Origin of the sequence: Bradyrhizobium sp. 4 (assembly GCF_023100905.1) — a bacterium.
Lineage (GTDB): Bacteria > Pseudomonadota > Alphaproteobacteria > Rhizobiales > Xanthobacteraceae > Bradyrhizobium.
Window position 1 is genome coordinate 1 of sequence record NZ_CP064686.1, and the last position, 111857, is coordinate 111857.

A 111857-nucleotide genomic window follows, 5' to 3' on the forward strand; every position below is an offset into this window, starting at 1 on the left:
ATGAGCGTGATTGACGAACCGCAGCAAGAACAGACCGCCGCCGTCCCGCAGGGCCATCCGCGCATCCTGGCGCTGGCGAATCAGAAGGGCGGGGTGGGAAAAACAACCACGGCGATCAATCTCGGAACGGCGCTCGCTGCGATCGGCGAACGTGTCCTGATCGTCGATCTCGATCCGCAGGGCAACGCCTCGACCGGCCTCGGCATTGATCGCCGCAACCGCTCCTGCTCGACCTATGACGTTCTTGTCGGCGAGGCGAGCCTGCGGGAAGCGGTGGTGTCGACGGCAGTGCCGCGGCTGCATATCGCGCCCTCGACCATGGATCTCTCCGGCCTCGAGCTCGAGCTCGGCACCACGCCCGGTCGTGCGTACAAGCTGCGTGACGCGATCAGCGCGCTCAACAACAACGTCTCGCCCGACGCCGATTACACCTACGTGTTGATCGACTGTCCGCCCTCGCTCAATCTGATCACCGTGAACGCGATGGCGGCTTCCGACGCGATCCTGGTGCCGCTGCAGTGCGAGTTCTTCGCGCTCGAAGGTCTGTCGCAATTGCTCCAGACGGTGGAGCAGGTGCGCTCGACGCTCAATCCGAACCTGTCGATCCACGGCATCGTGCTGACCATGTTCGACTCGCGCAACAATCTCTCGAACCAGGTCGTGGCCGACGTCCGGCAGTTCATGGGCGAGAAGGTCTACAAGACCATGATCCCGCGCAACGTGCGCATCTCGGAGGCGCCGTCCTACGGCAAGCCGGTGCTGGTCTACGATCTCAAATGCGTCGGCAGCGAAGCTTACTTGCGGCTCGCCACCGAAGTGATCCAGCGCGAGCGCGAGCTGCGGACGACGCATTAGAGGTGCTGTAGGGTGGGCAAAGGCGTCTTCGCTGTGCTCACCATCTTCCGCACATGACTAACTGGTGGGCACGCTTCGCTTTGCCCACCCTACGACAATTCAGTTCTGGAGTGCTGCACCGTGAATCCAAGGGAGCTGGCGATGGCCGACGAAGCGCGTTCGCGACTGGGCCGGGGTCTTGCGAGTCTGATCGGTGACGTCGGCGGCGAGGCTCAGCATGTCGATCGCCCGCGCGCGCAACGCAAGGTGCCGATCGAGTTCATCAAGCCCAATCCGCGCAACCCGCGCCGCACCTTTTCGGAAGGCGAGCTCAGGGAGCTCAGCGATTCGATCAAGCAGCACGGCGTGATCCAGCCGATCGTGGTCCGCCCGGTGAAGGGGGCGCAGGACCGCTTCGAGATCATCGCCGGCGAGCGGCGCTGGCGCGCGTCGCAAATGGCCGGCCTGCACGAAGTGCCGATCGTTCCCGTCGACATCAGCGACAGCGATGCGCTGGAGTTCGCGATCGTCGAGAACGTGCAGCGCGAAGACCTCAACCCGATGGAAGAGGCGCTCGGCTATCACGCGCTCGCCAATGAGTTCAAACGCAGCCAGGACGACATTGCCAAAGTCGTCGGCAAGAGCCGCAGCCACATCGCCAACATGATGCGGCTGACGAAGCTTCCAGCCGAGGTGCAGGGCTTGATCACGAGCGGCGAGCTGACCGCAGGTCATGCCCGCGCGCTGATCGGCGTGCCTGATCCGCTCGCGGCTGCCAAGCGCATCGTCGACGAAGGCCTCAACGTCCGCCAGACCGAGGCGCTGGCGCATGAAGAGGGTGTGCCGGAGCGCAAGCCGCAGAAGGCGCGCACGGGGGCGAAGGAAAAGGACCCCGACACGGTCGACCTCGAGAAGCGCGTCAGCGACGCGCTCGGGCTCAAGGTCACGGTGAGCCACCGCGACCCCGGTGGCTCCGTGCAGATCAACTACCGCAACCTCGATCAGCTCGACGAGGTGATGCGGCGGCTGGCGAAGGGCGCGCTGTAGCCGCTTGGTGTCGTCCTGGCGAAAGCCAGGACCTCATGCCGATCCACACGTCATTGCGAGCGCAGCGAAGCAATCCAGTATCTTTCCGCGGAGAGATTCTGGATTGCTTCGTCGCAAGGGCTCCTCGCAATGACGAGCGGACAGAGCGGGAAGCTCAGCCCCGCCGCTTCGCGTTTGCGGCGATCGCCATCAGCGTGCGCTGGGCGATGGCGGCGGCGAGGGTGGATTGCTTGCGGGTGTCGAGCGCGGCGGTCGCGAGCTGCTCGATGATGACGGCGAGCCGCGCCACGCTGAAATTACGCAGTGCGGTTTCGACCGCGGGCTTTCGCGAAAAATGCAGGCGCGGATAACCGCTGTCGAGCACGGCGGAAGCGGGGGTGCCGTCGGCGATCGCGAGCGCCGATTTGTGCAGCCACGCCGCCTGGCGCTGCGCCGCGGAGATGATCACGCCGGGGTAGGTGCCGGCGATCATGGCTTTGGCAAACTCGTTCTCGACGATCTCGGGCCGCCCGGCGAAGGCGCCATCGACGATCGGATCGAGTTTCAACTCCGACGCATCGGCGACCACGGCCATCACGTCATCCAGCGTGATCTCGCCGTTGCCGTGGGCATAGAGCGTGAGCTTGCGCAGCTCGTTGCGCGAGGCCTGCCGGTCGCCGCCGAGGAACGACATCAGCGCCGCGCGGGCGTCCTGCGCGATGCGCAAATTGGCGATGCGGAGCTCGTCTTCCATCAGCTTGGCGAGGTCGCGCTCGGTATCGGGATAGCAAGCGATCGCGACGGCCGTCTTGGCGCGTTCGCAGGCCTTGCGCAGCGGCGATTCCGGGCGCAGCTCACCGGCCTCGATCACGATGCGGCAATCCCTGACGCCCATCTCCGCCAGCGTGTCGATAGCACTGGCAAAGCTGCGCGAGCCGGCGCGCACGCGGATGGCGCGGCGGCCGCCGAACAGCGGCACCGTCATGGCCTCGTCGACGAGGCGCGACGGCTCGGCGGAGAGCTCGTCGCCATCGACCTTGACCAGCGAGAACGGATCGTTGGGATCGTCGACAGCCGAGGCGATCAGCGCATCCGCGCGTTCGCGGACCAGTCCGGCGTCAGGACCGTAGAGCAGGATGATCGGACGGCCCGCATCGGGGCGGGCGAGATAGGCGTCGATCTCTTTTCCGCGCAGCGCGACCATGGTGCCTGGGATTCGTCAGTCCGGGCGAACCGGGATGACGGGGTGAATTAAGTGCCCGCGGTGAAGAACGAGGCGAGTCGAGTCGTGATGTTCTCGGCGATCTCGTTGGCGGCACGATCCTCGGCATCACGTACCGCGCGGTTGCGGCTGAAACGCTGATAGGAGCCGGGCATGTCGTAGGTCACGCGGGAGAAGGTGGTGCCGGTCATCACCGATTTGCCGCTGACGACCTCGATCAGATTGTACTGGGCGTCGAGGCCGTAGTTTTCACTGCTCGGCAGGCCGGTGTTGGGGTCGACGATCAACGACGACTTGCCGCTCGTGAAGCGGATCTCCAGGCGGTGGGTCGGCGGCATGCCGGTGGCGGTGCCATAGAGCCTGAAGGCCAGCGCGTTGCGAACCTCGACGCCGACGCGGGCTTCGCGCGAGGCATTGGACTTGGCGATCGGGGGCAGATCGACCCCCATCAGCTTCTCGCGCAGGCCGGGCGTGCCGTCGGTGTGCTCGGCATACATCGGGTGGAAGCAGCCGGCCGTCATGGCCGCCAGTGCGGCGACCGCCAGCAAGCGGGCTGCGATGCGGATCCTAGCCGACAACATTCACGATCCTCTTGGGGACGATAATCACCTTGCGGACGGGCTTGCCGTCCAGGGCCAGTTTTACCGCATCGAGGGCCAAAACGGCAGCCTCGATTTCCGGATTCTCGGCCGCTGTTGCAACTGTGACCTCGCCCCGCTTCTTGCCGTTGACCTGAACCACCAGGGTCACACTGTCTTCAACCAGCAAATCGCGTTCGATTTGGGGCCAATCGGCCTCGGAAACCAGCCCGCTGTGGCCGAGAACCTGCCAACACTCCTCGGCCAGATGCGGCATCATCGGGGAGAACAGCTGGACCAGGATCTGGCCGGCCTCCCGGATCGTCCAGGCCAAATCTGGGGCCGGCTGGCCGGGACGCTGCAAGAACTCCGCAAACGCATTGGTGAATTCGCGGATATGGGCGAGGCAGACGTTGAAGTGCAGCCGCTCGATTCCGGTGGTGACCTTGTCCAGCGCGCCATGGGCGGCTTTGCGCAAGGCGATGGCGTCCGGGCCGAAGCTGGCCGGCCGGGCCGCCGGCGCACTCTTGCCGGGTTCCACAGAATCGTTCACCAGCCGCCACAGCCGCTGCACGAAGCGCGAGGCGCCCTGGACGCGCTCATCGCTCCAGATCACGTCCCGCTCGGGCGGGGAATCCGACAGCATGAACCAGCGCGCGACGTCGGCGCCGTAGGTCTCGATGATGTCGTCGGGGTCGACCGTGTTCTTCTTCGACTTCGACATCTTCTCGATCGGGCCGATCTGGATGTCTTCGCCTGACGTCAGCAGCGTCGCGCGGCGGCCATTGGCGCCGGTCTCGACCTTCACCTCGACCGGCTGGACGAAAGTGCCGTCGGCCTTCTGGTAGGTCTCGTGCACCACCATGCCCTGCGTGAACATGCCAGCGAACGGCTCGTCCAGTGCGATGTGCCCGGTCGCCTTCATCGCGCGCGTGAAGAAGCGGCTGTAGAGCAGATGCAGGATCGCGTGCTCGACGCCGCCGATATACTGGTCGACCGGCAGCATCCGGTTGGCGACCTCTGGCGTCGTCGGCGCGTTCTCGTTCCAGGGATCGGTGAAGCGCGCAAAGTACCAGGACGAATCCACGAAAGTGTCCATGGTGTCGGTTTCACGCTGCGCCTTGCCGCCGCATTGCGGACAGGTCACGTGCTTCCAGGTCGGGTGATGATCGAGCGCGTTGCCTGGCTTGTCGAAGCTCACATCCTCCGGCAGCACCACGGGGAGGTCGGCATCCGGCACCGGCACCACGTCGCACTTCGGACAGTGGATGACGGGGATCGGACAGCCCCAATAACGCTGGCGTGAAATGCCCCAGTCGCGCAGGCGGAAATTGACCTGACGCTCGCCGACCGGCGCGTTGCCGCGCAGCTCGGTCTCGAGACGCTTCGCCACCTCGTCCTTGGCCTGATCGATGGTCATGCCATCGAGGAAGCGCGAATTGATCATGCGGCCGTCACCGTCATAGGCGGTATCGGTAATGACAAAGCTCTTGGGATCCTGGCCTTCGGGGCACACCACCGGCGTGTTGCCGAGAGCGTACTTGTTGACGAAATCGAGGTCGCGTTGGTCGTGGGCGGGGCAGCCGAAAATGGCGCCGGTGCCGTATTCCATCAGCACGAAGTTGGCGACGTAGACCGGCAGCTTCCAGGAGGGATCAAAGGGGTGGACCGCGCGGATGCCGGTGTCAAAGCCCTGCTTCTCGGCCGTGTCGATGATCTCCTGCGCCGTGCCCATCCGCTTGATCTCGCCGATGAACGCGGCGAGCGCAGGGTTTTTGGCGGCGGCCGCTTGCGCCAGCGGATGATCGGCCGAGATCGCCATGAATTTCGCGCCGAACAGCGTGTCGGGGCGCGTCGTGAAAATCTTCAGCTCGCTCTCGCCGGACGGCGTCGTCGCCGCGTCGAGCGCGAAGCGGATCAACAGCCCCTCGGACCGGCCGATCCAGTTGCGCTGCATCAGCCGCACCTTGTCGGGCCAGCGATCCAGCGTATCCAGCGCCGACAGCAGCTCCTGCGAGTACTTCGTGATCTTGAAGACCCACTGGTTCATTTCCCGTTGCTCGACAACGGCACCCGAACGCCAGCCTTTGCCGTCGATCACCTGCTCGTTGGCGAGCACGGTCATGTCGACGGGGTCCCAGTTCACCTTGCGCTTTTCGCGCTCGGCGAGGCCTTCGCGCAGGAAGTCCAGAAACAGCTTCTGCTGGTGCTTGTAGTAGCTGGGATCGCAGGTCGCGATCTCGCGGCTCCAGTCCAGCGACAGCCCGATCGAGCGGAGCTGCTTCTTCATCGCGGCGATGTTGTCGTAGGTCCAGGCCTTCGGCGCCACCTTGCGCTCGATCGCGGCGTTCTCGGCCGGCAGGCCGAAAGCGTCCCAGCCCATCGGGTGCAGCACGTTGAAACCCTTGGCGCGCATGAAGCGGGCCAGTACGTCGCCAAGCGTGTAATTGCGGACATGGCCGATATGGATGCGCCCCGACGGGTAGGGGAACATCTCCAGCACATAGTATTTCGGCCGCGGATCGTCGTTCCTGGAGACGAAGATCGCCTGTTGGTCCCAGGCGGCTTGCCAGCGCGGTTCGGCGTCGCGGGCGTTGTAGCGTTCGGATGTCATGGAATCGTTGGGTTTTCGTGGATTTGGCCGTCTAAAGACGGCGGACTAGGCCATAGAAGTCCTCAAGGGGTCAATGGGTTGCCGCAATTTGGGAAGCTTCGGCGCTGCACCGCATAACTACTGAGGCTGCGTTGGGGCGTGATTAAGGGGTCGATGCGAGTTTGCGGCCAACCAGAATTCCCAAGACTTGTGATGGACGCCAGCTTCGACGATCCCGATTACGACTATGCCGCGTCCGTTGCCGAACGGGCGATGCGGAGCATGGCCGAACAGCGGATCCCTGCCACGCCGGCCAATTTCGCTGTCTGGTTCCAGTATTTCGCGGGAAGCCATGACGATCTGCGCAACGCGATCGATCTCCTGATCGATCACAATCGACCCTTCGACGTCAGGACCAATCAGGATCTGTTCGAGACCTACGTCGCGCCCCAGGTGAGTGCTATCGTCGTCGACACGTCCGAGCGGCTCCACACCCTTATGGGCGCGGCGAAGGATTTTCTTGCAACTGCGATTGCCGACAATCACTCCCAGATGCAGGCGATCAACGAGGTCGCGGACCAGGGCAAGGCCGGTGTCGATCCCAAAACGCTGGTCGCCCAGCTCATGAACGAGCTGGGACGCGCCGCCACCCGCGCGACGCGGCTCGAGGCAGGCTTTGCGGAAAAGACCCGCGAGCTCGACGTGATCCGCGCCTCTCTTTCCAAATCCGAGGAGCGTGCCAGGACCGATACGCTCACAGGCCTCGCCAACCGCCGGGCGCTCGATGAATTCCTGCGCAAGGCGCAGGCGACTGCGGACTGGGGCGAGCCGCTCAGCATGCTGATGCTCGACATCGACCACTTCAAGACCTTCAACGACAGTTTCGGCCACGGCGTCGGCGACCAGGTGCTGCGCCTGATGGCCAAGGTGCTGCGCGAAAAGGTCCGCGAGCAGGACCTGTCGGCCCGCTATGGCGGCGAGGAGCTGATCGCGGTGTTGCCGGATGCCGATCTCGCCGCCTGCGCCGAGATCGCCGAGCGCATCAGGCACGCGATCGCGGAATGCAGGATCACGCGCCGGTCGACCGGCGAGGTTCTGCCCCATATCAGCGTATCGATCGGTGTTGCGCAGTACCGGCCCGGCGAAGCGATCACCGATTTCATCGAGCGCTGCGATCGCGCGCTCTATCTCGCCAAGAACAGCGGCCGCAATCGCGTGGTCACCGAGAGCGAACTCGATCGCACCGGGGCTCCGGGTTAGCCCTCAACCCGCCATCATCATTTCCGCCGCGCCGTTGTCGATCACCGTGATGCCATGCTCGACGACGTTGTTGCGGCCGCGGTGCTTGGCGGCGTAGAGCGCGGCATCGGCGGCTTCGATCAAATCGCCTGGACGCAAGCTCTCGTTGGGCTTGGTCGCGGCAACGCCGATCGAGACGGTGACGATCATGTGGTCGGAGGTGATGTGCGGCAGGCACAGCTTCAGCACGGCCGCGCGCGCCTGTTCGCCGATTTCGACGGCGCGCGCGACGTCGGTGTTCGGCAGCAACAAGCAGAATTCCTCGCCGCCGTAGCGGGCCGCGAAGCCCATCGTGTCGGCGGCGATGCCGGACAGCGACTCGCCGAGCCTGGTCAGGCAGGAATCGCCTTCGAGATGGCCATAGGTGTCGTTGAACAGCTTGAAGTGGTCGACGTCGATCATCAGAAGTGCGAGGTCGCTGCCATATTGCTGCGCGCGCATCCATTCGAAATCGAGGCGGCTCTGGAAGCCGCGGCGGTTGGCGAGCCCCGACAACATGTCGATCGAGGCCATCACCGTGAGCCGGTCATTGCTCGCCATCAGCTCGCGTTCGCGCTGGCTGAGCTGCGCGGCCATCGCGTTGAACGCGCGGGCCAGCGGCACGAATTCGGACGGCAGGCGATTGCGCGCGGCACGCGCCGACAGATCGCCCTCGCCCAGACGCTTGGCCATGTCGGCGAGCATCCTGATCGGCTTGATCACCAGTTTCTCGGCTGCGATCAGCGCCCCGAGCAGCACGAACAGCACGACGAAGGCGAGCTGAAGATAGGCGGTGCGGATGTCGCGGCTCACGGCTGCGGACACCTTGTCCTCGTCGATGCTGGCGATCAGGCGGGCATTGGTCCCGGCGATGCGGATAAAGCTGACCGCGCGGCGGGAGCCGTCGGCTGCGAGGAAAGAGAGTGAGCCTTCGTCCTGGTCAGACCTCAGCGCCTTGTCGGCGATCGCGGACATCAGCGGCATGTTGTCGAGCGGACGTCCGATCGCGCTGTGCTGGTCGGCCGGTGCGGCCAGCACGGTACCCGCGCTGTCGACCAGCACGGCCGTGATGCCGGCGCGACCACCCAGATTGCTCATGACCTTCGACATCCAGTCGAGGTTGACGGTGGCGAGCACGACGGCATCCGCTACGCCGCTGAAGGCGGACACCGGGTAAACCGCCATGACGGTCGGTGTCGGCACGGGGCGCGACAGGATGAAGTCACTCAGCACGAAGCGGCCGGTTTCCTGCGCCTGCTGGAAGTACGGCCGGTCACTGAGGTCGAGGCCGACATACATGTTGTTGGTGGCGCACTGGATGCGTCCGTCCTGGCCGGCGATCAGAAGCGTACGGATCCAGGGGAGATTCGACGGCAGGCTCGCGCGCAGGACGTCGCAGCTCTTGCTGATGCCGCCGGCGGAGGCGCGGATGAAAGCTTCCGATTTCAGGATGGTCTCGACCGACGAGATCACCTCGCGCTGCGCATCGGCGCTGTGTCTTGCAACGGTGGTGAATTCGGTCGTGGCCTGCGCGATCTGCCGCGTGCGCGTGTCTTCGAGCGAGCGGATGCGCTCGAACATCAAAGGCGTCACCAGAATTACCGCGAGCAACGCAAGCCGCGCCCGGATTCCGAGAACCTGCTTGAGTTTCGCTCGTTTGCGGTTGAAACTGACGTTTGCCATCTTCGCTGCCCACCCCGCGGCTAAGGTAAAGCAAAGGGTTCAAAAACTCTTTCTTGAACTCGGTAAAATTAGAACTAGCTCTGCAACAATCAGCTCTGATGCGACATCATGACCGAAGCCAACGCCGCACCGCTAACCGGCCATTCACCAAACGCGCTCGCCGCGGTCGAAGCCGAAATCGCGCGCGCCTGCAAGGATGCGCGGCGCGAACGTGGCTCCGTGACGCTGATCGCGGTGTCGAAAACTTTCGCCGCGGATGCAATTGCCCCGGTCATCGACGCCGGACAGCGCGTATTCGGCGAGAATCGCGTGCAGGAGGCCAAAGGCAAGTGGCCGGCGTTAACTTCTGTTTACCCCGATATCGCGCTGCATCTGATCGGGCCGCTGCAATCCAACAAGGCGAAAGAGGCGGTCGCGCTGTTCGGTGCGATCCACTCGGTCGACCGCCCGAGCATTTGCCAGGCGTTAGCCAAGGAAATCGAATCCCAGAACAAGCACCCCGAATTGTTCGTCCAGATCAATATCGGTGAGGAGCCGCAGAAGGCCGGCATCGCCCCCGGCGAGGCCGATGCTTTCATCGCGAGCTGCCGCGACACCTACGGGCTAACGATCTCGGGGTTGATGTGCATCCCCCCGGTGGACGAGCCGCCGGCGGCGCATTTCGCGCTGACGGCCAAAATAGCCGCGCGCAATGGATTGAAGAAGCTCTCGATGGGCATGAGCGCGGATTATGCGACCGCGATCATGCTCGGCGCCACCCATGTGCGCGTGGGAAGTGCGATCTTCGGGCACCGGTGAGAGCATCATTGTTGGCGGGGCCCCTACGAACTCTCGAATTCGTCATTGCGAGCGCAGCGAAGCAATCCAGAATCTTTCCGCGAAGGGACTCTGGATTGCTTCGCTGCGCTCGCAATGACGGCGGTGTATGGGGCGGCTCAAGAGAAACTCACCGACACCGTCCCCAGCACGCCGAAATCCGCCACGAACTGATCACCCGGCTGGATCGGTAGCGGCGGATGGCACGTGCCCGTGGTCACCACCTCCCCTGCCCGCAAGGTGATGCCGAGGCCACGCAGCTCGTTGGCCAGCCAGACCAGGGCAATGCGGGGATCGCCGAGCACGTTCTTGCCGTGGCCGAGATAGCGCTGGCCACGCAACGTGATCTGCGGCCGCTCCTCGACGAGATCCATGGCGCGCCAGTTCGCATGCGTTGCTGCGCCCAGCACGAACAGATGCGCACAGGCGTTGTCGGCGATCAGCTGCGCCTCGCCGGCGGCGGCGAAATCGGCAAAGCGTGAATCGGGAATCTCGATCGCAGGATGCAAGCTGTCTACGGCGGCGAGCACCTCGTCGACAGTATACGGCGCCGCGCGCGGCGGCAGATCGCGTCCCATGCGGAAAGCGAACTCGGGTTCGCCGACGCGCATCGCGTTGCCCTTCATCGAGGCGGTGCCGCCATCGGCGATCACGGTGTCGCTCATGATCCGGCCGGCCAGCGGTCCCGCGACATTGATGTGCTTCTGTCCGGACTCGCTCGTCGCCGCGATCTTCCAACCGAACAAGGGCCCGCCGAGCGCTGCCTGCACGGCATAACCCTCGCCGCGGCTCTGTGGCCGCAACCGTGGCTCCAGCGCGTCAAGCTTGGTGCCGTCGCGCCAATGTTTGATCAGGACCTGCGAAGCGGCGGCGATCTGATCCCTGTCGAGCATGTGTCCTCACCCAATGATGATTTTTGTTTTTGGTCCCAGCCGCCGCAGCAATTGTCGCATCGCCGCTTTGGTCATCGAGACGCAGCCTGCGGTCGGGCCGAAATTGTCGCGAGCCAGATGCAAGAACACCGCGCTGCCCCGGCCGGCGATCCGCGGCCTCGTATTGTGGTCGATTTCGATGATGAAGTCATAGAGATGGTCGGCCCGCTTGAGCCGGTCACCACCCTGCCCCGCGCCGAGCCGGATCCCCTGATTGTAATGACGGTCTTTGGGGTCCTCGCACCAGGCGTCCTCGCCGGTGATGATCCGGGCCGGCAGGAAGGTCTGCGGGCGGCTGTGCCGGTCGCCCCGCCACCACAATCGCCTGGGACGGAAGCTGCCCCTCGGGGTGCCGCCATCGCCCTCGCGCTTGTTCGCCAGAATGCCGCCGCGTCCGAGCGCCACCGGAATCGTCAGCGCTCCCGCGGTCAGCCACCCCCGGCGCGGATTCCCGGCGGCAGCCTTAACGCGGATCGCCGAGAGCGGCCCGGCGCTCCGGTTCATGGTGTAACTAGCTGAAGCGGCTTTATTTTTCATATGAACGTGCGATGTCGAATTCATTACAGGACATTCATCAAAACGGCCTGCTATTCTGGGTTAGAGTGGTTCTGGCTTGTGAATCGGTAACAGCCCACTACTTCAAGACGAACAATAATAATAACGGCGACCCCTAAACTTCCCTCTCGGCTGGGTGCAGCATGGATGCGCGCCGCGCCGGACCCCAAAAGGATGACCCCCTATGGCCAATGCCCGCAAGATCCTGATCGTGGATGACGATACCGATCTGCGCGATACGTTGGTGGAGCAATTGTCGCTGCACGAAGAATTTGAAGCCTCCGCGGTCGATACCGGCGCCAAGGGCGCGAGCGCCGCGAAGGCCAATGCCCCCGATCTCGTCCTGATGGATGTTGGCCTGCCCGACACGGATGGCCGCGAAGTGGTCCGTTCATTGCGCAAGGGCGGGTTCAAGGCTCCGATCATCATGCTCACCGGACATGACACCGATTCCGACACGATTTTGGGGCTGGAATCCGGCGCCAACGATTATGTCGCAAAACCCTTCCGCTTCGCCGTGCTGCTGGCGCGCATCCGCGCCCAGCTCCGGCAGCACGAAGCCAGCGAGGACGCGGTGTTCTCGGTCGGCCCCTACTCTTTCCGGCCCGGCTCCAAGATGCTGACCGCCGCCAACGCGCGCAAGGTCCGGCTGACGGAGAAGGAAACCGCGATCCTCCGCTTCCTCTACCGGGCCGGCCAGATGCCGGTCTCGCGCGAGACCCTCCTCCAGGAGGTTTGGGGCTACAATTCCGGCGTCACCACCCACACGCTGGAAACCCACATCTACCGGCTTCGCCAGAAGATCGAGAAGGACGCTGCCAACCCGGAAATCCTGGTCACGGAAGCCGGTGGCTACAAGCTGGTGCCGTGATACGCTTCTGGGGCGTGCGAATCGTTTGAGATTGCATGCCCTTGAGCCCCGGACCTGAATGTCAATCGACGACGATGTAGCGCTTCTTGAGCGTGTCCCGACACTGCGCCTGTTGGGAGACGCTTCCTTGCGCATGCTGGCGATCGGCTCCGAGCAGCGTGACTTTGTCCGCGGCGACGTCTTGTTCAATCTCGGCGACGATGCCGATGCCGGCTTCGTGGTCCAGCGCGGCGCCTTCCGGGTCGACGACGGCGCCGGCGCGGAGATGATCGCGAGTCCCGGTGCGCTGATCGGCGAGCTCGCGCTGATCGTGCCGATGAAGCGGCCGTCGAGCGCGATCGCGATCGAGCACGCCTCCGTCATCCGCGTCGCGCGCAGCCTGTTTCAGCGCGTGCTCGAAAGCGACCCCGCCGCCGCCGTTCGTCTGCGCGATGAATTCGCGGTGCGCTCCAGCCAGATCGCCAGCGATATATTGATGGCCGGTGCGAAGCTGACGAGTTGACGTCGTCCTGGCGAAAGCCAGGACCCATATCCAAATGTTTCCGGCCTGGTGCGATTGCCGGCGTCCTCGCGCAACAACGAAGACTGGTGGTAATGGGCCCTGGCCTTCGCCAGGGCGACGATCATAGATCCAGCGTCACCGTAACCGGCACATGGTCCGACGGCCGCTCCCAGCTGCGCGCCTCGCGCAGAATCTTGAAATCACTGACCGCATCTTTCAGCGCGCGCGAGACCCAGATGTGGTCGAGCCTGCGGCCGCGGTCGCCGACGGTCCAATCGGCGGAGCGGTAGCTCCACCACGTGTAGACCTTCTCCGACATCGGAATGCGCTCGCGCGCGACGTCGACCCAATCGCCCGCGGCGAGCGCGGCTTGCAGCTTCTCGGTTTCGATGGGCGTGTGCGATACCACCTTCAGAAGCTGCTTGTGCGACCAGACGTCGTTCTCATGCGGGGCGACGTTGAGATCGCCGACCAGGATGTGGCGGTCCTCGCCGCGCGGATGCAGCGGCTCGCACGCCTTCATCTCGTCGAGGAAGCGGAGCTTGTGGTCGAATTTCTCGTTCAGCGCGGAATCGGGAATGTCGCCGCCGGCCGGCACGTAGAAATTATGCACCACCAGCGGTTTTGCGATCCCAGCCTTCTCGCCGAACGATACCGAGATGTGGCGTGAATCCACCTTGTCGCAGAAGGTGCGGATATCCTTCGACTCGAACGGAATCTTCGAGACGATGGCGACGCCGTGATAACCCTTCTGCCCGTTCAGCGCGACATGCTCGTAACCGAGCCGCTTGAAGCGCTTCAGCGGAAAGGCGTCGTCGATGCACTTGGTCTCCTGGAGACACAGCACGTCCGGCCGCGCGCTCTTGAGAAATTTTGCGACCAGATCGATGCGCAGCCGCACCGAATTGATGTTCCAGGTTGTCAGGGAAAAACGCATGAGGGATGCGTCTTAGCATGGATTGGGCGCACGCAAATGCGTGTCCACAGGTCTCGTAAGGTGGGCAAAGCGACTTGTCCGCCGTAGCCCGAAGAGCGAAGGCGGAAGCGTGCCCATCATAGCTGGCGTGAGGATGAGAGATGGTGGGCACGGCGCAAGTGCGCCTTTGCCCACCCTACGGCACTCAGCCCGGCGACGGGCCGTAATTGGTAAAATCGATCTTGAACATGCCGGGATCGAGCTTCTTGCTCGTGTCGAGATTGTAGACCGCGATCGTGGTGTCGTAGCCCTGCGGGTCGGTGACGGTCCACTGCTTCAACTGACCGTCCTTGGCGCCGAACATCAGCAGGAGGCGACTGGTGCCGACCAGGGCCTGCTTCTCCTCGATGGTGACGCTGACGAAGACGTCGTCGGCCGAGACGTTGACGACGTTGGTGTCCTTCATCAGGTCGATGCGGTCGGACAGCAGGAAACGCAGCGGTGTCTGCGACAGCGGATAGACGTCCTGCGTCGCGAGCTTGCGGTCGCGCACCACCAGCGACGAACCGTCGGCGACGATGTCGATCGGGCTCGGCGCGTCATATTCGAAGCGCACCTTGCCCGGCTTCTGGATGTAGAAGTCGCCTTGCGTCTTGCTGCCGTCGGGGCCGACCTGGACGAAATTCCCGACCAGCGTCGACAATGAGGACAAATAGGCGCTGACCTTGGCGGCCTGGGCCTTCTGGTTGGCATCGAAGGTCTGGAAGATGCTGCTCGGCACGTTGCGGCGCGGATCCGGAATCACCGGATTCGGCGGCGTCTGGGTCGCGCCGGTGACCGCGGGCCCTCCACCGGCCGGACCGCCATCGCGGCCCTTCGGCGCAGGCTTCGGCACGGGAACGGTCTGCGCGAACGACGCCGTGATCACCATCGCGGCGGTGACGAGAATCACGCCGGCCATGCGCGCGCTCCGCGCGGCGACAATGGCAGCGAATCGAATGTCCGGATGTCTGATCAACGCGTCGTCCTGTGTGGCTGGGCGCCCTTTTAGCGTGATTTCGGCCGAAAGCAGATAACGTTTTTGCGTGAAATGATGGTTTGAGGCGGATCGCCTCACATATGGCTGTCTTCTTCCTCGACCAGAATCTCGCGCTTGCCGGCGTGGTTGGCGGGTCCGACGATACCCTCCAGTTCCATGCGCTCCATCAGCGATGCGGCGCGGTTATAGCCGATCTGCAGGCGACGCTGGATGTAGCTGGTGGAGGCCTTGCGGTCGCGTTTGACGATCGCAACAGCCTGCGAGAACAAATCGCCGCCGCCATCCGCGCCCATGGCGGACGCGTCGAACACCGCGCCGTCCTCGTCCTCGCTGGGTTCTTCGGCTGTGACGGCTTCGAGATATTCCGGCTGTCCCTGCGTCTTGAGATGGCGCACCACCTTCTCGACTTCCTCGTCCGACGCGAAAGGTCCGTGCACGCGGCTGATGCGACCGCCGCCGGCCATGTAGAGCATGTCGCCCTGGCCGAGGAGTTGCTCGGCACCCATCTCGCCGAGAATCGTACGGCTGTCGATCTTGGACGTCACCTGGAAGGCGATGCGGGTCGGGAAGTTCGCCTTGATGGTACCGGTGATGACGTCGACCGATGGACGCTGCGTTGCGAGGATCACGTGCAGGCCGGCGGCGCGCGCCATCTGCGCGAGGCGCTGCACCGCGCCTTCGATGTCCTTGCCGGCGACCATCATCAGGTCGGCCATTTCGTCCACGATGATGACGATGTAGGGCAGCGGGTCGAGCGAGAGCTTCTCTTCCTCGTAGATCGCCTTGCCGGTTTCCTTGTCGAAGCCGGTGTGCACCGTGCGCGTCGGCTCTTCGCCCTTGGCCTTCAATTCGAGCAGGCGCGTGTTGTAACCGTCGATGTTGCGCACACCGAGCTTGGCCATGTTCTTGTAGCGCTCTTCCATCTCGCGCACGGCCCATTTCAGCGCGACCACCGCCTTCTTCGGGTCGGTCACGACGGGCGTGAGCAGATGGGGAATGCCGTCATAGACGGAGAGTTCGAGCATCTTCGGATCGACCATGATCAAGCGGCATTGGTCCGGACGCAGCCGGTAGACCAAGCTGAGAATCATGGTGTTGATGGCGACCGACTTGCCGGAGCCGGTGGTACCGGCGATCAGCATGTGCGGTGTGCGTGCGAGGTCGATGATGACGGGATCACCGCCGATGGTCTTGCCGAGGCAGAGCGGCAGTTTCGCAACCGAATCGACGGTCTCCTTGGCGACCAGCAGCTCGCGCAGATAGACCTTTTCGCGATGCGCGTTCGGCAGCTCGATGCCGATGGCATTGCGTCCGGGCACGACGGCGACGCGCGCCGACAGCGCGCTCATTGAACGTGCAATGTCGTCGGAAAGGCCGATCACGCGCGACGACTTGATACCCGGCGCCGGCTCCAGCTCGTACAGCGTGACCACGGGACCCGGATGGGCCTTCACGATCTCGCCGCGAACGCCGAAATCCTGCAGCACGCCTTCGAGCGCGCGCGAATTGGTTTCCAGCTCGGCCTTGCTGAGCGGCTGGCGATCGCCGGCCTTCGGCGCGGCCAGCACCGATACGGACGGAAGCTCGAACTTGTCGGAGGATTTCTTGGAAGCGGCCTTGGGCGCAGCCTTCTTGCGCGGCGCGCGGGCGGCGGGCTCCTCCTCCTCTTCCTCGTCTTCCTCGACCTCTTCGTGCTCGTCGTCGTAGTCCTCGTCCTGGGCCTGCGGCGAGATCGACGGCGCGGCGCGGCCGCCACCGAGCTTCGGCTCTTGGCGGCTGAATGCAACGGCCTTGGTCTTCGGCCCGCTCGAGACCAGCGAGCGGTAGGCCGCGCCGAGCAACCAGATCAGCCGCGCCTTCGTGCTCATCAATGCGTGGAACAGCCAGCCCAGCGATACCGAACCGCGATCGCTCTCATCGTCCTGGTCGAGCGGCTTGTCGTCATCCTCGATCTCCGCGAGTTCGTCGTCATGCTCGCGTGCGCCAAGGCCGCAGGCGATCAGGAAGGTCGCCGCCATCGCGGCGAACAGGATCGTGCCGAGCACCATACGATAAATCATGCCTGGCGGTCCGAAGATCACCGCAGGCGCGCGAACCAGCGCATCGCCGACAACGCCGCCGAGGCCGGTCGGCAGCGGCCAGGCGCCGCCATGTGGCCAGCAGCTGACGAAGCCCGCCGCGATCACCGTGCAGAGAACCCAGGAGCCGAGCCGCAGCGCCTCGCGGTCGAACGGACGATGGGTCAGCATGCGCCAGCCCCAGACCGCGACCGTCAGGACCAGCATGATCGCGCCGAGCCCGAGAATCTGCATCGCAAGGTCGGCGCCGATCGCGCCGGCATAGCCGAGAATGTTGCGGATCGGCCGCGACGTTGCGTGGCTGAGGCTGGGATCCTGCACCGACCAGGTCATCAGCGCCGCCGAGGCGACACCCGACAATGCGATCAGGCCGAGACCGCTGAGCTCGCGCACGCGCCGCGCCAGCCCCTCGCGGATCGAGGGCGGCAGATGGCCGACCAGGGGAATGACACGTTCGATTGTCGACATGCTCACGGGCCCCGCCTAACCCAGAGTCTCGACCAGGCGGTGCAGCGCCTGCGCCGTGGTCTCGCCATCCTGCACCAGCGCAAGGCGAATGTAGCCTGCGCCGGGATTGACGCCGTCGGGCTGGAGCCGCGCCAGATAGCTGCCGGGCACCACGCGCACGCCTGCTTCCTTGAAGAGTTTGAGGCACACGGACACGTCGTCGCCGATTTCGGACGTGTTGAGCCAGACGCAGAAGCCGGCATCGGGCCGGCGATAGCCGTAACGACCGCCGATGATCTGGTCGGCGAGATCGAACTTGATCCGGTAGAGCCTGCGGTTCTCCTCGACATGCGCCTCGTCGCCGTAAGCGACGGTCGCGACATGCTGGAGCGGCACCGGCACCTGCGGCGCCGCGATGTTGCGCAGCTCGAGGAACATGCCGATGAGTTTTTTGTCGCCGGCGGCGAAGCCGACGCGCAAGCCCGGCAGGTTGGAGCGCTTCGACAGCGACTGGAACGCAACCACGCGGGTGAAATCAGGGCCGGCGCATTCGAGCGCGCTGCCGGGAGCTTCGCGGGTGTAGATCTCCGAATAGCACTCGTCGCTGAGGATCACGAAGCCGTAGCGGTCGGCGAGCTGCTTCAGGCGCGTGAAATAACCGCGCGAGGCGACCGAGCCCTGCGGGTTGGCGGGCGAAGCCAGATAGAACGCCACCGTGCGCGCGAGCGTCGCCTCGTCGATGGCGTCGAGATCGGGCAGGAAGCCGTTCTCGGCCGTGGTCGGCAGGTAGACCGGCTCGCAAGCGGCGGCGCGGGCGCCGGCGCCATAGACCGGATAGAACGGGTTCGGCATCAGGATCGCGGGCTTGCCGGGACGCGGGCCGACATAGCGCGCGGCCGCGATCGCGGCGAGGAACAGGCCTTCGCGGCTGCCATTGAGGACGAGAATCTCGCTCTCGGGATCGAGGGTGCGCGGCAGCTTGAAGCGCGACGACAGCCAGGCGCCTGCAGCCTTGCGGAACGGGTCGGTGCCCTTGTTCGCGGGGTAACGGCCGAAATCGGCGATGTGCTTGGCCAGCACCGGGCCGACGAAATCGGGCACGGGATGCTGGGGCTCGCCGACGGCAAGCGAAATCAAAGGCTTGCCGGGCTGATGCGGCGCCAGCAGTTCGTTCAGCCGGACGAAGGGAGAGCGTTCGCTATCGGAGCTTCCGCTGTCCTGCGGCGTACGGGATGAAGCGGTCATAGCCATTCTGGACGCCAGCACTCTTGGAACAGCCGGTCGCGACCAAGGCGCCGGCGGGAAGCGGTTCAGTTCACCATAGATAGGGCGAGGTTAAGACGCGATTAACCATCGGTTCGCCGGCTCCGTCCAGAGCAGGAATAATGAGGCCGGATAACAACGGGATGCGCGGGGGGTCTTGCCTCTCCCCCTTGCGGGAGAGGTCGCGCCGGAGGCGCGGGTGAGGGTTCTCTCCAAACAGCGACTGTCCCGATGTTGAGGCGCCCTCTCCCCAGCCCTCCCCCGCATGCGGGGGAGGGAGCGCGCCGTCATCGCGGCTCTAGTGCGCCGGCAGCTTCTCGAATGTCGCCATGCCCGCGGGGATCGCGTGGAAGTCCTGCTTGTCGCAGGTGTAGATCGCCATCTGGGGATGGAACTGTTTGGGATCGTCCAGCGTGCCGACCTTCAGGATCGCGGCTGGCAGTCCGGGAACCTTGGTCACCAGATGGGTGCCGCATTCGCCGCAGAACTCGCGCGTCACGGCGCGCTCGAGGTCCTTGCGGGTGAACTGCTTGGGCTGCCCAGTGATGTAGCTGAAGCCGGCCGCCGGCATCGCGATGAAAGTGTTGGGCGCGCCGCCCGAGATGTACTGGCACTCGCGGCAATGACACTGCGCCTGCATCATCGGGTCGCCCTCGGCGACATAGCGCACTTCGCCGCAATAGCATCCGCCTTCCAAACGCATGACGACCTCCCGGTTGTTGTTTCTTGTGGTCGATATTTCTGCGCCGGCGCTGCGGAATGGCAATCTTTTTCTTCGGCTCCGCCAATCAAAAAGAAAGGGGCTCCAACTTGCGCTGGAGCCCCTCAACGGTCGGGACATTGCCGGGTATGTGCCCCAAACCGTAGTTGTGGCGCGGCCCCCGAAGAGGCCGCGCCCGGGAGGAGAGTTACATGTTGTAGGCGCGCTCGGTGTGCTCGGTGATGTCGAGGCCTTCACGCTCGCTCTCGACATTGGCGCGGAGGCCAACGATCACATCGACGACCTTGTAGAGGATCGCCGAACCGATACCCGACCACACCAGCGTGGTGCCGACGCCCCAGATCTGGGAGACCATCTGCGCCGCGAAGTCGTAATCGGCAACCTTCGGCGGGATCGCGGTGTAGTCGATGATGCCAGCACCACCGAGCGCCGGGTTGACGAGGATGCCGGTGCCGAGGGCGCCGACAATGCCGCCGACGCAGTGCACGCCGAACACATCGAGGGAGTCGTCGTAGCCGAGCGCGTTCTTCACGACGGTGCAGAAGAACAGGCAGACCACGCCGACCACGAGGCCGAGGACGATCGCACCCATCACGCCGGAGAAGCCGGCGGCAGGCGTGACGGCCACGAGGCCCGCGACAGCGCCGGAGATGACGCCGAGCACCGACGGGTGACCCTTGATGATCCACTCCGCGAACATCCACGACAGCGCTGCGGCTGCGGTGGCGACGAAGGAGTTGGTCATGGCAAGCGCCGCGCCGCCGTTGGCTTCGAGGTTGGAGCCGGCGTTGAAGCCGAACCAGCCGACCCAGAGCAGCGAGGCGCCGATCATCGACATCGTCAGCGAGTGCGGAGCCATCAGCTCCTTGCCGTAGCCGACGCGCTTGCCGATCAGCAGGGCGCCGACGAGGCCTGCGATGCCGGCGTTGATGTGCACCACGGTGCCGCCGGCGAAGTCGATCGCGCCCTTCTTGAAGATCCAGCCTGCGTCGGCGTTGATCTCGTCGAGCTTGGCCTGCGCCGCGGTCTTCGCCGCGCCATCAGCCGCAGCAGCCAGAGCCTTGGCAGCGTCCTGGATCATGTCCGGGCCGGGCCAGTACCAGACCATGTGCGCGATCGGGAAGTAGATCAGCGTGACCCAGAGCGGGACGAACAGCGCGAGCGCCGCGAACTTCATGCGCTCGGCGAAGGCGCCGACGATGAGGGCTGGCGTGATCGCCGCGAAGGTCATCTGGAAGCACATATAGATGAGCTCCGAGATGTTGGCGTCGACCGAGAAGGTCGCGGCCTTCGAGTCGGTGGTGACGCCCATCATGAAGGCCTTGGAGAAGCCGCCGATGAAGTCGGAACCGCCGGTGAAGGTGAGGCTGTAGCCGTACACGGCCCAGATCACGGTGACGACGCAGACGGTGTAGAACACCTGCATCAGGACCGAGAGCATGTTCTTGGAGCGGACGAGGCCGCCGTAGAACAGCGCGAGGCCGGGGATCGTCATCAACAGCACGAGCACTGTCGATGTCAGCATCCAGGCGTTGTCTCCCTTGTTGACCGTTGGCTCGGCGTAGGCTGCGGTCGCAGCGAACAGGCCGACTGCGAGAGCCGCCAATCCCGCGCCATAGGGACGCTTAAACGTCATTTCATTTACTCCTGATTGAATTTTGATTGAGCGCGAAATCAAAGGGCCGCAGCATCGGCCTCGCCGGTGCGGATACGAACCGCATGGTCGAGATTGATGACGAAGATCTTGCCGTCGCCGATCTGTCCGGTTTTCGCAGCGGTCGTGATGGCGTCGATGGTCTTGTCGACCTGGTCGGAGGCGACAGCGACCTCGATCTTGATCTTGGGCAGGAAGCTCACGGCATATTCGGCGCCGCGATAGATTTCCGTATGGCCCTTCTGGCGGCCATATCCCTTGACTTCCGTCACCGTGAGACCGTGAACGCCGATGGCGGTCAGGGCGTCACGGACTTCTTCCAGCTTGAATGGCTTAATAATCGCCATAACAATTTTCATGGGTCCTATCCCCGCTTGGGCCCGGTCCGGACGTGGCCGGGCGTTTCTCGACTGGTTCGCCACGAGGGAGAAAGTTCACTACGCGGGCACAGCCAGGACCCATAGAATCAAATGCCGTGCCAGATCGGGCGTGTTGCCTAACGGACTATGAAAACGGGTGTTTTCGCGTTCGACGCGTATTGCGGTGCAGTGCGCTATTACGCCGCGCTCAATACCTGACCATGGCTGATTAAAATAAAGGCACGTCAAGCTGCCGACACATTGGTGCTCATGCGTCGGGCAGCAGAAAGGTATTTCCGTAAGGCGGGCGCCTATTGGAGGGCTTGTCGTGCTGCGAAATATCGGCCCCTTCGCACTTGTGCTCACGGAATACGCGCAACCGGCCAACCAGCTTGGGCGAGGCGAGGCTTGCCGGACGGTCGCCGGCAGAGACCGTCAGGCGGCGCTGCGTTCCGCGAACACCCGGTCGATCAACCCCCAGTCGACCGCCTGCTGCGCTGTCATGAAGTGGTCGCGGTCCAGGGTTCGTTCCACGTCCGGCTCGGAGCGCCCGCAATGCTGGGCATAGAGCCGGATGATGCGCCGCTTGGTTTCCTGCATCTCGGTGGCATGGATCAGGACGTCGGACGCCTGGCCCTGAAAACCGCCGAGCGGCTGATGCACGTGAAGGCTCGCATTGGGCAGGGCGGCGCGGTGACCGGGCTCGCCCGCCATCAGCAGGAACGAGCCCATGGAGCGTGCGGTGCCCATGCACAGCGTATGCACCGGCGCCTTGATGAACTGCATGGTGTCGTACATCGCAAGGCCAGCGGTGACCACGCCGCCATAGGAATTGATGTAGAGATTGATCGGCTTGTTCGGATTCTCCGCCTCCAGAAACAAGAGCTGCGCGCAGACCAGTCCGGACATCGCATCATTGACCTCGCCGTTGAGGAAGATGATGCGCTCGCGCAGCAGGCGCGAATAGATGTCAAAGGATCGTTCGCCGCGGGCGGATTGTTCGACGACCATAGGGACGAGCTGAAGCATGTCGCGCATCGGCGACCTCCGTTTCTGCGGGGTGATGAAGTGGTGTCGGTGTTAGGCGGCCGCGCGCATCAGGCAGCCATTGCTGTTGGCTGGCTGCGGCAGCTTCATGCCGATATCGCAGGCTTGCTGGATGATGCGAAAGCGGGTGCCGCCGTCCTCGTTCGGCTCGATCCGGAAGATGACATGGCTTTCGCGAAACGGCGGTTCGGAATCGCGAAGCCGATAGCGCACCTCTTGACCCGGGATCGATGTCTCCGGCTCGGCGCCCGCAAGATCGCAATCCGGCAGCCAGCGCTCGCGCAAAGCCGGAATGGTCACCGCGCGCCAGACCTTGGCCGGCGGCGCATCGAATTGATATTCGAGCACGAGCGCCGCGTCGGAGGGATCAGGCTTCACGGCGTCACTCATTGATCCATCTCCTTCAAGAGATCGGCGAGGGCATCCATGCGTTTCGGCCAATAGGCGCGGTAGCGCGCAAGCCAGGCCCCGATGGCGACGATTCCTTCGGGATCGACCTCGTAATTCACAAAGCGGCCCTGCCGCTGTTCGCGCACCAGGCCCGCCCCGCGCAGCACCGCAAGATGCTGCGACATCGCCGGTTGGCTGATTTCCAATCCGTCGCGCAAGGCGCTCGCATTCAGGCTTCCGCCGGCAAGCTTTTCAAAGACCTTGCGGCGGGTCGGGTCGGCCAGCGCCTTGAAGATATCGGCTTCGATCATGGCGACACATAAGCATTTGCTTATGTGTCGCGCAAGCCCAATTACTGCAGCGCCTCGCCGTGCTGCGAAATATCCAGTCCTTCGAGCTCGTGCTCGCGGGAGACGCGCAATGGCACGAACAGGCCGACCAGCTTGAGCAGGACGAAGCTCACGCCGGCCGACCAGGCGAAGGTGACGGCGACCCCGTACAGCTGGATCAGAAGCTGCTGCGGATGGCCCTCGAGCAGGCCGGCGGTGCCGCCGATCGCGCTGGTTGCGAACACGCCGGCCAGCAGGGTCCCGGTCATCCCGCCGATGCCGTGGACGCCGAACACGTCGAGCGAATCGTCATAGTCGAAGCGGTGCTTCAGCCAGGTGCAGGCCCAGTAGCAGACGAGGCCTGCGATCACGCCGATGACGATACCGTGCCAGGGCGCCACGAAACCCGAGGCCGGCGTGATGGTGCCGAGGCCGGCGACCGCGCCGGAGATCATGCCGAGCACGGATGGCTTGCGCCGCGTCGACCATTCGATCGCACCCCAGGTCAGCGCGCCGGAGCAGGCTGCCAGATGGGTCGCGATGATCGCCAGCACCGCGCGCGAATTGGCTGCGCCCGCCGAGCCGCCGTTGAAGCCGAACCAGCCGACCCACAACAGGCCGGTGCCCATCACCGCAAGCGACAGATCGAACGGCGAGAGATTTTCGGTGCCGTAGCCATGACGGCGTCCCATCACCTTCGCCGCGACGAGGCCGGCGGTGCCGGCCGACAGATGCACCACGAGGCCGCCGGCGAAATCCAGCACGCCCATGCTGGCGAGGAAGCCGCCGCCCCAGACCCAATGCGCCAGTGGAATGTATACGAAGATGAACCATGCCACGGAGAACAGCAGATAAGCGGAGAACCGCATCCGGTCAGCCACCGCGCCCGCGACCAGCGCCACCGTGATGATCGCAAACGTCATCTGGTACAGCATGAACAGCGCTTCCGGGATCGTCTTCGCGGCCGGGTTGACGCTGTCCATGGTCATGCCGGCGAGAAACCAGCGGTCGAGCGTGCCGATCCACGGGCCGTCGCCGACGAAGCACAGCGAATAGCCGAACGCGACCCAGAGAATGGAGATGATCGTCACCGCGGCGAGGCTCTGCGCCATGGTCGCGAGCACGTTCTTCTTGCGCACCATGCCGGAATAGAACAGCGCGAGCCCCGGGATCGTCATCATCAGCACCAGCGCGGTGGCGACGATCATCCAGGCAGTGTCGGCGGTGTTGATCTCGGAGCCCGCGGCACGCGCCGGCGAAGCCATGATCGACACAAGTCCGATCGGCGCGGCGATAGCAGCCGCGCGGCGCAACAATCCCGCCATGTCGTTTCCCCCAGCTATTGATTGCGTCGCACGCTGTGGCGCCGTTGCCCGGTGCGATCGAAGAAGAGCGTTTTCGAGCGAAGCGGATACCGGTTCGCGAAAAGAAAACGCGTCAAAGCAAAAATCTAGAGCGCGTCGCTGTCGGTCTCGCCGGTGCGAATGCGGGTCGCGTGGTCGATTGGCGTGACGAAGATCTTGCCGTCGCCGATCTGGCCGGTGCGCGCGGTCGCGGTGATGACGGCGACGGCCTTCTCGGCGATATCGGAGGCAACCGCGATCTCGATCCGCAGCTTCGGCAGGAAATTCACGACATATTCGGCGCCGCGATAAATCTCGGTGTGGCCCTTCTGGCGGCCATAGCCCTTCACTTCAGTCACGGTCATGCCATGGACGCCGATCGCCGTCAGCGCCTGGCGGACTTCATCGAGCTTGAAGGGTTTGATGATCGCGACGACGAGTTTCATGGTCAGGCCTATTCCCCGGGATGCGCCGCGCCGTATGTCCCCGGCGCAGCGTCAATCTGGCATCTTTCCGGGCAAATGGCATAAAAAACTTGCAGATTGAAGCGGAAAATCGTTGGGCGATGTGAACGACCGCCTCTGTACAGGGCAGCCGTTCATCCTCCACAATGCGTTTTTGGAATGGATGCGATGAACCCAAGCGTCGCGGCCGGTACAAAACTATGTTCGAGGGGGACGTTTCATGGCGAGTTGGTTCTACGCATCCGAGGGTAAGCAGCAGGGCCCCTATCCGGAAGGGCAATTCCGCGATCTCGTTGCCCAGGGTGTCGTGCGTCCGGATACGCTGGTGTGGTCGGAAGGCATGGCCGGCTGGCAGAAGGCCGCCGAAATCCCCGGCCTGATCGGCGGCGGCGGTGCTCCCCCGATGGTGCCCGCGGGTGGCCCGCCCATGATGGGTTCCGGAGGCTACGGCGGCGGTGGCGGCGGAGGATCGCTGGCGGTCGATTTCGGCATCCTCGAGTTCACGTGGCGCAGCATCGTGATGCTGATCGGCATGTGCTTCATCATCCCGGTGCCGTGGGTGTTCGTCTGGTACACGAAATGGATCGTGTCCTGCGTGAAGGTCCCCGGGCGGCCCAATCTCAGCTTCACCGGGAATGCGATGGCGCTGGTGCCCTGGTATTTCGGCTTCATCGTTCTGGCGATCGTGATCGGGTTGATCGGTGTCCCCTTGCTGAGCAATTTGCTGTTCATCGCCCAGATCGCTCTCTACTGGCTCCTGATCAAATGGATGGTCGCGAACCTCGCCTCCAACGGGCAGCCGCTCGGCCTGAGCTTCACCGGCACGGTCTGGGCCTATGTCGGCTGGAGCCTGCTGTTCGCGATCTCCATCATCACCATCATCGGCTGGGCCTGGGTCGCCGCGGCTCAGATGCGCTGGTTCTGCCGCAGCATCGAAGGCACGCGGCGCGAGATCGTCTTCAACGGCAGCGGTCTCGGGATTCTCTGGCGCGGCATCGTGGCCGCATTCCTGTGCGGCTTCATCATCCCGATCCCGTGGGTGTATCGCTGGATCATGAACTGGTTCGCGTCGGAGACCGTGCTGGCTCCGCGGGGATCGCTCCGGGCCTGACCGCGAGAGGCATAAGCGCGATCGATCGTGCTTATGCCTCCTAGGCTCTCCGCTCGCGCACCGAGCCTTCCTGCGCGACGGAAGCCACCAGCGTGCCGTCGGGCTTGAAGATCGAACCACGGGTCAAGCCGCGGCCGCTTCGGGCGCTCGGCGAATCCTGTGCGTAGAGCAGCCATTCGTCGGCGCGGAACGGGCGGTGAAACCACATCGCGTGGTCGAGGCTCGCCGGCATCATGCGCTTGTCGAACAGCGTGCGGCCGTAGCGCGCCATGATCGCATCGAGCAGCGAGAAGTCGGACGCGTAGGCCAGCGCGCACATGTGCAGCGCCGGATCATCCGGCAGCGTCGCTGCGGTCTTGATCCAGACATGGATGCGGCCGTCCTCGATCCTTTCACCGAAATAACGGCCGAGCTCGACCGGGCGCAGCTCGATCGGACGGTCGGACTCATAGTAGCGGCGGATGAACTCCGGCATCTCCTTGAACATCGGCTGCTTCGCCACCTCCTCCGCCGTCAGCTTTTCCGGCGGCGGCACGTCGGGCATCTTGTCCTGATGATCGAACGCGCTCTCTTCCTCCGCGTGGAACGACACCATGATCGAGAAGATCGCGTTGCCGTGCTGGATCGCGGTGACGCGGCGCGTCGAGTAGCTCTTGCCGTCGCGCAGGCGCTCGACCTGGTAGATGATCGGGATCTGCGGATCGCCCGGCAGGATGAAATAGCAATGCAGCGAATGCGGCAGCCGGCCCTCGACGGTGCGGCACGCCGCAACCATCGCCTGCCCGATCACCTGGCCGCCGAATACCCGTTGCCAGCTGGTCTTCGGACTGTTGCCGCGGAACAGGTTCACCTCGAGCTGTTCGAGGTCGAGGATCGAGATGAGGTCGATCAGGCTCTTGGACATGGAATTCAGCTTTCGCCTTGCCGCCCCGGCTTCGCTGCTCCGGAATGACACAATGGGGGCTTTCCGCCCTTGTTTCACCGCACTGTTTCGCCCACCTCAAGTCTGGTAGCAAGACCAAGAAAACGCGAAGACTTAGCCGGGAATTGGGTATGTCGGTACAGGGTAGCATTGTCATTGGTGGCGGCGCGTTTGCGGGCCTGGCGCTAGCCTTGGCGCTGCGCCAGGGGCTCGGCCCCGAGATCCCCGTCATCGTCGCCGACCCCGCGCTCGGGACCCGTCCCAGCCGCGACCCGCGCGCCACCGCGATCGTGGCGGCCTGCCGCCGCTTGTTCGAGGCGATCGGCGCCTGGGAGGACGTCAGGGGTGAGGCGCAGCCGATCCTCGACATGGTCGTCACCGATTCCAAGCTGGAAGACGCCACCCGCCCGGCGTTCCTCAACTTTGCCGGCGATGTCGCGCCGGGCGAGCCCTTCGCGCATATGGTCGAGAACCGCCGCCTGATCGATGCGCTGGTGGTAGGCGCCGAGGCCGAGGGCATCGATCTCCGCGCAACCACCGTGTCGTCTTACGACGCGCGGGCCGAAGGTATCGACGTGACGCTCGGCGACGGCAGCGTGATTGCAGCGAGCCTCCTGGTCGCGGCCGACGGTGCGAAGTCGAAACTGCGCGAGCGCGCCGGCATCGCCACCCATGGCTGGGAATACGATCAATCCGGCATCGTCGTCACCGTCGGCCATGAGCGCGATCACGAGGGCCGCGCCGAAGAGCATTTTCTGCCGGCGGGTCCGTTCGCGATCCTGCCGCTTTCGGGCAAGCGCTCCTCGCTGGTATGGACCGAGCGCCGCAGCGAAGCCGCGCGTATCGTTGCGTTGAGCGACGAGGAATTTCACGGCGAGCTGGAGCAGCGCTTCGGCCTGCATCTCGGCGAGGTGAAGGCGCTCGACAAGCCGCGCGCGTTTCCGCTGTCCTATTTCGTGGCACGCTCCTTCATTGCCCAGCGACTCGCGCTGGTCGGCGATTCCGCCCACGTCATCCATCCCATTGCGGGCCAAGGTCTCAACATGGGGCTGAAGGACGTCGCCGCGCTGGCCGAGGTCGTCGTGGATGCCGCGCGGCTCGGCATGGATCTCGGCGCCGCCGACGTACTCGAACGTTACCAGCGCTGGCGCCGCTTCGACACCATGGCGATGGGCGTTGCCACCAACTCGCTGAACTTCCTGTTCTCCAACCAATCGACGCTGCTGCGCACTGTGCGCGACATCGGCCTCGGCCTGGTCGATCGCGCCCCGCCGCTGAAGAACCTGTTCATCCGCCAGGCCGCGGGTTTGACCGGTGAGATACCGCGGTTGTTGAAGGGCGAGGCGTTGTAGAATTTTCGGTAGCCCGGATTTCGCTGCGCTCCATCCGGGCTACAAGTCTCTCAACGGGCCACAAGTCTCTCAATCGATCTTGCGAGCCTCTTCCGGCAGCATGATCGGGATGCCGTCGCGGATCGGATAGGCCAGCCTGGCGCTGCGCGAGATCAGCTCCTGCTTTGCAGAATCGAACTCCAGCGGACCCTTGGTCAGCGGGCAGACCAGAATCTCCAGCAATTTGGGATCGACGCTGGCTTCGGGGCGTTCGGTGGGCGCGTTCATGGGGGTCTCCGGCGGTCGGTTGCCTCTAGCATAAAAAATCGTGGCAGCCCATCGCGTCGCCTCAAGCGGAAACCATCCGCAGGATCTCGTCGAGCAGGCCCTCGAGCCGTGCGGCGGGCAATGGCGGCCCCGACAGGGCGAAGCCGAGAAACGTCCAGTACAGGATTTGGGCGCGGGCTCGCGCCGTCGCCGCCTCGAACCCGCGCTTCCTCAGCAGCTCCTCGATATAGTCGAGCCTGCGCCGGTCGATGGCACGCACCGCCGATTGTGCCGCTGCATCGAAGGCCGCCCAGTTCCGCACCGCGCGCTCGAGGTCGAGCCGCGCGCCAAAGGTCCTGCGCAGCAGCGCTTTCAGCGGCTCGTCGCTGTCCGTCTCGACATCGCCGATGATCTGCTCGGCCGCGATCTCGCGCCAGCGCTTCAAGAGAGCAGCATGGAACGCGCCGAGATCGGCGAAATGCCAATAGAAGCTGCCGCGCGAGACCCCCATGGCTTTCGCCAGCGGATCGGCCTTCAGCGCGGTGAAGCCGTCTCGCGCGAGCGCCTTCAGGCCCTGTTTGATCCAGTCGTCGGCGGTCAGCTGTTCGGTCATGTCGGGTTCCGGATGCAAACCATACACTAGTGTATTGACAGCCGGCAGGCCAGCGCCTATCTCACCATACATAACTGTATGGATCAGATTTGCAGGGAGCTTTGACGATGCGTGATCTCTTGCTCCAGTGCGCCGGGATCGTGACCATTGCCGTGGCCCTCGTTCATGGCATTCTCGGCGAGACCAAGGTCTTTGCCCGCGCTCGCATCGAGCCGGAACGGCTCCGCACCCTGATCCGCCTGGTCTGGCAGGCCTCTACCGTCGCCTGGATCGGCGGCGGTGTGCTCCTGATCGCGGCGCCCTGGATGCAATCGGAGTCGGCGCGCCACTGGATCGTCGTCACCATGGCCGGTGTGTTCGGCTTCTCTGCTCTCGCCAACGCATGGGCCACCCGCGGCCGGCATTTTGGATGGATGGCGCTCAGTGCCGTCGTCGTCATGGCGGTCGCCGGCTACTGAGCGACGCGCCGACAACCCACGGACCCACCGGAGCAGTGTCATGGAAAATCGTGTCCGGCTGATCATCGATAGCGGCGTCGCCCATGTCCGGCTCAACCGCCCGGACAAGATGAATGCGCTAGACCCGGCGATGTTCGCGGCGATCATCGAGACCGGTACGCAGCTTGGTGCGCGCAACGACATCCGTGCCGTCGTCCTGTCCGGCGAAGGGCGTGCATTCTGCGCGGGCCTCGACCTCGATCGGCTCGTCGCCACTGCGAACGGCGAAGCGCTGATTCCGTCGATCGACCTGACGCGGCGAACGCATGGCATCGCCAATTATGCCCAGCATCTGGTCTGGCTCTGGCGTGAGTTGCCGGTGCCTGTGATCGCAGCGGTGCATGGCGTCGCCTTCGGCGGCGGCTTCCACTCGCGCTCGGTGCAGACCTCCGCTATCTCGCACCCGCAACGAAACTCGCTATCATCGAGACGAAATGGGGCCTCGTGCCCGATATGTGCGGCACGCAATTGATGCGTCACCTTGCGCGCGACGACGTTGTTCGCGAGCTGACCTATACGGGCCGCGTCTTCTCGGCCGAACAGGCGCTTGCGTATGGCTTTGCGACGCAGCTCGCCGAAGATCCTGTCGGGGCCGCGCTGGCAACGGCGCATGAAATTGCCCGGCGCAGCCCCGCTGCGATCCGCGCGGCCAAGCGGCTGCTCAATCCTTCTGCGGCGTCCGACGTGGCGACGGGGCTTGCTGCGGAGACCGCCGAGCAGGCAGCCCTGCTCGGATCTGCCAACCATTTAGAGGCCGTGGCGAGCAATCTCGACAACCGGGCTCCACGATGGAGCATGACGTGAGCGAAAGCTTCGGATTTGATCTGCCAACGCTCGGCGCCGTGAACGCATCCGCGGCGTTCAACCGCCTCGCTGGCTTTGAAGTGGTTGCGGCCGGCAACGGCAAAGCGACCATCCGCATGACATGGCGTGACGACTTCACCCAATATTCCGGGCATCTGCACGCCGGCCTGATTGCAGCCTTGCTCGACACCGCCTGCGGCTTTGCTGCCGCGACCTTGGCGGGCTCGGTCACCGCGTCTCATTTTTCCATGAACTGCCTCAAGCCGGCCATCGGTCGCCTTTTCATCGCCAAGGGAATGACCCTTCGTGCCGGGCGCGGGCAGGCGTTCGCCCGTGCCGAGCTGTTCGCAGCAGATGAGCATGGCGAACTGTCGCTCGTGGCAACGGGCGAGACCGTCCTCATTCCGACCGGCGAGCCGCCGCGCAAGATTGGCAGGGGCTGACATATGCCGGTCACGCTGGTCACCGGAGGCACGGGTCATCTCGGTCGCGATATCGTCGGTCGTCTCGTTCAGGACAGGCGACGCGTCCGGGTGTTTGCGCGAACGCCGGGCGCGCGGCCGGATGTGGAATGGGCGAACGGAGACCTCGCGACAGGCGCGGGACTGCGAGAGGCGTTGCGCGAGGTCGACACGGTCATCAATGCGGCGACCTATTCGCCGATCGCGCGGCGTGGCGGCGTTCGCCCGATAGACTTCTTCAGGTCGCCCTCTGCCGTGGACGTCGAGGGCACCGAGCGGCTGTTGCAGCTCTGCGGGCGGGCCGGGGTGCGGCACTTCCTTCACGTCTCGATCGTCGGCCTCGACGAGGCGACCTTGCCCTACGCCCGGGTCAAGCTGGCCGGCGAGCGGCTGGTGCGTGCGTCGGCCCTGTCATGGTCCGTGGTTCGCGCAATGCCGTTCTACTATTTGCTCGACAAGTTCCTCTCGGGCCTCGCCTGGCTTCCGCTCTGGCCGGTGCCGACCACGACGTTCGATCCCGTCGACACGTCCGATGTGGCCGCTCATGTCGTGACTTGCGCGTTCGACGGGCTGCGCGGCGAGCGCACGGAGATTGGCGGCCCCGAAGCGCTCGATCTCGTTACCTTCGCCCGCCAATATCAGGATGCGAGGAAGCTGCATCGAAGGATCCTGCCGATCGCCCTTTCGGATGCGAAGGCGCGGGGCATGGGTTTTGTCGTCAGCCGCGGCGTGCGAGGACGTCTCTCTTGGTCGGATTGGCTGCGCGCAAATCGTGAGACGTAAGGCCGCAGTGTCGTCTCAAATGCGCGCTGCATACGGAGAGCGCTGATCTTTTTCGGATCGTTAGAATAACTCTAAAGCGAGCCGGCCGCGAACCGCATTGACTTCATCATGTGCTTTGCTTCCTTCGGTCCCGCTTCGCCCCAGGGCGTAGCGCCCACGACAGAAGAGGAGACGTTCGTGAAGGTTATTCGTGTTGTTGCCGTTGCATTGACGATCGGGATTGGGATGGGATCGGCCGCCTTGGCCGACGGTTTCAAGGACTGCACCAAGCTCGACAAGGCGTCGTGGAAGCCGGCGAGCGAAGCCGAAGCCAAGGCCAAGGCGCTCGGCTACGAGGTGCGGCGCTCCAAGATCGAAGGCTCGTGCTACGAGGTCTACGGCGTCAAGGAAGGCAAGCTTTACGAGCTGTTCTACAGCCCCGAAGATCTCAGCCTGAAGCACACGATTGCGAAGTAGACCGCGCCAGATGGTCTGCGCGCAAATGGTCTGCGCAAAGTCATGCCTGAGGGTGGTCCTCGCTTGATCGAAGAAACGGTGCCGCACGCACGCGGGGAGTCCAACCGGACCCCCGCGGATCGAACCGCTTCGCGGACAGTCGCGGTCTGGGACCTGCCGCTGCGGCTCTGGCACTGGGCGCTCGCGGCTTGCGTTCTGGCCGCGTGGTTCACGCCGACCATCTATGACGGACTTCACCGCATCATCGGTTATACGGTGCTCGGGCTTGTTGCCTTCCGTCTGGTCTGGGGTCTTTGGGGAAGCCGCTATTCGCGCTTCCGCATGGTCGGCGTCAGGCTTCGGGCCGCGCCGAATTATCTCTGGAATCTGCGCCGCGGCATCACCGGCCGCTATATCGGGCTCAATCCCGCCGGCACGTTGATGCTGGTGGCGCTGCTGGTCTCGCTCGCGGTCTCGACGATATCAGGCGCGATGTCGGTGACCGTGACCTTTTTCGGCGTCTGGTGGGTCGAGGACACCCACCACTATTCATCCGACGCGGTTATCGTCCTGGTCGTGCTGCACGTCTTGGGCGTTCTGATGATGGGGCGTCTTCAGCGGGAGAACCTGATCAGCGCGATGATCACCGGACGCAAGCGCATCCGGCATCATTCCTGAGCAGGTGCGCAGGCACCTGTCACTGCAGCGGCGGATCGCCACTGGTGCGCTTCTTCGCGAGGTCCATCTCGGTCACCGCGATCAAAATCTCGGCGCGGGTCTTCAGGTCGGGCGCTTCCAGCATCGCTTGCTTCTCGGCCACGCCATAGGGCGACATCATCGCCAGCGCGTTGACGAGCGCTTCGTTGGGGGCGGTCTCGACGCCCTCCCAGTCGACCTTGAGGTTGTTGGCCTTCAAAAAATCTGCCAGGACCGTCAGCAGTGCCTCGCGATCGACCTCGTCCTCGCCCATGCGCGGCGTGAAGTCGTCGACGAAGGCAAAGAAATCCACCTTGCACTGACGGTAGGCGGTGAGCACTTCGAGCTCCTCGAGCACTTTGAAGCGCGAGACACCCGTGAGCTCGAGGATGTAGCGGCCGTCACCGGATTCGGCGAGTTGGGTGATGCGGCCGACACAGCCGACGCTGAACAGCGAAGGCTTGTCGGAGTTCTTGGCCGAATGCGCGATGTCGGGCTGGATCATGCCGATCAGGCGATGGCCGTCGCGGAAGGCATCGTCGATCATCGCGAGGTAGCGCGGCTCGAAGATGTTGAGCGGCATCTGCCCGCGCGGCAGCAGCAGCGCGCCCGGCAACGGAAACACCGGAAGGATCTCCGGAAGGTCGGCGGGGCCGCGATATTCGATGTTGATCGGCATCTGGTCCCCATTGTCCGCATCAAGTCACGACGCTTAACGCTCCGCCGGCCGTGATGGATCAATCATCTTCAGGAAAACAGGATGATCGACAAGCGCTTGCGTCCCTCGACGGTTGCATCGTCGGTGCCGCCCCAGGCCTCGAAGAACTGCACCAGCTGCTTGCGGGCGCCGTCGTCGTTCCATTTGCGGTCGCGCTTGACGATCGCGAGCAGCTGCTCGGTGGCCGCGGCCCGGTTGCCTTGCGCGTTCAGCGCGATCGCGAGGTCGAATCGGGCCTGATGATCGAGCGGGTCTGCGGCGACTTTCTGTTCCAGCTCGGCGACGGGCCCGAGCTGCTCCGCCTGCTCGGCGAGATCGATCGCGGTCTGCACGGCTTTCACAGCCGGGTCGTTGCGCTTGGATTCGGGCACCATGGCGAGCGTCTGCTTGGCCTGCTCCATCGCACCGGAGACCGCGTAGCATTTCGCGAGCCCGGCAAGGGCGGCGATGTTGGTCGATTCGTGCTGCAGCACTTCCGCGTAGATCTGCGCGGCCGCGGCGGCATCGCCCTCGGCGAGCACGGCCTCGGCCTCCTGGAGGATTTCCGCGACATTCGGCTCACCCGGCGCGGTCACGCCCTTGGTCAGCTTCTCGATGAAGGCGTTGAGCTGGCTCTCCGGGACCGCGCCCATGAAGCCGTCGGCCGGCTGGCCGTTGACGAAGGCGATCACCGCCGGAATCGACTGGATGCCCATCTGGCCCGGGATCGCCGGATGCTGGTCGATGTTCATCTTGACCAGCTTGACCTTGCCCTTGGCGGCCTTGACCGCTTTTTCCAGCAAAGGCGTGAGCTGCTTGCAGGGGCCGCACCACTCCGCCCAGAAGTCGATCAACACCGGCTGGTGCTTCGATTCCTCGATGACGTCCTTCACGAAGGTCTGGGTGGTCGTGTCCTTGATCAGATCGGCGGCAGCCGGGCCCGCTGCTCCGTTACCCTGGTCGATGATCGTCACGGGATCCCCTCGTCTGATGTCTGGAAATTGGCGGGTCTTTAGCACGTCGCCAATTCATATGCTTCGCTGTTGGCTCTAAATTGGGCCGGGCCGGCCGAATTTCAATCCATGCGGGCCGATTCGGCGGTTCCGGGACCTTTTTGGGTCATTTGGCCGCGTTCGGGTCGATATCGGGCCTCCGATCGCGAATCTATGCCGCCGGTAGCTGTTGCATTCCCCTCCCGCTTTTGGCATACGACAGCCGTTGCCGGCGCAGTCATGCGACCGACACAGGATGCGGGTGTAGCTCAGTGGTAGAGCACGACCTTGCCAAGGTCGGGGTCGAGGGTTCGAGCCCCTTCGCCCGCTCCAATTTTCCCAAAGCATCCAGCCGGACCGGACGGGCACGTGGTTTTCCACGCCGCTGGCGGCTGTATTGGGTCACGAATGACGATTCTGGTTACCGGCAGCGCCGGCCATCTTGGCGAGGCCCTTCTCCGCACGCTCCGCGGGCGCGGTTCGCCTGCGCGGGGCATCGACCTGAAGGCGTCGCCCTTCACCGACGCCGTCGGTTCGATCGTCGATCCCGATTTCGTGCGGCACCAGATGGACGGCGTCACCGCGGTGATCCACACCGCGACGCTGCACAAGCCGCATGTGGCGACCCACAGCAAGCAAGATTTCATCGACACCAATGTCACCGGCACGCTCAACCTGCTTGAGGCGGCCGCAGCCGCCGGCGTGCGCAGTTTTGTTTTCACCAGCACCACCAGCGCGTTCGGCTCGCAACTCCGCTCCGACGCGGGCCAAGCCGCGGTGTGGGTCACCGAGGACCTGGCGCCGATCCCGAAGAACGTCTACGGCACGACCAAACTGATGGCCGAAACTCTCTGCGAGCTGTTCTGTCGCGAGCGCGGCCTGCCCGTCGTGGTCTTGAGGACCTCGCGCTTCTTCCCGGAAGACGATGACGATCCGGCGATGGGGTCGGCTTACCCGCCGGAGAACGCGCAGGCCAACGAGCTGCTCTATCGCCGGCTGGATATCGCGGACGCGGTGAACGCCCATCTCCTCGCCGCAGAGCGCGCGCCGGACATCGGGTTTGCCCGCTACATCCTGTCGGCCACGAGCCCGTTCGAGCAACGCCATCTCGCGGCGCTGGCACGTGACGCGGCCGGTGTCGTGCGCGAGCTCTATCCGGAGTGTGCGGAGCTCTTTGCTGCGCGCGGCTGGCGGCTGTTCCCTGCGATCGACCGCGTCTATGTCAATGAGCGTGCGCGGCGCGAACTGGGCTGGCGGCCCGAATTCGACTTCGCGCATGTCCTGAACTGTCTTCGCGATGAGCGCGATTTTCGCAGCACGCTCGCGCGCGATGTCGGCTCGAAAGGCTATCATGAGACGATTTTCGACGATGGTCCCTACCCCGTCGCCCCTTAGCCGCCACCTTCGCGAATTCGCTCGACGCGTCAAATGTCTACCCGGCGTCACCGGCAGCAAGGCGGCCAGAGCATTTCTACTGTGCATGGGGTTGTTTTCGCGTTTTTTTGTTCCGGACCTCCTGCTGCCTGCAAATTAGCCGCGCGTGATCTTGATTCCGCGCTGCAGCGAGAGCGGTGTCGTCGCGGCATTCGCCATCATTGACTTTACGTCTCAATTTTTACTGAGCGCTATCGCGGCGCACGCGGCGCGCTTCTCACCGCTCGCAGATGTGCTAACCTTCTGCGTCTGTCCTCTCGACAGAGTCCGAACTTCGCCTCTCGATAGCAAAATAAAATAAATGTGCAGCCCTGACGGCTGCCTTAGGGGAGTGACGCGATGAAATTCCATCGATCCGTCTTTCAATCCGCCTTTCAATCCGTCCTGGCGCTTGCAGCGGTTGCCCTTCTCGCGGGGACAAGCGCCGGTCACGCGCAGCAGCAGGACAAGAACAAGCCGCTGAAGAAATACGAATCCGGCACCAAGGAGTTCTGGACCCATCCGCCGGACGACTGGTTCCTCGGCGACGAGACCGAGGCGCAGAAGGGCCTGGCGCCGCCGTCCGGTCCGCCGACCGGCGCGTCCGATTCCGAGCTCGCCAACATCGTCAAGAAGGTCAAGCTGCCACCGGGCTTCAAGATGGAGGTCTACGCCTCCGGTGTGCTGGCCGCGCGGCAGATGGCCTGGGGTGACAAGGGCACGCTGTTCGTCGGTTCGTTCGGCCTCGGCAACGTCTACGCCATCAAGGACAACAACGGAAAGAAAGAGGTCAAGACCATCCTCAAGGGGCTGAACATGCCCACGGGTCTGGCCGTCAAGGACGGTGCGCTCTACGTCATCGCGGTCGACAAGCTGATCCGCTACGACGACATCGAAAACAAGCTCGACAATCCCGGCGAGGGCAAGGTCGTCTATGACGACATGCCGTCCTATGCCGCGCATGGCTGGAAGTACATCGCGGTCGACAAGGAAGGCTGGTTCTACATTCCGTTCGGACCGCCCTTCAACATCGGCGTGCCCCCGACCAGCGTGTCGCAGATCCGCCGCGTCGATCCCAAGACCGGCAATGCGGAAATCTACGCGCTCGGCGTTCGCAACTCGGTCGGCGGCGACGTCGATCCGCGCACCGGCAAGTTCTGGTTCACCGAGAACGCCCGCGACTGGATCAGCGACGATCTGCCCTCGGACAAGCTGAACATGATCAGCAAGATCGGCGAGCACTTCGGCTATCCCTACTGCCACCAGGGTGACCTGCCGGATACCAAGTTCGCGATGGGCCACAAATGCTCCGAGTTCACGCCGCCCGTGCTGAACCTCGGCGCTCACGTCGCTCCGCTCGGCATGAAGTTCTATACCGGCGACCAATTCCCGGCCGAGTACAAGAACAACATCCTGATCGCCGAGCATGGCTCCTGGAATCGTCACAAGTACCAGGGCGGCCGCATCATGCGCGTGATCGTCGGTCCCGACGGCAAGAACGCCAAGCAGGAAGTGTTCGCCTCCGGCTGGATCGAGGGTGACCAGGGCTATCTCGGCCGTCCCGACGACATCATCCTCGCCAAGGATGGCTCGATCCTCGTCGCCGACGATTGGGCCGGCGCGATCTACCGCATCAGCTACAGCAAGAAGTAGCCTAAGACGACACGAGGCTGCGGTGCCGAGGGGCGCCGCAGCCTTTCTCATTTCAATTTCGCACGCGGTCGTTCCTGCTTACGTAGAAGTCCGGAACCCATAGTGACGAACGGGGGTTATCGAACTCCGGGCACGCGCTTCGCCGCCCCGGAATGAGCGTTCGACAGATCGGAAATTCCAATCATGCGCCGGCAGTTCATCTCGCACGCAATCAGCGCGGTTGCGCTCCTCGCACTCGGCTCTCTCCCCGCAAGCGCCGCCGACAATGCCGCGATCAAGGAGAAGGCCGCCGTCTGCGCCGGCTGTCACGGCGAGAACGGCATCTCGCAGACCGAGAACATTCCCTCGCTGGCCGGCCAGCCCGATCAATTCCTGCAATGGCAGCTCGTCTTTTTCCGCGCCGGCTCGCGCAAGAACGACCAGATGCAGCCGATCGCCGAGGAGATTACCAACGAGGACGTCCGCAATCTCGGCGCCTATTTCGCCGCGCTGACGCCGCCGATAGCGGCGAAGGACAAGGATCCGGACTTGTCGAAAAAAGGCGCGCAAGTGGCCGTCGGCCGCCGCTGCGCCTCATGTCATACGGATAATTTTGCCGGCACCAAGGCCGTCGCGCGGCTCGCGGGCCAGCGCGAGGAATACCTGGTCAAGGCGCTGCACGACTACAAGAGCAGCCAGCGCGTCGGCGGCGGTGGCGCCGCGATGGCCGATGTCGCCTATCACATGAGCGATGAGGAAATCACCGCGGTCTCGCATTATCTCGCGTACTTCAAATAGCGGAAGGTGCGCCTACCCCGCCCGCTGCTTCTCATACGCCTTCAAATGCGTGTAGGCGATGCGCAGCTTCGGGACTGGCACCTTGGCGGCGTCGGCGCGCGCGATGAGGTCGCCGATGACGTGATCGGCTTCGACCGGCAGGCCGGCCTTGACGTCACGGAACATCGAGGCCGTCATCGGCGAGCCCTCGGTGGTGAGGTTGCCCTTCACGCGCTCGAAGAACGGCCCGCCCGGCGTGTAGCCTGAGGCGGCGGCGATCGCGCTGGTCTCGTCCAGCATGCCGAGCAGGAAATCCCTGCCGCCGGGAGCGGCGAGGATGTTGCCGACAGAGGTACGCATCAGGCTGGTGGACGCCGCCAGCGAGGAGAGAAACACCCACTTCTCCCACATGTCCTGCATGATGTTCTGGCTGGCGGTGGCACCAGCGATGCCGCTCTTGAAGGCCTCGTCGATCGCCTTGACCCGATCCGACAGCTTGCCGTCGCGCTCGCCGTAATTGATCGACTGCATCGGCTGGAGCTGCACCACCTCGCGCTTCTCGTCGAGCGTTGCGGCGATGGCGCAGAGGCCACCGAGCACGCGCTCCTTGCCGAACTTGTCGTCGACGATGTCGAGATGCTTCATGCCGTTGAGCATCGGGATGATCGCGGTATTCGGCCCGACTGCTGCCGCGAACGACTTGATTGCGTCGTCGAGGTCAAAGGCCTTGCAGCTGAGCAGCACGACGTCGAACTTGTCCTTGAGCGCGTCGGCCTGAACGGTCGGCGGATTTTTCAAGGTCACGTCGCCGTTCGGGCTCTTGATGACGAGGCCGGCGCTCGCGAGCTCGCTGGCGCGCCGCGGCCGAACCAGGAAGGTGACGTCGCGGCCGGCCTGCAACAGCCTGCCACCAAAATAGCCGCCGATGGCGCCAGCGCCGACCACGAGGATACGCATGGGATCGTCCTTATTGTTTCTTGCCGTCGTCCTGGCGAAAGCCAGAACCCATTACCCCGACTGCCTATTGTCGGGCAAGTTGGAGCCCCAGCTCGTCACAGCCACACCCTTCGGTGATTATGGGTCCTGGCTTCCGCCAGGACGACGTTGGAGATGATGGCTCGATCTGTCCATCATACGAAAATCACTTCCCCGACACCATCTCCTCGACCTCGCGCAACTGCTCCTTGCCGAAGAACATCTCGTCGCCGACAAAGAAGGTCGGCGAGCCGAACGCACCGCGCGCGACGGCGTCCTCGGTGTTCTTGATCAGTCTGCCCTTCACCTCGGGTTCCCCGGCGCGGGTGAACAGCTTTTGCGCGTCGAGGCCGGAGGACGCCAGCGCCTTCGCCGCGATTTCCGGATCGTCCATCTTCTTCGGCTCGCGCCACATGTGGTGGAAGGCGGCCTCGACATAGGTCTCGAACACGCCTTCGAGCTGCGCCGCGATTGCCGCGCGCATCAGGTTCAGCGTGTTGACCGGGAAGAACGGATTCCAGACATAGGGCTGCACCTTGAAGCGCTTGACGAAGCGTTCGGTCTCGACCGCCTGGAATTCCCGCTTGTTCTTGACGCCGGCGAGCGTCTCGGCCGGCGACTTGTTGTTGGTCGACTTGAAGATGCCGCCGAGCAGGATCGGCACGTACTCGAACTTGACGCCGATGCGCTGCTCGATCGCCGGAATTGCGAGATGACTGAGATAGGCGTTCGGACTGCCGAAATCGAACAGGAAGTGCGGGGCTGTGCGGGTCAAAATCATTCTCCCTGACGTCGCTTTTTCGCATTGTGGCGTAGCGCGGCCCGCGGGTCCACCTTTTAATGACGGTCATAATCTCTTGATGTCGTCAGGGCAGACGCCGGATCGTCCGCTTGCGCCACACCAGAAGGTAATAGCCCATCTGCAACAGGAACATGGCGCAGAATACGATCGGATAGGCGGCCCACACACCCTCAAGGCCGATCGTGCGGCTCAGGATCACCGCGGACGGTAGTTCGATTGCTCCGATGGCGAAGATCGCGAGCAGCATTGGCGTCAGTGCCACGCCGGCAGCGCGCATCGCGCCGGAAAACACCGTCGCCAGGCCGAACGGCACCGAGCTCCACAGCGCGATGTTGAGCAAGCCCTTCGCCAGATCGAGCACGGTGTCGTCAGTGATGAAGATGCCCAGCACGGCGCGCGGCGCGAGATAGATCAGCGCCACCAGCCCGCCCGTCAGGACGATGTTGAACGCCAGTCCGGTGCGCACGATGCCGTCGAGCCCCGCTCTGTCGCCGCGGCCGACCGCTTGGGCACCGAGTATCGAGACCGCGATTGAAATCGACATCGCCGTGAACTGCGTGTAGCCCATCACCTGGTTGACCGCGCCATAGGCTGCGGTTGCGTTCGAGCCGAAGCCGTTGACGAGGCCGAGCAGCACCAGCTCGGCGATCGCCATCACCACCATACCGATCGCGCTCGGCAGTCCAATGCCGAGGATCTGTCCCAGCACCACACGATTGAGCCGCAGATGGCGCAGCAGTGCAGCGTCCGGTGCCAACGCATGTTTTCTTCGCAGCAGATAGGCCGCCAGCGCGATCAGCGTCAGAACGTTGGCGATCGCCGCGGCCCAGGCCGGGCTGGTGATGCCGGCCGCCGGCAATCCGAACGACCCCCGGATCAGAATCGGCGTCAGGATCAAGCCGATCGCAGTCGACAAGGCCAGCGCCAGCAGCGGCGTCAGCGCGTCGCCGACGCCGCGGATCATCGCCGTCGTCAGCAAGAAGACGAAGCCGAGCGGCATGGTGAGCAGCATGACGCGGGCATAGACGCTGGCCTGGTCGAGAATGTCCGGAGGCGTTGCGAGCATCGTCATCAATTGGCGGCTGAAGATCCCGCCGATCAGTGCAATTGCAATCGAGAGCAGCAGGCCGATCGCGAGCGTCGTGCCCACGATGAGCTTGATCCGGCCCTGCTCGCCAGCACCATAGGCCTGGCCGATCAGCACCGTGGCGCCGGTGCTCAGCCCCATGACGAAGGCGAACAGGAAGAACATCACCGGAAAGAACACCGAGACCGATGCGAGCGCGTCGATCCCGATCATCTGGCCGAGATAGACGTTGCTGACGGTGCCGAACAGCGATTGCAGCGCGTTGCTCAGCATCAACGGTGCGAGGAACCGCAGAAAACTTTTCCAGAGCGGCTTGGCGGCGGACATGGATTAGCCTTTCATCAGGGCGTGCGAAACCGTCGCCACGCGAAGTGCGCGTGGCTTGGCCGTCGATGGGGTTGGGAGAAGGCGCGCGCCTAAGCGCGATCGCTATAGGCGAGCTTGACGATGTGGTCGCGGATGTCGGCGGGCCAATCTGCGATCAGTCCGGTGAAACGCCGCCGGTCATCCGCAAACAACGCGCGCGATGCCTCCTCGAACTGCGGCAGATTGCCGGCCATGGTCGACATGAAGTGATAGGCCGCATCGCGCGCCTGCCGCTCGCGGTCCTTGGCGCCGCTGGCGCGCCGCGCCTCTTCGACGAGTTTCCGCAGCGCGACCGAAGCGCCGCCTGGCTGCGCGCTGAGCCACTCCCAGTGCCGCGGCAGCAGCGTCACCTCGCGCGCGACCACGCCGAGCCTCGGCCGGCCGCGGCCGCGCGGCTCGCTCGGCGATGGGGTCTCCTCGACCGGCGGCGGCACAAGCTTCGCGAGCCGCGCCAGCACCTCGCGGTCCCCACCGCGCAGATCGAAGTCGATCGACCGGCCTGTAGCGTCCTCGAAGATGACGATGGGCTCGTCCGGCCGCTCGGCCATCCGCTTGATGACCAGCGCGACCTCTCCGGCCGGCCCGGAGACCAGACGGCGATGCCCCTGGAAAGCGGTGAAAGTCTTCTGCATTGGAATCATTGCCATTTTCGTCACGGTGGCGACTTTAATACCCGGGTGAATTACAAAGGTCAATATACCCGGATAAAAATATCCGACCGGATGGCTCGACATTGTGTTCCCGGGCTGGCACGAACGCGCGGCCGATCGACCATGCCTAGCCCCGGGGACCACGCGATGCTGACCGTTCACCACCTCAACAATTCCCGCTCGCAGCGCGTGCTGTGGCTGCTCGAGGAGTTGGGCGTGCCCTACGAGATCGTGCGCTACGAGCGCCAGCCTGACATGCGCGCGCCGAAGGAGCTTCGCGCCATCCATCCGCTCGGCAAGTCGCCCGTCATCACCGACAACGGCAACACTATCGCCGAGTCAGGCGCGATCATCGAATATCTCATCGCCACCTACGGCAACGGCCGGCTGGTCCCGCCGCCGAACACGCCGGAGCGGCTGCGCTTCACCTATTGGCTGCACTATGCGGAGGGCTCTGCGATGCAGCCGCTGCTGCTCAAGCTGCTGTTCACCCTGATGCCGAAGCGTGCGCCGGCGTTGCTCCGCCCGCTGGTGCGCAAGGTTTCGAACCAGGCGCTCACCGCATTGGTCAATCCGCAGCTCAAGCAGCACATGGACTATTGGGAAGGCGAGCTTGCGAAGAGCGAGTGGTTCGCCGGCAACGAGTTCACCGCCGCCGACATCCAGATGAGCTTTCCGCTCGAAGCAGCCCAGGCGCGCGGCGGGCTCGAACTCGGCCATCCCAAGGCGATGGCGTTCCTGGAGCGCATTCACGCGCAGCCAGCGTACAGCCGCGCCCTCGAAAAGGGCGGGCCGTATCAGGTCGGACGATAGCTGCCTGCATTAGTCCGCGTGCAGCACGCGCCCGCGCGTCTCCGGCAGCGCGAAGGCGGCGATGAAGAACAGCGCGTAAGCCACCACCGCGAACATCGCGATCGCATTCGCAAGCGACGTCGTCGCCGATAGCGCTCCGACCAGGAACGGAAACAGCGCGCCGATGCCGCGGCCGAAATTGTAGCAGAACCCCTGGCCAGAGCCGCGCAGTCGCGTTGGATAAAGCTCGGTCAGGAACGCGCCGACGCCGGAGAAATAGCCCGAGGCGAAAAAGCCGAGCGGGAAGCCGAGCACCCACAGGATTTCGTTGGTGAGCGGCAGCTGCGTGTAAAGCAGCACAACCGCGATCGCGCCGATCGAGAAGGTCAGAAAGAGATTGCGTCGTCCGATCCGGTCGGCGAGCCAGGCGCCGGTGAGATAGCCGATGAAGGAGCCGATGATCAGCGTCGACAGATAGCCGGTCGAGCCGACGATCGACAGATGCCGCTCCTTGGTCAAAAACTGCGGCACCCAGAAGGTGACGGCGTAGTAGCCGCCCTGGCAGCCCGTCGCCATCAGCGACGCCAGAATCGTGGTCTTCAGGATCGGGCCCGAGAAAATTTCCCAGAGCGCCGGACGATTGCCGCTCGCGGCCTGCTTGGCGCGGGCCTCAGCCGCGATCTCCGGCTCGGTCACGGAGCGGCGGATGTAGAACACCAGCAGCGCCGGCAGCGCGCCGATCACGAACATCCAGCGCCACGCTGTCTCCGCCGGCAAAGCCGAGAACAGGATCGCCTGCGACAGCACTGCAAGGCCCCAGCCGACCGCCCAGCCCGATTGCACCGAGCCGACCGCACGCCCGCGATATTGCGGCCGGATCGCTTCACCCATCAGCACGGCGCCCGCTGCCCACTCTCCGCCGAAGCCGAGGCCCAGCACCGCGCGTGCGATCAGGAGCTGTTCGAAATTCTGCACGACCGCGCAGACCAGCGAGAACAACGAGAACCAGATGATGGTGATCTGGAGCGTTCTGACCCGGCCGATATGGTCGGAGAGATAGCCGCCGAGCCAGCCGCCGATGGCGGAGGCCAACAGCGTCACGGTGCCGGCGAGCCCGGCCGATCCCGCATCGACCTTCCACAGCGCGATGATGGTGCCGATCACCAGCGGATAGATCATGAAGTCCATGCCGTCGAGCGCCCAGCCTGCGGCGCAGGCCCAGAACGTCCGCCGCTCCGGCGCGTTCATGTCGCGGTAGAAGGCAAGAAGGCTGGTGTCCTCGATCTCGGCGCGTTCGATGCGCTGGTTCGGATCAACTGTGGTCATGTGCGTTTCCCGACAGTGTTTTCTTTCGTAGTTTCTTTGGCCTCGCGGTGGTAGCACGCGCGGCGGCGCGCGCAAGCCGGCCACCGGCCTTCGCGCCATGCAAGGACAGAGTTACTGCCCCGCTGCTTCCGCACCTCGGCTACGCGGATCAGGCGCGCCGAGCGGACCGTTGGCGGTCACCGCGATCGAATTCGCCGATGTCTGCCCCATCGGCGCGACGATGAGATGATCCATCGCCTTCAGCTCGAGCAGCACATGATCGGGGAAGCCGCCCTCGACCCGGACCTCGTCGGGCAACCATTGGTGATGCAGCCGCGGTGCGGCCACGGCAGCCGCGACGTCCATTTTGTAATCGAGGACGTTGACGATCACCTGGAGCACGGTCGAGATGATCCGGCTGCCGCCCGGCGAGCCCGTCACCAGAACCGGCTTGCCGTCCTTCAGGACGATGGTCGGCGACATCGAGGACAGCGGCCGCTTGCCCGGCCCGGGCAAATTGGCCTCGAAGCCGACAAGGCCATAGGCATTGGAAGCGCCGACCGCCGCTGTGAAATCGTCAAGCTCGTTGTTGAGCAGCACGCCGGTGCCGTCGGCGACGAGGCCGACGCCGTAGCTGAAGTTCAGCGTATAGGTGTTGCTGACGGCGTTGCCGCTGCCGTCGACGACGGAAAAATGCGTGGTGTTGCTGCCCTCATGCGGTGAGGTCGCGGTGGAAACGAGCTGTTTCGACGGCGTGGCGCGATCGGCGGAGATGGTTGCCCGCAGCTTCGCGGCGTAGTCTTTGGCGGTGAGCGTCCCGATCGGCGCGTTGACGAAGGCGGGATCGCCGAGATAGCGCGCCCGGTCCGCATAAGCGCGCTTCATGGCCTCGATCAGCAGATGCAGCGAGGCCGGCGACCCCTGCTTCAGATCAGCGAGCTGAAAACCTTCGAGAATATTGAGCGTCTCCACCAGCACCACGCCGCCCGACGACGGCAACGGCATCGACACGATGTCATAGCCGCGATAAGTGCCGCGCACCGGTGCGCGGATGACCGCCTGATAGGATTTCAAATCGGCCGGCGTCATGATGCCGCCCGCGTCAGTCACGGCCTTGGCGAGTTTTTCCGCGACCGGCCCCTCATAGAAACCGCGCGGGCCCTGTGCGGCGACGGCCGACAGCGTTTCGGCGAGATCGCTCTGCACCAGCCTGTCGCCTTCGCCGAGCGGCGTGCCATCGGGCCGCGAGAAGATCCTGGCCGAGGAGGGCCAACGCACCAGCCGCTTGTGCCAGCCCGGCAGCGTGTCGGCAATGTCGTCGCCGACGAGGAAGCCATCGCGGGCGAGCCCGATCGCGGGCTCGAGCAGTTGCGCCAGCGTGAACCGGCCCGAGCCATATTTTTCCAGGGCTAGCGCAAGACCCGCGACGGTGCCGGGCACGCCGACGCCGAGCGCGGAATCCCGCGACTTCGCCGCATCGGGCTTGCCGTCGGCGCCGAGGAAAATCTGCGGCGTGGTCGCAGCCGGCGCGGTCTCGCGATAATCGATCGTGATGTCTTCGTTGCGCTCGCTCGAATGAATCAGCATGAAGCCGCCGCCGCCGATATTGCCGGCGCGCGGATAGGTCACGGCCATCGCAAAGCCGGTCGCGACCGCGGCATCGACGGCGTTGCCGCCGCGCCGCAGGATGTCGGCGCCGACCTGCGCGGAGATTTTCTCCTGCGCCACCACCATGCCGTGTTCGGCGGGAACGGCATGCACCGTGTCGAGCGCGGGCGGCACATAGGCCCGCCGCGCATCCTGCGCGGTCGCGGCCGGAAGTCCGAACGCCAGAGTGGCAAGGAAGGCGAAAAATGTCCGCCGTGTCGAGAAAGACGACATCATCAAACTTCCGCAATGGCCATGGGCAGTTCACATGCAGCGCGGCAATGCTATACGGTTTGCCCCGACAGAGGCAAAACTGTTCGTGATGAGGATTATGGAGTGACGACGATCGCCCCGGATGCGCGCATCGCCGGCGCGCAGCGGACCTATCCGCCGCGCGGCGCCGTGGTCAGCTGGATCTTCTTCGACTGGGCCGCGCAGCCTTATTTCACCCTGATCACGACCTTCGTGTTCGCGCCCTATTTCGCCACCGGCATTGCGCCGAATCCCGCCACCGGGCAATCGCTGTGGGGCTTTGCGATGGCTGCCGCGGGCCTCGCGATCGCGCTGATGTCGCCGGTGTTGGGGGCTATCGCCGATGCTTCGGGCCGCAGGAAGCCATGGATCGCCGGATTCGGCGCAGTGCTGGTGCTGGCATCCTGCACGCTGTGGATCGGCAAGCCCGGCGATCCCTCGATCATTCCGCCGCTGCTCACCGCGGTCGCGCTCGCCAGCGTCGGCGCGGAATTCGCCACTCTCTTCAACAATGCGATGATGCCGACGTTGGTGCCGCCGGAGCGCATCGGGCGGCTCTCCGGCACCGGCTGGGCGACGGGTTATGTCGGCGGCATCGTCAGCCTGATCATCGTGCTCGGCTTGCTCGCGGCCAATCCCGAGACCGGCCGCACGCTGCTCGGTCTCACGCCTCTGTTCGGGCTCGATCCCGTCAGCCATCAGGGCGACCGCGCCGCCGGACCGTTGACCGGGCTTTGGTTCATCATTTTCGTGACGCCGATGTTCCTGTTCACACCCGACTATCCGGCGAAGCGCCCGGTGCGCGAGGCGCTGCACGAAGGCCTGTCGGAGCTGAAGCAATCGATCAAGGGGCTGCCGCAGCAGAAATCGCTCGCGGCGTTTCTGCTCGCCAACATGATCTACACCGACGGTCTGGTGTCGCTGTTTGCCTTCGGCGGCATCTATGCGGCTGGCACGTTCGGCTGGCACACGATCCAGATCGGCACGTTCGGGATCATGCTCGCGATCGCGGGCGCGTTCGGCGCGTGGTTTGGCGGCAAGCTGGACGATCGCTTCGGGCCGAAGCGCGTGATCGCCGGCAGCATGCTGATCCTGCTGCTGGCGCTGGCGGCGATCCTGCTGGTCGACAAGGATTCGATCTTCTTCATCAAGGTCGCGCCGCCCGCGCCCGGCGGTGCATTGTTCGCCGCTGCGTCAGAGCGCGCTTATCTCGTGCTGGGCTGCCTGATCGGTGCGGCCGGTGGTCCGCTGCAAGCCGCCTCGCGCACGCTCCTGATTCGTCTCGCGCCGAAGGACCGCATCGCGCAGTATTTCGGTCTGTTCGCACTGACGGGGAAAGTGACGTCCTTCATCGGCCCGCTGCTGATCGGCGTAATCACCGCGGTGACGGCGAGCCAGAAGGCCGGCATGGCCGTTCTGGTGGTGTTCTTCGTCGCGGGGTTGGCGCTATTGATGCGGGTGCGGGAGTAGCCACGCTACCGCGATTCATTCCCGTCATTGCGAGGAGCGAAGCGACGAAGCAATCCAGGTTTTCTCCGCGGAAAGATTCTGGATTGCTTCGCTGCGCTCGCAATGACGAATTCGATCGAATAGCCCGTATGCCAATCAATCAGTGCCTGAAATGCCGCGTGCCCGTGAATACCATGGCGATGCCGTGCTCGTCGGCGGCCTTGATGACCTCGTCGTCGCGCATGGAGCCGCCGGGCTGCACCACGGCGGTGGCGCCGGCCTCGATGCAGGCGAGCATGCCGTCGGCGAACGGGAAGAACGCATCCGACGCCACCACCGAGCCCTTGGTGAGCGGTTCGGCGAGCTTCAGCTCGGCGGCCGCATCCTGAGCCTTGCGTGCCGCGATCCGCGCTGAATCGACCCGGCTCATCTGGCCGGCGCCGATGCCGACGGTGGCGAGATCCTTGGCGTAGATGATGGTGTTGGACTTGACGTGTTTTGCGACACGGAAAGCAAACTTCAGGTCGCGCATCTCGGCATCAGTAGGCGCGCGCTCCGTGACAACCTTGAAAGTCATGTCGTCGGCCACGGCGTTGTCGCGGCTCTGCACGAGGAGACCGCCCGCCACCGTCTTGGCGGTGAGGCCCGGCGCGCGCGGGTCGGGCAGGCTGCCGGCGAGCAGCAGGCGCAGGTTCTTGCGCGCCCCGATGATGGCGATCGCCTCCTCGCTTGCGTCAGGTGCGATGATCACCTCGGTGAAGATTTTCGTGATCTCGCGCGCGGTGTCGGCATCGAGCGCGCGGTTCATCGCGATGATGCCGCCGAAGGCCGAGGTGGAATCGCAGGCCAGCGCCTTGCGATAGGCACTGACCAGGTCGGAGCCCTCCGCGACGCCGCAGGGATTGGCATGCTTGACGATGACGCAGGCCGCAGTGCGCTTGGCGTCGAACTCGCCGATGCATTCATAGGCGGCATCGGTGTCGTTGATGTTGTTGTAGGAGAGCTCCTTGCCCTGGAGCTGCCGCGCGGTCGAGACGCCCGGCCGCTTGTCGGGGGTCGCATAGAACGCCGCGGTCTGGTGCGGATTCTCGCCATAGCGCAGCGACTGGATCAGCCTGCCGCCGAAGGCGCGGAAATCGGGCGCGTCGATCTCGAGCTGGCGGTTGAACCAGTTCGAGATCGCGGCGTCGTAAGCCGCGGTGCGCGCGTAAGCCTTGGCGGCAAGGCGCCGACGCAACTTCAGCGTGGTCGCACCTTTGTTGGCGGCGAGCTCATCGAGCACGGCCTGATAGTCTTGCGCCTCGACCACGACGGCGACGTCGTCGTGGTTCTTCGCGGCGGCGCGGATCATCGCGGGGCCGCCGATGTCGATGTTCTCGATGCAATCCTCGAAGCCCGCGCCTTTGTCGACGGTGGCCTCGAACGGATAGAGATTGACGACGAGGAGATCGATCGGCGCGATGCCATGCGCCGTCATCGCTTCTGCATGGTCCTTGTTGTCCCGGATCGCGAGCAGGCCACCATGCACCTTCGGATGCAGCGTCTTGACCCGGCCATCCATCATTTCCGGGAAGCCGGTCAGTTCGGAGACGTCCTTCACCTTGAGGCCGGCCGCGGCGATCGCCTTCGCGGTGCCGCCGGTCGAGACCAACTCGACATCCTGCGCGGCAAGCGCCTTCGCGAATTCGATCAGGCCAGTCTTGTCGGAAACGGAGAGAAGGGCGCGGGTGACGCGGCGGGGTTGGTCAGTCATGAGCAAGATCCTCTGTCTGAAGGAGTGTCTATGCCCAGGCGCGCGGCTTCTCAGTCTCGCGCTTCCCGATGGTGCTCCATCCAAGGTCGCCAGTCGCGCGAGCGAGGGCTCGATAGCAGTTTTCGGTCGCTTTCACAACGTTCAGATCGGGCCGAATCACATGCGTCTACAGCGGAAGTTCCGGCTCCCGCCGCGCATTTCTGCGGGCATTCGTGATCGCCGGCGAGGCGGTGGAGCGGACAAAACTCCATCGGATCGAGGGCGCCTGCCGCGCATCCTGACGGATCACGATCTGCGCGGTGCGGCGCGGGCCGTCATTGCCGGCCAGGGATACGCTGTCCTCCAGCTCGACCTTGTCGTCGAGCGCCTCGAAGGTCCAGACGTCGCGGTTCGGCAGCACCAGCATGACGCCGCGGGCGTCGGACAGCCGGCTCGCCTTCACCGCCGGGTGCAGATGGAATCGCAGCGCGAAATCGGCATCCGGACCCTTGAAGCGTCCGCCTTGCGGCGGCGACAGCGTGTCCTCGCCGTCGATGCGTGCGCCGTCATTGGCGATCATCAGCACGCGGCGGTGGATCGCGCCGAATTTTGTGAGGTAGCCGTCATGCGACGTCGTGAGCAGCGTGCCGTTCTGCACGATTTCGCGATAGCTCTCGACTTCGACGGGGCCGCTGGTGACCGGAGCACCGTGCAACAGCCGCTTCATCGCCGACATCTCCACGAACTGGCATGACGAGGTGTCGTGATAGGTCAGCGTCGAATGCGCCGCCGTGCCGCGTGCGAACGGCCGCCAATTGTCGCGGCCCGTGGTCGGCATGCCGCAATTGGTGACGATGCGGCTGATGCCGGAGGATAGTTCGAACGACAGGCAGCCGGCATGGGCGTCGTGACTGACGCCGGCCGCCGGCGGCGGGCCGGTGTCGATGATCAAAGTGGTCTGGCCGGCATCAAGGCGCTGGAAACCGGTATGCGGCATGTTCGACATCGGCGCGCCGTGGGTGTCGTCATAGGCAAGCAGCGTCGCGAGCAGGTCCGAGGGCGTCGCGCTCATGCCGTTGAACAGCGCGAAATTGCCGTCGCCGTGGCGGAAGAAGCGGAGCATCGGCATCATGCGGTCGATCGCATTGAGCAGCGCGGGCGGCGGCGCGATGTTGCGCGCGGCAAAGGTCTGCCGCAGCGGCAACAGGTCGATCAACAGCTCGATCAGTGCGCCCGGGTTGCGCGAGACATGCCCGCCGTCGGGCAGGATCTGCCGCTGCAATTCATCCGAGAGCTTTTTCGAGGTGCTGCGGATGTGACTTGCCTGGTTGGCGAGGCACAGCGCCGCATAGCACAGCGCGATCAGCACCTGGAGCTTCGGCACTCCGTCGGGAATGTTGACCATGGTGTAGCGCAGCAAGCGGATCTCGCGCGCCAGCGCGCGCAGATAGCGACGGTAGAATTTGTTGTCGGTATCGTTGAGCACCAGCGGCGCCTGCGACAGCAGGGAGATCACGCGTCGCGCCAGCACGTCGGCGCGTCGCGCGACGGGACGGCGCTTGCTAGCCGGGTTGCCGATCCAGTCCTCGATCAGCGAGCGCGCATTCGCGCGCGTCAGCGCGGTGTCGGCGGCGCGCAAATGGCGCAGCCAGCCGAAGCCGAGCAGCGCAACCTCCCAATCCTCCGACGGCGGCTCGAGATCGAAGATCGAACGGCCGTGGCAGTTGACGATCTTGCCGGCGAAGACGAAGCGGCCGGCATAGATCTCGGCGGCGCGGGTCGCGTCCGCGGTGCGCAGATCATGCGGCGCGATGATCAACCGGTCGGCGCGGCCGGGCCAGACCCGCGACAGGGCGACGGAACCGCCGCTCGCGCGCGCGAGCATGTTCCGCGCGAAGCGGTTCATCACCAGCGTCGAGATACGTCTGCGTTGAGCGACCGACACGCCTTGCCTTGATGGGGGAGAGGATTCCGACGAATCCTTATTAATCCCAAAATCGGACGGCCGACACCACCTTGAACGACGCGAATCAGCGCCGTGGTTGCAAAATCCAGTGCAAAATCAGGATTTAACGAGCCGGGCCGCGAAAAATCCGTCGAGCCCGCCGAGCTTGGGATCAGCGTTTGGCAGATGGCTGGGCAGAGTGCGCAGATCGCCCTCGGCGGTGACGATCTCGCTGAGTCCCGACACCTCGGACGCATCGATCGGAACCCGGCGAAGCCCAGGCTCTGCGGCCATCAGCGCGGCGACCGCATGCTCGCCCTCTTCGGGTTCCAGCGAGCAGGTACAGTAGACCAGCGTTCCGCCGGGCTTGAGCAGCGAGACCGATTTTTGCAGCAGCCGCCGCTGAAGCGCCGTCATTGCGGCGATGTCGGATTCCTGCCGAAGCCAGGATACGTCGGGATGGCGGCGGATCGTCCCGGTCGATGTGCAAGGCGCATCAATGAGGATGCCGTCGAAGCCATCGGCAGGGCCGGACCATTCCGCGGCGTCGGCGACGACGGTCTCGGCCTGGAGCGACAACCGCGTCAGATTCTCGCGCAGCCGGGCCACCCGGGCCGGCGAGCGGTCGATGGCCGTGACATGCGCGCCGGCCTGCGCCAGTTGCGCGGTCTTGCCGCCGGGAGCGGCGCAGAGATCGGCGATGGATTTGCCCTTGATGTCGCCGAACAGCCGGGCCGGCAGCGCAGCGGCAGCGTCCTGCACCCACCATTGTCCTTCGGCGAAGCCGGGAAGCATGGTCACTGCGCCGTGCAGCACCGTACGCACCGATCCGGTCGGCAGGACTTCGCCATGGAGCCGGCTCGCCCATTGCGCGGCGTCCGACTTCACAGTCAGATCCAGCGAAGGATCGTGGCTGAGCGCGAGCGCCATGTCTCTTGCGACTGTTTCGCCGTAATGCGCGCTCCAGCGCGCGACCATCCAGGGCGGCAGGTCCAGCGACTGCGCGGCAACCTCGTCCACCAGCGCTTTGCCCTCGCGGGCGCAGCGGCGCAGCACGGCGTTGACGAGGCCGGCATAGCGCGCGGCGCGCCGGTCGGATTGCACGAGGCGAACGGAGAGATCGACGGCTGCGTGATCGGGCACGTCCATCCAGAGGATCTGGGCGGCGCCAATCAACAGCGCGCTCTGCGCGCGCGGCGCGTCGGAGGGAATGCCCTTGTCGAGCAGGCGGGACAGCACATGGCCGAGCGTGCCGAGCCGGCGCAGCACGGTGGCGACCAGGCGGCGCATCAGCGCGCGGTCGCGGTCGGGGAGCGTCTTCAGTCCGGGATGGGCGCCGCTGCCGTCGAGCTGCTCGTCAAGCGTGCGGTGCTTTTGCAGCACGCCGTCGACGATGTCGGCGGCAATCCGCCGCGCCGCGAGACCGGGCACTTCGGATGGAGGAGCGAAACGTTGAGAAGGCATGCGGAAACAAGGTTCTGAGCGAGCGGCAGTTCGCCGTAATGGGCGCATGCCTTGAGGAGGTGATCTCTGGCACGCGAATATGCCAAATGTAAGAATCGCTTCCGGGTTTTTCAGCCCTTTCAGAGCCATTTCAGGAATGCGTTATTGGGCGTCGCGTCGCGGGCCGCCCCGCGCTAGAAAGCCGACGATGAGTGACCAGCCTTCCGTTCCCGACCGCAAGCAGCTCACGCCGGCCGCCCAGCGTGCGCTGGCCGAGGCCGAAGCGCGACGGCAGGCTGCGGCAGTCCGAGCCAAAAACGACGCCCAGGCGGCGCCAAAGGAGTTGCAGGGGCCAAAAGGACCCGAGCCGACCCGCTATGGCGATTGGGAGCGCAAGGGCATCGCTTCCGACTTCTGAAGCTTGTCTTTTGAGGCTCGCTTGCCGGACTGCCCGACTCAGCCCTAGCGTGCGCGGATGTCGCGTTTCGATCCAAGCCACCCATATCGGCCTTCATACAGCGGCTCGCCGTTCGGTCGCCGTTTCTCGGGGCTGTTGCCGTGGATGTTCGTGGTCGGTGTTGTCGCGGCGATTGTGCTCACCTTCCGCGACGGAACGAACTGGCTTGTCCCGCACGTAGACGACGGTCGCACCGGCGATGCCGAGATCGTGCTCCGGCAGGCCGGCCATCCCGATCGTCGCGAGCCGGTCGACGTCATCCGGACTATCGACGGCGACACCTTCCTTGCGCGCGTGCATCAACGCGATGGCCGCGATCTCGTCGCGCGCGTTCGCCTGCGCGGCATCGATGCACCTGAGATGAAAGCCTCCTGCCAGGAAGAACTCGACAAGGCTGAAGCCGCCGCCGCCGCGCTCCGCGACCTGCTCGGCCAGGGTGGCGTGACGATCACCAATCTCGGACCTGACAAATACGGCCGCGTTCTTGCTGACGTCGCGACCAAACGCACGGCCAATGTCTCGGCGGCGTTGCTCGCCGGCGGCTATGCGCGGAGCTACAATGGCGGCCATCGTGACGGCTGGTGCGCGCGGAGCTGGCGCTTCTGGTAACAAAAAAGCCGCGTCGAAAGACGCGGCTCTTGTTGTCTCGCCCTGATGCCGGCGATCAGCGCGTCACGACCACCGTCGTGCCGACCGAGACGCGGCTGTAGAGATCGGTGATGTCGTCGTTGAGCATGCGGATGCAGCCATAGGAGACGAAGCCGCCGATCGAGCCCGGCACGTTGGTTCCGTGGATGGCATATTCACCGCCGGACAGCGTCATCGCCGCGACGCCCATCGGATTGCGCGGCGAGCCGCCCGGGATGACGTCCGGGATGCTCGGCTTGTCGCGCTTCACTTCGGCAGGCGGCGCCCAGGCCGGATTGCGGTACTTGCCGTCGATGCGGGTGGTGCCGGCCCACTGCTTGCCGGACTTGCCGACGCCGACCGGGTAGCGCACGGCGTGGCCGTTATCGAGGACGAGATAGAGCCGACGCTCGTTGGTTTTGACCACGATGGTGCCCGGCGAATAGTCAGCCAGGTGCGTCCCCACCATTTCCGGCCGCGCCTGCGCCGCCGTCGACATCAAGACCCCAGCCCCGACGGTGGCGGCCAGCGCCACAGCAATCCTCATCGACATCGATTTTCCCCTTGCCCCGAACGGACCGTCCAAAATTACGCAAAATCGGCAATCGCCGGCCCGCCAAGTCCTTGTTGCAAGTCCTTGTTACAGGTCCTTGTCAGGGGACATTCTTAACCGCGCTTGTTAACCGGATGGTTTCCACGCACGGCCGCCAAGGGCCAGCCAGCAGGGGGAACAAAGGAAATGTTCGAAACAAAGTAAATGACCTGAAAACAACACTCAGCGGGAAAGATGCTCGGGCGCCGGGGCGCCGCCTGACAAGTGCGTGAGGATGTGAACGGCCGTTGTTCGGGGAGCGCTAACGCGGAGATGCGGTCTCGTGTCCCGGACGCGGCGCAGCGCGAAGCGGTGCGACACAGAGCCGGGACCGAGAAAGCCACAGTGTCTGCCGTTGCATGGGGCCCCGGCTCAGCAGCGCACCGCGAAATGCGCGCTGCGCTGCGTCCGGGGCACGAGACTGCCTTTACGCGGACTTCTTGTTCTGACGGTTCTTGACGAGGTCGTCGACCACGCCGGGATCGGCCAGGGTCGAGGTGTCGCCCAGGCTGCCCGGCTCGTCCTCGGCGATCTTGCGCAGGATGCGGCGCATGATCTTGCCGGAGCGGGTCTTGGGCAGGCCGGGCGAGAATTGGATCTGATCGGGCGCAGCGATTGGGCCGATCTCCTTGCGCACCCAGGTGACGAGCTCCTTGCGCAGATCCTCGGTTGGCTCGATGCCGGCCATCAGGGTCACATAGGCGTAAATGCCCTGACCCTTGATGTCGTGCGGGTAACCGACCACGGCGGCTTCCGAGACCTTCTCATGCGCCACCAGCGCGCTTTCGACTTCGGCGGTACCCATGCGGTGGCCGGAGACGTTGATGACGTCGTCGACGCGGCCGGTGATCCAGTAATAACCGTCCGCATCGCGCCGGCAGCCGTCGCCGGTGAAGTACTTGCCCTTGTAGGTCGAGAAATAAGTCTGCTCGAAGCGGGCGTGGTCGCCATAGACCGTGCGCATCTGGCCCGGCCATGACCGCGTCAGACACAGATTGCCTGATGTCTCGCCGTCCAGCACATTGCCGTCGGCGTCGACGATCTCAGGCACCACGCCGAAGAACGGCTGCGTCGCCGAGCCCGGCTTGAGCTTGGTGGCGCCGGGTAGCGGCGTGATCAAAATGCCGCCGGTCTCGGTCTGCCACCAGGTGTCGACGATCGGGCAGCGGTCGTCGCCGACGACGCGGTGATACCACTCCCACGCTTCCGGATTGATCGGCTCGCCGACAGAGCCGAGCAGGCGCAGGCTGGCGCGCGAGGTCTTCTTCACGGGCGCGTCGCCGCTCTGCATCAGCGCGCGGATCGCGGTCGGCGCGGTGTAGAAGATGTTGACCTTGTGCTTGTCGATGACGTTCCAGAATCGCGAATTATCCGGGTAATTCGGCACGCCTTCGAACATCAGCGTGGTCGCGCCGTTGGCTAGCGGTCCGTAGAGAATGTAGCTGTGGCCGGTGACCCAGCCGACGTCGGCGGTGCACCAGTAGATGTCGCCGTCGTGATAGTCGAAGACGTATTGATGCGTCATCGCGGCGAACACGAGATAGCCGGCGGAGGTGTGCAGCACGCCCTTGGGCTGGCCCGTCGAGCCCGAGGTGTAGAGGATGAACAGCGGATCCTCGGCGTGCATGTGCTCGACCGGGCATTCCGTCGTCACCATTTTGGCGGCGTCGTGGTACCAGAGGTCGCGCGAGGGATTCATTTCGACCGCGCCGCCGGTGCGCTTGACCACGACGACCCAGTCGACGCCGTCTGCCTTGGCGAGCGCCGCGTCGACATTGGCCTTCAGCGGCACCTTCTTGCCGCCGCGCAGGCCCTCATCCGCGGTGATGATCACCTTGGACTGGCAGTCGTTGATGCGCTGGGCGAGACTGTCGGGCGAGAAGCCGGCAAACACCACGGAGTGAATCGCGCCGATCCGCGCGCAGGCCAGCATCGCGTAGGCCGCCTCCGGAATCATAGGCAGGTAGATGGTGACACGGTCGCCCTTCTTGACGTTCCGGGTGCGCAGGATGTTGGCCATCCGGCAGACCTCGTCGTGCAGCTCCTTGTAAGTGATGTGCCGGGATTGTGAGGGATCGTCGCCTTCCCAGATGATCGCGGTCTGGTTGGCGCGGCTGTGGAGATGCCGGTCGATGCAATTATGGGCGACGTTGAGGATGCCGTCCTCGAACCATTTGATCGAGATGTTGCCGGGCGCGAAGGAGACGTTCTCGATTTTGGTCGGAGCGTGCATCCAGTCGATGCGCTTGGCCTGCTCCGCCCAGAAACCGTTCGGGTCCGAGATCGAGCGGGCGTACATGTCCTTGTACTTGGCCTGGTCGACCCAGGCGCGCTTCGCCCATTCCGCGGGGACGTCGTAGATCTTCTCGGACATGTTTCCCTCCACATACGGCAAGCCGAGCACAGACCACGGGCGAGCCGACTTGATCGTTGAACCGATTATGCGTCGGGCTAACCGGACCCGACAAGGTGCACAAGCTGGACCTTCGGCGAGCAGCCGGCCATGCGGAGGATCAAGCCGCTTCGTGCGACTGTCGCAGTTTTGAAACAGGGCGACGGGGGCTTTCGGGTCTTTACCGAGCTCCTCGGAATGGGCCGGCGCAGAGCGCCATGCTCCCGGCAGCGGTATTTAGAAACCGCCCTCACTGATTCGGGACTCGCAATGCGGTTCGGAACACCCTAAATGGCCAACCCGGGCCCAACGAGACCCCTTGGAACAAAAATCAGAACAGCGGCATTGACCGATAACAGACAGGGCTAAGGCATAAGACTATGATGGATCAGCAGAATCTCGGGACTTTGCGGCCCGCTTCAGCCGATCCTGCAGCCATTGCGCTGGCCAAAGCCCTCGGACAATGGCCGAAACCGGCCGGTTCCGGCCGTCCCAGCCCAAAAAAAGCGTTCGACACGGCGCCTGCGGCGACGGTCGAGGCCCTCGCCAAGGAACTGGGCCTGCGGCTCGGCGACCAGAACGAGCTGACCATTCGTCGCATCAGGCGCGGCAAGGGCTATTCCTTCGTGCGGCCCAACGGCGTTCACATCCGCGATGCCCGCACCATTCGGCGGCTGCATTCGATGGCAGTGCCGCCGGCCTATCGCGAGGTGCGCTACTCGGCCGATCCGAGCACGCATCTCCAGGCGGTGGGACGCGATGCCGCGGGCCGGCTGCAATATCGCTATCACGCCGATTGGGAGAAGGTCCGCGAGCAACGCAAGGCGCATCGCCTGGAGAAGCTCGTCGGCGCGCTGCCCAAGATCCGGCGCAAGGTCTCGGCGTTCCTGTCGGGCGACGAGCCGACCCGCGAGTTCGCGCTCTCCGCCGTCATCGAACTGATTGCGCGCACCGCGATCCGCCCCGGCAACGAATCTTATGCCCGTCTCAACGGCACCCGCGGCGCCACCACGCTGCTGAAGTCCAACGTCTCGCTGGAAGACGACAGCTTCGTGCTGACCTTCAAGGCGAAGGGCGGCAAGGCTGTGCGCAAGGAATGCGACGCGGCCAAGCTCGTGCGTGCCATTGGGATTTTGCAGGACGTTCCCGGCAAGCGCATGTTCCAGTATCGCGATCCCTATGGCATCGTGCGTGCGGTCAGCACCACCCAGGTGAACGCGTTTCTGCGCGAGATCGCCGGCATCAAGATCTCGCTGAAGGATTTCCGCACGCTGATGGCCTCTGCCGTCGTCGTGGAATCGCTGTCGCGGATCACGCCGGCGACCAGCCAGCGCGGCCGCAAGAAGCAGGTGCTGGAGGCGATCCGCGGCGCTGCCGATCAGCTCTCCAACACGCCGGCGATCTGCCGCAAGAGCTATGTTCACGATACCATCGTCACCGCGTTCGAGGACGGCATCCTCGAACGCTTCGCCGCGACCATGAAGGGCCAGCGCTCGCAGGCCAGGCGCGAGCAACTTTTGCAGCAGGTGGTGGCGACCGCGGCGGTCTGACCTGGCGTCGTTACGCCTTGGTGGGAACGCCGTTGTCGGGACCGGGATTGCTTCCCGCGGCTGCGGTCGTGAGTCGTCCCAGATAATGCGCCCATCCCGTCGCGTGTGCGGCAGCCTGTTCCTCGGTCGGCAGCCCGCTATGGGTCATGCGCAGCAATGTGCCGCCGTCGTGTTCGATCAGGTCGATCTCGATCAGGCTCGAGCCGGGCGGCACTTCCTGGCCGCCCTCCCATCCAAACGTGTAGGCGAGACGATGCACCGGCACGACTTCGCGGAACGCGCCGCGGGCAACGCCGCCGCGGGGGCCGATGCCTTTGAGCAGATACAGCCCGCCGGGATGTGGCTCCGTGGTCGCGTCGGAACCCATCCAGCTCAAAATCTTCTCGGGGTCGGTCAGGTAAGCGAAAACGGTGGCGCGTGGGGCGGCGATCTGGGTCTCGCGTCGCACTATGAACGGTTCGGTCATCGGCGATCATCCTGGGCTGACGCTGGGACATGGCGGCGCGCGAGCGGCCCGTCAAGGATTGCCGTGACAAAGACCGCTTGCGTTCGTCATGATCGGGCCATGCACCTCTCGCCGACGCTCGCCTGGCTTGTCGATGCCGCCGCCGATAGCACCGGGGCCGACCGCCTGCTCGCGGATCTCGGCGCACAACTGGTCGCCGACGGCGTGCCGCTTGCGGCAGGCAGCCTGACACTCGAGGTGCCGCATCCGCTGATCGCGAAGCGGACATGGTTGTGGCACGCGGAGAACGGTCGGGTGATCGAGGCGCTTGGCTTCGCACCAGGCGGCCTCGCGCCCGACCCGCCTAACGATGCCGGCCGCCGCTGGCTGCGCGACATCGCGGGCGGTGAGGTGCACGAAGATTTGGTTGGACGGCCCGACGGGCCGTTGCTCGGTTGGATTGGACCGCGTACGTTCACCGCGGACGAGACCGAGCAATTGCGCCAGGCCGCGCGCTTTGCCGCGACACCTCTTGCGGCGCTTGCCGCGCGTGCAACCTTGCGCGCGACGCTGGATGCATATCTTGGCAAGCGCAGCGCGGAGCGGGTGCTGGCGGCACCCCTTCGGCGCGATCTCGGCGAGACCATTCAGGCCGCGCTGCTCTATGCCGATCTGCGCAACTTCACGCTCCTGTCGGAAACCACACCGCCTGCCGGCGTGATCGCGGCGCTCGATGCCTGGTTCGATCGCATCGCCGGCGCGGTTCACGCTTTCGGCGGCGAGGTGCTGAAATTCATCGGCGACGGCGTGCTCGCGATCTTTCCGGTGGTCGGGGCCTCACCGCGCCAAGCATGCGATGCGGCTCTGCGTGCCGCGAGCGCCGCCGAAGCCGGAATGACGTATCTCAACGCGGAGCGCCGTGCCCAAAATCTGCCGCCGCTCGCGTTCGGCGCGGCGCTGCATCTTGGCGAGATGCTATGGGGCAATATCGGCGCCGCCAATCGGCTCGACTTCACGGCGATCGGCCCCGCCGTCAATCTCGCCAGCCGGCTCGAAGGATTGTGCAAGCCGCTCGGCAGAACCGTGCTGGTGTCGGGCGCGCTCGCCGCCGAGGCGGACATGCCTCTGATCGCGCTCGGAGCGCATGCGCTGCGCGGCATTGCCGCGCCATGCGAGGTGTTTGCGCTGCCGGAGAAGCAAGCTCCGATATCGTAGCCCGCATGAGCGTAGCAACATGCGGGATCGCAGCAGTAGTCCCGGATTGCGCTGCGCTCCATCCGGGCTACGGCAGCAACTACATCCCGCCCATCTTGCAGACGAGCTTCCATTCCTCGGCTGTTACCGGCTGCACCGAGAGCCGCGAATATTTCACCAGTGCCATGTCGGCGAGCTTCTTCTCGGCCTTGATCGCGGCCATCGTCACCGGAATCTTCAACGGCTTGTCGGCCTTGATGTCGACGCAGACGAATTTCTCGGTCTTGTCGGTCGGATCGGGGTAGGCTTCCTTGATAACTTCCGCGATGCCGACGATCTCCTTGCCCTCGTTGGAATGATAGAAGAACGCCTTGTCGTCCTTCTTCATCGCGACGAGATTCTGGCGCGCGGTGTAATTGCGCACGCCGGTCCAGGCTTCGCCCTTGGCGCCTTTCGCCACCTGCTGGTCCCAGGACCACACCGATGGCTCGGATTTCACCAGCCAGTACGCCATGTTCATTCCTCTGCCTTGAAAGGTCGCGTCATGAGCCCCGAGATCGCGGCGTCGATCGTGCTTCTGCCGGTCAGAATCGATGCGACGGCTTCCGATACCGGCATTTCGATGTTTTGCGAAGCCGCGAGTTCGATCAGTACCGGCGCGGTGAATTCGCCTTCGGCAAGCTTGCCGGCGGGCGGCTGCTCGCTGCGGCCAAGCGCCAGGCCGAGCGCGAAATTGCGCGATTGTGGGCTCGAGCAGGTCAGGATCAGATCGCCGAGGCCAGACAAGCCCGTGAGTGTTTCGCTGCGTGCGCCGAGCGCGCGGCCGAGGCGTGTCAGCTCGGCAAAGGCGCGGGTGGTGAGTGCGGCCTGTGCGGAAGCGCCGAGCTTGCGCCCGACCGCGATGCCGACCGCGATCGCGAGCACGTTCTTGGCGGCGCCGCCGATCTCGACGCCACGGACATCGGTGGAGTGATAGGGCCGGAACGTCGGCGAGCCCAGCGCCTGCACCAGATGGTTGGCCAGCGTTTCTTCCCTCGCCGCCAGCGTGACCGCGGTCGGCAGGCCACGCGCGACATCGTCGGCAAAGCTCGGGCCCGACAGGATCGCCGGCTGCGCGTGAGGCGCGGCCTCGACGATCACGTCGGTCATGAATTTATGGGTGCCGTGCTCGATGCCCTTGGCGCAGGCAATGATCGGCACCGGTCTAGCCAGATGCGAGGCGAGCATGTTGACAGCACCGCGCAGATGCTGCGCGGGCACTGCGATCAGCAGCATATCCGCGCGCGCGGCGAGCGCCAGGTCGCTCGTGACGATGATCTCCGGAGCAAGCCGCACGCCGGGCAGTCGCGGATTGTCGCGGCTCGATGCGATCCGCATCGCGTGCTCGGGATTGCGCGCCCACAGCGTCACGTTCCGTCCGGCCCGCGCCGCCACCATCGCCAGCGCCGTGCCCCAGGCGCCCGCGCCGATCACCGCGACAGATCGGAACGCTGTCATTGCTAGAATCCCGCGCGTGTCTTGCCGTATCCGGCCGGTGCCGTCGCGTTCGCATCGAGCAGCCAGCGCGCGCGAGGCTGTGCTTCCATCGTGTCGATCATGCCGAGCGCGAGACGTTCGGCGCCGGCCCAGGCGATCATCGCGCCGTTGTCGGTGCAGAGCGCCGGCGGCGGCATGATCAATTGTGTACCGGCTTTGCTCGCAACCTCATGCAAGGCGCTGCGGATCGCCTGATTGGCGGCAACGCCGCCGGCCGCCACCAGCGCACGTGGTGCACCGAACTGCTCGCGGAAGAGTTTCAGACCGACGCTCAACCGGTCGGCCGTGGAGTCGAGCACGGCGGCCTGGAAGCTCGCGCAGAGATCGCTGACGTCCTGCGGTGTGATCTCGGCCAACCGGCTCGCTTCGTTGCGCACCGCCGTCTTCAATCCCGATAACGAGAAGTTGGCGTCGGGGCGTCCCTGCAGCGGCCGCGGAAACGCAAATCGCGCCGGATCGCCGCTGACTGCCGCACGCTCGACCTGCGGCCCGCCCGGATAGGGCAGGCCCAGCATTTTCGCGACCTTGTCGAAGGCCTCGCCGATCGCATCGTCGACGGTGGTGCCGAGCCGCACATACTGGCCGACGCCGGTGACGGCAACGATCTGGGTATGGCCGCCAGAGGCGAGAAACAGGCAATAGGGAAATTCGAGTGCGTCGGTCAGGCGCGGTGTCAGCGCATGCGCTTCCAGATGGTTCACCGCGACCAGCGGCGTGTCGTGCACCATCGCGATCGCCTTCGCGGTGGTGAGCCCGACGATGACGCCGCCGATCAGTCCCGGGCCTGCGGCGGCCGCGACACCGTCGAGCTGGGCGAAGTCGATGCCGGCCTCAGTCATGGCGCGGTCGATGATGCCGTCGAGCAGGTCGACATGGGCGCGGGCCGCGATCTCCGGCACCACGCCGCCGAAGCGGGCATGTTCCTCGACCTGCGACCACACGACATTGGACAGGATCTTGCCTGTGCCGTCAGGCGCACGCTCGATCACCGCCGCGGCGGTCTCGTCGCAGGTGGTTTCGATGCCCAGTACCAGCATTGGCGAATTGTTATCCAATTTGCGCCCTTCTCACGCCCCTTGCGCTCATCCGCAAAGCAGAGTTCTGGTACGTCCGGTAGCATTCCGGGGTCGGCCAACGCAATCGTCACGCGCGGCCGTCCCTCGTGAAAGCGCCACCGCCACGTGGTTCGGGAACACAAGCGATGTCCATTCTTGTCACACGGCCGCATCCCGACAATGAGGCGACGTCGGAAAATCTTCGTGCACGGGGGCATGTGGCGCTGCTCGCCCCGGTGCTCAAGTTCGAGCCGGTCGCCTTCCATGACGAGAGTGAGACAAGCTACAGCGCCGTCATTGTCACGTCGGCCAATGCGATCCGTGGCGTCGCGCCGCAATTGCGGGGCCTTGGTCTCCAGGAGCTGCCGCTGTTCGCGGTCGGTGAGCACACGGCCGCCGCCGCGCGCGATGCCGGCTTTGCCGAGGTGGTCGTCGCCGGCGGCGATGCCGCGGCCTTGCGCGACAAGGTGATGCAGAGCGCGCGCGACAAGCGGCTGAAGAAAAAGAGCACGTTGCTCTATCTCGCGGGCGCGGACCTGTCGCGCGACCTCGGCGGTGAGCTGGGCGCCGAAGGCTTCAACGTCGTCACGCAGACGACCTACCGCATGGCGCCGGTCAAGCTGTTGCCGCGCGATGTCTGTGAGGGCTTTGCCGCCCATGGGATCGAGGCGGTGCTGCATTACTCCCGGCGCAGCGCGCGGGCTTTCCTGGAGGCCGCGCGCGCCGAAGGTGTCGAAATCTCGGCTCTGGCGATCCCGCAATGCTGCCTGTCCGAGACGGTCGCGGGCGTGCTGCGCGAGGCGGGTGCCTCGCAGGTTCTGGTGGCGGCGACGCCGGACGAAAATGCCCTATTTGACACCTTGGAGCGTGCTTTGCGCACCCGTTTGGCGTAAGAGGTCGGGCCGAATCCGACGCAATCGGATCCGTTCGTTCAGGGCATGTAAGTGTGAGGAACCGTCACGATGGCCGACGACAAGCCTGAAGACGCAGGATTGGCTCCCGAGTCCGGCCGCGCCAAGCGCATCCCGCCCACCATCGACCTCCAGGCGACCGAGGTCTCGACCCAGCCGCAGGAGGTGGCGGGCGAGCCTGAGGCAGCGACCGAACAGGCCGCGCATGAGCAGGCCAAATCTGAAGAGGGCAAGTCTCAGGAGGAAAAGTCTCAGGAGGAAAAATCTCAAGAGGCAAAGTCCGAAGAATCTCATGCCGAGCCGAAGCCCGAGCTTGCCCAGGAAGAATCTTCCGTTGCGTCCGCGTCGGTATCGCCGTCAATTTCACCCTGGGTTATCGCTCCGTTCTCCGGCGCCGTGGCAGCCGCCATTGTGATCGCGGTCGGCTGGATGCTGGGCTGGCCTGCGGTGCAGGCGCCGCCGGCTGCTCCACAAGTGACGGGCGCAACCGTCGAGGCGCTGAGCGGGCGCGTGGCCGCGGTCGAAGCCAAGGCGGGCAAGCCTGCCGCCGATCCGGCCATGGTGGCGCGGATCGATGCGCTGGAGAAATCGGCAACGATCCTGCGCAGCGACATCGCCAATCTGCGCGCACAATCCGACAAGACTGCGAGCGCCCTGAACGACGCGACATCGGCGCCGCGCGCTGCCGCGCCCGATCTTGCCGCTCTCAACGACCGCCTCGCGCAGCTCGAGCGTGCCAGCAAGACCGAACGTGCGGAACTCGCGCAGCAAAGCGAGAAGATCGCCGAAGCGAAGACGATGGACGACAAGCCGCTGCGCCACGTGGTGGCGGCGGCCCTGCTCGACGTCGCCGTTCGCCACGGCGACGCCTACGAATCGCAGCTCGCCGCCGCGCGGTCGCTGGCAGCAAAGCCGGATATGCTGAAGCCGCTCGACACCTTTGCTTCGTCAGGCATTCCGACGCCGGTCGCGCTCAGTCGCGAGCTCCTCAACATCGTGCCGAAATTGTCGCCGCCGGCGGAAGCTCCGGCCAGCGGCACCGGCATCGTCGAGCGCCTTCAGGCAGGGGCGTCGAAACTCGTCCGCATCGAGCGTACCGATGGGGTCGGCAATGATCGCGGCGCCATCGTCGCGCGGGTGACGGCGGCTGCGTTGCGCAACGATTTCGTCGAGGCACGGCGCGAGTTGAAGACGCTGCCGGAGGCCGATCGTGCACCGGCGCAAGCCTGGCTCGACAAGGCCGATGCCCGTGACGCCGCGCTCGCCGCCTCACGCAAATTCGCCGACGCCGCCATGGCGGATCTCGTCAAGCCTGGTCAATAAAGGTTCGCGCAACAATCCGCGCGTATAGGGATCGTCATGCTTCGCATCGTCCTCTTCCTCGTCCTGATCGCGCTGGCGGCGGCCGGCGCGGCCTGGGTTGCCGACCAGCCCGGCGACCTCGTCCTGACCGCAGGCGCCTTCCGCGCCACAACGACGCTTCCCAGATTCGTGTTCTTGCTGGGCCTCTTTGCCGCGGCAGTCGTGCTGGTCTGGAGCCTGCTGACGATGGCCTGGCGCGCTCCGGGGCGTCTGCGCCGCCGCCGTCACGAAAAGCGTCATGCGCGCGGCCGCCACGCCATCACCCACGGCCTGCTTGCGATCGGCCACGGCGACACCGCGCTTGCCCGTCGCCACGCCGATACCGCGCGGCGGCTGGCCGCAAACGATCCGCTCGCGCTTCTCTTGCATGCGCAATCGGCGCAGCTCGAGGGCAATCGCGACGAGGCCCAGCGGGTCTTCCGTGCCATGGCCGAGCGCGAGGACACGCGCCTGCTCGGCCTGCGCGGTCTGTTCATCGAGGCGCAGCGCGCCGACGATGCGGTCGGCGCGGTGATGATCGCCGAGGAAGCGATCAAGCTGTCGCCGTCTTCGACCTGGGCCTCGCATGCGGTGCTCGGCTTCCGCTGCGCGCGCGGCGACTGGAGCGGCGCGCTCGCGATCCTCGATTCGAATCTGTCCGCGGGTCTGATCGACAAGCAGGCCTATCGCCGCCAGCGCGGCGTGCTGCTCGCCGCACGCGCGCTGGAATTGGAAACGATGGACCGCGACGTCGCGCGCGAGAGCGTGATGCAGGCGGTCAAGCTCGCGCCTACCCTGGTCCCGGCCGCAGTGCTCGCCGCAAAATTCGAGAGTGAGGCGCATCAGGTGCGCCGCGCCATGAAGCTGGTGGAAACCGCCTGGCTCGCCAATCCGCATCCTGATCTCGCGGATGCCTATGCGCATGTGAAGCTCGGCGATTCCGCGCGGCAGCGTCTGCAGCGGGTCGAGACGCTTGCGGCCAAAATTCCTGCCGACAAGGCCGGTTATGTCGAAGGCCAGCTGGCGATCGCGCGCGCCGCGATCGATGCGTCCGAGTTCGCCCGTGCGCGCGCGGTGCTCGCGCCTTACGTCAACGATCCGACCCAGCGCGTGGCGCTGCTGATGGCCGAGATCGAGCGCACCGAGCATGGTGACGGCGGCCGGGCCCGCGCCTGGACTTTGCGCGCGGTGCGCGCCCGCCATGATCCGGCCTGGACCGCGGACGGTTATGTCAGCGACCGCTGGCGTCCGGTGTCCCCGGTCACCGGCCGGCTTGACGCGTTCCAGTGGCAGACGCCGGTCGCTAGTCTTCCTTCCGACGGTGGCGCGATGATCGAATCCTCGGCGTTCGAGGAAGCCATGCTGGCGGCTCCGCCGCCGAAGCGGGTGACGGCGGCCCCGAGCGAAGGCCCGGCGGAACCGGTTGTCACGGCGCCGGATCCGGTGCCTGCCCCGCAGGACAATTCGCCGCCCCTTGAGGACAAGGAAATCTCAAAGGAAATCGCCGGGGAAACTGTCAAGGAAACAGCCAAGGAAGAGCCGGCCATCACGCCCGCCGAGCCGGTCCAACAGGCCCCCGAGATCGTCGAATCATCGCCGGCGGCGGCAACGCCGGTGTTCCGGACCCGCGCCGACCTCGGCAAGCCCACACCAGCACCTATTCCCGCCGTTATCCCGATCGTCCGCGCCCCTGATGATCCAGGGATCGACGACGAGGGTCTGAGCGATGAATTTACGGAACAAATCGGCACGCCCAGGGACCACGCGAAGGCCCAAGCCGGCGGCTGGCGCGGATTCTGGTCTCGCTGGGGCGGGTGAGCGGCATTTGAGAGCCGGCGCCACCTTGCCAATTCGGGCCATGCCCGATATCAGGAGCGCGCGTAACGGGACCGGCCTCGCGCGGGCCCCGGCAAGGTTCGCCGCAATAGCTCAGTTGGTAGAGCACGTCATTCGTAATGACGGGGTCGGGGGTTCGAATCCCTCTTGCGGCACCAGCGCCCCAGCGTCCGGCCCGAAGATTTTGGTGACGGAACGGACCTAAGTCGAGACGTTGCAGGGTTTTCTGCTCCAGGTCGAAATATCCCAAATCATGCATGAAGCTGACAATGCTTCGCGGCCCGCGTGCCGCGCGCTTTGGTCATTTGCCTTGGATTGACAGCGCGTCCGGACGGCCGAAACTAAAGGCAATGCGGCGGCGCGAGGCAGCATGCACGATATCCTGGTGGTTGGGCTCGTCGCGCTCACGAGCGGCGCCATTGGTCTTCCGTTCTCCCTGCTTCTGCCGTCGGACCAGTTTGCTGTGCGCTGGGCGCTCGCGCCGCCGCTTGGCTTCGGCCTTCTCGCCGCAGGAACCGCGGTCCTGTATCTCTCCGGCGTCGCTCCATGGGTGACGCTGCTTGCGATGGCAATCGCCGGTCTTGTCATTGCCGCCGCAATGCGCTTTCCGGCGCTGCGTCGGCGGCCCGAGCCATCGTTCGGACGCCGGCTTGCGATGGCGATCGCGGTCGCGGCTATTGCGATGGTGTGTCTTGCTCCCGGCTGGACCGGAGGCGCGCGCTTCCGCGTTTTCCAGGCCAACGTCTACGATCACATGCTGTACGTGGGCTCCTCGGTTTCGTATCGGGTGCTCGACCACGCAACCCTGGCAGTCCAGGGCGCCGACGAGACGAACTCCAATCCAATTTCAGTGATGGCGCTGAAGTTCGTCGACTATCGCGGCGCCGTGTCGATGATCCATGCGGCAATCGCCGCCATCAGTCGCGGCGATGTCGTCGATTGCGCCTATCCGTATATGGTCGGCATGCAGCTCAACATGCTGTTTGCGGCGCTGTTCGTCTTTGTCAACGCGCTCTCGATGCGGCGCTGGCTGGGGTTTGCGTGCGCCGCCGCGCTTACGATTGGATTCTTCGAGCAGTACGTCTTCGATATCAACGCCTGGTCGCAGCTTGCGACGCAGCCGATCTTCCTGCTTCTGCTCGCATTCGTGGCTTTCGCCTTCGACCACAATCGCTTTGGGCAGATGCCCGGCTCGATCATGCGGTTGGGAGCGGTCTTTGCGGCCTTGATGACAGGCGCGTTCTTTCTCTACCCGGAATCGCTGACGATCTACGGTCCCGCCGCGGCGGTTGCGGCCGCGATGGGCTGCTGGCATCGCGCCTCGCGCAAGGCCTTGCCCGTGGCTGCGTCAGGCTTGGCGGCGGGTGTGGGAATATCGCTGCTCGCGTGCATCCCGCTCTGGTCCGGCACGGTTGCCTATGTCGTCCGCCAGCTGAGTCATGCAGCGATCAACCCGCCAGACTGGTGGAAGTACTATCAGCGTTACCTATTTGGCAGCGACGCGAACTTTCTCGCTGTCATCACCAGTCCCGACAGTCGTATCGGAGAGTTGGCGAACGCCTGGTTCTCATTGCCCGTCGAATCCGCGCTTGCGGGTCTCGGCCTCTATGCGGTGCTGCCGTCGGCGGGTTGGCCCTTCGCCGCGGCGGTCGCGTGGAAATTGCTGCTCTATGGCTTTCTGTTCGTGCTGTTGAGGGGGATTGCAAGAACAGCGTGGACGATCTGGCGCGCCGATCCGGACGGAAGCGCTGCTCGACTCCTGGCAGGCAGCCTTGCCGGATGCCTCGTACCCATTGCCATCCTCGCGGCCGGTCATGGTTGGGCCGCGGGCAAGGGCCTGGCCATGGCGATGCCGATGCTCTTCACTCTTGTCGTTGCTCCCTTGGCTCCCTTGGCTGCGAAGCGGTGGAATCCAGGCGCCGTTGCCGCCGTTGCCGTCGTCGTGGCTGTTCACCTCGGCCTCGGCATATTGCGGCCGCTGCTGGTGATGCAAGCGGTGGGCGCGGGTCTTCCGGGTCTTCCGACCGCCGCCGCGCAGGTCAACGCGCAAAAGGCGACGTCTCTCGACTGGGACTACAATCGCCTGTCGGCGGACATCAAGAGCTGCAACGGACTCGTCATCGATGTTGTGAATCCGATGATGCACAATTTGTTGCGCCGGCTCGCAGCGGAGCTTCGTGTGCCTTGGGCGGCGCCGCGAATCATGTCCTGGCCCGACAGGGCGGGGCGGCCGTATTTTCCCGAAGGCTTTGAAAAGTTCGACTGTCTGGTGGCGTCCGGACGGCTCACGGCCAATCCGGGGCAGCGGCTGATATCCGTGGCCACAGACCTGTCTTCGCGCGAATTCATGGATGGGCAACGCAATGTGCTTGAGGTCGGCGCAGAAGCTCCGCCGGGGATCGCAACGCGCGGCCTTTTCGGCAAGGAAATGACCCCTGGCGGTGCGCTTCAATGGGCATCGCCGAACGCGCGCCTCGAGATTCCGAACAAGCCTTTGATACCGGCGCGCACGTTGAAGCTCGAATTGTGGCCCATGCCGATCTCCGGAAACGAATTCCTGGTCAAGATCAATGGACGTGAGATCTACAAAGGCGTCGTGCCCGCAGGCCCGTTGTCATTTCCGTTGGATCGATTCGCAAGCGACGAGACGCTCGTGGTCGAATTGGACACCAATGCCGTCACGCATTTCCCGGGCGATCCCCGCGACCTCGATTTTGCGATCCGGGAGCTGAGCGTTCGCCGGTAGCCAATGAACAGATGCGAGGGATGCCGCCGGCGTGATTCGCATCACATTACCCCGAGCGCGGCTCTCCTAGTGTCCAGCTCACACCAAACACGGGGAGATTCATATGCGCAAGATCATTCTGGTGGCCACCATGGTGCTGGTCTCTGCCTCTGCCCAGGCCGGAGGTCCGCGCAGCCTGTCACTGTCCGCGGTGAGCGAGCCGGCTTCGGTTCAGCAAACGGCGCCGGCGCTTGCTGCCGCGCCGACGCAGGTGAGCGAAGCAGCGCCAGCCGCCGAAGCTCCGAAATATCTCGATCGCCCGCCGGCGGTTTCGCTCACTCCGCCTGCGGCGGCCGCCGCACCAACACCGACGACCACCACGGCCTCAGCGCCCGCGACGACGACCCAACCCGCCGCGAAGACGACGGCCAAGGCAGACAAGCCGAAGCACAAGCGCAGCTGGACCGAAGGCCGCATCATCAGCGAACTGCATCGTCACGGCATCTACTGGTAAGATGCCTGCTCTCAAAAAGCATATGGCCGGGACAAGCCCGGCTATGACGCAAGAGTTTTGGATCGGACTGACGCGTTACTGCGAAACCGTCTGCACCACGCTCCCGATCGGACGCGCGCTCGAGGTCGGCACCTTCAGGTCCTTCAGCAGCGCCTCGTCATATTCCGGCAGCGTCTGGAAGGTCGTCTTGGCCTTCATCTGCACGACCTTGTAGCCGCCGGCCTTGAGACGCGCGAGCAGCGCCGGCATGGCTTCGCCGGTGTGCTTCTGGAAGTCGTGCATCAGGATGATGCCCTTGCCGAGCTTGTCGAGCCTGGTCATCACGGTCTCGATGATCTTCTCCGGCGTTGCGCCCTTCCTGAAGTCGAAGGAGTCGATGTCGGTCGAGAACATCGCGACGTTGCGAGTGCCGAAATAGCTCACGATCGCCGGATTGTGCTGAAGCTGCGGGAAGCGGAAGAACGGTGCGGGATTGGTGCCGAGCGCAAACCTCACTGCGCTGAAGCCCTTCTCGACCTCGTCCTTGGCCATTTGCTCCGTCATCTTCTTGCCGTTCAGATTGACGTGCGACCAGGTGTGCGCGCCGACCGTGTGGCCCTGGGCCAGCACCTGACGCAGGATTTCCGGATGGTAGGTCGCATGCTTGCCGACCGAGAAGAATAGGCCCTTGGTGCATTCATCCGCGAGCGCCTTCAGCACGGCGGGCGTGTTGACCGGCCAGGGGCCGTCATCGAAGGTCAGCACGACCTCTTTGTCGGTGAGGAAGTCGAACTGCTTGAAATGATCGAAGCCGAAGCCCGGACCGCCGGTGGTGTCGATCTCGACCACCCGGGAGACGCCGAGCGCGTTGGGATTGGCGCAGGTCGATTTCTGCTGCACCGGCATCGGTGCGGGTGCGGGCGCCGGGGCGGCTGCGGCCGGCTTGGCCGCAATCGTCGCCGTGGTCGCGACGTCGTCCTTGGCGGCGAGCTTCGCCTGTGCCGGCAATGGATCGGCGGCACGGGCGGCAATTGTCTTGGGAGCGGCCTGGTCGGCGCGCGAGGAATAATAAAACCAACCGCCGGCGGCAATCACGACCGCCGCAACTACACTGGCCAGCATCAGGCCTAACGCATTACGCATCGCCATTCTTTCCAATTACGCAACCAAACCGGCGGAATTTCCCGCTCGCCGAGCCATTAATGCGAAGGAACAGTTAACGTGACACCAACACGGCAGCGGATGGGAAGGAATTTCAGCGAGGTGCGCCAACGTGACCATAGTCACAGAGGGTGGGCCTCCCGTGACCGTCATCACAGTGGAAACTGTTTTGCTGGAGCATGGTCGATCCCATCAACAACGGGCCCGCTTCCAGCGGTGCCAATGGGAGCTTCAAATGACCAACTCGCTGAACACCAAGTCTCTGAACACCAAGTCTCTGAACGCCAAGTCCTTGAGTAGCAAGATCCGCGACATCAGCCTGGCTCTGGGCTTTGCCGCCATCCTCTCGATCGCCTCGACCGGCTCCAGCTTCGCCTTCTCGTCCGAAGCGCAGCAGCAGTGCACGGGCGACGCCTTCCGCCTGTGCTCGTCGGAAATCCCGAACATCCCGAAGATCACGGCGTGCATGATGAAGCATCGTTCGGATCTGAGCGCCGGTTGCCGCACCGTGATGGATAAGGAACTCGCCAAGGGCGGCGCGTCACGCAAGGTCGCTGACGCCCAGGACAGTCAGTAACAGCAACGATCGCTCGTTGCGTCGGTTCGCTCCCCTCGCGATGTGCCCCGGCGTGAATGCCGGAGCCACGCGGCGGCGCAGACCCGCCTGTCAATAAAGCCGTTGCGGCTTCGGGATCGTCGCTCTAGCTTCCCCCGCACATCTTCCGGGTAAGAGGCGTTACGCGATGACCAGATTTCTTTTCATCATTCCATTGATCCTGTTTGCATCGGCTGCGTCAGCGCAGCAGCCCGGTCACGACGCCTGCGCACGCGACGTCACGCGCTTCTGCCGCCCGGTGATGAACAATGGCGATCAGGCTGTGCTCGCCTGCCTCAAGCAGAACCGTACGCGGCTCACCAAAGGCTGCGACAAGGTGCTGACGGATCACGGGCAATAAGGCGTCGCTGCGGACTCGCAAAAACCCTACGTGCTGCTTCCCGCCGCGGTGGCGACCACGGGCAGCACCTCACTTGCTGCCTGGTCCGGCGTCTCCTCTTTCCAGCGCACCGAGCCGAACGGACGCTCGAGCATGCGGCGGATCCGCACCGGATCGGGGCCGACGTGGAAATCGATCGCCTCCTGATGCAGCGCGCGTTCGGACTGGGTCGAGCGGTTGCGCTGGCGTAGATAGTCGAGCCAGGTCGGACAGTGGTAGCGCTCGGTCCACAATTCGGGATCGGCGATGTCGCGCGCGATCGACCATCCATAGGCGCCGTTGCGCTGCCGAGAGAGCTGCACGTCCTGCATCACGTTGTGAAAGGCGCGCGCGTTCTCTTGGGCGACGCGGTATTCGATCTCGACCACCAGCGGCCCGCTGCGTGCCGTGAGCGACAGTTTGACTTCAGGATCGGCCAGCACGTCGGCGTCTTCGTTGCGGGCGCCGACGCGCGGCATCGTGAGCCAGATCCCGAGCACCGGCGAGATCAGCATCAGGCCGGCGGCCGTCAGCAGCGCGACCTCGACCCCGGCATAGTCGGTGAGATGGCCCCAGCCCCAGGCGCCGATCGCGATGCCGCCGGAAATCGAGGCCTGGAACGCTGCGAGCGAGCGGCCCGCAACCCAGCGCGGCGCCGAAAGCTGCACGCCGATATTGAACAGCGCAATGGCGGCCATCCAGACCGCGCCGGCGAGCACCAGTGCAGCCGCGGTCAGCACAGGCTCGGTGCTCACGGCGAGAGCGGCCATCGCAAACGCCATCGAGATGGTGCAGGCGCGGATCGCAGCTTCGCCGCTCATGCGCTTGCGCAATTCGTGGATGTTGAGCGCACCGACCACGGCGCCCATCCCGAAGGCGCCGAGCATGATGCCGTAGGTCTGCGCGCCGCCATGCAGCAGATCGCGCGCGACCAGCGGCATCAGCGCCATGATGGCTCCGCCAATCAGGCCCATCACCAGCGTGCGCAACAGCACGATCTTGATCGGCGGCGAATTGGTGATGTAGCGGAAGCCCGACACCATGGCGCGGTTGAGCTTCTCCCGCGGCAGGCGCGAGGGTTCGGTGTTGCGCCGCCAGAGCAGCAGCACCACCAGCAACGGCAAATAGAGGATCGCATTGCACGCAAACGCCGCCACCGCACCGAGCGCGGCGACGATGACACCGCCGACCGCCGGGCCGAAGCTGCGCGCGATGTTGTAGCTGATGCCGTTCAGCGCGACGGCCGACGGCAGGGCATCGGGCGGCACCTGCTCGCTGACCGAGGACTGCCAGGCCGGACCGAACAGTGCGTTGCCGCTGCCGACGACGAAGCAGAAGACGAGCAGCGTTTCCGGGGAAATGTAGTTGAGCCAGGCCAGGACCGTGAGCGCTGTCGCGCCAGTCAGCGCGATCATGAGTGCGATCAGGGTCACGATGCGGCGGTCATACATGTCGGCGATGGCGCCGGCCGGCATCGAGATCAGCATGATCGGCAGCATCAGAGCGGTCTGCACCAGCGCCACCTTGTCCGCCGAGGCCGCCATCTGCGTCATGGCCCAGGCGGCGCCCACGCCCTGGATCAGCAGGCCGAGATTGGAGAGCAGGCTTGCGAGCCAGATGCGCCGGAACACGGTGTACCGCAGCGGCGCCATGATGCCGTCGGCCGCAATTTTCTGGCGGTTCGTCTGCTCGGTCATGTCCCCTTCCAAATGGGCTGGCAGAAGTGGTCTTGGAGTTGTCTTGAAGTTGTCTTGGAGCGGCCTTCGGGCGATTCCGGCGAGTTCAGTGATGCCTGCGAAAGTCCTTCGCTGTCCAGTGGTTAGGCCGGTATAAGCGGTGCAAAGAGATGGTTTTGCCGGGGAGGAACAGATGAAGCTGTCACGACGGATGATCTTGCAAGGGGCCGGCAGCTTGCCCTTCGCAGTTGCGAGCCTGCGGACGGGCGCATTGGCTCAACCTTCACCTGCCGGGCCGGGCGAGGTGCCTCCGATCCTGTTCATGCACGGCAATGGCGACTACGACGCGCTCTGGATGACGACCTTGTGGCGGATGGAATCCAACGGTATCGCGCGCGACCGCATGGCGGCGATCAATTTCACCGATCCCAATGCACGAAGTGACGACAAGGTCGAACAGGCAGGCCGCTCCTCGACCGAGGACCAGCGCCGCGAGCTCGCCGCCGCCATAGCCGAACTGAAGCGCCGCACCGGCGCGGGCCGCGTGGCACTGGTCGGCAGCTCGCGCGGCGGCTACGCGATCCGAAACGCGATCAGGAACGGCGGCGGCGGCGATGTCAGCCATGCCGTGCTGTGCGGCACGCCCAATCACGGCGTGTTCGCGACCGACGACCAGCCGAACAGCGAGTTCAACGGTCGCGGCGCGTTCCTGCGCAGCCTGAACGATGGCGAGAGCGAAGTGACACCGGGTGTTGCCTTCCTCACCTTGCGCAGTGACGGCATGGACAAATACGCGCAGGCCGATGGCCGTTTCATCGGCAAGCCCGGTACGCCAACCGGCGTCAGCGTCGAAGGTCCGGAGTTGAAGGGGGCCACCAACCTCGTGCTCGGCGCACTCGATCATCGCGAGGTGGCGTTTCACCCCCGGGCCTTCCGCGAGATCTATAAGTTCATCGCCGGCCGCGAGCCCGCGCGCATCGCGATCGCGCCGGAGCAGAGCGTCAGGCTGAGCGGCCTCGTGACGGGCACACCGGGCGGCGTGTCGACCAATCGCCCGGTGGCGGGTGCAACCGTCGATGTCTTTCGCGTCGATCCTGAAACCGGGGAGCGCAAGGGTAGCGCCGTGTACAGCGCGAAGACCGGCGCCGACGGCCGCTGGGGACCGGCGCAGGTCGAGCCTTCCTGGTCGCTCGAATTCGCCCTCGCAGCGCCGGATGCGCCGACCACGCACATCTACCGCTCGCCCTTCCCGCGCTCGTCCGACCTGGTGCATCTGCGCGCTGCGCGTCCGCTCGGGCCCGCGGACAAGGACGCCGGGGCTGTCGTGATCATGTCGCGCCCGCGCGGTTATTTCGGCCTGCCGCGGGACGTGGTGCTGCTCGACGGCAAGGAGCCGGCGGACGTCAAATCGGGTGTGCCCACGGATTCGACAGCAACACTGCGCCTTTCGGCCGGCGAGGTCGGGCGTAACATCGTGGCCCAATTTGGCGAAGAACGAATTGTGGCACGCGCCTGGCCTGCCTCCGAGAACAGGATTGCGATTGCCGAGCTGACTTATTAGCTAATTGCCTGCGTCACCTCTGCGGGAGCGAGCCATGAACATCGCCAGCGTGCGTCGGCCCATCGTCCCTCCGACCCCGCCGCGTGCGCCCGACGACATGTCGTTCCTCGGCCGGCTTGCCGTGATCAAGCGGAACATGATCGCGACCTGGGGGCAGCGCGCCTACGAGGAAGACGTCATCGAGGGCCGCTTTTTCTTCCGCAACAGTTTTATCCTGAACCGGCCGGATGCGATCCGGCATGTCCTGCTCAGCAATTACGAGAATTATTCGCGCACCCCGGCGGGCATCCGCATGCTTCGTCCCGTGCTCGGCGACGGTCTTCTGATTGCGGAGGGCCATTCGTGGACGTTTCAGCGCCGCACCCTCGCGCCGGCGTTCACGCCGCGTGCGACCGCAAATCTCGTTCCGCACATGACGGCGGTGCTCGACGAGACCATCGCGAAGCTCGACGCGCAAACGAGCGAGCCGGTCGATCTGCGCGAGATCATGCAGCGGATGACGCTGGAGATCGCCGGACGCACCATGTTCTCGTTCGGCATGGACCGTCATGGTCCGACATTACGCAACTTCGTCATGGAGTATGGGGCCCGACTCGGGCGGCCGTACTTGCTTGACATGGTGCTGCCGCTGTCCTGGCCAAGCCCGATGGATTTTGCCCGCGCCCGTTTCCGCAAGCGCTGGACCGAATTCGTCGCGATGCTGATCGCCGAGCGGCGTGAGATGGGCAAGAAGGAGGGCGCGCCGCCGCGCGATCTTTTCGATCTCATGGACGAGGCGCGCGATCCTGAGACCGGCAAGGGCTTTTCGGACGAGCAACTCGTCGACGAAGTCGCGACCATGATCCTCGCAGGCCACGAGACCACGGCGACCGCGCTATTCTGGGCGCTCTATCTGCTCGCGCTCGACCCGGACACGCAGGAAGAAATCGCCTCCGAGACGCGTGGCGAACACCTCGACAGCATGGCCGACATCGATCGCCAGAAGTTCACCCGCGCCGCGATCGAGGAGACCATGCGGCTTTATCCGCCGGCCTTCCTGATCGCCCGGGCCGCGCGCGAGAAGGACAACGCGGCCGGCGTCGAGATCGGCAAGGGCGACATCATCATGATCGCGCCGTGGCTGCTGCACCGGCACGAGAAACTGTGGGATCAGCCGAACGCTTTCATTCCAAAACGCTTCATGTCGACGGAAGCGCCCGATCGGTTTGCCTATCTGCCCTTTGGCGCGGGTCCGCGCGTGTGCATCGGCGCACCATTCGCGCAAGCCGAATCCGTGCTGGCGCTGGCCCGGCTGATCGGCGCGTTCCGTGTCGAGCTTGCCGATACCAGCCCTGTCATTCCGCTCGGCGTCGTCACGACCCAGCCGGACCGTTCACCGCTGTTCCGCATCACGCGTCGGTGACAGGCATTCGCCTGGCCGACGGCGTGATCCACACCAGATAGAGTTACGCCATGAGCGACATCCAGGCCCAGTTTTCCGTTCTGAAGCAGACCGCCGATGCGAAAGTGGTCGACGCGATCACGCGCCTCATCGAAGACGGTGAGGATCATGAGCTCAACCGCGTCAATGTCCTGGACTTCTCCAGAGAGCACAATCTCGACGAAGAGCGCGTGATCTCGGCGTTCCTGCATTCGGCGCGGCTCGGCCTGTTCGATCTCGGTTGGAACGTGTTGTGCCCGGGCTGCGGCGGCGTGCTGGGCGCGCATTCGACCCTCAAGGCGCTCAAGCCAGATGAGTATCACTGCGCGCTCTGCGCCTGCGGCTACAAGACCTCGGTCGACGATCAGGTCGAAGTCTCCTTCACCGTCAATTCACGTGTCCGGCGCATTGCGGCGCATGATCCCGATACGCTGCCGGTGTGGGAGTATTTCAAGCAGGTGTTCTGGAGCTCCGGCGTCGACTTCAACAAGGAATCGTTTGCGACGCTCGCCAACGAGGTGACGCTGGATACGATGGAACTGCCGGCGGGCGAGAAGGCGACCATGTCGCTACAACTGCCGAACGATTTCATCATCATCTTCGAACCGGTGACGCACGCCGCCCATTTCATCGACGTGCAGGGCGAGCCGACCAAGGACCGTCAGCAGCTCGCCATCATGTACAACAAGGTGCAGGCGCCGACGGGAACCACGACCATGCGGCCGGGCCCGCTGCGGCTGTCGCTGGAAAACCAGGCCGGCGTGCGCGTGCTGCCGTCGGTGTTCATCGCGGCCGAGGCACTCCATCACCTCATCGGCAAGCGCAAACCGTTTCTTACCGCCAAGCGGATGCTGTCGAACCAGACGTTTCGCGACGTGTTCAAGGCGGACAATCTCAGTCTCGACCAGCGGCTCCAGATCACCTCGCTGACCTTCCTGTTCACCGATCTGAAGGGCTCGACCGCGCTCTATGAGCGTGTCGGCGATCTCGCCGCCTTCGACCTCGTGCGCGCGCATTTCCATGCGCTGCTCGAGATCATCTCCTCCGAGAAAGGCGCGGTGGTGAAGACGATCGGCGACGCCGTGATGGCGACCTTCGTCCGTCCCGAGCATGCGATCGCAGCGGGTTTGCGGATGCGCGCGGCGATGGACGAGCTCAACAAAAAGCGCGGCACTGCTGATCTGATCGTCAAGATCGGCATCCACGAGGGTCCGTGTCTCGCGGTGATGCTGAACGAGCGGCAGGATTATTTCGGCCAGACCGTCAACATCGCCGCCCGCGTGCAGAGCCTCTCGACCGCGCAGGAGATCCACATCACCGGCCCGGTGCTGGATGCACCGGCGGTCGCCGAAGTCCTCAAGCAGCGCGAGATCAGGCCGATCCAGAAGCAGGCCGCACTGCGCGGCATCGCCGACAAGATGGTGGTGTACGAGATACCGTGAGGGGCGGCGGTCACCATGGTCTGCGTCATTGCGAGGAGCACTTGCGACGAAGCAATCCAGACTGTCATCGCGGAAAGATCCTGGATTGCTTCGCGGCGCTCGCAATGACGGCGGAGGCAGGTTCGCGCCAAACCTTCGTCGTCAGCCCGGCAAACGCTCCAGATTGCCGAAACGTAATGCGTCGCGCGGAACTGACGCACGTTGCGCCGGTTGAGTTTCCTGCTCATATAATGCTGGTAGCGGCCGCGCTCCGCGGCTTCATCGATTCGGTAGGACCTTATGCTCGACGGCCTGCGCCAATTCATCGCCGACATTGTTGCTCCCCATGCCCAGGACCGCGCATTCGGTGACGGTGATTACCGGCTGGCGGCGACCGCGCTGCTGGTTCACGTGATCTCGTTGGACGGCCAGCCGACGGCTGCCGAGCAGCGCAAATTGCATAGCCTGATCGAAAGCCACTTCGGGCTCGATCGCGGCACTGCCGATCGTCTGATCGCGGATGCGACGGAGGTCGAGGGCGAGGCGGTCGACCTCTATCACTTCACCAGCATCATGATGCGCTCGCTCGACGAAGAGGGCCGCAAGCGGGTCGTCCAGATGATGTGGGAGCTGGTCTACGCCGACGGCCAGGTCACCGAGTTCGAGGATAATGTGGTCTGGCGCGCCTCCGACCTGCTCGGGATCGCCCAGCGCGACCGGATCGACCTGAAGCACGCGGTCGCAGATCGTGCCGGTGGTCAGGTCAAGGACAGCGCGCTCGGTGGGTGATCTCGCCAGCACAACCAATTGACGGTTGTGGCGACACATGACGAAACTTTAATGTAGCCCCCGGCCGTCTCGACTCCGGATTCGTCCGTAGATCCCGGGGTTTGCGCCCCCTGTCACCGGCTCAAGTGGCCATGCTGCCAGCGCCGCTTGCCTGTCGCGCTCGGCCTATGCTCTCGTTCCAGCATTGCGGGGCCAAAAAACTTCAATTGAAGAGATCTCGATCGTGACTGAGCGGGTAACCTTGATCACCGGTGCCTCGGCGGGCATCGGCACGGAGCTGGCGCGTGTGTTCGCCGCGAACGGACATCGTCTTGCGCTGACCGCGCGACGCGCGGACCGGCTCGAGGCGCTCGCGAACGAGCTCGCCGCCAAGGGCGGCAAGAAGCCGATCGTGATCGCCTGCGATCTCGAGGATGCGGATGCCGGCGAGAAGATCGCGGCCGCACTCGTCGCCGAAGGCGTCGAGCTCGACAATCTCGTCAACAATGCCGGCTTCGGCGTATTCGGTGACGCAATCGAGCGAGACCGCGTCGAGCAGCTCGGCATCGTCGATGTCAATGTCCGGGCCCTAACGGACCTGTCGCTGCGCTTTGCCGATCAGCTCATCAAGAACAAGGGCGGTCTTCTCAACGTCGGATCGGTCGCCGGCTTTCTGCCCGGACCCGGCATGGCCGTCTACTACGCGTCCAAAGCCTATGTCATTTCCTTCACCGAGGCCTTGCGGGCGGAGCTTGCACCGCACGGCGTTCGCGTCACCGTCCTTTGCCCGGGCCCGGTGCCCACCGAATTCCAGGCGCGCGCCGGCGTTGGGTCCGGCCATGATACGGCCCTTCTCAATGTTCCTGCCGCCGATGTCGCACGGCAGGCCTATCGCGGCCTGATGGCCAACAAGCGGGCAGTGCTCCCTGGTATGGGCATCAAGATCGTGCCATTTGCGCTGCGCTTCTTCCCGCGCGCCTTCATCCTGTCGGCTACCAGCCGGTTTCAGAGGCAAAGACAGTAAAGAGAGCTCTCGGTCGGTCGTGGCCCGGAGCTTGCTTTCTATCGGGCGTGTGTGTGCGCAAACTCACACGAAATTAACGATCGCTTAGTTATGCTGGCGGTCTGAACCGATAGCACTCGCAGAGACCATGTCGTTCCGGACGAACAGGTTTGGTGGCGCAGAAGTGGTGCCCTTCCCCAGAAGGACGCCGAACGTCGCCGCCTCCGAAACCCGGTTGCCGGTTCTGATCATCCTGCATCAGGAATCCTCGACACCCGGCCGCGTCGGCAATGCGCTGCGCGCGCTCGGCCATCGCCTCGACATCCGCCGTCCCCGCTTCGGCGATCCGCTGCCCGAGACCCTCGACCAGCATGCCGGCGCGGTGGTCTTCGGCGGTCCCATGAGCGCCAACGATCCGGACGACTACATCCGCCGAGAGATCGACTGGATCGAAATTCCGCTCCGCGAACAGCGGCCGTTCCTCGGCATCTGCCTCGGCGCGCAGATGCTGGCGAAGCGGTTAGGAGCTCGCGTCGCGCCGCATGCCGATGCGCTGACCCAGATCGGCTACTACCCGATCCGCCCGACAGAAGCGGGACACCGGCTCTGCCCGAATTGGCCGGCGCGGGTCTATCACTGGCATCGCGAAGGTTTCGAGTTGCCGGTCGGCACTGAACTGCTTGCCGAAGGCGATGATTTTCCGGTGCAGGCGTTCCGCACCGGCAACGCTTTCGGCGTGCAGTTCCATCCTGACGTGACCTACGCCATGATGCATTGCTGGACCACGCGCGGCTATGACGGCCTCAGCGCGCCCGGCGCGCGGCAGCGGCATCATCATTTCGCGGATCGTGCCGTCTACGATGCCGCCGAACGCGCCTGGCTCGATCACTTCATCGACGGCTGGCTGACGCGCCGACCGGTTTTGGCGCAAGCAGCCGAGTGATCGCGCCTTAGCGCAAGCTCTTCTCATCCGTTTGTATGCTAGGCTCATTGTCAACGAGCGCGCGCGAACGCGTGCCGGCAAACAAAGGGAGAGCGCCATGGCCTACGAGCACATTCTCTATGAGGTCAGCGACAAGGTCGCGACCATCACGCTCAACCGTCCCGACCGCATGAATGCGTGGACGCCGATCATGGAGCGCGACGTGCGCCATGCGATGGAAGCATCGAGCGCCGATGACAATGTCCGCGTTATCGTCATCACCGGCGCGGGCCGTGCCTTCTGCGCCGGTGCCGACATGGACGCATTGAAGGGGCTCGACCCCGATGATGTCAGGCGCGCGTCGAACCTGCCGCCCTTCGACATGAACCGGCGGCCCGATTGGCAGACGCGCTATGGCTTCTATCCGTCGATCGGAAAGCCCGTCATCGCCATGCTCAACGGCGCGACCGCCGGCATCGGCCTCGTCCACGCGCTCTATTGCGACCTGCGCTTTGCCGCCGACAACACGGTGTTCACGACAGCCTTCGCGCGGCGCGGATTGATCGCAGAGCACGGCATCAGCTGGATGCTGCCGCGAATCGTCGGCCACGCCAACGCGATGGATCTGTTGCTCTCGGCGCGGCGCGTTTCGAGCGACGAGGCGCTGCGGATCGGGCTGGTCAACCGGCTCTGCTCGCCGGAAAAACTCCGCGAGGAGACCTATGCCTATGCGCGCGACCTCGCCGATTTCGTCTCGCCGAGCGCGATGGCCGTGATCAAGCGGCAGCTCTACGAGGTGCCGTTCCAGACGCTGGCGGAGGCGACGATCGCGGCCAACCGGGACATGATGGTGGCGCTGAACGGCAGCGATTTCCGGGAGGGGGTCGCAAGCTTCATGGAGAAGCGGCCGCCGAGATTTACGGGGAAGTAGGGGGCGGATGGAGCCCGGCTTCGCCCTTCGGGCTACGCCGCGGCAGCCTTCGCTCACTTCGCTGCGAGAGACCTTCCGGGGTTGCCGAGCCGAAGCTCGCGAAGCGAGCGAAGGCTGGTGGAGCCAGGCGGGATCGAACCGCCGACCTCGTCATTGCGAACGACGCGCTCTCCCAGCTGAGCTATGGCCCCTTTTGTAGGCCGCTCTGGTCAATGCGGCCGACAACCGGGCGCCATTTAAGTCCCCGCCAAGGTCAAGTCAAGGACGGCTGTAACCCGGTTTTAGCCATCCCGGCACCGACTTCCCTTGTTTGGGCCGGGGGGAACCGATATCTAGCAAAAGGCGTCAATCCCGACCGAAGCCAGAGTTTTTAAAAGCCATGCGTGCCGTTCTCGACATCGTCATCATCGTGCTCGACCTCTACGTCTGGCTGCTGATCGCGTCCGCGATCCTGTCCTGGCTGATCGCCTTCAACGTCGTAAATACCCGCAACCAGTTCGTGTCGGCGGTGGCGGAGTTCCTGTACCGAATCACGGAGCCGGTCCTGGCGCCGATTCGCAATTTCCTGCCCAGCCTCGGCGGCCTCGACATCTCGCCGATCATCCTGATCCTGCTCATCATGTTCATCGAGCGGGTGATCCTGTATTACATCTACCCGAACGTGATCTAAGCAGGCTGGAGCGCCCTGGATTGCCAAAGAACCTTGTCATCAAGGAACCTTGGCGTTACGGGGCCGCAGGAATCAGCATCGCGCTGCGGGTGACGCCGCGCGGCGGCCGCGACGACATCGACGGGATCGAGCAGCTCTCCGATGGCCGCAGCGTGCTCAAGGTGCGTGTGCGCGCCATCGCCGATGGCGGCGAGGCCAACAAGGCCGTTCTGGTGCTGCTGGCGAAATCGCTGGGCGTGCCCAAGGCCAGCGTCAAACTCCTGTCGGGAGCGACCTCGCGGTTGAAGCAGATCGCGGTCGACGGCGATCCGGCGCGGCTCGGAGAGGCCCTGCGCCAGCTCGCATCAGCCAAATCGACGGACTGAGGGAACTGACATGACCGCCAAGATCATCGACGGAAAAGTCATCGCCGCGGAACTTCGCGCCCGCGTCGCCGACGAGGTCGCACGCGTCAAACGCGAGCACAATCTGGTACCGGGCCTTGCGGTGGTCCTGGTCGGCAGCGACCCCGCTAGCGAGGTCTATGTCCGCTCGAAACACACCCAGACCCAGGCCGCCGGCATGGCCTCGTTCGAGCACAAGCTGCCGGCCGACGTCTCGCAAGCAGATCTCCTGGCGCTGGTCGCAAAACTCAACCGCGATCCCGCCGTGCACGGTATTCTGGTGCAATTGCCGCTGCCCAAGGGCCTCAACACCGAGGCGGTCGTCAATGCCATCGATCCCGCCAAGGACGTCGACGGGCTGCATCCGAACAATGCCGGCCGCCTCGCCGGCGGTTTCGAGGCGCTGTCGCCCTGCACGCCGCTCGGCTGCATCATTTTGACCAAGAGCGTGCATGCTTCGCTCGAAGGCATGAACGCCATCGTCATCGGCCGATCCAACCTTGTCGGCCGCCCGCTGGTGCAGCTGTTGCTGAACGAGAACGCCACGGTGACCATCGCGCATTCGCGCTCGCGCGACCTGCCCGGGCTCGTCAAGCGCGCAGACCTCGTCTACGCCGCGGTCGGAAAGTCCGAGATGGTGCGCGGCGACTGGCTGAAGCCGGGGGCGACCGTGATCGACGTCGGCATCAACCGGATCCCGAAGGACGACGGAAGGACGCGTCTCGTCGGCGACGTTGCCTATCAGGAAGCGCTCGCAGTGGCTGGCGCGATCACGCCGGTGCCTGGCGGCGTCGGTCAGATGACAGTCGCCTGCCTGCTCGTGAACACGTTGCGCGCGGCCTGCGCGATTGCAGGGCTGCCGAAACCGGCGGTGTAACGCCACTCTCGTGTCCGGGACGCAGCGCAGTGCGATGCTGAGCCGGGGCCCAGTACGGTGGCGCCATGATCCCGGCTCAGCGTCGCGTCATTTCATGCCGCGCTGCGTCCGGGACACAAGACCTACCCGTTCTTCTTCTTCTCGCGATCTATGCCTTCGAGGATCAGCTTGTGCGCATCCTCGGGGCCGCCCCAACGCAGGATCTTCACCCACTTGCCTGGCTCGAGATCCTTGTAGTGCTCGAAGAAGTGCTGGATCTGCTGGAGCGTGATGTCCGGCAGGTCGGAATACGATTTCACCTTGTCGTAGCGCTGGGTGAGCTTGGACGAGGGCACCGCCAAGATCTTCTCGTCGCCACCGGCTTCGTCTTCCATGAACAGCACGCCGACCGGGCGCACGCTCATGACCGCGCCTGGGATAATGGCGCGGGTGTTGATGATGAGGACGTCGCAGGGATCGCCGTCATCGGACAGCGTGTGCGGAATGAAGCCGTAGTTTCCGGGGTAACGCATCGGAGTGTAGAGGAAGCGGTCGACCACCAGCGTGCCGGCTTCCTTGTCCATCTCGTATTTGATCGGTTCGCCGCCCACGGGGACTTCGATGATGACGTTGATGTCGTGGGGGACGTTTTTCCCGATCGAGATCGCATCGATACGCATTCAAGGCTCCGTTGTTGCCGAGGTTAAATCGCACCCGGCAGCGATTTTGGCGCTGTCATACGCGGGCTTGGCCCGCTGATCCATCGCGTTTTTGTGAAATAATGAATCCGGCGATCACCGGCTCAAAAGGCAGCGGTATCGACGGAAGGGAAATGCTGCCGGCCGGACTTCAGCAGCTCAATTGGTCCAAGCGAAGGCAACCTTGTCGAGCGACTTCGGCCCGAAACGCTCCGAGGAGCGTGCCACCATGCGGCCGCCCAAGGCACGGTAGAACTCGGTGGCCGGATCGTTGTCCGAGAGCGCCCACACCACCATGCTCTTCAGGCCGCTCTGCATCAGGTCGCGGCGAGCCGCGGTGAACAGGCGGCGGCCGAAGCCCAGCCCCTGGAATTCGGGACGCAGATAGAGCTCGTAGACCTCGCCGTCGAAATGCAGGCTGCGGGCGCGGTTGCGGCCGTAATTGGCGTAGCCCGCGATCTTGTCGCCGAACACCAGCACGCTGACGCGGCTGCCCTTGCGGATCGCGCTGTCCCACCATTGCGGACCGCGGCGGTTGATCAGCTTTTCCAGTTCGGCGCCGGGAATGATGCCCTGATAGGCGGAGCGCCAGGCTTCGTCATGGGTGGACGCCACCGCAGTTGCATCTGCGGCTTTGGCCGGCCGGACCTCGATCAGGGTTGTGCTCATGGACGTGATCAAACCAAGTCGCCGCGCCGGCGGCAAGACCTATCCTTAATTATCGGTTAACCTGTGGACTTTCTGCATCAGTATTTGAACCATGTTGTACCGAAAAAAGACAAGACGCCGATTCGAATGGCACCGGGGTGCTCTGCGTCGGTGCAAAACTGCTTTGCGGCAACGAATGAACGGCAATGGCAACGCAGAAAGTCTGCCGATATTGATTCGTTCCTACTAGTCTAACTGTCGCTGTTCTCGCCTCCGGCCATTCATGCGGCTCCTCAACATTCTCGTGCTCCTGGCTCTGTTGGCCTTGCTGACTGCGCCGCCTGTGTGCGCTCAGGTCATTTTTGGTTCGTCCGGAGCGGAGGGCGATCCGTTTCGCCGTCAGCAATGGCACGTGCCGTCGCCGGATACCGACATCGCCGCTCATGCCTTGCTGTTTCGCCCGCCGGGTGCCGGTCCGTTCCGGCTTGCGGTGATCGCGCATGCTTCGACGCAAAATGGGTTGCGGCGCGCGCAAATGTCTCAGCCGGAATACCGCGCGCTCGCTGCGTTCCTCATCGCGCGCGGCTTCGCCGTGCTGGTGCCGGAACGGCTCGGCCATGGCGTAACAGGCGGCCGTTATGTCGAGGACCAGGGTGGCTGCGACGAGGCGGACTATGTGCGCTCGGGCCGCGCAACGGCCGACGAAATCGCGCTCGCGCTGGACTATGTGCGAAAGCAGGATTTTATCCGGAACGACGCCGCAATCGTGATCGGCCATTCCGCCGGCGGTTGGGGCGCGCTGGCGCTCGCGAATGCCGATCCGAAGGCGGTCTCCGCCATCATCGCCATTGCGCCGGGCCGCGGCGGCCATGCTAATGACGAGCCGAACCGGATCTGCGCGCCGCATACACTTCTCGCCGCGGCGGCTGAATTCGGCAAGGCCGCGCGCATCCCCATCACGTGGCTCGTTGCCGCCAACGACAGCTACTTTGCACCGGCATTTTCGCTTGCGTTGGTCGATGCGTTTCGCGGCGGCGGTGGCAAGGTCGACTTCCGCACGACGCCGGCCGTCGGTAGCGAGGGCCACTGGATGATCGAAACCGAGGCCGGCGTCAAAGCCGCGAGTGCCGAGCTTGCGCGTGGGTTGAACCTGCCCAAGCCCGTGGTGACCAAGAAGCCATGACGCTGTATTTCCTCATCAAATATCTGCACGTGCTCGGAGCTATCGTCATCCTCGGCACCGGAACCGGTATTGCCTTCTTCATGCTGATGGCACATCGCACGAACGACGTGGCGTTCATCGCGCGCACCGCTTCGGTAGTCGTGATCGCCGACGCGATCTTCACGTTGTCCGCCGTGATCCTCCAGCCGGTCACGGGCGGCCTGCTGATGATGCTCTCGGCAACGTCGGTCGCCGAGCGCTGGCTGCTCGCCTCCCTTGCGCTCTATGCAATTGCTGGCTTGTTCTGGATCCCCGTGATCTTCATGCAGATCGAGATGCGCGATCTCGCGCGGAAGGCCGCCGAGCAGCGTGGCGCGCTTCCGGAGCGCTATTTTGTTCTGTTCCGCCGCTGGTTCGCATTCGGCTTTCCCGGCTTTGGCGCCACGATGCTGATTCTCTGGCTGATGATCGCAAAACCGTTTTGAGGAGGGTCATGAGCCAGCGAACCATTCTCGTGCTCGGCGCCTCCGGCCTGATCGGCCGCTACGTCACCGACGATCTTCGCGCGCAGGGATTTCGCGTCGTCGGGGTGGCGCGCAGCCTGTCGCCCGCCCAGAAGATGAGCGCGCTGGACATCGAGCTGCCGATCCTCTCCCTCGATGCGGCGGCTCTGACGCACCTCCTCGGTGAGCACGCGGTCGATGTCGTCGTGAACTGCCTCGGTGTGCTCCAGGACGGACCCGGCAGCGACACCAACGCGGTGCATCGGGATCTCGTCGCACGATTGCTTCAGGCGATTGGCGGCAGCGGCCGTGCGATCCGGTTGGTGCACATCTCGATTCCCGGGACCGCGGGCGAGGATCGAACCGCGTTCGCAACAACGAAGCGTGAGGCCGAACGTTTGATCGCGGCTTCCGGCCTTCCCCACGCCATCCTGCGGCCCGGTTTCGTGGTCGCGCCGTCGGCCTATGGCGGCAGTGCGATGCTCCGCGCGCTTGCGGCCTTTCCGCTCGACCTGCCGGAGAAGGAGATGGCGACGCCGTTCCAGCCCGTTGCTGTCGAGGATATTTCCGCCACCATTGCCTGGCTTGCCGCGCGCGATATCGATGACGCTTCGGTGAAGGCTGTGAACTGGGACCTGATGCAGGTCGAACCGATCACAATGGCTGGCGTCATCGAGCAGTTTCGTATCGCGTTCGGCACGGCCGGCTGGTTGCGCGTCGCGATGCTGTCCTTCATGCTCGATCTCGGCGCGAAAGGCGGCGACGTCGCCAACTATCTTGGCTGGATGCCGCCGATGCGCTCCACGGCCATCGCCGAGCTGCGCCGCGGCGTGCGCGGCGATCCCTCGGCATGGATCGCCGCCACGGGCATCGTGCCGAAATCACTGGCTCAGACGGTCGGCCGCCACCCCGCCACGATCCAGGATAAGTGGTTCGCGCGGCTGTTCCTGGTCAAGACGCTGATCTTCGCAAGCCTTGTCGTGTTCTGGTGCGTCTCCGGCTGCATCGCGCTGTTCGTGTCCTATCGCGCCGCCGCCGGGATCCTGACTGCGCACAATTTTCCGTCGGCGCTGGTCGATCCCATCACCATCGGCACCAGCCTGATGGATATGAGCCTTGGCGTGCTGATTGCCGTCCGTCGCACCGCTGCGATCGGACTCGTCGGGGGCATCCTGGCTTCGCTGGGCTATATGTTTGGTGCCGCGATCCTGACGCCGGACCTCTGGATCGAGCCGCTCGGCGCACTGGTGAAGACTGGGCCGGCGATCGTGCTGATGCTTGTCGCGTTTTTGATGTTGGACAATCGCTGATGCCCAAATGGCTTGACGACGACGTGATCCTGTTCGACGGCGTCTGCATTTTTTGCTCGCGCTGGGTCCGCTTCGTCGCCGCGCGCGACACGGGGAAGAGGTTTCGCTTCACTCCGATCCAGTCCGACTATGGCGCCCGGCTCGCGCGCACGTTCGGTATCGATCCGGATGATCCCGATACCAATGCTGTGATTCATGGTGGCGAGGTGTTCATGAAGTCGGACGCTGCGCTGACGGTGCTGTCGCAGCTCCCCGGCTGGGGCTGGGTGCGCGCGTTGTTCGCCATGCCCAAGCCGCTACGGGACCCGCTCTACAACCTCGTCGCGCGCAACCGCTACCGCATTTTTGGGAAGTATGATTCGTGTTTTGTGCCTGATGCCGACTTGCGGGCGCGGGTGATCGAGTAATTCGTCTTTGCGAGCGCAGCGAAGCAATCCAGGCTGCCGCTGCGGAAAGATTCTGGATTGCTTCGCTGCGCTCGCAATGACGAGCGTGCGGTTACGGTTTGCCCAGAACGCCCAGCACCTCCCTCGCCGCCCGCTCCCCTGAATCCCTTGCCCCGTGCGCCGTCGAGAAAAAATTCGGCGATGTCGCTTCTCCTGCAAAAAACAGCCGTCCGTCCACCGGCGCCGCCAGCACGGCGCGGTCGCCGGCGTGGCCCGGCAGCGCGTGCGAGTAGGAGCCTCTCGCGAACGGGTCGTGCGCCCAGCGCGACTCGCAGAGCGGCTTCAGCTTTCGCCTGATGTCGTTGCCGAGCAAGCCTGCGATCTCCTCGATGCTTTGCGCGGCAATGGCGCCGTCGCCCGCGTCTTCCAGTTCGCGTGCAAAGCTGCCGCCGAAAAAGCCTTCGATGCAGGGCTGGCCGAACGGGCGGATATGATAGGTGCCCATGTCGGTGCGCATCGTGGCGCCGCGCAGGTTTGCTTCCTTCGGGAAGGCCTCGGCATCGTCGAGCGCCAGCGTCACCTTGTCGTCGACGCCGAGCGGCAGGCCGGCTGCGGCATCGACCTTGGCGGGGAGAGGTGGCGAGAACCGGATCGCCTCATTGGCGATAAGATTGGTCGGCACGGTGACGATCACCTTGTCCGCGGTCAGCGTGCCCTGCGATGTCTCGATGCGGATGCGCTTGTCCGAATGATCGATCAGCGTGACGTTGCAGTTCAGCGCAATCGGGCATGGCGCGCCATAGGCCGCGATCAGAGCGCCGTAGCCGCGGCGGACGCGCCAGTTGAGGTCACTGTCCTCATAGGCGTCCCAGTCCAGCGTCGACATGTCCTTCAGTTCGCAACCGTTGATGTAGGTCGAGATCGCGTCGATCATGGGATTCCAATGATTGCCGGGCTCCAGGCTCAAGCTCGCGGGGACGTCCTTGCCCTTCTGGGCGGCCTTCCACAGCCGCTCATAGAAGGCGTCCATTGCGCGCATGAAATCATCGCGCTCGGCTTTCGGAAACGCATTGCCATAGGCGCGCTCGCGCCAGGGCGGGAGGTCCTTGTTGACCTCGAAATCGAGCTGCTTTGCAACCGCGACAAAGGAGTTGTTGTCTGCCGAGTGCAGCCACCCGCAGCCGACGTCGAAGGTGACTTCGGGCGAGGCCTGCACCGTCCAGGCCCTGCCGCCGAGCCTGTTACGCGCCTCGAGCACGATCACGGAGAGGCCGGAGCCTGCCAGTGCATGCGCCGCGCCGAGGCCGGCGGCGCCCGCACCGATGATCGCGACGTCAACGGATGAGGGAAGGGAACTCATGCGCGGGCTCTAGCACGTTCGCGAAGAGTGCTGAAGCCGCCCCAAGCACAGCTGTCATCACCCGCGCAGGCGGGTGATCCAGTATTCCAGAGACATTTGTGGTCGAACCGATGAGCCGCGGCGTACTGGATGCCCCGGTCAAGCCGGGGCATGACAGAGTTGCGAGCGGTAGCTTAAGCCACCGCTTCCTTGGACTTTTCCGCGCGCTTGCGCTCGTTCGGGTCGAGGTGGCGCTTGCGCAGGCGGATCGACTTCGGCGTGATCTCGACCAGCTCGTCGTCCTCGATATAGGCCAGCGCCTTTTCGAGCGTCATGCGGATCGGCGGGGTCAGGCGCACCGCTTCATCCTTCGACGTGGTTCGGATGTTGGTGAGCTGCTTGCCCTTGAGCACGTTGATCTCGAGATCGTTGTCGCGGGTATGCTCGCCGACGATCATGCCCTTGTAGACCTTCCAGCCCGGCTCGATCATCATCGGGCCGCGATCTTCCAGCTTGAACATCGCGTAAGCCACCGCCTCGCCCTGATCGTTAGAGATCAGCACGCCGTTGCGGCGGCCCTGGATCTCGCCCTTGTACGGCGCGTAGCCGTGGAACAGGCGGTTCATGATCGCGGTGCCGCGCGTGTCGGTGAGCAGTTCGCCCTGATAGCCGATCAGGCCGCGGGTCGGCGCGTAGAACACCAGGCGCAAACGGTTGCCGCCGGACGGTTTCATCTCGATCAGCTCGGACTTGCGCTCGCTCATCTTCTGCACGACGACGCCGGAATGCTCCTCGTCGACGTCGATGACGACTTCCTCGATCGGCTCCAGGGTGGCGCCGGTGGCCTCGTCCTTCTGCAGCACGACGCGCGGACGTGACACCGAAAGCTCGAAGCCTTCGCGGCGCATGGTCTCGATCAGGATCGCGAGCTGCAATTCGCCGCGGCCCGAGACTTCCATCGCGTCCTTGTCCGAGGCTTCGACTACACGCAGCGCGACGTTGCCCTCGGACTCGCGCAACAGGCGGTCGCGGATCATGCGGCTGGTCACCTTGTCGCCTTCGGTGCCGGCGAGCGGCGAGTTGTTGACGATGAAGGACATCGACACGGTCGGCGGGTCGATCGGCTGCGCCACGAGCGGGGTATCGACCGACGGATCGCAGAAGGTGTCGGCGACGGTGCCCTTGGTCAGGCCGGCGATCGCAACGATGTCGCCTGCCTCGGCTTCGTCGAGCGGGGTGCGCTCGATGCCGCGGAAGGCGAGGATCTTGGTGATGCGGCCGGTCTCGATGGTCTTGCCGTCGGCGCCCAGCACCTTCACGGCCTGGTTCGGCTTGATCGAACCGGAAGAGATGCGGCCGGTGATGATGCGGCCGAGATAGGGGTTGGCTTCCAGAATGGTGCCGATCATGCGGAACGGGCCTTCCTCGACGGTCGGCGGCGCGACATGGCGCACGATCAGGTCGAACAGCGGCTGCATGCCGGCTTCGTGCGACCCGTCCGGGCTCTCGGCCATCCAGCCCTGCTTGGCCGACCCATAGAGGATCGGGAAGTCGAGCTGCTCCTCGCTGGCGTCGAGCGCCGCGAACAGGTCGAACACCTCGTTGATGACTTCGGTCGCCCGCGCGTCGGGACGGTCAACCTTGTTGATCACGACGATCGGCTTCAAACCGACCTTGAGCGCCTTGGAGACCACGAATTTGGTCTGCGGCAGCGGGCCTTCGGCGGCGTCGACCAGCACCAGCGCGCCGTCCACCATGTTGAGGATGCGCTCGACCTCACCGCCGAAATCGGCGTGGCCGGGGGTGTCGACGATGTTGATGCGAGTGTCCTTCCACTGCACCGAGGCCGCCTTGGCCAGGATGGTGATGCCGCGCTCGCGCTCCAGATCGTTGGAGTCCATGGCGCGCTCGGTCACCTTCTGGTTCTCGCGATAGGTGCCGGATTGCTGGAGAAGGCGGTCGACGAGCGTTGTCTTGCCGTGGTCGACGTGGGCGATGATGGCGATGTTGCGAAGGTTCATGAGTGAGCTTCTTTGCGGTCGGACAATGGGTTAAGCGCGATCTCGCCGGTCAGACCGGGACCTCTTCTCGAAACAACGCTTGAAGACTGGAAACGGGGCGCTTTCCGCCCAAAAGGGAAAGCCCGGCATATCGACCGGGCACCCTACGCGTTGCGGCGCAATATAGGCAAAAACGGCCAAAAAACAATGTGTTCTTTGGCCGTTGGTTGATTGAATTTTGTCCGGGGATTCCCGGGGGTTAGGCAAAAAGCCGGGCTCAGCCGCGCCGGCCCTTGATGGCGGCCCAGATCAGGGCGACCCCGCCCAGCCCCACGACCAGGCCCAGGAACACCAGGGGCGCGACGTCGGAATCGATCCGGCCTCTGTCGGATATGGATATTCCGCCGAACAGGAGTGCACAGGCGCCGGGCAGCAGCAGGATGATCCCGAAGATCGCCATGAGCGCGGTCAGGCAACCGCTGCGCTTGTTCGGCGGAGCAGGAGGCGGTCCCGGCGGGGCTGGCGGAGGCGTGTCGCTGATGCTCATGCCTGCAGGGCTCCTTCGGTTGACTGCGCCGCCAGTTCGGCGCGGATGCCGTCGATCTTTCCGTTCCGGTAGAACAGATTGTAGGTGTCGAACGGGATGATCGCGCCGTTCTCGGTGACGAAATGGATGCAGCTGCGCTTGACGTTGCCGACGCAGAAATTGAAGCGGTCGAGAAACTGCACGATGGTGACGCGGAATACGTTCTCGTAAGTGATGCCCTGCGGCACCTCGAAGCTCGGCAGGCAGCACAGCAATTCGCAGACGCGCTCGCTCGTGTTCAGCGGTCCCGAGGACAGCGAAAACAGGTCGATGAATTTCTCTCTCAGCGCCGGATGCTTCTCCGGGCTTATCGTATTGGGCAACAATGCGACGAGCTGCTCCTGCGGGATCAGCGAGGTCAGCGGCAGCACTTTCTCGCCGTTGCGCAGGCCGTAACCGATCGAGATGCTTTCGGGGTTGCAGGGCAGCGGGATCATGTCCTTGTCGCCGAATACGCCGGTTTCGACCACGCGCTTGCGAATCTCCGACAGCATGATGCGGTCGGTGTTCTTGTCGAAATTCTCGTTGCGGCCGGCATCCTGCACTGGCTGCAGCGTGACGCCGCGCACGCATTTCCAGGTCAGCGCGTGGCGAACGATGTCGCCGATCTCGGCATCGTTGACGCCGCGCTTGATGGTCGCGACCAGCGTGGTCGACACGCCGTAATGCTCGAGATTTTCCAGCGCCTGCTGACGAATCTTGCGCAAATCCGCGCCGCGCAGATTGATCAGCGCGTCGCGTTCGAGCGAGTCGAACTGGAGATAGACCTCGAGCCCGCGCTTGTTCTCGGCGAGCCGCGCCACGAAATCCTTTTCGCGGGCGATGCGCAGGCCGTTGGTGTTGATCATGACATGGCGGATCGGGCGGGCGCGCACGGCATCGAGGATCGCGAAGAAGTCCGGATGCAGCGTCGGCTCGCCGCCGGAGATCTGCACGAGGTCAGGCTCGCCCTCGCTCGCGACCAGCGCGTCGAGCATTCGCTCGACCTTGGCCAGCGGCGTGAAGCTGGTCCGCGCCGGCGAGGAATCGGCAAAGCACACCGGGCAGGTCAGATTGCAATGCTCGGTGATCTCGATCAGCGCCAGGCAGGAATGCTGCTCGTGGTCAGGGCACAGGCCGCAATCATAGGGGCAGCCGAATTCGGTATGCCGTTGAAAGGCGAGCGGCCGGTCGCCGGGCTTGATGAAATCCTTGCACAGGCGCCAATAGGCTGCGTCCGTCGACACAAGCGTGGACTGGACGCCATGCTCCTTGCAGCGCTTCTCGTACCAGACCTCGTTGTCGAGGATCTGGATCTTAGCGGGCACCAGCTTCAGGCAGGTCTCGCAGAGAGATTGGGTCTGGCCCCAGAAGATATAGGGGCGCGACTTACGCAACGGCGCGTTCATGCATGGGTCTCGCTTTGGGCGCCGTCGCCAGCATGACGACGGCGTAGAGCAGGATGGACAGCGACAGCAGGTGAAACAGCGTGAAGGGGCCGATCAGCGTGCCGTAGGGCTTGAGAAATTCCCACAGGAAGCGCTGTGCACCATAGTAGACGAGGACGAGGTAGAAACCATTGGTGATCACAAACGCGCTCCGGTTCAAGACCGCCAGCACGTAGAGCAGCGCGAACACCCCCATAGCGACGCTTTCGTAGAGCTGCACGGGATGCCTAAGGATGCCGTCGCCGAAATCGTGGCCCCAGGGCCATGCCGTCGGCGTGCCGTAGGTGAAATCGTCGAGGCCCGCGAAATAGCAGCCGAGCCGGCCGATCGCGATGCCGATCGCCAGCGGCAGCGCAAAACGGGCGCCCGTTCGGACGGTGATCCCTGCGGACCATTTGTAGAGCTCGATCGCCACGATGCCGCCGGCGAGCGCACCTTCCACGGAGCGCGCGATGCCGCTCTGGCCTGACAGCCACAGATTGGCGGAGCCGAACAGATAGGCGCCGAGGCCTGCACCGAACACCAAAGCGGCGAGGTAGGACCGTTCGAAGGATTGCGTCGGAAACTGCAAGCCCTGTCGCGACAGCCAGTAGAGCGCCACGGCCGCAGCCAGCCATGCTGCCACGTCGAAGAGAGTGTGAAGGAAAGCCCCGCTCATGCGGGGACATTAGCCCAGGTTCCCGCCCGGCGGGATAGTGCGGCCCCTTCTTATCCCCGAAGAGGAGCGAGGCGGGCGGCTAGCCGGCTTGCCGCTCCTCGGTCGGATAGACGCCGCGCAGCACTTCCTCGAAGTGCATCTTCACGGCCTCGTTGCACCGGCAGGCGCGCAGGCGCAGGCCCTCGCGGTTACGGACCAGAATCGATCCGCGCCGCGTGTCGAGCACACCTTCCGCCTTGAACGACTGGAGCACGCGGCTGGCATAGCTGCGGCCGACACCGAGCAGTGTCGCGAGCTGTTCATGGGTCAGCGGCACGCTGCTCTCGTCGCCGGTCCGCTCCATCGCCGCCAGCATCCATTTGGCAGTGCGCTGCTCGATCGAGTGAATGGCGTTGCAGGCGGTGGACTGGAAGATCTGCGCCAGCATGCAGTCGGCGTAGCGAGCGAAGACATGGCGCAACGAGGACGATCGCTGCTTGGCGGCCTCCAGCTTGCTGACGTGAATTCGCGCAAACGGTCCGCCGAATTTCACGCAGATCCGGGTATAGGCCGGCAGATAGCCCTCGCTGACGATACCGCCCACTGCGCCTTCGCGGCCCACCAGGATGGTCTCGACGTCACGGCCGTCCTCATTGGGAACGAGGAAAGTCGCGAGCGATGGTCCGCAGGGGAAATGGACGACCTGGACGTCGTCGCCGGGATTGTAGAGCAGCTCGCTCGCCCCGGCCGTGTCGACGGTAATGTGCGGTGCGAGCAGCGCGTAGTCGGCGTGGCTCAAGCGCCGCAGCAGATTGTTGGTCGGCCGGCTATCGATCTCGGTGGCGTTGCTGGTCCGCGCGTCCATCTTAAACTCCCATCCGCCTCCACATTAGCGAGTTCCGACGAGGTCCTGTGTGCACAAGTAGACAGACCTGACAACTGTGATGTGGTGGTTTCGTTCCGGGAACCCTTCGCGCTGGGTACAGCGTCGTGACCCGGTATACCAGTCAGAGAACCTCATGCTCCAAGTTACGATGATGGCACCCGCTGTTTCCGATGGTTCAAACTGTCCCGCCGATGTCCTCATCGTCGAGGACGATCCGATCATCGCGATCGACTTCGAGGATCGCCTGCTCGGATTTGGTGTGAAGAGCGTGCGCACGGTAGGTTCAGTCGCGCAGGCGCTGACCGCAATCGCGGCGCATGCCCCCGAATTCGCCTTGCTCGACGTGGGATTAAGTCGCGAGAACAGTTTTGCGGTCGCCGAACGGCTCGCGGCCCTGAAGATTCCCTTCGTCTTCGTCACCGGCTACGGCGCTGACGCGCGCATCCCGCCGGAATTCGCCGGCCAGCCGCGTCTGCAGAAGCCGTGTTCGAGCGACGCGCTGGAGGCAGCGCTCCAGGTCCGCGCGGCGGACTAGCGATACGGCGTCAGGCCGGCTTCGGATCGAGCGCGGTCGACCACAGCGCGACGTCGGCGCGGTCGCGCAAGGTCACCGTCATCTGGCCGGAAGCGCCGTCGATCTTGACGTGACCGAAGAACTGCATGCCGGCGGACGGCGGCAGGTTCTGGTTGTCTTTCCCCGGCGCCTTGATGAAGCGCACCTCGGGTCCAAAGGTGTTGTCGAGCGCGTTCGGTCCGAACGTGCCCGCGTGAAGCGGGCCCGACACGAACTCCCAGAACGGCTCGAAGTCCTGGAATTGGGCCTTGTTCGGATCGTAATAGTGCGCGGCGGCGTAATGCACGTCCGCCGTCAGCCATACGGTGTTGCTGACCGGCGCCATCTTGATGAAGCGCAGGATGTCGGCGATCTCGAACTCGCGGCCGCGCACCGGGCCGTCGCCCTGCGCAACGGCTTCCGATCCACCCTTTGCCGTATCTGACACGACGAGGCTGAGCGGCATGTCGGAGGCGATCACCTTCCAGGTCGCGCGCGAATTCAACAGGCCGCGCTTGAGCCAGGCGATCTGGTCGGGGCCGAGGAAATAGCTGGCCGGGTCGTAAGCGGTTTCGAGGTTGGGGCCGTTCGGGCCGCGATAGCTGCGCTCGTCGAGCACGAACACGTCGAGATGAGGACCATAGGAGATCTGGCGATAGACGCGGCCGGGCTCGACGATGCTCTCGCGCATCGGATACATCTCGTGGAAGGCACGGCCCGCGCGGGCCGCAAGCAGTGCGATGTCGCGCTCCTTGTAGGTCGCCGGCAGCTCCTTCGAAAGCGACCAGTTGTTGGTCACCTCATGGTCGTCCCACTGCACGAAGATCGGCACTTCGGCATTGAAGGCGCGAAGATTGTCGTCAGTGAAATTGTATTTGTGCGCGGCGCGGTACTCGTCCAGCGTCTCGGCGACCTTGGCCTTCTCGGGAATCGTGACGTTCTTCCAGATCTTGCCGTCGGCGAGCTTCACCTCGGACTGGATGGGACCGTCGGCATAGATGGTGTCGCCGGAGTGCAGGAAGAAATCCGGACGGTGCTTGCGCATCGCCGAGAAGGTGAACATGCCGCCGTCATCGGGGTTGATGCCCCAGCCTTGTCCTGCGACATCGCCGCCCCAGACGAAGCTGACGTCGCGGCGGTCGGCGGGCGCGGTGCGGAAGCGGCCGGTCACCGGTTCGCCCACCACCGCGGTGTGCGAAAGGTCGCGGAAGCGGACGCGATAAAAGATGTCCTGTCCGCCCGGCAGGTTTTCGATCAGCATCTTCGCGGTGAAGTCGCTTTCGGGCAGCGCTGCGATCGGCGGCAGCGCGCGAGCATCCCTGAACGACTCCGTCGTCGCCACTTCGACCAGCATCTGCGCGGGACGGTCGGCGCGCGCCCAGACCACGCCACCGTCGACGGTGACGTCGCCCGACTGCACGCCATGGGTCACGGCCGGCCGGTCGGCCGCGCGGGAGAGATGCGGCATTGCGACCGCGCCAAGCGCGCCGGCACTGGTCGTCAGGAAACGGCGACGAGAGAATTTGATGTTCATGGGACGGACTCGATATCGCGTGAGACGATCGCTCAGGCGACCGCCACGGTGAAGTCCGACGCTATATTGAGACAATGTGACGCCGCGATTACGCGCGGAAGCTTTTACGCGCTGCCGGCGGCCCTGAACTGTGCGCCGGCGCGCTGCAGGTTCTGCGGCAGGCTGAATAGCACCGCCTTGCGATCGGCGACGGCCGCGTGGAACTGGTCGAGCGCGATGTTGAAGGCGGTGAGCGCGGCTTCCTCGATCGCGCCGTGATCGAAGCAGCGCAGTGTATTGCGCAGGATGTCGTCGGCCTCGGTCTGCATCTGGTCGAGGTCTTCGGTCGTCTCGCTCTTGCGTGCCGCCGCGATCATGTCGAGCAGACGTTCACGCTGATGGTTGTTGTTGTCGCGCTCGTCCTTCTTCAAATAGCCCGCAAACCAGGCGCCGATCGAGCCCATGGCCGAGAGCGCCATCAGCGTCCACCAGATGTAATCGCTGTATCTGTCGAGGAAGGTCTTTTCCTCGCCGTCGACGAAGGCGGCCGCGCCGGGATGCACCGGGATCACCGCGTCCTTGTCGGTGTCGGGTGTTTCGATCTTCGCCGCCAGCGGGAATTCCGTCACCAGTTGCTGGCGCACGGCAAAAAGCTGGCGCGTGAACGCGGCGATGTTGGTTTCGGATACGCCTTTGCGCGCCACGATGTGGTGTGAAAAGCTGATCGTCTTGACCTCGTCGTCGGGGCGAACGGGTGAGCCGCCATAGGTGCCGGCCGGAATCTCCGAGGCTTCATAAACCGGATGGTTCTGCGCGATCGCATCCGCGGAATCGATCGCGAGGAAGACCGGCGTCCCGCCCTCCTTGGCAGTGGCGGCGATCGCGTCCGACGTGATCTTGCTGTTGACAGGGCCGGCTGCGAGATAGGCATCGGCCTTCTGGGCCTTGATCGCCTCGGCGGCTTCATTGGCGGGGAACTGTATCACCTCGACCTTGGCAGGATCGACGCCGTATTGCTGGAGGATCACCTTGAGCAGATTGACGTTGGCCTGGGTGCGGCCGATCACTCCGACCCGATGGCCGGCGAGCTGCGCGATCTTGGTGATTTTCGCGCCCTTCTTCTTGCCCTTGCCGGGCACGGACCACAGCGCCACGACGTTCTTGCGCAGGGTCGCGACCGCCTGCGCGTTCTTCGGCACGTCGACGTCGCCGCGCACGATGGCGAGATCAACCTTGCCCTCCGCGAGCGCCTCGGCGCTGGCTGTGGCGCCGTCGGTCTGGATCGGCCGTAGCCGCACAAGACTTTTGTTCTGAGTGAAAGCCTGCGTCAGCGCCTGCACGACCTTGAGGTCATCGCTGTTGGCGGGACCGACCGCGATCTTCAGCGTCACCGGCCGCATCGCGAAATAATAGCCGCCGGCAAGCGTGCCCACGATCGCAAGCACGAGTGCCAGAGACACGAGCGCCGTCTTCCGCGCCGCTGATCGCGGCGAAGGCGGGGTGGGCGCTTCGGCCAGGTCCAATCCCCCGGTCATCGATCTCCCGAACAGTCGCTTGAGGCTCAGTTTCATCTCGGCCGGCGATTTACACCCTCAAGTGTAGCAAATTTCTTGTCCGGCGGGGTTACATCTCCGTCATGGTTAGCGGATGGACGAAATCCCGTATGAACCCGGGGCGTCAGCACGGTGTTAGGGTAAAGTTCCCCTAAAAGGACGGAGGCGACGATGGCAGAACGGCTCTCGGCGGAGGCGCGCAGGCAGGCGCTGGGCGGACTACCGGGCTGGACCGTGGTTCAAGGACGCGACGCAATCGGGAAGACCTTTGTCTTCAAGGATTTCAACGAGGCGTTCGGCTTTATGGCTCGCGTCGCGCTGGTCGCCGAAAAGATGGACCATCACCCCGAATGGCGCAACGTCTACAAGACGGTGGAGGTGGTGCTGGCGACCCATGATGCCGGCGGCGTCACCGCGCTCGACATCGAGCTTGCCACGGCGATGAACGCCATCGCCAAGCTGACACCAGGCTGACGTCTTGCGAGGCGCTGCCGCCTCCCCATCTTGTGTTCAGCACGGGATGCGGCGATCTGCCACCCTTGGCTGAACGGGGAGTTTGTCGACCATGGCTGCCGAACACAGCGTTGGTTTCGAGCCGGCCGACCGGCTCGCGGAAGATCGTGAGAGCGTGCGCCGCCGCTTCTGGCGCAAGCTGAAGCGTGTCGCCGCGCAACTGCCGTTCGCGGAGGATCTGCTCGCCGCCTATTACTGCGCCTTCGACCGGCAGACGCCGCGCCATATCCAGGCGTCGCTGCTCGGGGCGATCGCCTATTTCATCCTGCCGTTTGATTTCGTTCCCGACGTGATGCCGATCCTCGGCTTCACCGATGACGCCGCCGTGCTCGCCACTGCGATCCGCATGGTTGCCAGCCACATCACGAACGAGCATCGCGAAGCCGCCCGCGCCGCGCTGAAGCGCGGGGTGGATGAGGTGGACGCGGAAGCCGCGCAGTAGCTGTTGCCGCATCCTCCACTGTCATTCCCCGCGAAGGCGGGGAATCCAGTACGCCGCGGCTTATCGATTCAACAACACTCGTGACGGAGTACTGGGTCGCCCGGTCAAGCCGGGCGACGAAAGCTGAGTGTGTGGTGACGATGTCGCGACACCCTACGCGCCGACACCCTCACGGACGCAAAATCACCTTGCCCATGGCCTGACGTCCCGCGAGCACCTTGAGCGCATCCGCCGTCTGCGCCAGCGGGAAGACGCGGTCGACATGCGAGGAGATCTTTCCTTCCGCTGTCCACTTCACGAGCTTCTCGAGATTGGCGCGGTTCTTTTCCGGGTTGAGCCGGGTCCAGGCGCCCCAGAACACGCCGCGGATATCGCAGCCCTTCAGCAGCGCGAGGTTCAGCGGCATCTTTGGGATGTCGCCGGCGGCAAATCCGATCACGAGGAAGCGGCCTTCCCAGGCAATCGAGCGTAGCGCCTGCTCGGCATACGTACCACCAACCGGATCGAAGATGATGTCGACGCCCTTGCCGCCGGTAAGCTTTCGCAAGCCTTCCTTTAAATCTTCCTTGCCGTAATTGAGCGTGAGCTCTGCGCCGTGCGCCTTGGCGAATTCGAGCTTCTCGTCCGACGAGGCGCAGGCGATCACCTTCAGGCCCATCAGCTTGCCGAGCTCGCACGCGGCAAGTCCGGTGCCGCCGGCGGCGCCGAGCACCGCGAGCGTCTCGCCCGGCTTCGGGCTCGCGCGATCTTCCAGCGCGTGCAGCGCGGTGCCGTAGATGATGATGATGCCAGCCGCGCGGTCATAATCGAGATTGTCCGGGATCTTCACGATCGATGCTGCCGGCAGCGCGATCTTTTCGCGCGCCCCGTTGTGGCCGCAGGAGGCAACGACGCGATCGCCGACCTTCAGATCGGTCACGCCGGGGCCGATGCTCTCGATCACGCCAGCCACTTCGGCGGCCGGCGAGAACGGGAACGGCGGCTTGATCTGGTACTTGCCCTGGATCATCAGGATGTCGAAGAAGTTCAGCGCCGCAGCCTTGATCGCGATCACGGCTTCGCCGGGACCGGCCACCGGATCCGGCACGTCGGCCAGAACGAGATCGTCGGGCTGGCAATATTGCGAGCAGAGGATGGCTTTCATGGCGGCACCTTCTTGAGAGCACTTGGCGTTTCGAGGCAGAATTATAGTTGGGCTGGTTCTGCCGGATTTAGGGACGGGCGACAATCCGGTTTCTTTGTCTATTAGACCGCACCGGCCTATCCTCTCGTCATTGCGAGCGCAGCGAAGCAATCCAGAATCCGTGCCGCGGAAATAGCCTGGATTGCTTCGCTTCGCTCGCAATGACGGAAGAAGAAAAAGGAGGATTCAAACCATGTTTGAAACAGGCCTGCTCAAGGACAAGCGCATCCTCGTCACGGGTGGCGGTTCGGGCCTTGGCGCCGCGATAGGACGCCGCTTCCTCGCGCTCGGCGCCGAGCTCGTGATCTGCGGCCGCAAGGTCGATCGGCTCGAGGCGGCGGCGAGCGAGATGCGCGAAGAGACCGGCGGGAAGGTCACGACGATCGCCTGTGATATCCGCGACGGCACCGCCGTCGAGAGCATGATGGAGGCCATCTGGCGCGAGGCGCCGCTCGATATCCTCGTCAACAACGCGGCTGCGACTTTCATTGCGCAGAGCGAGCATCTCTCATTCCGCGCCGCGGATGCGATCCTCGCCCCGACGCTGCATGGTGCGATGTATTGCACGCTTGCCGTCGGCAAGCGCTGGATCGACGCCAAGCATGGCGGCGTCGTGCTCTCTATCCTCTCGACCTCGACCATCACCGGCCGCGCCTTCACCGTCCCGTCGGCGATGGCGAAGTCGGCCGTGCTGGCGATGACCAAAAGTCTCGCCGTGGAATGGGGCCCGAAGGGCATCCGCACCGTCGCGATCGCGCCGGGACCATTCCCGACCGCCGGCGCCTCGGGCCAGCTCCGCCCCGAAGGTCGCGACGAAGGATGGGCCGCGCGCAACCCGATGGGACGCGCCGGCGAGCACGGCGAGCTTGCCGACCTCGCCAGCTTCCTGGTCTCCGACCGTGCCGGCTACATCAACGGCGAGATGGTGGTGATTGACGGTGGCGCGCATTTGCGCAGCTCCGGCGCGGAGGATTTGTTGCGCTGGACCGATGCGCAATGGGCGGAGCAGCGCGCCGCGCGATCCAGGGCCTAGGCGCCGCGAGCTTCGCTAACTGCCTTCCCAAATTGGACTTTCCCGGCTATCCCTGCCTCGGGGACAATGCGCGACCGGGCCATCTTCCAGTCACAATATTGAGGGAACCACTCCAGCATGTGGCGGGTGCTGATTTTAGCTTTGATGACGGGCGTGGCGGCCTGTGGGATCACCGATTCCGCGCGGGCGCAGACGGCGCAACCTGCGCCCAAGGCTGCACCGAAAGAGCCCGCGCCGAAACAGGCCGCGCCGGTGGCCAATACCACTGGAAAGACGGTTGCCAAGCCCGAGAGCAAACCGGCGGCCCCCCACGCGGCGGTTGCGGGCGGCGCCGAGCCAACCCTTATCGGTCAGTTCGGCACCTGGGGCGCCTATTCGGCTGCGCCCAACGGCAAAAAGGTCTGCTTCGCGCTGGCCAAGCCGTCGTCGTCGAAGACCAACCCGCCGAACCGGCCGCGCGATCCTGCCTATGCCTTCGTCTCCACCCGCCCGGCGGAGAAGGTCAACAACGAAGTCTCGGTCATGATCGGCTACGCGCTGAAGCCGGGCTCTGAATCCTCGGTCGAGGTCGGCGGCGCCGCGTTCGCCATGTACTCGCAGGGCGACGGGCTCTGGATCAAGAACGCGGCCGAGGAAGAGCGGATGGTCGAGGCCATGCGCAAATCCGCCGATCTCGTGGTCAAGGGCATCTCGTCCAAGGGGACCGAGACGACCGACACCTTCTCGCTGAAGGGCCTCGCCCAGGCGCTTGACCGGATATCCCAGGATTGCAGGCGTTAAGCCTGCGGTCGATAAGGTCGCAATCGGCGGTTCCGGTTGCTATATAGGGCGCGTTCCAGGTTTTCTCTCGTCATTCCGGGCCGATGCGCAACATCGAACCCGGAATCTCGCGGTTCCGGGTCCGGTCCTTCGGACCATCCCGGAAAGACGAACACAAATTCCAGGTCTATTCAATGCAACCGATGACCGAGCCGCACAACGCAACGCTGGTGGAGAAGACTCCGCTCGAAACCTATGTGCCGCCGGCGAGGCCCTCGCTGATCGGCCTGTCGCGCACCGAGCTTGCCGATCGTCTCGGCGAGATCGGCGTTGCACCGGCGCAACGCAAGATGCGTGTGCAGCAGCTGTGGCACTGGATGTATTTCCGTGGCGCCCAGAATTTCGAAGAGATGACGTCGGTCTCGAAGGGCATTCGCGCCGAGCTCGCGCAACATTTCACCGTCGACCGGCCCGAAGTCGTGGCCGAGCAGATCTCCAACGACGGCACCCGCAAATGGCTGCTGCGGCTGCCGAGCGGCGACAATGTCGAGCGGGCGCATGAAGTCGAGTGCGTCTACATCCCGGAAACCGATCGCGGCACGCTGTGTGTCTCCTCGCAGGTCGGCTGCACCTTGAACTGCTCCTTCTGCCACACCGGCACGCAGCGCCTGGTGCGCAACCTCACTGCCGGCGAGATCGTGGGACAGGTGATGGTCGCGCGGGATCGTCTGAACGACTGGGCCGATCGCGAAGACGGTACGCGTCGCGTCACCAACATCGTGATGATGGGCATGGGCGAGCCGCTCTACAATTTCGACGCGGTGCGCGACGCGCTGCTGATCGTCGGCGACAACGAAGGCATCGGCATCTCCCGCCGCCGCATCACGCTGTCGACCTCGGGTGTGGTGCCGAACATCGTGCGCGCGGGCGAGGAGATTGGCGTGATGCTCGCGATCTCGCTGCATGCGGTGCGCGACGAGCTGCGTAACGAGCTGGTGCCGCTCAACCGCAAATATCCGATCAAGGAATTGCTGCAGGCCTGCCGCGATTATCCCGGCGCCTCGAACGCGCGCCGCATCACCTTCGAATACGTGATGCTCAAGGGCGTCAACGATTCGCTCGACGATGCCAAGCTGCTGGTAAAGATGCTCAAGGGCATTCACGCCAAGATCAATCTGATCCCGTTCAACCCCTGGCCCGGCACCGCCTATGAATGCTCGGACTGGGACCAGATCGAAAAATTCTCCGAATACGTCTTCAACGCCGGCTATTCCTCGCCGGTGCGCACCCCGCGCGGCCGCGACATTCTGGCCGCCTGCGGCCAGCTCAAGTCGGAGACGGAAAAGCTTTCCGCCAGGGAACGCCAGACGCTGCGAGCCATGGCGATGACGGACTAGCTTGGTAGGTGCACTGTGTTGCTTCCCCGTCATTGCGAGGAGCGCAGCGACGAAGCAATCCAGACTGCCTCCGCGGACGCATCTCTGGATTGCTTCGCTTCGCTCGCAATGACGGTAACGTTGGCTTCCTCTGCATGTCCCTGATCGGCCGCCTCATCGTCATCTTCATCGGCTTTCTCGCCGCCTGCTTCATCGGCGGCATGATCGTCGTCGTCGCGCTGTTGTTTCCGGAATTCGCCGATCTCGGCGCCGGTCCCGTCGATCAGGGCACGATCGATATCGTGCTCGGGTTCGGCTTCATCTTCGTCTCCGGCTTTGCGCTGGTGCCGGCGGCGGTGATCGTCGCGATCACCGAGGCGCTCTACATCCGCAGCGCGCTTGCCTATGCCGTGGGCGGCGGCGTCGTGGGACTCGCCTGCTATCTCGGCCTGGTCCCGTTTCATTCCGACACGCTGCAATTCGAAGGCATCGTGCGCCGCCATCTCGAGATCATGACCGGCGCCGGCATCGTCGCCGGTGTCGTCTACTGGCTGGTCGCCGGCCGCAACGCCGGCGCCTGGCGCAATCCGCCGCTGCCGCGCCAGCCGCCTCCGCCGCTGCCGTCGAATTCAAGACCGGACGTGCGGTGAGTTTCTGACTTGCCCCGGGGTTTTCATCCCCTTCCCACTCGGCTAAACCGCGCGCCATGAACCGGACTGGACTCTTCATTGCCCTGGCGCTGTGGCTCGTGATCGGCGTCGTTTTCGGCCTCTATCCCGAGCTTGATCTCAAGCTCGCTGCGCTGTTCTTCGACCCTGATACCAAGTCGTTTCCGCTCAAGTTGAACGATTGGGCCGGCTTCGCGCGCGACGCCGCGATGTGGGTCGCCTGGGCGTTCGTGCTGCCTGCGCTGGTCGCGCTCGTGGTCAAGATGGTCCGGCCCGACCGCCCGCTGATGGTATCCGGGCGCGCGATCGTCTTCCTGCTGGTCACGATCATCCTCTCAGCCGGCATCCTTACCAATCTCGCCTTCAAGTCCTATTGGGGCCGGCCGCGCCCGGTGGTGGTGACGCAGTTTGCCGGCGACCAGCAATTCGTGCCGTGGTGGGATCCGCGCGGCGGCTGCGCGCGCAACTGCTCGTTCTTCTCGGGCGAGGGCGCGACCGCATTCTGGACGCTGGCGCCGGCCGCATTGGCACCGGCGCCGTGGCGGCCGCTCGCTTATGCCGGAGCCGTGGTGTTCGGCCTCGTGACCAGCGGGCTGCGGATGGCCTTTGGCGGCCACTTCTTCACCGACGTGTCGATCGCTGGCCTCGTCACCTTCGTCGTGATCTGGTTTGCCTACGCGCTGATCTACCGCTGGCCGCGGACCCGGTTTTCGGACGAGGCGGTCGATGCCGCCCTGACCCGGCTGAACATGCCCGCCTACCGGCTGCGCCAGCGCCTGTTCGGCAGCAAGTCGAGTGCCGAGCCGTCAGTTTGAGCCATTAAAGGGGTGCCGAGCCCCGCGAAATTTGATATTCGCGCGGTCAACCCCGTGAAACGACACCCGCCCTTCGAGACCGATTGGAAGCCCCATGACCACGATCCTGAAAAGCCTGCCCAAGGGCGAGAAAGTCGGCATCGCGTTTTCGGGCGGCCTCGACACGTCGGCGGCGCTGCTCTGGATGAAGCAGAAGGGCGCGCGCTGCTACGCCTATACCGCCAATCTCGGCCAACCCGACGAAGCCGATTACAACGAGATCCCACGCAAGGCGATGGAGTTCGGCGCGGAGAAAGCGCTGCTGGTCGATTGCCGCACGCAGCTCGTCCATGAAGGCATCGCCGCGATCCAGTCCGGCGCCTTCCATATCTCCACCGGCGGCATCACCTATTTCAACACCACGCCATTGGGGCGCGCCGTGACCGGCACTATGCTGGTCGCGGCGATGAAGGAGGACGGCGTCAACATCTGGGGCGACGGCTCGACCTTCAAGGGCAACGACATCGAGCGCTTCTATCGCTACGGCCTGCTGACCAATCCGGGCCTGCGCATCTACAAGCCCTGGCTCGACCAGCAGTTCATCGACGAGCTCGGCGGCCGCGCCGAGATGTCGGCGTTCATGACCACCCAGGGCTTTGCCTACAAGATGAGTGCCGAGAAGGCGTATTCGACCGACAGCAATCTGCTCGGCGCGACGCACGAGGCCAAGGATCTCGAGAGCCTCGACAGCGGCATCAAGATCGTCAACCCGATCATGGGCGTGCCGTTCTGGCGGGACGACTGCAACGTCAAGGCCGAGAAGGTTGTGGTGCGTTTCGAGGAAGGCCAGCCGGTCGCGCTGAACGGTCAGACCTTCTCTGATCCTGTCACGCTGTTCCTCGAAGCCAACGCGATCGGCGGCCGCCACGGCCTCGGCATGAGCGACCAGATCGAGAACCGCATCATCGAAGCCAAGAGCCGCGGCATCTATGAAGCGCCCGGCATGGCGCTGCTGCACATCGCCTATGAGCGCCTCGTCACCGGCATCCACAACGAGGACACCATCGAGCAATACCGCATCAGCGGCATGCGCCTCGGACGCCTGCTCTATCAGGGCCGCTGGTTCGATTCGCAGGCTCTGATGTTGCGCGAGACCGCGCAGCGCTGGGTCGCCCGCGCCGTCACAGGCGAGGTCTCGCTCGAGCTGCGACGCGGCAACGACTACTCGATCCTCAACACGGAAAGCCCGAACCTGACCTATGCGCCGGAGCGGCTCAGCATGGAGAAGGTCGAGGACGCGGCGTTCACGCCGGCCGATCGCATCGGTCAGCTCACCATGCGCAACCTCGACATCAACGACACCCGCGCCAAGCTGAAGCTCTACAGCGACACGGGCCTGTTGTCGGGCAGTGAAGGCTCGCAGATCTTCCGTCTGGAGAATGACAAGGGCTGACGCGCCCGGGGATTGCTGCCTCGTTCGTCATTGCGAGCGAAGCGAAGCAATCCAGAGTCTTCCCGCAGCGATAGTCTGGATTGCCTCGTCGTTTCGCTCCTCGCAATGACAGAAACAAAAATGGCCGGGATTGCTCCCGGCCATTTTCATTTTGTGCTTCGCCTCAGCGCGGCGGCGCGGTGCCGGGCGGGGGCGGCGGCAGCGAGGCCTGGCCACCGTTGAGCAGCGGCGTGATGTTGCGGACGGTGACGCGGCGGTTGATCGCGCTCGGCCCTTGCGTCTGCTCCTTCAGATACTGCTCGCCGTAGCCCTGCGACGTCAGGTTCTCAGACGGCACACCGAATTGCTGGGTCAGCAATTCGGCCGCGGACTGCGCACGACGATCCGACAATGACAAATTGTCGACGTCGTTGCCAACCGCGTCGGTGTGACCTTCGATCAGGAACACCACACGCGGATTGGCCTGGATCGCACGGTTGAGACCGTCGGCGATCGACTGCAGCTTCGCCGCCTGGTCCGGTGGGATGGTCCACGATCCCGTTTCGAAGTTGATCGTGTTGAGGTCGATGCTCGGCATTTGCATGCGAACATTGGGGCTGTAGCGGATCTCGTCGAGCGTGTAGCGACGATCCACCCGTTGCACCGGCGGCGCCACCATCGTCTCGTAGATCACGTCCGGCGACGCTTCCTGGGCGTCGACGATATAACGATCGTAGGGCATGTTGACGACCGGAGGCGGCGCGTCGACATAGAAGCCGCCGACCGACCGCGGATCGCGGTAGCTGTTGTCGATGATGACGAGCTCGCGCCCGGCAGGGTCCCTGCGGATTCGACGCAGCAGCCGCCCATCCTGACCGACAACCGTAATGATCTGGCTGCCGTCGGGACGGATCACCACGGTGCGGGTATCGGCACCGACAGTCTCGGTGCGGATGTCGCGGGCGCCATAGCGGAAGCGATAGAGATCGTTGCCGCGGACGTATGTCTGCCCGCCCGGATCGCGGATGATGATGCGGTCCGGCTCGGTGTAGACGGTGCGACCGCCTTCGATGCTTTCGCGGCGCTGGTTGCGGTAGTCGGCGATGGTGGCGCCGATCACGGCACCGGCGACGACACCTGCACCGATCGCGAGCGGCGTCAGGTCACGCTGCGGCGGACGCGGCGGTGGCGGCAGAGGCGTGGTCGTGGTCGGGGCGGCGCGGAAGGCCGGCGCAACGGTGGGCGTCGCGTATTGTGCCCTGTTGGGTGGCGGGGTCGCAGCCGCCGAGCCCGGGACGGTGCTCGGTGCCGCCGCGCCAGCGGGGGGAGCCGGCGGCCGGGGCGGGGCGCCTGCCTGCGGCTGGGTCGGCGGAGCTCCGGCAGCGGGCGCGCCGGCAGGAGGCGTTCCTCCCTGCTGACCGGGGGTTGGCGTCGCGGCTGGAGCCGGGGTCGCGCCAGGAGCGGGCGTGGGTCCCGCACCGGGACGTCCGGGCAGGGGCGTCGGAGCGCCACCGGGGGTCGGGGTAGTCGTCGGCGCGGGCGTGGCGCCCGGAGCAGGTGTCGCTGATCCAGCAGCCGGAGGCGCGCCGGGACGTCCGCCGGGGGGCGGCGCACCGGGGCGGCCAGTCGGCGGCGTGCTTCCCGGAGCTGGCGTTGCGGTCGGTGCAGGCGTTGCTGTCGGAGCAGGCGTGGCGGTCGGGGCAGCAGGCGTTGCCGGGCGCGCTGCGGGAGCAGCAGATGCCGGAGGCGTTGCTGTCGGCGCAGGCGCAGGCCGTCCCGAAGGACCGGCCGCAGGAGGCGGCGGAGCTGTCGGTGCGTGCTGCTGCGGAGCGGGAGCGGGAGCGGGCGGTGGTGTGGGAGCCGGACGAGCCGCGGGCGGCGTCGGAGGCGGAGGTGTGGGTGCGTGCTGCTGCGGAGCCGCGGCGGGCGGCGGTGCCGGGGGCGTGGGAGCCGGGCGTGCCGCGGGCGGTGCAGGAGGCGGCGCATGCTGTTGCGGAGCCGCAGCCGGGGGCGGCGAAGGCGGCTTCGGAGCCGCAGGCGGCGGTGGGGGCGGTGGCGGTGCCGGACGGGCCGCAGGTGGCGGCGGAGGTGGCGGCGGAGCTGCTGGGCGCGGCGGTGCGGCAGCCGGCGGAGGTGCCGCGGGCGGATGGGGCGGTGCAGCTGCGGGCGGCGGTGCGGCCGGGCGCGCGGGCGCCGCAGGCGGCGCGGCCGCTGGCGGTCCCTTCGGCGGCTGCTTCGGTTTTCCGTCAGGGCCGGTCTCTTGTGGCTGCGCCTGCGCGACGACGAGCGGCGGCGCGCCTTGTGCATGCGATGCGGAGCTTGCGAATTGCATCGCGGTCAGAGCCGTGGTGGCAAGCAGCACGAAACGAAGGTTGGTCATGTGGTGAACTTCCCCGGAAGGTTCTTTGACGAAGTGTTGGGATGAACAGCTACGCGTTAGGCCGGATTGTGGCGGACGAAGCGGGCGCGGCCCGATTTATTTCTGCACGCAAATCACCTCACTATGGTGACGTTCATTGCGCATTCAGACGCAGGTTGCAATTGCCTCGGATGTGATGCGTCGCCTCATGCGCGGTCCCGCGGCGGACTTGCATCCGTCGCGGGATTCGGCGTGAGCGGTCCGTTCGGTCCGCGTGATGGAATCTCTTCAGGCATGCGGCCTGGCAATTCGTCGGGCGGCGCTGGCGAGCCGGGCTCGCGCACTGGCGGCGCGATTTCAGGCTGCGGATTGCCCGGCGGAATCCCCGGCGGCGGCTCGGTGGGTGTGCCCGGCGTCGACGGCGGAATCTCGGGCGGCTCAATCGGCATTACATCGAGACCTTGCGGTTGTCGCCGAGATCGGGCCGCGTGTTGGTCACTGCCGCGGCCGCCATCTTCACATAGGAGATCACGGTGCCGGGCGAGTCCCAGAACTCGGCATCGTCGGGCGCGACCTTGAGCACGCGGATGTTGGGATCTTCCGCAGAGTCCCACCACGCCTTGGCCGGCGTCGAGAACAGCTCCTTGATCTTCGCACGGTCGTTGGAGACGACGGCAGTGCCGGTCAGCGACACGTATTTCTGGCTGCTCGCATCCGCGAACGACAGGTTGATGGACGGATTGCGCGCGATCTCCTCGTCCTTGTGACGCCGCGCGTCGGTGAGGAAATATATCGTGTCCGCGTTGCGGTCGAGATAGGCGCTCATCGGCCGCGCGCGGAGCTTGTCTCCATCGCGCGTCACCAGCATCGCGAATCCGATCGTCTTCATCAGATCCCATACGCGATCGACCTCGCGGGCATTGTCGTTGGCCATGTCGTGCTCCTTCTTGCAAGGGACGACAACGGCGCGCGCGGAACGAGGTTCCGGCCGGAACATGGAACTTATCTATTCCGGCGCGTGGCAAACCGCCTCGATGTTGTGGCCGTCAGGGTCGAGCACGAAGGCGCCGTAATAGGTCGGGTGATAATGCGCCCGAATGCCGGGCGGCCCGTTGTCGCGCCCGCCCGCCGCAATCGCCGCCTTGTAGAACGCATCCACCGTGGCGCGGTCCTTTGCCAGGATCGCGACATGCACCGGCTTGTTCAGCGCGCCCTCGCCGCCGATCCAGAAATCCGGCTTGCCGTCGGCGCCGAAGCCGGCGGCCGGATCGTGTCCGGTCTGCTCCTGCGTGACCTCCATGATCAGGCTGTAGCCGAGCGGGGCCAATGCCTTGGCGTAGAACGCCTTGGCGCGCTCATAGTCGGAGACCGGGAATCCCATATGGTCGATCATCGTAACCTCGTCGTTCGTCGTCAGCGCGACAGGAACGTATTGCTCCGCGTCTTGCGCGCAACCACAAAACCGCGCGCGACCATGTCAGCGATACAATCTTCCCGCCAATCCTTTTGTGACAAATGCTCGATCACCACCGCGCGCGGCCATAGCGATTGCGGCGCGTCGCGGAAGAAGCCGATCAGCACGCGATCCTCAAACCCCTCGACGTCGATCTTCAACGCGTCCACCTTGGTGACGCCGGCCTCGTCGAGAATGCGCGTCAACCGCAGCGAGGGCACTTTGATCGCCTCCGCGCTGGCCGTGCCGGTGACGACATGCGTAGCGCCGAGATTGCCGCCCCCGCTCTCGATCATCAGCTCGCCGTCGCTGTCGCCAGCGGCCGCCTGCACCAGGCGCACCTGCGTCGCTTGTGACGCGGCCTGGTTGAACGAGAGCCGTCCAAACGTCGTCGGATGCGGCTCGATCGCGACCACTTTCCCCGATGGCCCGACCTGTCGCGCCATCACCAGCGCGAAAGTGCCGACATTGGCGCCGACGTCGACGAACACGCCGCCCTCCGCGGTGTGCTGGCGCAGGAAATCGAGCTCGTCGAGATTGTAATCGGGATTGAACAGCGCGCCGCGCTCGGTCGCGCTGCCCTGGTGATAGAAGCGGAACGATGCGCCCTGGTACTCCACGTCGACGGGACCACCGCGCAGCAGGTTCACCAATCGCGACAACCAGGGCCGGAACGCGCCGCGCTTCAGCCGCGATTGTGTCGCGAGGCGAATGATCGCGGCCTGCGCCGCGTTCGGCGCAAACGCGCCGAACGGCGCGGACGAAGGGGCATTGTCGGTCGCCAAGTCAAAGTCCTCGTTGCAAGCGGCGCATGCATAGCCGGTTTTGCCGGGGACTCCAACGCTCGATCCGGACGACAATCGCCGGGACGACGAAGAAAAGAGACCGAACCTCACGCCGCCTTTTTCGGCGGCTTGCGCTGCCTCAG

General features: G+C 64.7%; 110 protein-coding genes, 3 tRNA genes, 1 pseudogene and 1 riboswitch (1 of these 115 running past the window's edge). Of the genes and pseudogenes, 55 read left to right on the forward strand and 59 right to left on the reverse strand.

All coding sequences use genetic code 11. The annotated features are described in order from the left end of the window. Window positions 1-855: a ParA family protein gene (locus tag IVB45_RS00005; RefSeq protein ID WP_007598621.1), complete on the forward strand. Its 855-nt coding sequence runs from the start codon at window positions 1-3 to the stop codon at window positions 853-855. A gap of 141 nt (window positions 856-996) precedes the next feature. Next, window positions 997-1881 (forward strand): ParB/RepB/Spo0J family partition protein, encoded by an 885-nt coding sequence (locus IVB45_RS00010; protein ID WP_247357357.1) that lies wholly within the window; start codon window positions 997-999, stop codon window positions 1879-1881. A gap of 154 nt (window positions 1882-2035) precedes the next feature. Here the strand turns inward: IVB45_RS00010 and holA are convergent, their stop codons facing one another. Genes holA through leuS form a run of 3 tightly spaced genes read right to left on the reverse strand, consistent with a single transcriptional unit; the run spans window position 2036 to window position 6274 of the window. Then, window positions 2036-3064 carry a DNA polymerase III subunit delta gene (gene holA / locus IVB45_RS00015; RefSeq protein ID WP_247357356.1) on the reverse strand — a complete coding sequence of 343 codons (1029 nt, stop codon included), beginning with the start codon at window positions 3062-3064 and terminating at the stop codon, window positions 2036-2038. A gap of 47 nt (window positions 3065-3111) precedes the next feature. Then, window positions 3112-3663: an LPS assembly lipoprotein LptE gene (gene lptE, locus IVB45_RS00020; RefSeq protein ID WP_027566256.1), complete on the reverse strand. Its 552-nt coding sequence runs from the start codon at window positions 3661-3663 to the stop codon at window positions 3112-3114. Further along, window positions 3650-6274 (reverse strand): leucine--tRNA ligase, encoded by a 2625-nt coding sequence (gene leuS / locus IVB45_RS00025; protein ID WP_247357355.1) that lies wholly within the window; start codon window positions 6272-6274, stop codon window positions 3650-3652. Before leuS ends, lptE begins: the two co-directional genes overlap by 14 nt. A 192-nt stretch (window positions 6275-6466) precedes the next feature. Between leuS and IVB45_RS00030 the strand changes: the two genes are divergently transcribed. Beyond that, window positions 6467-7513 (forward strand): GGDEF domain-containing protein, encoded by a 1047-nt coding sequence (locus IVB45_RS00030; RefSeq protein WP_247357354.1) that lies wholly within the window; start codon window positions 6467-6469, stop codon window positions 7511-7513. 3 nt (window positions 7514-7516) lie between these two features. On the opposite strand, the gene IVB45_RS00035 is transcribed toward IVB45_RS00030, so the two are convergent. After that, window positions 7517-9214 (reverse strand): diguanylate cyclase, encoded by a 1698-nt coding sequence (locus IVB45_RS00035; protein ID WP_027566259.1) that lies wholly within the window; start codon window positions 9212-9214, stop codon window positions 7517-7519. Window positions 9215-9322: 108 nt separating this feature from the next. Here IVB45_RS00035 and IVB45_RS00040 point away from each other — a divergent pair, with 108 nt between their 5' ends. Beyond that, the gene (locus IVB45_RS00040; RefSeq protein ID WP_247357353.1) at window positions 9323-10012 is read left to right on the forward strand and encodes a YggS family pyridoxal phosphate-dependent enzyme; all 690 of its coding nucleotides are present in this window, start codon (window positions 9323-9325) and stop codon (window positions 10010-10012) included. Between the two features lie 137 nt (window positions 10013-10149). Here the strand turns inward: IVB45_RS00040 and IVB45_RS00045 are convergent, their stop codons facing one another. Both IVB45_RS00045 and IVB45_RS00050 read right to left on the reverse strand, forming a co-directional pair. Further along, complete coding sequence (locus IVB45_RS00045) at window positions 10150-10923, reverse strand: fumarylacetoacetate hydrolase family protein (protein WP_247357352.1); 774 nt, start codon at window positions 10921-10923, stop codon at window positions 10150-10152. A gap of 6 nt (window positions 10924-10929) precedes the next feature. Beyond that, complete coding sequence (locus IVB45_RS00050; protein ID WP_247357351.1) at window positions 10930-11466, reverse strand: L,D-transpeptidase family protein; 537 nt, start codon at window positions 11464-11466, stop codon at window positions 10930-10932. Between the two features lie 235 nt (window positions 11467-11701). On the opposite strand from IVB45_RS00050, the gene IVB45_RS00055 reads away from it, so the two are divergent. Both IVB45_RS00055 and IVB45_RS00060 read left to right on the forward strand, forming a co-directional pair. After that, the gene (locus IVB45_RS00055; protein ID WP_007598630.1) at window positions 11702-12388 is read left to right on the forward strand and encodes a response regulator transcription factor; all 687 of its coding nucleotides are present in this window, start codon (window positions 11702-11704) and stop codon (window positions 12386-12388) included. A 58-nt stretch (window positions 12389-12446) separates the two neighbouring features. Further along, window positions 12447-12890: a cyclic nucleotide-binding domain-containing protein gene (locus tag IVB45_RS00060; RefSeq protein WP_007598631.1), complete on the forward strand. Its 444-nt coding sequence runs from the start codon at window positions 12447-12449 to the stop codon at window positions 12888-12890. Window positions 12891-13011: 121 nt separating this feature from the next. On the opposite strand, the gene xth is transcribed toward IVB45_RS00060, so the two are convergent. The 12 genes from xth to IVB45_RS00120 form a co-directional block, all read right to left on the reverse strand. Further along, entirely contained in the window at window positions 13012-13827 is an 816-nt protein-coding gene (gene xth, locus IVB45_RS00065; RefSeq protein WP_247357350.1) for an exodeoxyribonuclease III, read from the reverse strand. 184 nt (window positions 13828-14011) lie between these two features. Continuing rightward, window positions 14012-14767, reverse strand: a complete 756-nt coding sequence (locus IVB45_RS00070) for an outer membrane lipoprotein carrier protein LolA (protein WP_027566264.1) — start codon at window positions 14765-14767, stop codon at window positions 14012-14014. Between the two features lie 152 nt (window positions 14768-14919). After that, complete coding sequence (locus IVB45_RS00075) at window positions 14920-17397, reverse strand: DNA translocase FtsK (protein ID WP_247285022.1); 2478 nt, start codon at window positions 17395-17397, stop codon at window positions 14920-14922. 9 nt (window positions 17398-17406) lie between these two features. Beyond that, complete coding sequence (locus tag IVB45_RS00080; RefSeq protein WP_247357349.1) at window positions 17407-18621, reverse strand: aminotransferase class I/II-fold pyridoxal phosphate-dependent enzyme; 1215 nt, start codon at window positions 18619-18621, stop codon at window positions 17407-17409. A gap of 310 nt (window positions 18622-18931) precedes the next feature. Then, a complete protein-coding gene (locus IVB45_RS00085) occupies window positions 18932-19336 on the reverse strand; it encodes a GFA family protein (RefSeq protein WP_247357348.1) in 405 nt (134 codons plus the stop codon). Between the two features lie 205 nt (window positions 19337-19541). Further along, window positions 19542-20990, reverse strand: coding sequence for an ammonium transporter (locus IVB45_RS00090; protein ID WP_247357347.1), 1449 nt, complete (start codon window positions 20988-20990; stop codon window positions 19542-19544). Window positions 20991-21028: 38 nt separating this feature from the next. Next, window positions 21029-21367: a P-II family nitrogen regulator gene (locus IVB45_RS00095; RefSeq protein WP_007598642.1), complete on the reverse strand. Its 339-nt coding sequence runs from the start codon at window positions 21365-21367 to the stop codon at window positions 21029-21031. 435 nt (window positions 21368-21802) lie between these two features. Then, window positions 21803-22405: an ATP-dependent Clp protease proteolytic subunit gene (locus tag IVB45_RS00100; protein ID WP_247357346.1), complete on the reverse strand. Its 603-nt coding sequence runs from the start codon at window positions 22403-22405 to the stop codon at window positions 21803-21805. Between the two features lie 42 nt (window positions 22406-22447). Beyond that, window positions 22448-22804 (reverse strand): hypothetical protein, encoded by a 357-nt coding sequence (locus IVB45_RS00105; protein ID WP_247357345.1) that lies wholly within the window; start codon window positions 22802-22804, stop codon window positions 22448-22450. Continuing rightward, the gene (locus tag IVB45_RS00110) at window positions 22801-23115 is read right to left on the reverse strand and encodes a metalloregulator ArsR/SmtB family transcription factor (protein ID WP_027566270.1); all 315 of its coding nucleotides are present in this window, start codon (window positions 23113-23115) and stop codon (window positions 22801-22803) included. The genes IVB45_RS00105 and IVB45_RS00110 overlap by 4 nt, the downstream gene beginning before the upstream one ends. 41 nt (window positions 23116-23156) lie before the next feature. Next, window positions 23157-24458, reverse strand: coding sequence for an ammonium transporter (locus IVB45_RS00115; RefSeq protein ID WP_027566271.1), 1302 nt, complete (start codon window positions 24456-24458; stop codon window positions 23157-23159). Window positions 24459-24583: 125 nt separating this feature from the next. Beyond that, a complete protein-coding gene (locus IVB45_RS00120; RefSeq protein ID WP_007598647.1) occupies window positions 24584-24922 on the reverse strand; it encodes a P-II family nitrogen regulator in 339 nt (112 codons plus the stop codon). Window positions 24923-25160: 238 nt separating this feature from the next. Between IVB45_RS00120 and IVB45_RS00125 the strand changes: the two genes are divergently transcribed. Beyond that, window positions 25161-26051: a DUF4339 domain-containing protein gene (locus tag IVB45_RS00125; protein ID WP_247357344.1), complete on the forward strand. Its 891-nt coding sequence runs from the start codon at window positions 25161-25163 to the stop codon at window positions 26049-26051. 40 nt (window positions 26052-26091) lie between these two features. Here IVB45_RS00125 and tesB read toward each other — a convergent pair whose 3' ends face one another. After that, window positions 26092-26955, reverse strand: a complete 864-nt coding sequence (gene tesB, locus IVB45_RS00130) for an acyl-CoA thioesterase II (protein ID WP_018459668.1) — start codon at window positions 26953-26955, stop codon at window positions 26092-26094. Window positions 26956-27104: 149 nt separating this feature from the next. Between tesB and IVB45_RS00135 the strand changes: the two genes are divergently transcribed. Beyond that, complete coding sequence (locus IVB45_RS00135; protein ID WP_247357343.1) at window positions 27105-28325, forward strand: ubiquinone biosynthesis hydroxylase; 1221 nt, start codon at window positions 27105-27107, stop codon at window positions 28323-28325. Window positions 28326-28394: 69 nt separating this feature from the next. On the opposite strand, the gene IVB45_RS00140 is transcribed toward IVB45_RS00135, so the two are convergent. Both IVB45_RS00140 and IVB45_RS00145 read right to left on the reverse strand, forming a co-directional pair. Beyond that, a complete protein-coding gene (locus IVB45_RS00140; RefSeq protein ID WP_027514851.1) occupies window positions 28395-28592 on the reverse strand; it encodes a Trm112 family protein in 198 nt (65 codons plus the stop codon). Between the two features lie 61 nt (window positions 28593-28653). Continuing rightward, window positions 28654-29184 (reverse strand): TetR/AcrR family transcriptional regulator, encoded by a 531-nt coding sequence (locus tag IVB45_RS00145; protein WP_247357342.1) that lies wholly within the window; start codon window positions 29182-29184, stop codon window positions 28654-28656. A gap of 107 nt (window positions 29185-29291) precedes the next feature. Between IVB45_RS00145 and IVB45_RS00150 the strand changes: the two genes are divergently transcribed. The 6 genes and pseudogenes from IVB45_RS00150 to IVB45_RS00175 all read left to right on the forward strand — a co-directional run bounded on the left by IVB45_RS00150 (window position 29292) and on the right by IVB45_RS00175 (window position 32842). Then, window positions 29292-29642, forward strand: a complete 351-nt coding sequence (locus IVB45_RS00150) for a hypothetical protein (protein WP_247357341.1) — start codon at window positions 29292-29294, stop codon at window positions 29640-29642. 40 nt (window positions 29643-29682) lie between these two features. After that, window positions 29683-30485 (forward strand): annotated as a pseudogene (locus IVB45_RS00155) (crotonase/enoyl-CoA hydratase family protein). Next, the gene (locus tag IVB45_RS00160; RefSeq protein WP_247357340.1) at window positions 30482-30928 is read left to right on the forward strand and encodes a PaaI family thioesterase; all 447 of its coding nucleotides are present in this window, start codon (window positions 30482-30484) and stop codon (window positions 30926-30928) included. Before IVB45_RS00155 ends, IVB45_RS00160 begins: the two are co-directional and overlap by 4 nt. Before the next feature lie 3 nt (window positions 30929-30931). Further along, window positions 30932-31729 (forward strand): NAD(P)H-binding protein, encoded by a 798-nt coding sequence (locus IVB45_RS00165; RefSeq protein ID WP_247357339.1) that lies wholly within the window; start codon window positions 30932-30934, stop codon window positions 31727-31729. Between the two features lie 177 nt (window positions 31730-31906). Beyond that, entirely contained in the window at window positions 31907-32185 is a 279-nt protein-coding gene (locus IVB45_RS00170) for a PepSY domain-containing protein (protein ID WP_247357338.1), read from the forward strand. A gap of 63 nt (window positions 32186-32248) precedes the next feature. Further along, window positions 32249-32842 (forward strand): cytochrome b/b6 domain-containing protein, encoded by a 594-nt coding sequence (locus tag IVB45_RS00175; protein WP_247285007.1) that lies wholly within the window; start codon window positions 32249-32251, stop codon window positions 32840-32842. Window positions 32843-32861: 19 nt separating this feature from the next. Here IVB45_RS00175 and IVB45_RS00180 read toward each other — a convergent pair whose 3' ends face one another. Then, window positions 32862-33539, reverse strand: a complete 678-nt coding sequence (locus IVB45_RS00180; RefSeq protein WP_027514858.1) for an LON peptidase substrate-binding domain-containing protein — start codon at window positions 33537-33539, stop codon at window positions 32862-32864. Window positions 33540-33607: 68 nt separating this feature from the next. After that, window positions 33608-34531 carry a thioredoxin gene (gene trxA / locus IVB45_RS00185; protein ID WP_027566282.1) on the reverse strand — a complete coding sequence of 308 codons (924 nt, stop codon included), beginning with the start codon at window positions 34529-34531 and terminating at the stop codon, window positions 33608-33610. Between the two features lie 276 nt (window positions 34532-34807). Here trxA and IVB45_RS00190 point away from each other — a divergent pair. The 4 genes from IVB45_RS00190 to IVB45_RS00205 all read left to right on the forward strand — a co-directional run bounded on the left by IVB45_RS00190 (window position 34808) and on the right by IVB45_RS00205 (window position 38392). Then, window positions 34808-34882 (forward strand) — tRNA-Gly (locus IVB45_RS00190). Window positions 34883-34957: 75 nt separating this feature from the next. Beyond that, window positions 34958-35944, forward strand: coding sequence for an NAD(P)-dependent oxidoreductase (locus tag IVB45_RS00195; protein WP_247357337.1), 987 nt, complete (start codon window positions 34958-34960; stop codon window positions 35942-35944). A 378-nt stretch (window positions 35945-36322) separates the two neighbouring features. Then, window positions 36323-37615: a PQQ-dependent sugar dehydrogenase gene (locus IVB45_RS00200; protein ID WP_247357336.1), complete on the forward strand. Its 1293-nt coding sequence runs from the start codon at window positions 36323-36325 to the stop codon at window positions 37613-37615. A 183-nt stretch (window positions 37616-37798) separates the two neighbouring features. Continuing rightward, window positions 37799-38392 carry a c-type cytochrome gene (locus tag IVB45_RS00205; protein WP_247357335.1) on the forward strand — a complete coding sequence of 198 codons (594 nt, stop codon included), beginning with the start codon at window positions 37799-37801 and terminating at the stop codon, window positions 38390-38392. A gap of 12 nt (window positions 38393-38404) precedes the next feature. Here IVB45_RS00205 and panE read toward each other — a convergent pair whose 3' ends face one another. From panE to IVB45_RS00225, 4 genes are all read right to left on the reverse strand, one after another. After that, window positions 38405-39328: a 2-dehydropantoate 2-reductase gene (gene panE / locus IVB45_RS00210; protein ID WP_247357334.1), complete on the reverse strand. Its 924-nt coding sequence runs from the start codon at window positions 39326-39328 to the stop codon at window positions 38405-38407. 184 nt (window positions 39329-39512) lie between these two features. Continuing rightward, window positions 39513-40127, reverse strand: a complete 615-nt coding sequence (locus tag IVB45_RS00215; RefSeq protein WP_247357333.1) for a 2-hydroxychromene-2-carboxylate isomerase — start codon at window positions 40125-40127, stop codon at window positions 39513-39515. Window positions 40128-40212: 85 nt separating this feature from the next. Further along, window positions 40213-41562 (reverse strand): MATE family efflux transporter, encoded by a 1350-nt coding sequence (locus tag IVB45_RS00220; RefSeq protein ID WP_247357332.1) that lies wholly within the window; start codon window positions 41560-41562, stop codon window positions 40213-40215. Window positions 41563-41651: 89 nt separating this feature from the next. After that, the gene (locus IVB45_RS00225; RefSeq protein WP_247357331.1) at window positions 41652-42248 is read right to left on the reverse strand and encodes a DUF2239 family protein; all 597 of its coding nucleotides are present in this window, start codon (window positions 42246-42248) and stop codon (window positions 41652-41654) included. 150 nt (window positions 42249-42398) lie between these two features. On the opposite strand from IVB45_RS00225, the gene IVB45_RS00230 reads away from it, so the two are divergent. Continuing rightward, entirely contained in the window at window positions 42399-43064 is a 666-nt protein-coding gene (locus tag IVB45_RS00230) for a glutathione S-transferase (protein ID WP_247357330.1), read from the forward strand. Between the two features lie 9 nt (window positions 43065-43073). Here the strand turns inward: IVB45_RS00230 and IVB45_RS00235 are convergent, their stop codons facing one another. Together IVB45_RS00235 and ggt are read right to left on the reverse strand one after the other, a co-directional pair. Continuing rightward, window positions 43074-44369, reverse strand: coding sequence for an MFS transporter (locus IVB45_RS00235; protein ID WP_027566291.1), 1296 nt, complete (start codon window positions 44367-44369; stop codon window positions 43074-43076). 111 nt (window positions 44370-44480) lie between these two features. Next, on the reverse strand, window positions 44481-46232 hold the full coding sequence (gene ggt / locus IVB45_RS00240; RefSeq protein ID WP_247357329.1) for a gamma-glutamyltransferase: 1752 nt from the start codon (window positions 46230-46232) through the stop codon (window positions 44481-44483). 99 nt (window positions 46233-46331) lie between these two features. Between ggt and IVB45_RS00245 the strand changes: the two genes are divergently transcribed. After that, the gene (locus IVB45_RS00245) at window positions 46332-47717 is read left to right on the forward strand and encodes an MFS transporter (RefSeq protein WP_247357328.1); all 1386 of its coding nucleotides are present in this window, start codon (window positions 46332-46334) and stop codon (window positions 47715-47717) included. Between the two features lie 139 nt (window positions 47718-47856). Here IVB45_RS00245 and purH read toward each other — a convergent pair whose 3' ends face one another. From purH to IVB45_RS00260, 3 genes are all read right to left on the reverse strand, one after another. Then, window positions 47857-49449, reverse strand: coding sequence for a bifunctional phosphoribosylaminoimidazolecarboxamide formyltransferase/IMP cyclohydrolase (gene purH / locus IVB45_RS00250; RefSeq protein WP_247357327.1), 1593 nt, complete (start codon window positions 49447-49449; stop codon window positions 47857-47859). A gap of 25 nt (window positions 49450-49474) precedes the next feature. Continuing rightward, window positions 49475-49556, reverse strand: a riboswitch (ZMP/ZTP riboswitch). A gap of 59 nt (window positions 49557-49615) precedes the next feature. Next, window positions 49616-51334, reverse strand: a complete 1719-nt coding sequence (locus tag IVB45_RS00255) for a heparinase II/III family protein (protein ID WP_247285459.1) — start codon at window positions 51332-51334, stop codon at window positions 49616-49618. 156 nt (window positions 51335-51490) lie between these two features. After that, entirely contained in the window at window positions 51491-52837 is a 1347-nt protein-coding gene (locus tag IVB45_RS00260; RefSeq protein WP_247357326.1) for an RsmB/NOP family class I SAM-dependent RNA methyltransferase, read from the reverse strand. Between the two features lie 187 nt (window positions 52838-53024). On the opposite strand from IVB45_RS00260, the gene IVB45_RS00265 reads away from it, so the two are divergent. Together IVB45_RS00265 and IVB45_RS00270 are read left to right on the forward strand one after the other, a co-directional pair. Next, the gene (locus tag IVB45_RS00265; protein WP_027566297.1) at window positions 53025-53234 is read left to right on the forward strand and encodes a DUF1674 domain-containing protein; all 210 of its coding nucleotides are present in this window, start codon (window positions 53025-53027) and stop codon (window positions 53232-53234) included. Between the two features lie 57 nt (window positions 53235-53291). After that, complete coding sequence (locus IVB45_RS00270) at window positions 53292-53882, forward strand: thermonuclease family protein (protein ID WP_247357325.1); 591 nt, start codon at window positions 53292-53294, stop codon at window positions 53880-53882. A gap of 55 nt (window positions 53883-53937) precedes the next feature. Here IVB45_RS00270 and IVB45_RS00275 read toward each other — a convergent pair whose 3' ends face one another. Next, window positions 53938-54453: a L,D-transpeptidase gene (locus IVB45_RS00275; RefSeq protein WP_027566299.1), complete on the reverse strand. Its 516-nt coding sequence runs from the start codon at window positions 54451-54453 to the stop codon at window positions 53938-53940. A gap of 466 nt (window positions 54454-54919) precedes the next feature. Next, a complete protein-coding gene (gene acs / locus IVB45_RS00280) occupies window positions 54920-56866 on the reverse strand; it encodes an acetate--CoA ligase (protein ID WP_247357324.1) in 1947 nt (648 codons plus the stop codon). Between the two features lie 398 nt (window positions 56867-57264). Between acs and IVB45_RS00285 the strand changes: the two genes are divergently transcribed. Then, window positions 57265-58434, forward strand: a complete 1170-nt coding sequence (locus tag IVB45_RS00285; protein WP_247357323.1) for a DNA topoisomerase IB — start codon at window positions 57265-57267, stop codon at window positions 58432-58434. Window positions 58435-58444: 10 nt separating this feature from the next. Here IVB45_RS00285 and IVB45_RS00290 read toward each other — a convergent pair whose 3' ends face one another. Continuing rightward, window positions 58445-58900: an SRPBCC family protein gene (locus tag IVB45_RS00290; RefSeq protein ID WP_247357322.1), complete on the reverse strand. Its 456-nt coding sequence runs from the start codon at window positions 58898-58900 to the stop codon at window positions 58445-58447. A gap of 99 nt (window positions 58901-58999) precedes the next feature. Between IVB45_RS00290 and IVB45_RS00295 the strand changes: the two genes are divergently transcribed. After that, on the forward strand, window positions 59000-60094 hold the full coding sequence (locus IVB45_RS00295) for an adenylate/guanylate cyclase domain-containing protein (RefSeq protein WP_247357321.1): 1095 nt from the start codon (window positions 59000-59002) through the stop codon (window positions 60092-60094). Window positions 60095-60173: 79 nt separating this feature from the next. On the opposite strand, the gene IVB45_RS00300 is transcribed toward IVB45_RS00295, so the two are convergent. Genes IVB45_RS00300 through tsaD form a run of 3 tightly spaced genes read right to left on the reverse strand, consistent with a single transcriptional unit; the run spans window position 60174 to window position 62646 of the window. After that, window positions 60174-60587, reverse strand: a complete 414-nt coding sequence (locus IVB45_RS00300) for an EVE domain-containing protein (RefSeq protein ID WP_247357320.1) — start codon at window positions 60585-60587, stop codon at window positions 60174-60176. Window positions 60588-60589: 2 nt separating this feature from the next. Next, a complete protein-coding gene (locus IVB45_RS00305; RefSeq protein ID WP_247357319.1) occupies window positions 60590-61570 on the reverse strand; it encodes an NAD(P)H-dependent glycerol-3-phosphate dehydrogenase in 981 nt (326 codons plus the stop codon). A 2-nt stretch (window positions 61571-61572) separates the two neighbouring features. Continuing rightward, window positions 61573-62646, reverse strand: a complete 1074-nt coding sequence (gene tsaD / locus IVB45_RS00310; RefSeq protein WP_247357318.1) for a tRNA (adenosine(37)-N6)-threonylcarbamoyltransferase complex transferase subunit TsaD — start codon at window positions 62644-62646, stop codon at window positions 61573-61575. Between the two features lie 164 nt (window positions 62647-62810). Between tsaD and IVB45_RS00315 the strand changes: the two genes are divergently transcribed. From IVB45_RS00315 to IVB45_RS00330, 4 genes are all read left to right on the forward strand, one after another. After that, entirely contained in the window at window positions 62811-63557 is a 747-nt protein-coding gene (locus tag IVB45_RS00315; RefSeq protein WP_247357317.1) for a uroporphyrinogen-III synthase, read from the forward strand. 69 nt (window positions 63558-63626) lie between these two features. Further along, window positions 63627-64898, forward strand: coding sequence for a hypothetical protein (locus IVB45_RS00320; protein WP_247357316.1), 1272 nt, complete (start codon window positions 63627-63629; stop codon window positions 64896-64898). A gap of 36 nt (window positions 64899-64934) precedes the next feature. Continuing rightward, window positions 64935-66734 (forward strand): heme biosynthesis HemY N-terminal domain-containing protein, encoded by a 1800-nt coding sequence (locus IVB45_RS00325; RefSeq protein ID WP_247357315.1) that lies wholly within the window; start codon window positions 64935-64937, stop codon window positions 66732-66734. A gap of 100 nt (window positions 66735-66834) precedes the next feature. Continuing rightward, window positions 66835-66910 (forward strand) — tRNA-Thr (locus tag IVB45_RS00330). Window positions 66911-67053: 143 nt separating this feature from the next. Here the strand turns inward: IVB45_RS00330 and IVB45_RS00335 are convergent. Further along, window positions 67054-67551: a hypothetical protein gene (locus IVB45_RS00335; protein ID WP_247357314.1), complete on the reverse strand. Its 498-nt coding sequence runs from the start codon at window positions 67549-67551 to the stop codon at window positions 67054-67056. Window positions 67552-67716: 165 nt separating this feature from the next. Here IVB45_RS00335 and IVB45_RS00340 point away from each other — a divergent pair, with 165 nt between their 5' ends. Next, window positions 67717-69498, forward strand: a complete 1782-nt coding sequence (locus IVB45_RS00340; RefSeq protein WP_247357313.1) for a hypothetical protein — start codon at window positions 67717-67719, stop codon at window positions 69496-69498. Between the two features lie 103 nt (window positions 69499-69601). Then, window positions 69602-69991, forward strand: a complete 390-nt coding sequence (locus IVB45_RS00345) for a hypothetical protein (protein WP_247357312.1) — start codon at window positions 69602-69604, stop codon at window positions 69989-69991. 75 nt (window positions 69992-70066) lie between these two features. Here IVB45_RS00345 and IVB45_RS00350 read toward each other — a convergent pair whose 3' ends face one another. Then, window positions 70067-71113, reverse strand: coding sequence for a polysaccharide deacetylase family protein (locus IVB45_RS00350; protein WP_247357311.1), 1047 nt, complete (start codon window positions 71111-71113; stop codon window positions 70067-70069). Window positions 71114-71366: 253 nt separating this feature from the next. Here IVB45_RS00350 and IVB45_RS00355 point away from each other — a divergent pair, with 253 nt between their 5' ends. Beyond that, window positions 71367-71708, forward strand: coding sequence for a hypothetical protein (locus IVB45_RS00355; protein WP_247358098.1), 342 nt, complete (start codon window positions 71367-71369; stop codon window positions 71706-71708). Window positions 71709-71874: 166 nt separating this feature from the next. Then, a complete protein-coding gene (locus IVB45_RS00360) occupies window positions 71875-72087 on the forward strand; it encodes a hypothetical protein (protein WP_007604145.1) in 213 nt (70 codons plus the stop codon). Window positions 72088-72113: 26 nt separating this feature from the next. Here IVB45_RS00360 and IVB45_RS00365 read toward each other — a convergent pair whose 3' ends face one another. Then, window positions 72114-73802 carry an MFS transporter gene (locus tag IVB45_RS00365; RefSeq protein WP_027566314.1) on the reverse strand — a complete coding sequence of 563 codons (1689 nt, stop codon included), beginning with the start codon at window positions 73800-73802 and terminating at the stop codon, window positions 72114-72116. A gap of 172 nt (window positions 73803-73974) precedes the next feature. Here IVB45_RS00365 and IVB45_RS00370 point away from each other — a divergent pair, with 172 nt between their 5' ends. The 7 genes from IVB45_RS00370 (at window position 73975) to IVB45_RS00400 (ending at window position 81807) form a co-directional block, all read left to right on the forward strand. Next, on the forward strand, window positions 73975-75342 hold the full coding sequence (locus IVB45_RS00370) for a hydrolase (protein WP_247357310.1): 1368 nt from the start codon (window positions 73975-73977) through the stop codon (window positions 75340-75342). A 34-nt stretch (window positions 75343-75376) separates the two neighbouring features. Next, window positions 75377-76744 (forward strand): cytochrome P450, encoded by a 1368-nt coding sequence (locus tag IVB45_RS00375; RefSeq protein WP_247357309.1) that lies wholly within the window; start codon window positions 75377-75379, stop codon window positions 76742-76744. A gap of 50 nt (window positions 76745-76794) precedes the next feature. After that, window positions 76795-78204: an adenylate/guanylate cyclase domain-containing protein gene (locus IVB45_RS00380; RefSeq protein WP_247357308.1), complete on the forward strand. Its 1410-nt coding sequence runs from the start codon at window positions 76795-76797 to the stop codon at window positions 78202-78204. 279 nt (window positions 78205-78483) lie between these two features. Further along, window positions 78484-78972 (forward strand): TerB family tellurite resistance protein, encoded by a 489-nt coding sequence (locus IVB45_RS00385; protein ID WP_247357307.1) that lies wholly within the window; start codon window positions 78484-78486, stop codon window positions 78970-78972. Window positions 78973-79195: 223 nt separating this feature from the next. Next, on the forward strand, window positions 79196-79975 hold the full coding sequence (locus IVB45_RS00390) for an SDR family oxidoreductase (protein ID WP_247357306.1): 780 nt from the start codon (window positions 79196-79198) through the stop codon (window positions 79973-79975). Window positions 79976-80102: 127 nt separating this feature from the next. After that, on the forward strand, window positions 80103-80897 hold the full coding sequence (locus IVB45_RS00395; protein ID WP_247357305.1) for a glutamine amidotransferase: 795 nt from the start codon (window positions 80103-80105) through the stop codon (window positions 80895-80897). Window positions 80898-80994: 97 nt separating this feature from the next. After that, window positions 80995-81807: an enoyl-CoA hydratase gene (locus IVB45_RS00400; protein WP_007604155.1), complete on the forward strand. Its 813-nt coding sequence runs from the start codon at window positions 80995-80997 to the stop codon at window positions 81805-81807. A 115-nt stretch (window positions 81808-81922) separates the two neighbouring features. On the opposite strand, the gene IVB45_RS00405 is transcribed toward IVB45_RS00400, so the two are convergent. Further along, window positions 81923-81998, reverse strand: a tRNA-Ala gene (locus tag IVB45_RS00405). Between the two features lie 188 nt (window positions 81999-82186). Here IVB45_RS00405 and IVB45_RS00410 point away from each other — a divergent pair. From IVB45_RS00410 to IVB45_RS00420, 3 genes are read left to right on the forward strand one after another with little or no spacing between them, the layout of a single operon-like run. Then, window positions 82187-82477: a YggT family protein gene (locus tag IVB45_RS00410; protein ID WP_007598721.1), complete on the forward strand. Its 291-nt coding sequence runs from the start codon at window positions 82187-82189 to the stop codon at window positions 82475-82477. Between the two features lie 20 nt (window positions 82478-82497). Next, window positions 82498-82842, forward strand: coding sequence for a DUF167 domain-containing protein (locus IVB45_RS00415; protein WP_027566322.1), 345 nt, complete (start codon window positions 82498-82500; stop codon window positions 82840-82842). A 10-nt stretch (window positions 82843-82852) separates the two neighbouring features. Next, window positions 82853-83737, forward strand: a complete 885-nt coding sequence (locus IVB45_RS00420) for a bifunctional methylenetetrahydrofolate dehydrogenase/methenyltetrahydrofolate cyclohydrolase (protein WP_247357304.1) — start codon at window positions 82853-82855, stop codon at window positions 83735-83737. Window positions 83738-83859: 122 nt separating this feature from the next. Here IVB45_RS00420 and ppa read toward each other — a convergent pair whose 3' ends face one another. Next, the gene (ppa, locus tag IVB45_RS00425; RefSeq protein ID WP_027566324.1) at window positions 83860-84396 is read right to left on the reverse strand and encodes an inorganic diphosphatase; all 537 of its coding nucleotides are present in this window, start codon (window positions 84394-84396) and stop codon (window positions 83860-83862) included. Window positions 84397-84573: 177 nt separating this feature from the next. Then, window positions 84574-85083, reverse strand: a complete 510-nt coding sequence (locus IVB45_RS00430; RefSeq protein WP_007598725.1) for a GNAT family N-acetyltransferase — start codon at window positions 85081-85083, stop codon at window positions 84574-84576. 262 nt (window positions 85084-85345) lie between these two features. On the opposite strand from IVB45_RS00430, the gene IVB45_RS00435 reads away from it, so the two are divergent. The 4 genes from IVB45_RS00435 to IVB45_RS00450 are packed head-to-tail and all read left to right on the forward strand — an operon-like array spanning window position 85346 to window position 88444. Beyond that, the gene (locus IVB45_RS00435; RefSeq protein ID WP_247357303.1) at window positions 85346-86245 is read left to right on the forward strand and encodes an alpha/beta fold hydrolase; all 900 of its coding nucleotides are present in this window, start codon (window positions 85346-85348) and stop codon (window positions 86243-86245) included. Beyond that, entirely contained in the window at window positions 86242-86709 is a 468-nt protein-coding gene (locus IVB45_RS00440) for a DUF2269 domain-containing protein (protein ID WP_027566326.1), read from the forward strand. Before IVB45_RS00435 ends, IVB45_RS00440 begins: the two co-directional genes overlap by 4 nt. An 8-nt stretch (window positions 86710-86717) precedes the next feature. Next, window positions 86718-88037 (forward strand): SDR family oxidoreductase, encoded by a 1320-nt coding sequence (locus tag IVB45_RS00445; RefSeq protein ID WP_027566327.1) that lies wholly within the window; start codon window positions 86718-86720, stop codon window positions 88035-88037. Next, window positions 88037-88444 carry a thiol-disulfide oxidoreductase DCC family protein gene (locus IVB45_RS00450; protein WP_247357302.1) on the forward strand — a complete coding sequence of 136 codons (408 nt, stop codon included), beginning with the start codon at window positions 88037-88039 and terminating at the stop codon, window positions 88442-88444. Before IVB45_RS00445 ends, IVB45_RS00450 begins: the two co-directional genes overlap by 1 nt. Before the next feature lie 91 nt (window positions 88445-88535). Here IVB45_RS00450 and IVB45_RS00455 read toward each other — a convergent pair whose 3' ends face one another. The 6 genes from IVB45_RS00455 to IVB45_RS00480 form a co-directional block, all read right to left on the reverse strand. Then, window positions 88536-89783, reverse strand: coding sequence for an NAD(P)/FAD-dependent oxidoreductase (locus IVB45_RS00455; protein ID WP_247357301.1), 1248 nt, complete (start codon window positions 89781-89783; stop codon window positions 88536-88538). Between the two features lie 173 nt (window positions 89784-89956). Next, on the reverse strand, window positions 89957-91783 hold the full coding sequence (gene typA / locus IVB45_RS00460; protein ID WP_007598731.1) for a translational GTPase TypA: 1827 nt from the start codon (window positions 91781-91783) through the stop codon (window positions 89957-89959). A 256-nt stretch (window positions 91784-92039) separates the two neighbouring features. After that, window positions 92040-92309 (reverse strand): hypothetical protein, encoded by a 270-nt coding sequence (locus tag IVB45_RS00465; protein ID WP_247357300.1) that lies wholly within the window; start codon window positions 92307-92309, stop codon window positions 92040-92042. Continuing rightward, window positions 92306-93736: a radical SAM protein gene (locus IVB45_RS00470; protein ID WP_027566330.1), complete on the reverse strand. Its 1431-nt coding sequence runs from the start codon at window positions 93734-93736 to the stop codon at window positions 92306-92308. Before IVB45_RS00470 ends, IVB45_RS00465 begins: the two co-directional genes overlap by 4 nt. Continuing rightward, complete coding sequence (locus tag IVB45_RS00475) at window positions 93717-94433, reverse strand: prolipoprotein diacylglyceryl transferase family protein (protein ID WP_247284970.1); 717 nt, start codon at window positions 94431-94433, stop codon at window positions 93717-93719. The genes IVB45_RS00470 and IVB45_RS00475 overlap by 20 nt, the downstream gene beginning before the upstream one ends. Before the next feature lie 79 nt (window positions 94434-94512). Then, on the reverse strand, window positions 94513-95277 hold the full coding sequence (locus IVB45_RS00480; protein ID WP_027566332.1) for a Crp/Fnr family transcriptional regulator: 765 nt from the start codon (window positions 95275-95277) through the stop codon (window positions 94513-94515). Between the two features lie 154 nt (window positions 95278-95431). Between IVB45_RS00480 and IVB45_RS00485 the strand changes: the two genes are divergently transcribed. Beyond that, window positions 95432-95833, forward strand: a complete 402-nt coding sequence (locus tag IVB45_RS00485) for a response regulator (protein WP_027566333.1) — start codon at window positions 95432-95434, stop codon at window positions 95831-95833. A 10-nt stretch (window positions 95834-95843) separates the two neighbouring features. On the opposite strand, the gene IVB45_RS00490 is transcribed toward IVB45_RS00485, so the two are convergent. Both IVB45_RS00490 and IVB45_RS00495 read right to left on the reverse strand, forming a co-directional pair. Beyond that, window positions 95844-97385 (reverse strand): alkaline phosphatase D family protein, encoded by a 1542-nt coding sequence (locus IVB45_RS00490; RefSeq protein WP_247357299.1) that lies wholly within the window; start codon window positions 97383-97385, stop codon window positions 95844-95846. A gap of 104 nt (window positions 97386-97489) precedes the next feature. Then, the gene (locus IVB45_RS00495; protein WP_027566335.1) at window positions 97490-98935 is read right to left on the reverse strand and encodes a TAXI family TRAP transporter solute-binding subunit; all 1446 of its coding nucleotides are present in this window, start codon (window positions 98933-98935) and stop codon (window positions 97490-97492) included. 153 nt (window positions 98936-99088) lie between these two features. On the opposite strand from IVB45_RS00495, the gene IVB45_RS00500 reads away from it, so the two are divergent. Continuing rightward, window positions 99089-99391: a 4a-hydroxytetrahydrobiopterin dehydratase gene (locus IVB45_RS00500; protein ID WP_247284967.1), complete on the forward strand. Its 303-nt coding sequence runs from the start codon at window positions 99089-99091 to the stop codon at window positions 99389-99391. A 91-nt stretch (window positions 99392-99482) separates the two neighbouring features. Further along, window positions 99483-99872: a YkvA family protein gene (locus IVB45_RS00505; RefSeq protein WP_247357298.1), complete on the forward strand. Its 390-nt coding sequence runs from the start codon at window positions 99483-99485 to the stop codon at window positions 99870-99872. Between the two features lie 169 nt (window positions 99873-100041). Here IVB45_RS00505 and IVB45_RS00510 read toward each other — a convergent pair whose 3' ends face one another. After that, window positions 100042-101016 carry an NADPH:quinone oxidoreductase family protein gene (locus tag IVB45_RS00510; RefSeq protein ID WP_027566338.1) on the reverse strand — a complete coding sequence of 325 codons (975 nt, stop codon included), beginning with the start codon at window positions 101014-101016 and terminating at the stop codon, window positions 100042-100044. A gap of 232 nt (window positions 101017-101248) precedes the next feature. Here IVB45_RS00510 and IVB45_RS00515 point away from each other — a divergent pair, with 232 nt between their 5' ends. The 6 genes from IVB45_RS00515 to argG all read left to right on the forward strand — a co-directional run bounded on the left by IVB45_RS00515 (window position 101249) and on the right by argG (window position 107138). Beyond that, complete coding sequence (locus tag IVB45_RS00515; protein ID WP_247357297.1) at window positions 101249-102088, forward strand: SDR family oxidoreductase; 840 nt, start codon at window positions 101249-101251, stop codon at window positions 102086-102088. A gap of 117 nt (window positions 102089-102205) precedes the next feature. Continuing rightward, complete coding sequence (locus IVB45_RS00520; protein WP_247357296.1) at window positions 102206-102868, forward strand: invasion associated locus B family protein; 663 nt, start codon at window positions 102206-102208, stop codon at window positions 102866-102868. Window positions 102869-103041: 173 nt separating this feature from the next. Continuing rightward, a complete protein-coding gene (gene rlmN / locus IVB45_RS00525; RefSeq protein ID WP_247357295.1) occupies window positions 103042-104244 on the forward strand; it encodes a 23S rRNA (adenine(2503)-C(2))-methyltransferase RlmN in 1203 nt (400 codons plus the stop codon). A gap of 134 nt (window positions 104245-104378) precedes the next feature. Further along, window positions 104379-104873, forward strand: coding sequence for a hypothetical protein (locus tag IVB45_RS00530; protein ID WP_027566342.1), 495 nt, complete (start codon window positions 104379-104381; stop codon window positions 104871-104873). Between the two features lie 56 nt (window positions 104874-104929). After that, entirely contained in the window at window positions 104930-105706 is a 777-nt protein-coding gene (locus IVB45_RS00535) for a phosphatase PAP2 family protein (protein ID WP_027566343.1), read from the forward strand. Between the two features lie 94 nt (window positions 105707-105800). Continuing rightward, entirely contained in the window at window positions 105801-107138 is a 1338-nt protein-coding gene (gene argG / locus IVB45_RS00540; RefSeq protein WP_247357294.1) for an argininosuccinate synthase, read from the forward strand. A gap of 163 nt (window positions 107139-107301) precedes the next feature. On the opposite strand, the gene IVB45_RS00545 is transcribed toward argG, so the two are convergent. From IVB45_RS00545 to IVB45_RS00570, 6 genes are all read right to left on the reverse strand, one after another. Beyond that, window positions 107302-109497 carry an OmpA family protein gene (locus IVB45_RS00545; RefSeq protein ID WP_247807540.1) on the reverse strand — a complete coding sequence of 732 codons (2196 nt, stop codon included), beginning with the start codon at window positions 109495-109497 and terminating at the stop codon, window positions 107302-107304. 185 nt (window positions 109498-109682) lie between these two features. Next, a complete protein-coding gene (locus IVB45_RS00550; RefSeq protein ID WP_007604217.1) occupies window positions 109683-109925 on the reverse strand; it encodes a hypothetical protein in 243 nt (80 codons plus the stop codon). After that, window positions 109925-110410: a pyridoxamine 5'-phosphate oxidase family protein gene (locus IVB45_RS00555; protein WP_247358205.1), complete on the reverse strand. Its 486-nt coding sequence runs from the start codon at window positions 110408-110410 to the stop codon at window positions 109925-109927. The genes IVB45_RS00550 and IVB45_RS00555 overlap by 1 nt, the downstream gene beginning before the upstream one ends. Before the next feature lie 72 nt (window positions 110411-110482). Then, a complete protein-coding gene (locus IVB45_RS00560; protein ID WP_007598770.1) occupies window positions 110483-110869 on the reverse strand; it encodes a VOC family protein in 387 nt (128 codons plus the stop codon). Between the two features lie 20 nt (window positions 110870-110889). Further along, complete coding sequence (locus IVB45_RS00565) at window positions 110890-111714, reverse strand: FkbM family methyltransferase (protein WP_247358204.1); 825 nt, start codon at window positions 111712-111714, stop codon at window positions 110890-110892. A 107-nt stretch (window positions 111715-111821) separates the two neighbouring features. Continuing rightward, a protein-coding gene (locus IVB45_RS00570) for an ABC transporter ATP-binding protein/permease (protein WP_247358203.1) crosses the window boundary here: on the reverse strand, window positions 111822-111857 show its 3' portion. It continues 1920 nt past the right edge of the window; 36 of the gene's 1956 nt are visible here — the last part of the coding sequence; its start codon lies beyond the right edge, outside the window — the gene reads right to left on this strand; its stop codon occupies window positions 111822-111824.

Bases quoted from the DNA above. Each gene is read 5' to 3' on its own strand.
- IVB45_RS00005 (WP_007598621.1), top strand. From the start codon at position 1: ATGAGCGTGATTGACGAACCGCAGCAAGAACAGACCGCCGCCGTCCCG.
- IVB45_RS00010 (WP_247357357.1), top strand. From the start codon at position 997: ATGGCCGACGAAGCGCGTTCGCGACTGGGCCGGGGTCTTGCGAGTCTG.
- holA (WP_247357356.1), bottom strand. From the start codon at position 3,064: ATGGTCGCGCTGCGCGGAAAAGAGATCGACGCCTATCTCGCCCGCCCC.
- lptE (WP_027566256.1), bottom strand. From the start codon at position 3,663: ATGTTGTCGGCTAGGATCCGCATCGCAGCCCGCTTGCTGGCGGTCGCC.
- leuS (WP_247357355.1), bottom strand. From the start codon at position 6,274: ATGACATCCGAACGCTACAACGCCCGCGACGCCGAACCGCGCTGGCAA.
- IVB45_RS00030 (WP_247357354.1), top strand. From the start codon at position 6,467: ATGGACGCCAGCTTCGACGATCCCGATTACGACTATGCCGCGTCCGTT.
- IVB45_RS00035 (WP_027566259.1), bottom strand. From the start codon at position 9,214: ATGGCAAACGTCAGTTTCAACCGCAAACGAGCGAAACTCAAGCAGGTT.
- IVB45_RS00040 (WP_247357353.1), top strand. From the start codon at position 9,323: ATGACCGAAGCCAACGCCGCACCGCTAACCGGCCATTCACCAAACGCG.
- IVB45_RS00045 (WP_247357352.1), bottom strand. From the start codon at position 10,923: ATGCTCGACAGGGATCAGATCGCCGCCGCTTCGCAGGTCCTGATCAAA.
- IVB45_RS00050 (WP_247357351.1), bottom strand. From the start codon at position 11,466: ATGAACCGGAGCGCCGGGCCGCTCTCGGCGATCCGCGTTAAGGCTGCC.
- IVB45_RS00055 (WP_007598630.1), top strand. From the start codon at position 11,702: ATGGCCAATGCCCGCAAGATCCTGATCGTGGATGACGATACCGATCTG.
- IVB45_RS00060 (WP_007598631.1), top strand. From the start codon at position 12,447: ATGTCAATCGACGACGATGTAGCGCTTCTTGAGCGTGTCCCGACACTG.
- xth (WP_247357350.1), bottom strand. From the start codon at position 13,827: ATGCGTTTTTCCCTGACAACCTGGAACATCAATTCGGTGCGGCTGCGC.
- IVB45_RS00070 (WP_027566264.1), bottom strand. From the start codon at position 14,767: ATGGCCGGCGTGATTCTCGTCACCGCCGCGATGGTGATCACGGCGTCG.
- IVB45_RS00080 (WP_247357349.1), bottom strand. From the start codon at position 18,621: ATGGCTATGACCGCTTCATCCCGTACGCCGCAGGACAGCGGAAGCTCC.
- IVB45_RS00085 (WP_247357348.1), bottom strand. From the start codon at position 19,336: ATGCGTTTGGAAGGCGGATGCTATTGCGGCGAAGTGCGCTATGTCGCC.
- IVB45_RS00090 (WP_247357347.1), bottom strand. From the start codon at position 20,990: ATGACGTTTAAGCGTCCCTATGGCGCGGGATTGGCGGCTCTCGCAGTC.
- IVB45_RS00095 (WP_007598642.1), bottom strand. From the start codon at position 21,367: ATGAAAATTGTTATGGCGATTATTAAGCCATTCAAGCTGGAAGAAGTC.
- IVB45_RS00100 (WP_247357346.1), bottom strand. From the start codon at position 22,405: ATGCGCGACATGCTTCAGCTCGTCCCTATGGTCGTCGAACAATCCGCC.
- IVB45_RS00105 (WP_247357345.1), bottom strand. From the start codon at position 22,804: ATGAGTGACGCCGTGAAGCCTGATCCCTCCGACGCGGCGCTCGTGCTC.
- IVB45_RS00110 (WP_027566270.1), bottom strand. From the start codon at position 23,115: ATGATCGAAGCCGATATCTTCAAGGCGCTGGCCGACCCGACCCGCCGC.
- IVB45_RS00115 (WP_027566271.1), bottom strand. From the start codon at position 24,458: ATGGCGGGATTGTTGCGCCGCGCGGCTGCTATCGCCGCGCCGATCGGA.
- IVB45_RS00120 (WP_007598647.1), bottom strand. From the start codon at position 24,922: ATGAAACTCGTCGTCGCGATCATCAAACCCTTCAAGCTCGATGAAGTC.
- IVB45_RS00125 (WP_247357344.1), top strand. From the start codon at position 25,161: ATGGCGAGTTGGTTCTACGCATCCGAGGGTAAGCAGCAGGGCCCCTAT.
- tesB (WP_018459668.1), bottom strand. From the start codon at position 26,955: ATGTCCAAGAGCCTGATCGACCTCATCTCGATCCTCGACCTCGAACAG.
- IVB45_RS00135 (WP_247357343.1), top strand. From the start codon at position 27,105: ATGTCGGTACAGGGTAGCATTGTCATTGGTGGCGGCGCGTTTGCGGGC.
- IVB45_RS00140 (WP_027514851.1), bottom strand. From the start codon at position 28,592: ATGAACGCGCCCACCGAACGCCCCGAAGCCAGCGTCGATCCCAAATTG.
- IVB45_RS00145 (WP_247357342.1), bottom strand. From the start codon at position 29,184: ATGACCGAACAGCTGACCGCCGACGACTGGATCAAACAGGGCCTGAAG.
- IVB45_RS00150 (WP_247357341.1), top strand. From the start codon at position 29,292: ATGCGTGATCTCTTGCTCCAGTGCGCCGGGATCGTGACCATTGCCGTG.
- IVB45_RS00165 (WP_247357339.1), top strand. From the start codon at position 30,932: ATGCCGGTCACGCTGGTCACCGGAGGCACGGGTCATCTCGGTCGCGAT.
- IVB45_RS00180 (WP_027514858.1), bottom strand. From the start codon at position 33,539: ATGCCGATCAACATCGAATATCGCGGCCCCGCCGACCTTCCGGAGATC.
- IVB45_RS00195 (WP_247357337.1), top strand. From the start codon at position 34,958: ATGACGATTCTGGTTACCGGCAGCGCCGGCCATCTTGGCGAGGCCCTT.
- IVB45_RS00200 (WP_247357336.1), top strand. From the start codon at position 36,323: ATGAAATTCCATCGATCCGTCTTTCAATCCGCCTTTCAATCCGTCCTG.
- IVB45_RS00205 (WP_247357335.1), top strand. From the start codon at position 37,799: ATGCGCCGGCAGTTCATCTCGCACGCAATCAGCGCGGTTGCGCTCCTC.
- panE (WP_247357334.1), bottom strand. From the start codon at position 39,328: ATGCGTATCCTCGTGGTCGGCGCTGGCGCCATCGGCGGCTATTTTGGT.
- IVB45_RS00215 (WP_247357333.1), bottom strand. From the start codon at position 40,127: ATGATTTTGACCCGCACAGCCCCGCACTTCCTGTTCGATTTCGGCAGT.
- IVB45_RS00220 (WP_247357332.1), bottom strand. From the start codon at position 41,562: ATGTCCGCCGCCAAGCCGCTCTGGAAAAGTTTTCTGCGGTTCCTCGCA.
- IVB45_RS00225 (WP_247357331.1), bottom strand. From the start codon at position 42,248: ATGGCAATGATTCCAATGCAGAAGACTTTCACCGCTTTCCAGGGGCAT.
- IVB45_RS00230 (WP_247357330.1), top strand. From the start codon at position 42,399: ATGCTGACCGTTCACCACCTCAACAATTCCCGCTCGCAGCGCGTGCTG.
- IVB45_RS00235 (WP_027566291.1), bottom strand. From the start codon at position 44,369: ATGACCACAGTTGATCCGAACCAGCGCATCGAACGCGCCGAGATCGAG.
- ggt (WP_247357329.1), bottom strand. From the start codon at position 46,232: ATGATGTCGTCTTTCTCGACACGGCGGACATTTTTCGCCTTCCTTGCC.
- purH (WP_247357327.1), bottom strand. From the start codon at position 49,449: ATGACTGACCAACCCCGCCGCGTCACCCGCGCCCTTCTCTCCGTTTCC.
- IVB45_RS00255 (WP_247285459.1), bottom strand. From the start codon at position 51,334: ATGAACCGCTTCGCGCGGAACATGCTCGCGCGCGCGAGCGGCGGTTCC.
- IVB45_RS00260 (WP_247357326.1), bottom strand. From the start codon at position 52,837: ATGCCTTCTCAACGTTTCGCTCCTCCATCCGAAGTGCCCGGTCTCGCG.
- IVB45_RS00265 (WP_027566297.1), top strand. From the start codon at position 53,025: ATGAGTGACCAGCCTTCCGTTCCCGACCGCAAGCAGCTCACGCCGGCC.
- IVB45_RS00270 (WP_247357325.1), top strand. From the start codon at position 53,292: ATGTCGCGTTTCGATCCAAGCCACCCATATCGGCCTTCATACAGCGGC.
- IVB45_RS00275 (WP_027566299.1), bottom strand. From the start codon at position 54,453: ATGTCGATGAGGATTGCTGTGGCGCTGGCCGCCACCGTCGGGGCTGGG.
- acs (WP_247357324.1), bottom strand. From the start codon at position 56,866: ATGTCCGAGAAGATCTACGACGTCCCCGCGGAATGGGCGAAGCGCGCC.
- IVB45_RS00285 (WP_247357323.1), top strand. From the start codon at position 57,265: ATGATGGATCAGCAGAATCTCGGGACTTTGCGGCCCGCTTCAGCCGAT.
- IVB45_RS00290 (WP_247357322.1), bottom strand. From the start codon at position 58,900: ATGACCGAACCGTTCATAGTGCGACGCGAGACCCAGATCGCCGCCCCA.
- IVB45_RS00295 (WP_247357321.1), top strand. From the start codon at position 59,000: ATGCACCTCTCGCCGACGCTCGCCTGGCTTGTCGATGCCGCCGCCGAT.
- IVB45_RS00300 (WP_247357320.1), bottom strand. From the start codon at position 60,587: ATGGCGTACTGGCTGGTGAAATCCGAGCCATCGGTGTGGTCCTGGGAC.
- IVB45_RS00305 (WP_247357319.1), bottom strand. From the start codon at position 61,570: ATGACAGCGTTCCGATCTGTCGCGGTGATCGGCGCGGGCGCCTGGGGC.
- tsaD (WP_247357318.1), bottom strand. From the start codon at position 62,646: ATGCTGGTACTGGGCATCGAAACCACCTGCGACGAGACCGCCGCGGCG.
- IVB45_RS00315 (WP_247357317.1), top strand. From the start codon at position 62,811: ATGTCCATTCTTGTCACACGGCCGCATCCCGACAATGAGGCGACGTCG.
- IVB45_RS00320 (WP_247357316.1), top strand. From the start codon at position 63,627: ATGGCCGACGACAAGCCTGAAGACGCAGGATTGGCTCCCGAGTCCGGC.
- IVB45_RS00325 (WP_247357315.1), top strand. From the start codon at position 64,935: ATGCTTCGCATCGTCCTCTTCCTCGTCCTGATCGCGCTGGCGGCGGCC.
- IVB45_RS00340 (WP_247357313.1), top strand. From the start codon at position 67,717: ATGCAGCTCAACATGCTGTTTGCGGCGCTGTTCGTCTTTGTCAACGCG.
- IVB45_RS00345 (WP_247357312.1), top strand. From the start codon at position 69,602: ATGCGCAAGATCATTCTGGTGGCCACCATGGTGCTGGTCTCTGCCTCT.
- IVB45_RS00350 (WP_247357311.1), bottom strand. From the start codon at position 71,113: ATGCGTAATGCGTTAGGCCTGATGCTGGCCAGTGTAGTTGCGGCGGTC.
- IVB45_RS00355 (WP_247358098.1), top strand. From the start codon at position 71,367: ATGACCAACTCGCTGAACACCAAGTCTCTGAACACCAAGTCTCTGAAC.
- IVB45_RS00360 (WP_007604145.1), top strand. From the start codon at position 71,875: ATGACCAGATTTCTTTTCATCATTCCATTGATCCTGTTTGCATCGGCT.
- IVB45_RS00365 (WP_027566314.1), bottom strand. From the start codon at position 73,802: ATGACCGAGCAGACGAACCGCCAGAAAATTGCGGCCGACGGCATCATG.
- IVB45_RS00370 (WP_247357310.1), top strand. From the start codon at position 73,975: ATGAAGCTGTCACGACGGATGATCTTGCAAGGGGCCGGCAGCTTGCCC.
- IVB45_RS00375 (WP_247357309.1), top strand. From the start codon at position 75,377: ATGAACATCGCCAGCGTGCGTCGGCCCATCGTCCCTCCGACCCCGCCG.
- IVB45_RS00380 (WP_247357308.1), top strand. From the start codon at position 76,795: ATGAGCGACATCCAGGCCCAGTTTTCCGTTCTGAAGCAGACCGCCGAT.
- IVB45_RS00385 (WP_247357307.1), top strand. From the start codon at position 78,484: ATGCTCGACGGCCTGCGCCAATTCATCGCCGACATTGTTGCTCCCCAT.
- IVB45_RS00395 (WP_247357305.1), top strand. From the start codon at position 80,103: ATGTCGTTCCGGACGAACAGGTTTGGTGGCGCAGAAGTGGTGCCCTTC.
- IVB45_RS00400 (WP_007604155.1), top strand. From the start codon at position 80,995: ATGGCCTACGAGCACATTCTCTATGAGGTCAGCGACAAGGTCGCGACC.
- IVB45_RS00410 (WP_007598721.1), top strand. From the start codon at position 82,187: ATGCGTGCCGTTCTCGACATCGTCATCATCGTGCTCGACCTCTACGTC.
- IVB45_RS00420 (WP_247357304.1), top strand. From the start codon at position 82,853: ATGACCGCCAAGATCATCGACGGAAAAGTCATCGCCGCGGAACTTCGC.
- ppa (WP_027566324.1), bottom strand. From the start codon at position 84,396: ATGCGTATCGATGCGATCTCGATCGGGAAAAACGTCCCCCACGACATC.
- IVB45_RS00430 (WP_007598725.1), bottom strand. From the start codon at position 85,083: ATGAGCACAACCCTGATCGAGGTCCGGCCGGCCAAAGCCGCAGATGCA.
- IVB45_RS00435 (WP_247357303.1), top strand. From the start codon at position 85,346: ATGCGGCTCCTCAACATTCTCGTGCTCCTGGCTCTGTTGGCCTTGCTG.
- IVB45_RS00440 (WP_027566326.1), top strand. From the start codon at position 86,242: ATGACGCTGTATTTCCTCATCAAATATCTGCACGTGCTCGGAGCTATC.
- IVB45_RS00445 (WP_027566327.1), top strand. From the start codon at position 86,718: ATGAGCCAGCGAACCATTCTCGTGCTCGGCGCCTCCGGCCTGATCGGC.
- IVB45_RS00450 (WP_247357302.1), top strand. From the start codon at position 88,037: ATGCCCAAATGGCTTGACGACGACGTGATCCTGTTCGACGGCGTCTGC.
- IVB45_RS00455 (WP_247357301.1), bottom strand. From the start codon at position 89,783: ATGAGTTCCCTTCCCTCATCCGTTGACGTCGCGATCATCGGTGCGGGC.
- typA (WP_007598731.1), bottom strand. From the start codon at position 91,783: ATGAACCTTCGCAACATCGCCATCATCGCCCACGTCGACCACGGCAAG.
- IVB45_RS00465 (WP_247357300.1), bottom strand. From the start codon at position 92,309: ATGAGCATCAGCGACACGCCTCCGCCAGCCCCGCCGGGACCGCCTCCT.
- IVB45_RS00470 (WP_027566330.1), bottom strand. From the start codon at position 93,736: ATGAACGCGCCGTTGCGTAAGTCGCGCCCCTATATCTTCTGGGGCCAG.
- IVB45_RS00475 (WP_247284970.1), bottom strand. From the start codon at position 94,433: ATGAGCGGGGCTTTCCTTCACACTCTCTTCGACGTGGCAGCATGGCTG.
- IVB45_RS00480 (WP_027566332.1), bottom strand. From the start codon at position 95,277: ATGGACGCGCGGACCAGCAACGCCACCGAGATCGATAGCCGGCCGACC.
- IVB45_RS00485 (WP_027566333.1), top strand. From the start codon at position 95,432: ATGCTCCAAGTTACGATGATGGCACCCGCTGTTTCCGATGGTTCAAAC.
- IVB45_RS00490 (WP_247357299.1), bottom strand. From the start codon at position 97,385: ATGAACATCAAATTCTCTCGTCGCCGTTTCCTGACGACCAGTGCCGGC.
- IVB45_RS00495 (WP_027566335.1), bottom strand. From the start codon at position 98,935: ATGAAACTGAGCCTCAAGCGACTGTTCGGGAGATCGATGACCGGGGGA.
- IVB45_RS00500 (WP_247284967.1), top strand. From the start codon at position 99,089: ATGGCAGAACGGCTCTCGGCGGAGGCGCGCAGGCAGGCGCTGGGCGGA.
- IVB45_RS00505 (WP_247357298.1), top strand. From the start codon at position 99,483: ATGGCTGCCGAACACAGCGTTGGTTTCGAGCCGGCCGACCGGCTCGCG.
- IVB45_RS00510 (WP_027566338.1), bottom strand. From the start codon at position 101,016: ATGAAAGCCATCCTCTGCTCGCAATATTGCCAGCCCGACGATCTCGTT.
- IVB45_RS00515 (WP_247357297.1), top strand. From the start codon at position 101,249: ATGTTTGAAACAGGCCTGCTCAAGGACAAGCGCATCCTCGTCACGGGT.
- IVB45_RS00520 (WP_247357296.1), top strand. From the start codon at position 102,206: ATGTGGCGGGTGCTGATTTTAGCTTTGATGACGGGCGTGGCGGCCTGT.
- rlmN (WP_247357295.1), top strand. From the start codon at position 103,042: ATGCAACCGATGACCGAGCCGCACAACGCAACGCTGGTGGAGAAGACT.
- IVB45_RS00530 (WP_027566342.1), top strand. From the start codon at position 104,379: ATGTCCCTGATCGGCCGCCTCATCGTCATCTTCATCGGCTTTCTCGCC.
- IVB45_RS00535 (WP_027566343.1), top strand. From the start codon at position 104,930: ATGAACCGGACTGGACTCTTCATTGCCCTGGCGCTGTGGCTCGTGATC.
- argG (WP_247357294.1), top strand. From the start codon at position 105,801: ATGACCACGATCCTGAAAAGCCTGCCCAAGGGCGAGAAAGTCGGCATC.
- IVB45_RS00545 (WP_247807540.1), bottom strand. From the start codon at position 109,497: ATGACCAACCTTCGTTTCGTGCTGCTTGCCACCACGGCTCTGACCGCG.
- IVB45_RS00550 (WP_007604217.1), bottom strand. From the start codon at position 109,925: ATGCCGATTGAGCCGCCCGAGATTCCGCCGTCGACGCCGGGCACACCC.
- IVB45_RS00555 (WP_247358205.1), bottom strand. From the start codon at position 110,410: ATGGCCAACGACAATGCCCGCGAGGTCGATCGCGTATGGGATCTGATG.
- IVB45_RS00560 (WP_007598770.1), bottom strand. From the start codon at position 110,869: ATGATCGACCATATGGGATTCCCGGTCTCCGACTATGAGCGCGCCAAG.